Origin of the sequence: Pseudonocardia sp. HH130629-09, assembly GCF_001294645.1 — a bacterium.
Taxonomy (GTDB): Bacteria; Actinomycetota; Actinomycetes; order Mycobacteriales; family Pseudonocardiaceae; genus Pseudonocardia.
Genome location: NZ_CP011868.1, coordinates 1,368,202 through 1,483,544, shown reverse-complemented (window position 1 = coordinate 1,483,544; position 115,343 = coordinate 1,368,202). Strand labels below are relative to the sequence as shown.

103 protein-coding genes, 3 rRNA genes and 6 pseudogenes (2 of these 112 only partly in view) are annotated in these 115,343 nt (G+C 71.2%); 58 read left to right on the top strand and 54 right to left on the bottom strand.

Translation table 11 applies throughout. The features are described 5' to 3' along the window. Both istB (XF36_RS06665) and XF36_RS31370 read left to right on the top strand, forming a co-directional pair. Positions 1-445, top strand: partial view of an IS21-like element helper ATPase IstB gene (istB, locus tag XF36_RS06665; RefSeq protein ID WP_060713594.1) — the 3' portion only. The gene continues 407 nt to the left of window position 1, outside the view; only the last 445 of its 852 coding nucleotides appear in the window; the start codon falls outside the window, past its left edge; it ends in the stop codon at positions 443-445. Between the two features lie 49 nt (positions 446-494). Beyond that, a pseudogene (locus XF36_RS31370) lies at positions 495-686 on the top strand (IS256 family transposase); the annotation flags it as partial. On the opposite strand, the gene XF36_RS32240 reads toward XF36_RS31370, so the two are convergent. From XF36_RS32240 to XF36_RS06635, 7 genes are all read right to left on the bottom strand, one after another. Further along, positions 646-822 (bottom strand): single-stranded DNA-binding protein, encoded by a 177-nt coding sequence (locus XF36_RS32240; protein ID WP_168169471.1) that lies wholly within the window; start codon positions 820-822, stop codon positions 646-648. The pseudogene XF36_RS31370 and the gene XF36_RS32240 overlap by 41 nt on opposite strands. A gap of 1,188 nt (positions 823-2,010) precedes the next feature. Next, positions 2,011-2,127, bottom strand: a 5S ribosomal RNA gene (gene rrf / locus XF36_RS06655). A 107-nt stretch (positions 2,128-2,234) separates the two neighbouring features. Further along, positions 2,235-5,323: ribosomal RNA gene (locus XF36_RS06650) — 23S ribosomal RNA — on the bottom strand. A gap of 339 nt (positions 5,324-5,662) precedes the next feature. After that, a 16S ribosomal RNA gene (locus XF36_RS06645) occupies positions 5,663-7,182 on the bottom strand. The 16S, 23S and 5S rRNA genes sit together here, the layout of an rRNA operon. 461 nt (positions 7,183-7,643) lie before the next feature. Further along, positions 7,644-8,444 carry a fatty acid desaturase family protein gene (locus XF36_RS29450; RefSeq protein ID WP_238589159.1) on the bottom strand — a complete coding sequence of 267 codons (801 nt, stop codon included), beginning with the start codon at positions 8,442-8,444 and terminating at the stop codon, positions 7,644-7,646. A gap of 150 nt (positions 8,445-8,594) precedes the next feature. Next, positions 8,595-8,957 (bottom strand): hypothetical protein, encoded by a 363-nt coding sequence (locus XF36_RS29445; RefSeq protein ID WP_064485385.1) that lies wholly within the window; start codon positions 8,955-8,957, stop codon positions 8,595-8,597. An 80-nt stretch (positions 8,958-9,037) separates the two neighbouring features. Then, the gene (locus tag XF36_RS06635) at positions 9,038-10,162 is read right to left on the bottom strand and encodes a ferredoxin reductase (protein ID WP_060711309.1); all 1,125 of its coding nucleotides are present in this window, start codon (positions 10,160-10,162) and stop codon (positions 9,038-9,040) included. A 173-nt stretch (positions 10,163-10,335) separates the two neighbouring features. Here XF36_RS06635 and XF36_RS06630 point away from each other — a divergent pair, with 173 nt between their 5' ends. The 6 genes from XF36_RS06630 (at position 10,336) to XF36_RS06605 (ending at position 17,451) form a co-directional block, all read left to right on the top strand. Then, positions 10,336-11,121 (top strand): MerR family transcriptional regulator, encoded by a 786-nt coding sequence (locus XF36_RS06630; protein ID WP_060711308.1) that lies wholly within the window; start codon positions 10,336-10,338, stop codon positions 11,119-11,121. Between the two features lie 21 nt (positions 11,122-11,142). Beyond that, positions 11,143-12,906 (top strand): FAD-dependent oxidoreductase, encoded by a 1,764-nt coding sequence (locus XF36_RS06625; protein WP_060711307.1) that lies wholly within the window; start codon positions 11,143-11,145, stop codon positions 12,904-12,906. Continuing rightward, a complete protein-coding gene (locus XF36_RS06620) occupies positions 12,903-14,789 on the top strand; it encodes a maleylacetate reductase and hydroxyquinol 1,2-dioxygenase domain-containing protein (protein ID WP_060711306.1) in 1,887 nt (628 codons plus the stop codon). Before XF36_RS06625 ends, XF36_RS06620 begins: the two co-directional genes overlap by 4 nt. Positions 14,790-14,875: 86 nt before the next feature. Beyond that, positions 14,876-15,109 (top strand): hypothetical protein, encoded by a 234-nt coding sequence (locus XF36_RS06615; protein WP_238589158.1) that lies wholly within the window; start codon positions 14,876-14,878, stop codon positions 15,107-15,109. Positions 15,110-15,142: 33 nt separating this feature from the next. Continuing rightward, on the top strand, positions 15,143-16,960 hold the full coding sequence (gene glmS / locus XF36_RS06610; protein WP_060711305.1) for a glutamine--fructose-6-phosphate transaminase (isomerizing): 1,818 nt from the start codon (positions 15,143-15,145) through the stop codon (positions 16,958-16,960). A gap of 41 nt (positions 16,961-17,001) precedes the next feature. Next, positions 17,002-17,451, top strand: a complete 450-nt coding sequence (locus tag XF36_RS06605; protein ID WP_060711304.1) for an MOSC domain-containing protein — start codon at positions 17,002-17,004, stop codon at positions 17,449-17,451. On the opposite strand, the gene XF36_RS06600 is transcribed toward XF36_RS06605, so the two are convergent. Together XF36_RS06600 and XF36_RS06595 are read right to left on the bottom strand one after the other, a co-directional pair. Continuing rightward, the gene (locus tag XF36_RS06600; RefSeq protein WP_060711303.1) at positions 17,407-18,831 is read right to left on the bottom strand and encodes a DHA2 family efflux MFS transporter permease subunit; all 1,425 of its coding nucleotides are present in this window, start codon (positions 18,829-18,831) and stop codon (positions 17,407-17,409) included. The genes XF36_RS06605 and XF36_RS06600 overlap by 45 nt on opposite strands. After that, complete coding sequence (locus tag XF36_RS06595) at positions 18,828-19,472, bottom strand: TetR/AcrR family transcriptional regulator (RefSeq protein WP_238589157.1); 645 nt, start codon at positions 19,470-19,472, stop codon at positions 18,828-18,830. The genes XF36_RS06600 and XF36_RS06595 overlap by 4 nt, the downstream gene beginning before the upstream one ends. 127 nt (positions 19,473-19,599) lie before the next feature. Here XF36_RS06595 and XF36_RS06590 point away from each other — a divergent pair, with 127 nt between their 5' ends. After that, a complete protein-coding gene (locus XF36_RS06590; protein WP_060711302.1) occupies positions 19,600-21,417 on the top strand; it encodes a flavin-containing monooxygenase in 1,818 nt (605 codons plus the stop codon). 1,544 nt (positions 21,418-22,961) lie between these two features. Here XF36_RS06590 and XF36_RS06585 read toward each other — a convergent pair. Further along, positions 22,962-23,591 carry a TetR/AcrR family transcriptional regulator gene (locus XF36_RS06585; protein WP_060711301.1) on the bottom strand — a complete coding sequence of 210 codons (630 nt, stop codon included), beginning with the start codon at positions 23,589-23,591 and terminating at the stop codon, positions 22,962-22,964. Between the two features lie 67 nt (positions 23,592-23,658). Then, a complete protein-coding gene (locus XF36_RS06580; protein ID WP_060711300.1) occupies positions 23,659-23,934 on the bottom strand; it encodes a hypothetical protein in 276 nt (91 codons plus the stop codon). Between the two features lie 186 nt (positions 23,935-24,120). Here XF36_RS06580 and XF36_RS06575 point away from each other — a divergent pair, with 186 nt between their 5' ends. Beyond that, positions 24,121-26,283, top strand: a complete 2,163-nt coding sequence (locus XF36_RS06575) for a WD40 repeat domain-containing protein (RefSeq protein WP_060711299.1) — start codon at positions 24,121-24,123, stop codon at positions 26,281-26,283. Here the strand turns inward: XF36_RS06575 and XF36_RS06570 are convergent. Together XF36_RS06570 and XF36_RS32235 are read right to left on the bottom strand one after the other, a co-directional pair. Beyond that, the gene (locus tag XF36_RS06570; protein WP_060711298.1) at positions 26,268-27,893 is read right to left on the bottom strand and encodes a long-chain fatty acid--CoA ligase; all 1,626 of its coding nucleotides are present in this window, start codon (positions 27,891-27,893) and stop codon (positions 26,268-26,270) included. The genes XF36_RS06575 and XF36_RS06570 overlap by 16 nt on opposite strands. Before the next feature lie 207 nt (positions 27,894-28,100). Further along, positions 28,101-28,268 (bottom strand): hypothetical protein, encoded by a 168-nt coding sequence (locus tag XF36_RS32235; protein ID WP_168169470.1) that lies wholly within the window; start codon positions 28,266-28,268, stop codon positions 28,101-28,103. Between the two features lie 88 nt (positions 28,269-28,356). On the opposite strand from XF36_RS32235, the gene XF36_RS32230 reads away from it, so the two are divergent. From XF36_RS32230 to XF36_RS06535, 7 genes are all read left to right on the top strand, one after another. Next, positions 28,357-28,500, top strand: coding sequence for a hypothetical protein (locus XF36_RS32230; RefSeq protein ID WP_168169469.1), 144 nt, complete (start codon positions 28,357-28,359; stop codon positions 28,498-28,500). Beyond that, positions 28,494-28,949, top strand: a complete 456-nt coding sequence (locus XF36_RS31360; protein WP_060711296.1) for an ANTAR domain-containing protein — start codon at positions 28,494-28,496, stop codon at positions 28,947-28,949. The genes XF36_RS32230 and XF36_RS31360 overlap by 7 nt, the downstream gene beginning before the upstream one ends. An 88-nt stretch (positions 28,950-29,037) precedes the next feature. Next, positions 29,038-30,297, top strand: coding sequence for a S8 family serine peptidase (locus XF36_RS06555; protein WP_060714472.1), 1,260 nt, complete (start codon positions 29,038-29,040; stop codon positions 30,295-30,297). Next, a complete protein-coding gene (locus tag XF36_RS06550) occupies positions 30,294-30,524 on the top strand; it encodes a hypothetical protein (RefSeq protein ID WP_020622444.1) in 231 nt (76 codons plus the stop codon). The genes XF36_RS06555 and XF36_RS06550 overlap by 4 nt, the downstream gene beginning before the upstream one ends. Positions 30,525-30,751: 227 nt before the next feature. Continuing rightward, positions 30,752-30,961, top strand: a complete 210-nt coding sequence (locus XF36_RS06545) for a hypothetical protein (RefSeq protein WP_060711295.1) — start codon at positions 30,752-30,754, stop codon at positions 30,959-30,961. A gap of 35 nt (positions 30,962-30,996) precedes the next feature. Continuing rightward, the gene (locus XF36_RS06540) at positions 30,997-32,202 is read left to right on the top strand and encodes a CoA transferase (RefSeq protein WP_060711294.1); all 1,206 of its coding nucleotides are present in this window, start codon (positions 30,997-30,999) and stop codon (positions 32,200-32,202) included. 9 nt (positions 32,203-32,211) lie between these two features. Then, on the top strand, positions 32,212-32,661 hold the full coding sequence (locus XF36_RS06535; protein WP_060711293.1) for a VOC family protein: 450 nt from the start codon (positions 32,212-32,214) through the stop codon (positions 32,659-32,661). A gap of 163 nt (positions 32,662-32,824) precedes the next feature. On the opposite strand, the gene XF36_RS06530 is transcribed toward XF36_RS06535, so the two are convergent. After that, a complete protein-coding gene (locus XF36_RS06530; protein WP_060711292.1) occupies positions 32,825-34,999 on the bottom strand; it encodes a glycosyltransferase family 39 protein in 2,175 nt (724 codons plus the stop codon). A gap of 129 nt (positions 35,000-35,128) precedes the next feature. Between XF36_RS06530 and XF36_RS06525 the strand changes: the two genes are divergently transcribed. Next, positions 35,129-35,818: a DUF899 domain-containing protein gene (locus tag XF36_RS06525; protein ID WP_060711291.1), complete on the top strand. Its 690-nt coding sequence runs from the start codon at positions 35,129-35,131 to the stop codon at positions 35,816-35,818. Here the strand turns inward: XF36_RS06525 and XF36_RS06520 are convergent. After that, a complete protein-coding gene (locus XF36_RS06520) occupies positions 35,803-36,417 on the bottom strand; it encodes a TetR/AcrR family transcriptional regulator (protein WP_064485384.1) in 615 nt (204 codons plus the stop codon). The genes XF36_RS06525 and XF36_RS06520 overlap by 16 nt on opposite strands. Positions 36,418-36,494: 77 nt before the next feature. Here XF36_RS06520 and XF36_RS06515 point away from each other — a divergent pair, with 77 nt between their 5' ends. The 3 genes from XF36_RS06515 to XF36_RS06505 all read left to right on the top strand — a co-directional run bounded on the left by XF36_RS06515 (position 36,495) and on the right by XF36_RS06505 (position 39,636). Beyond that, a complete protein-coding gene (locus tag XF36_RS06515) occupies positions 36,495-37,622 on the top strand; it encodes an NAD(P)H-dependent flavin oxidoreductase (RefSeq protein ID WP_226351711.1) in 1,128 nt (375 codons plus the stop codon). Next, positions 37,619-39,154 (top strand): acetyl-CoA acetyltransferase, encoded by a 1,536-nt coding sequence (locus XF36_RS06510; protein WP_060711290.1) that lies wholly within the window; start codon positions 37,619-37,621, stop codon positions 39,152-39,154. The genes XF36_RS06515 and XF36_RS06510 overlap by 4 nt, the downstream gene beginning before the upstream one ends. A 95-nt stretch (positions 39,155-39,249) precedes the next feature. Further along, positions 39,250-39,636 (top strand): hypothetical protein, encoded by a 387-nt coding sequence (locus tag XF36_RS06505; protein ID WP_145981287.1) that lies wholly within the window; start codon positions 39,250-39,252, stop codon positions 39,634-39,636. On the opposite strand, the gene XF36_RS06500 is transcribed toward XF36_RS06505, so the two are convergent. Further along, positions 39,564-40,898 (bottom strand): aspartate aminotransferase family protein, encoded by a 1,335-nt coding sequence (locus tag XF36_RS06500; protein WP_238589290.1) that lies wholly within the window; start codon positions 40,896-40,898, stop codon positions 39,564-39,566. The two genes, XF36_RS06505 and XF36_RS06500, sit on opposite strands and share 73 nt — an antisense overlap. A gap of 207 nt (positions 40,899-41,105) precedes the next feature. Here XF36_RS06500 and XF36_RS06495 point away from each other — a divergent pair, with 207 nt between their 5' ends. Together XF36_RS06495 and XF36_RS06490 are read left to right on the top strand one after the other, a co-directional pair. Then, on the top strand, positions 41,106-41,840 hold the full coding sequence (locus tag XF36_RS06495; protein WP_060714469.1) for a MerR family transcriptional regulator: 735 nt from the start codon (positions 41,106-41,108) through the stop codon (positions 41,838-41,840). Between the two features lie 152 nt (positions 41,841-41,992). Continuing rightward, entirely contained in the window at positions 41,993-43,069 is a 1,077-nt protein-coding gene (locus XF36_RS06490) for a thermonuclease family protein (protein WP_168169468.1), read from the top strand. 13 nt (positions 43,070-43,082) lie between these two features. On the opposite strand, the gene XF36_RS35915 is transcribed toward XF36_RS06490, so the two are convergent. Continuing rightward, positions 43,083-44,648, bottom strand: coding sequence for an FAD-dependent oxidoreductase (locus XF36_RS35915; RefSeq protein ID WP_060711287.1), 1,566 nt, complete (start codon positions 44,646-44,648; stop codon positions 43,083-43,085). Here XF36_RS35915 and XF36_RS33790 point away from each other — a divergent pair. Beyond that, positions 44,641-44,970: pseudogene (locus tag XF36_RS33790) on the top strand (type II CAAX prenyl endopeptidase Rce1 family protein); the annotation flags it as partial. The gene XF36_RS35915 and the pseudogene XF36_RS33790 overlap by 8 nt on opposite strands. Positions 44,971-45,225: 255 nt before the next feature. Here the strand turns inward: XF36_RS33790 and XF36_RS06480 are convergent. Then, positions 45,226-47,733: an FUSC family protein gene (locus tag XF36_RS06480; protein ID WP_145981286.1), complete on the bottom strand. Its 2,508-nt coding sequence runs from the start codon at positions 47,731-47,733 to the stop codon at positions 45,226-45,228. Positions 47,734-47,844: 111 nt separating this feature from the next. On the opposite strand from XF36_RS06480, the gene XF36_RS33785 reads away from it, so the two are divergent. The 3 genes from XF36_RS33785 (at position 47,845) to XF36_RS06470 (ending at position 50,290) form a co-directional block, all read left to right on the top strand. Then, a complete protein-coding gene (locus tag XF36_RS33785) occupies positions 47,845-48,126 on the top strand; it encodes an alcohol dehydrogenase catalytic domain-containing protein (protein WP_238589156.1) in 282 nt (93 codons plus the stop codon). Between the two features lie 81 nt (positions 48,127-48,207). Beyond that, complete coding sequence (locus XF36_RS33780; RefSeq protein WP_238589155.1) at positions 48,208-48,744, top strand: zinc-binding dehydrogenase; 537 nt, start codon at positions 48,208-48,210, stop codon at positions 48,742-48,744. A 121-nt stretch (positions 48,745-48,865) separates the two neighbouring features. After that, positions 48,866-50,290, top strand: a complete 1,425-nt coding sequence (locus tag XF36_RS06470) for an IS1380 family transposase (RefSeq protein ID WP_060710764.1) — start codon at positions 48,866-48,868, stop codon at positions 50,288-50,290. Between the two features lie 148 nt (positions 50,291-50,438). On the opposite strand, the gene XF36_RS06465 is transcribed toward XF36_RS06470, so the two are convergent. The 11 genes and pseudogenes from XF36_RS06465 to XF36_RS06420 all read right to left on the bottom strand — a co-directional run bounded on the left by XF36_RS06465 (position 50,439) and on the right by XF36_RS06420 (position 58,214). Then, a complete protein-coding gene (locus XF36_RS06465) occupies positions 50,439-50,966 on the bottom strand; it encodes an L-histidine N(alpha)-methyltransferase (protein WP_060711285.1) in 528 nt (175 codons plus the stop codon). 187 nt (positions 50,967-51,153) lie between these two features. Next, a pseudogene (locus XF36_RS35105) lies at positions 51,154-51,519 on the bottom strand (iron-containing redox enzyme family protein); the annotation flags it as partial. 460 nt (positions 51,520-51,979) lie between these two features. Then, positions 51,980-52,111, bottom strand: coding sequence for a CDGSH iron-sulfur domain-containing protein (locus tag XF36_RS06455; RefSeq protein ID WP_238589154.1), 132 nt, complete (start codon positions 52,109-52,111; stop codon positions 51,980-51,982). 149 nt (positions 52,112-52,260) lie between these two features. Beyond that, positions 52,261-52,548 carry a hypothetical protein gene (locus XF36_RS33775; RefSeq protein ID WP_168169467.1) on the bottom strand — a complete coding sequence of 96 codons (288 nt, stop codon included), beginning with the start codon at positions 52,546-52,548 and terminating at the stop codon, positions 52,261-52,263. 29 nt (positions 52,549-52,577) lie between these two features. Further along, positions 52,578-52,796 carry a 50S ribosomal protein L11 methyltransferase gene (locus XF36_RS33770; protein WP_238589153.1) on the bottom strand — a complete coding sequence of 73 codons (219 nt, stop codon included), beginning with the start codon at positions 52,794-52,796 and terminating at the stop codon, positions 52,578-52,580. 10 nt (positions 52,797-52,806) lie between these two features. Next, positions 52,807-53,202, bottom strand: coding sequence for a hypothetical protein (locus XF36_RS06445; protein WP_145981285.1), 396 nt, complete (start codon positions 53,200-53,202; stop codon positions 52,807-52,809). 88 nt (positions 53,203-53,290) lie between these two features. Beyond that, positions 53,291-53,749 (bottom strand): GyrI-like domain-containing protein, encoded by a 459-nt coding sequence (locus XF36_RS06440; RefSeq protein ID WP_060714468.1) that lies wholly within the window; start codon positions 53,747-53,749, stop codon positions 53,291-53,293. 61 nt (positions 53,750-53,810) lie between these two features. Then, positions 53,811-55,703 (bottom strand): S9 family peptidase, encoded by a 1,893-nt coding sequence (locus XF36_RS06435; protein ID WP_238589152.1) that lies wholly within the window; start codon positions 55,701-55,703, stop codon positions 53,811-53,813. Next, a complete protein-coding gene (locus XF36_RS06430; RefSeq protein WP_060711283.1) occupies positions 55,700-56,299 on the bottom strand; it encodes a hypothetical protein in 600 nt (199 codons plus the stop codon). Before XF36_RS06430 ends, XF36_RS06435 begins: the two co-directional genes overlap by 4 nt. Beyond that, on the bottom strand, positions 56,296-57,618 hold the full coding sequence (locus XF36_RS06425) for an MFS transporter (protein ID WP_082375767.1): 1,323 nt from the start codon (positions 57,616-57,618) through the stop codon (positions 56,296-56,298). The genes XF36_RS06430 and XF36_RS06425 overlap by 4 nt, the downstream gene beginning before the upstream one ends. Beyond that, entirely contained in the window at positions 57,579-58,214 is a 636-nt protein-coding gene (locus tag XF36_RS06420) for a DUF3159 domain-containing protein (RefSeq protein ID WP_238589150.1), read from the bottom strand. Before XF36_RS06420 ends, XF36_RS06425 begins: the two co-directional genes overlap by 40 nt. Positions 58,215-58,353: 139 nt before the next feature. Between XF36_RS06420 and XF36_RS06415 the strand changes: the two genes are divergently transcribed. The 5 genes from XF36_RS06415 (at position 58,354) to XF36_RS06395 (ending at position 62,125) form a co-directional block, all read left to right on the top strand. Further along, complete coding sequence (locus tag XF36_RS06415; RefSeq protein WP_060711282.1) at positions 58,354-59,079, top strand: MerR family transcriptional regulator; 726 nt, start codon at positions 58,354-58,356, stop codon at positions 59,077-59,079. Positions 59,080-59,105: 26 nt separating this feature from the next. Continuing rightward, complete coding sequence (locus XF36_RS06410) at positions 59,106-59,288, top strand: DUF4177 domain-containing protein (RefSeq protein WP_020623321.1); 183 nt, start codon at positions 59,106-59,108, stop codon at positions 59,286-59,288. Positions 59,289-59,546: 258 nt separating this feature from the next. After that, positions 59,547-59,894, top strand: a complete 348-nt coding sequence (locus XF36_RS06405) for a hypothetical protein (protein WP_060711281.1) — start codon at positions 59,547-59,549, stop codon at positions 59,892-59,894. A 24-nt stretch (positions 59,895-59,918) separates the two neighbouring features. Next, positions 59,919-60,668 carry a DUF1275 family protein gene (locus XF36_RS06400; RefSeq protein ID WP_060711280.1) on the top strand — a complete coding sequence of 250 codons (750 nt, stop codon included), beginning with the start codon at positions 59,919-59,921 and terminating at the stop codon, positions 60,666-60,668. Positions 60,669-60,754: 86 nt separating this feature from the next. Further along, positions 60,755-62,125: a spinster family MFS transporter gene (locus XF36_RS06395; RefSeq protein WP_060711279.1), complete on the top strand. Its 1,371-nt coding sequence runs from the start codon at positions 60,755-60,757 to the stop codon at positions 62,123-62,125. A gap of 8 nt (positions 62,126-62,133) precedes the next feature. Here the strand turns inward: XF36_RS06395 and XF36_RS06390 are convergent, their stop codons facing one another. Beyond that, positions 62,134-62,730: a hypothetical protein gene (locus XF36_RS06390; protein ID WP_064485382.1), complete on the bottom strand. Its 597-nt coding sequence runs from the start codon at positions 62,728-62,730 to the stop codon at positions 62,134-62,136. Positions 62,731-62,861: 131 nt separating this feature from the next. Continuing rightward, complete coding sequence (locus tag XF36_RS06385) at positions 62,862-63,293, bottom strand: MarR family transcriptional regulator (RefSeq protein WP_060711277.1); 432 nt, start codon at positions 63,291-63,293, stop codon at positions 62,862-62,864. A gap of 151 nt (positions 63,294-63,444) precedes the next feature. On the opposite strand from XF36_RS06385, the gene XF36_RS06380 reads away from it, so the two are divergent. The 3 genes from XF36_RS06380 (at position 63,445) to XF36_RS06370 (ending at position 64,918) form a co-directional block, all read left to right on the top strand. Continuing rightward, positions 63,445-63,801, top strand: a complete 357-nt coding sequence (locus XF36_RS06380) for a phenolic acid decarboxylase (protein WP_238589149.1) — start codon at positions 63,445-63,447, stop codon at positions 63,799-63,801. Positions 63,802-63,811: 10 nt separating this feature from the next. Next, on the top strand, positions 63,812-64,279 hold the full coding sequence (locus tag XF36_RS06375) for a hypothetical protein (RefSeq protein WP_060711276.1): 468 nt from the start codon (positions 63,812-63,814) through the stop codon (positions 64,277-64,279). Positions 64,280-64,426: 147 nt separating this feature from the next. After that, positions 64,427-64,918 (top strand): inorganic diphosphatase, encoded by a 492-nt coding sequence (locus XF36_RS06370; protein ID WP_060711275.1) that lies wholly within the window; start codon positions 64,427-64,429, stop codon positions 64,916-64,918. Between the two features lie 28 nt (positions 64,919-64,946). On the opposite strand, the gene XF36_RS06365 is transcribed toward XF36_RS06370, so the two are convergent. Both XF36_RS06365 and XF36_RS06360 read right to left on the bottom strand, forming a co-directional pair. After that, complete coding sequence (locus XF36_RS06365) at positions 64,947-66,020, bottom strand: MmpS family transport accessory protein (protein ID WP_168169466.1); 1,074 nt, start codon at positions 66,018-66,020, stop codon at positions 64,947-64,949. Positions 66,021-66,405: 385 nt separating this feature from the next. Beyond that, complete coding sequence (locus tag XF36_RS06360; RefSeq protein WP_060711273.1) at positions 66,406-66,783, bottom strand: helix-turn-helix transcriptional regulator; 378 nt, start codon at positions 66,781-66,783, stop codon at positions 66,406-66,408. 17 nt (positions 66,784-66,800) lie between these two features. On the opposite strand from XF36_RS06360, the gene XF36_RS06355 reads away from it, so the two are divergent. After that, positions 66,801-67,214 (top strand): hypothetical protein, encoded by a 414-nt coding sequence (locus XF36_RS06355; protein ID WP_060711272.1) that lies wholly within the window; start codon positions 66,801-66,803, stop codon positions 67,212-67,214. A gap of 13 nt (positions 67,215-67,227) precedes the next feature. On the opposite strand, the gene XF36_RS06350 is transcribed toward XF36_RS06355, so the two are convergent. Beyond that, entirely contained in the window at positions 67,228-68,196 is a 969-nt protein-coding gene (locus XF36_RS06350; protein WP_060714464.1) for an IS481 family transposase, read from the bottom strand. Positions 68,197-68,379: 183 nt separating this feature from the next. Here XF36_RS06350 and XF36_RS06345 point away from each other — a divergent pair, with 183 nt between their 5' ends. Beyond that, a complete protein-coding gene (locus XF36_RS06345) occupies positions 68,380-69,603 on the top strand; it encodes an IS701 family transposase (RefSeq protein ID WP_082375744.1) in 1,224 nt (407 codons plus the stop codon). A 320-nt stretch (positions 69,604-69,923) separates the two neighbouring features. Here XF36_RS06345 and XF36_RS06340 read toward each other — a convergent pair whose 3' ends face one another. Then, on the bottom strand, positions 69,924-70,304 hold the full coding sequence (locus tag XF36_RS06340) for a DUF6506 family protein (protein WP_064485381.1): 381 nt from the start codon (positions 70,302-70,304) through the stop codon (positions 69,924-69,926). A 642-nt stretch (positions 70,305-70,946) separates the two neighbouring features. Here XF36_RS06340 and XF36_RS06335 point away from each other — a divergent pair. Next, entirely contained in the window at positions 70,947-72,251 is a 1,305-nt protein-coding gene (locus tag XF36_RS06335) for a lipopolysaccharide biosynthesis protein (RefSeq protein ID WP_145981283.1), read from the top strand. Between the two features lie 445 nt (positions 72,252-72,696). Continuing rightward, a pseudogene (locus XF36_RS06330) lies at positions 72,697-73,963 on the top strand (IS256 family transposase). 34 nt (positions 73,964-73,997) lie between these two features. On the opposite strand, the gene XF36_RS06325 reads toward XF36_RS06330, so the two are convergent. After that, positions 73,998-74,726 (bottom strand): MerR family transcriptional regulator, encoded by a 729-nt coding sequence (locus XF36_RS06325; protein WP_060711270.1) that lies wholly within the window; start codon positions 74,724-74,726, stop codon positions 73,998-74,000. Between the two features lie 136 nt (positions 74,727-74,862). On the opposite strand from XF36_RS06325, the gene XF36_RS06320 reads away from it, so the two are divergent. From XF36_RS06320 to XF36_RS06300, 5 genes are all read left to right on the top strand, one after another. Then, complete coding sequence (locus XF36_RS06320) at positions 74,863-76,425, top strand: alpha/beta hydrolase (protein WP_060711269.1); 1,563 nt, start codon at positions 74,863-74,865, stop codon at positions 76,423-76,425. Between the two features lie 235 nt (positions 76,426-76,660). Beyond that, complete coding sequence (locus XF36_RS06315) at positions 76,661-77,269, top strand: DUF3887 domain-containing protein (RefSeq protein ID WP_238589148.1); 609 nt, start codon at positions 76,661-76,663, stop codon at positions 77,267-77,269. A gap of 279 nt (positions 77,270-77,548) precedes the next feature. Next, complete coding sequence (locus XF36_RS33765; protein ID WP_238589147.1) at positions 77,549-78,541, top strand: CPBP family intramembrane glutamic endopeptidase; 993 nt, start codon at positions 77,549-77,551, stop codon at positions 78,539-78,541. After that, a complete protein-coding gene (locus XF36_RS06305) occupies positions 78,432-79,592 on the top strand; it encodes a cytochrome P450 (RefSeq protein ID WP_238589289.1) in 1,161 nt (386 codons plus the stop codon). Before XF36_RS33765 ends, XF36_RS06305 begins: the two co-directional genes overlap by 110 nt. A gap of 541 nt (positions 79,593-80,133) precedes the next feature. Continuing rightward, positions 80,134-81,069 (top strand): DedA family protein, encoded by a 936-nt coding sequence (locus XF36_RS06300; RefSeq protein ID WP_082375214.1) that lies wholly within the window; start codon positions 80,134-80,136, stop codon positions 81,067-81,069. A 722-nt stretch (positions 81,070-81,791) separates the two neighbouring features. Here the strand turns inward: XF36_RS06300 and XF36_RS06295 are convergent. The 3 genes and pseudogenes from XF36_RS06295 to XF36_RS32215 form a co-directional block, all read right to left on the bottom strand. Beyond that, positions 81,792-83,165 carry a glycosyltransferase family 39 protein gene (locus XF36_RS06295; RefSeq protein ID WP_145981282.1) on the bottom strand — a complete coding sequence of 458 codons (1,374 nt, stop codon included), beginning with the start codon at positions 83,163-83,165 and terminating at the stop codon, positions 81,792-81,794. A 538-nt stretch (positions 83,166-83,703) separates the two neighbouring features. After that, on the bottom strand, positions 83,704-84,090 hold the full coding sequence (locus XF36_RS06290) for an alpha/beta hydrolase (RefSeq protein WP_060711265.1): 387 nt from the start codon (positions 84,088-84,090) through the stop codon (positions 83,704-83,706). A gap of 170 nt (positions 84,091-84,260) precedes the next feature. Beyond that, positions 84,261-85,162 (bottom strand): annotated as a pseudogene (locus tag XF36_RS32215) (IS5 family transposase). Positions 85,163-85,300: 138 nt separating this feature from the next. On the opposite strand from XF36_RS32215, the gene XF36_RS06280 reads away from it, so the two are divergent. The 3 genes from XF36_RS06280 (at position 85,301) to XF36_RS06270 (ending at position 86,866) form a co-directional block, all read left to right on the top strand. Then, positions 85,301-85,501 (top strand): hypothetical protein, encoded by a 201-nt coding sequence (locus XF36_RS06280; protein WP_060711259.1) that lies wholly within the window; start codon positions 85,301-85,303, stop codon positions 85,499-85,501. Positions 85,502-86,393: 892 nt separating this feature from the next. After that, on the top strand, positions 86,394-86,573 hold the full coding sequence (locus XF36_RS06275) for a hypothetical protein (RefSeq protein ID WP_145981279.1): 180 nt from the start codon (positions 86,394-86,396) through the stop codon (positions 86,571-86,573). Next, positions 86,570-86,866, top strand: coding sequence for a ribbon-helix-helix protein, CopG family (locus tag XF36_RS06270; RefSeq protein WP_060711262.1), 297 nt, complete (start codon positions 86,570-86,572; stop codon positions 86,864-86,866). Before XF36_RS06275 ends, XF36_RS06270 begins: the two co-directional genes overlap by 4 nt. Here the strand turns inward: XF36_RS06270 and XF36_RS06265 are convergent, their stop codons facing one another. Beyond that, the gene (locus tag XF36_RS06265; protein ID WP_060711261.1) at positions 86,867-87,253 is read right to left on the bottom strand and encodes a hypothetical protein; all 387 of its coding nucleotides are present in this window, start codon (positions 87,251-87,253) and stop codon (positions 86,867-86,869) included. A gap of 303 nt (positions 87,254-87,556) precedes the next feature. Between XF36_RS06265 and XF36_RS06260 the strand changes: the two genes are divergently transcribed. After that, positions 87,557-90,193: a DEAD/DEAH box helicase gene (locus tag XF36_RS06260; RefSeq protein ID WP_060711260.1), complete on the top strand. Its 2,637-nt coding sequence runs from the start codon at positions 87,557-87,559 to the stop codon at positions 90,191-90,193. Positions 90,194-90,247: 54 nt separating this feature from the next. Here XF36_RS06260 and XF36_RS06255 read toward each other — a convergent pair. Further along, positions 90,248-90,877 (bottom strand): annotated as a pseudogene (locus XF36_RS06255) (IS256 family transposase); the annotation flags it as partial. Positions 90,878-91,276: 399 nt separating this feature from the next. Continuing rightward, a complete protein-coding gene (locus XF36_RS06250) occupies positions 91,277-91,477 on the bottom strand; it encodes a hypothetical protein (protein ID WP_060711259.1) in 201 nt (66 codons plus the stop codon). Positions 91,478-91,763: 286 nt separating this feature from the next. On the opposite strand from XF36_RS06250, the gene XF36_RS32210 reads away from it, so the two are divergent. The 3 genes from XF36_RS32210 to XF36_RS31350 all read left to right on the top strand — a co-directional run bounded on the left by XF36_RS32210 (position 91,764) and on the right by XF36_RS31350 (position 95,025). After that, positions 91,764-91,940: a hypothetical protein gene (locus tag XF36_RS32210; RefSeq protein ID WP_168169465.1), complete on the top strand. Its 177-nt coding sequence runs from the start codon at positions 91,764-91,766 to the stop codon at positions 91,938-91,940. Continuing rightward, a complete protein-coding gene (locus XF36_RS06245; RefSeq protein ID WP_060711258.1) occupies positions 91,937-94,390 on the top strand; it encodes an AAA family ATPase in 2,454 nt (817 codons plus the stop codon). Before XF36_RS32210 ends, XF36_RS06245 begins: the two co-directional genes overlap by 4 nt. A 473-nt stretch (positions 94,391-94,863) precedes the next feature. Beyond that, positions 94,864-95,025 (top strand): helix-turn-helix domain-containing protein, encoded by a 162-nt coding sequence (locus tag XF36_RS31350; protein WP_145981278.1) that lies wholly within the window; start codon positions 94,864-94,866, stop codon positions 95,023-95,025. Between the two features lie 1,202 nt (positions 95,026-96,227). Here the strand turns inward: XF36_RS31350 and XF36_RS06235 are convergent. Then, a complete protein-coding gene (locus XF36_RS06235) occupies positions 96,228-97,721 on the bottom strand; it encodes an MFS transporter (RefSeq protein WP_060711256.1) in 1,494 nt (497 codons plus the stop codon). Between the two features lie 61 nt (positions 97,722-97,782). On the opposite strand from XF36_RS06235, the gene XF36_RS06230 reads away from it, so the two are divergent. After that, the gene (locus XF36_RS06230) at positions 97,783-98,493 is read left to right on the top strand and encodes a TetR/AcrR family transcriptional regulator (protein ID WP_060711255.1); all 711 of its coding nucleotides are present in this window, start codon (positions 97,783-97,785) and stop codon (positions 98,491-98,493) included. Between the two features lie 157 nt (positions 98,494-98,650). Beyond that, positions 98,651-100,084 carry an IS1380 family transposase gene (locus tag XF36_RS06225; RefSeq protein ID WP_060710862.1) on the top strand — a complete coding sequence of 478 codons (1,434 nt, stop codon included), beginning with the start codon at positions 98,651-98,653 and terminating at the stop codon, positions 100,082-100,084. Between the two features lie 300 nt (positions 100,085-100,384). Here the strand turns inward: XF36_RS06225 and XF36_RS06220 are convergent, their stop codons facing one another. The 5 genes from XF36_RS06220 to XF36_RS30155 form a co-directional block, all read right to left on the bottom strand. After that, a complete protein-coding gene (locus XF36_RS06220) occupies positions 100,385-101,158 on the bottom strand; it encodes an HARBI1 family protein (RefSeq protein ID WP_060714462.1) in 774 nt (257 codons plus the stop codon). Between the two features lie 223 nt (positions 101,159-101,381). After that, the gene (locus XF36_RS06215) at positions 101,382-102,155 is read right to left on the bottom strand and encodes an HARBI1 family protein (RefSeq protein WP_060714461.1); all 774 of its coding nucleotides are present in this window, start codon (positions 102,153-102,155) and stop codon (positions 101,382-101,384) included. Between the two features lie 223 nt (positions 102,156-102,378). Continuing rightward, positions 102,379-103,152, bottom strand: coding sequence for an HARBI1 family protein (locus XF36_RS06210; protein WP_060714360.1), 774 nt, complete (start codon positions 103,150-103,152; stop codon positions 102,379-102,381). Between the two features lie 439 nt (positions 103,153-103,591). Beyond that, entirely contained in the window at positions 103,592-105,226 is a 1,635-nt protein-coding gene (gene groL / locus XF36_RS06205; protein ID WP_060711254.1) for a chaperonin GroEL, read from the bottom strand. Between the two features lie 314 nt (positions 105,227-105,540). After that, positions 105,541-105,828 carry an SDR family oxidoreductase gene (locus XF36_RS30155; RefSeq protein ID WP_082375765.1) on the bottom strand — a complete coding sequence of 96 codons (288 nt, stop codon included), beginning with the start codon at positions 105,826-105,828 and terminating at the stop codon, positions 105,541-105,543. Positions 105,829-105,868: 40 nt separating this feature from the next. On the opposite strand from XF36_RS30155, the gene XF36_RS06200 reads away from it, so the two are divergent. Next, positions 105,869-106,642 carry an HARBI1 family protein gene (locus tag XF36_RS06200; RefSeq protein WP_060714460.1) on the top strand — a complete coding sequence of 258 codons (774 nt, stop codon included), beginning with the start codon at positions 105,869-105,871 and terminating at the stop codon, positions 106,640-106,642. A gap of 11 nt (positions 106,643-106,653) precedes the next feature. Here the strand turns inward: XF36_RS06200 and XF36_RS30150 are convergent, their stop codons facing one another. Further along, a complete protein-coding gene (locus tag XF36_RS30150) occupies positions 106,654-106,773 on the bottom strand; it encodes an SDR family oxidoreductase (protein ID WP_238589288.1) in 120 nt (39 codons plus the stop codon). Positions 106,774-106,888: 115 nt separating this feature from the next. On the opposite strand from XF36_RS30150, the gene istA reads away from it, so the two are divergent. Next, a complete protein-coding gene (istA, locus tag XF36_RS06195) occupies positions 106,889-108,148 on the top strand; it encodes an IS21 family transposase (protein WP_145981219.1) in 1,260 nt (419 codons plus the stop codon). After that, positions 108,145-108,996, top strand: coding sequence for an IS21-like element helper ATPase IstB (gene istB, locus XF36_RS06190; RefSeq protein WP_060713594.1), 852 nt, complete (start codon positions 108,145-108,147; stop codon positions 108,994-108,996). The genes istA and istB (XF36_RS06190) overlap by 4 nt, the downstream gene beginning before the upstream one ends. A 48-nt stretch (positions 108,997-109,044) precedes the next feature. On the opposite strand, the gene XF36_RS30145 is transcribed toward istB (XF36_RS06190), so the two are convergent. After that, the gene (locus tag XF36_RS30145; protein ID WP_145981277.1) at positions 109,045-109,530 is read right to left on the bottom strand and encodes an SDR family NAD(P)-dependent oxidoreductase; all 486 of its coding nucleotides are present in this window, start codon (positions 109,528-109,530) and stop codon (positions 109,045-109,047) included. 71 nt (positions 109,531-109,601) lie between these two features. Here XF36_RS30145 and XF36_RS30140 point away from each other — a divergent pair, with 71 nt between their 5' ends. After that, the gene (locus tag XF36_RS30140) at positions 109,602-110,342 is read left to right on the top strand and encodes an alpha/beta fold hydrolase (RefSeq protein ID WP_082375207.1); all 741 of its coding nucleotides are present in this window, start codon (positions 109,602-109,604) and stop codon (positions 110,340-110,342) included. Here the strand turns inward: XF36_RS30140 and XF36_RS06185 are convergent. The 4 genes from XF36_RS06185 to XF36_RS06170 form a co-directional block, all read right to left on the bottom strand. Continuing rightward, entirely contained in the window at positions 110,247-110,873 is a 627-nt protein-coding gene (locus tag XF36_RS06185) for a hypothetical protein (protein WP_060711253.1), read from the bottom strand. The genes XF36_RS30140 and XF36_RS06185 overlap by 96 nt on opposite strands. Positions 110,874-110,920: 47 nt before the next feature. Beyond that, complete coding sequence (locus tag XF36_RS06180) at positions 110,921-112,132, bottom strand: IS256 family transposase (RefSeq protein WP_238589343.1); 1,212 nt, start codon at positions 112,130-112,132, stop codon at positions 110,921-110,923. A gap of 83 nt (positions 112,133-112,215) precedes the next feature. Continuing rightward, positions 112,216-113,355, bottom strand: coding sequence for a hypothetical protein (locus XF36_RS06175; protein WP_145981276.1), 1,140 nt, complete (start codon positions 113,353-113,355; stop codon positions 112,216-112,218). 80 nt (positions 113,356-113,435) lie between these two features. Then, positions 113,436-114,599 (bottom strand): 2-oxo acid dehydrogenase subunit E2, encoded by a 1,164-nt coding sequence (locus tag XF36_RS06170; protein WP_168169464.1) that lies wholly within the window; start codon positions 114,597-114,599, stop codon positions 113,436-113,438. Positions 114,600-114,732: 133 nt separating this feature from the next. Between XF36_RS06170 and XF36_RS06165 the strand changes: the two genes are divergently transcribed. Then, positions 114,733-115,343, top strand: the 5' portion of a protein-coding gene (locus XF36_RS06165) for an IS1380 family transposase (RefSeq protein ID WP_060710764.1). The gene runs 814 nt beyond the window's last position; the window shows 611 of its 1,425 coding nt (coding positions 1-611); the start codon lies at positions 114,733-114,735; the stop codon falls past the right edge of the window.

Genomic DNA, 115,343 nt, shown 5'->3' with positions numbered 1-115,343 from the left:
CGGGATCGGGAAGACCCACCTCGCGATCGGGCTCGGCGTCAAAGCCGCCCACGCCGGCTACTCGGTCCTGTTCGACACCGCCAGCAACTGGATCACCAGACTCGCCGCCGCGCACCAGAGCGGCCGGCTCGAGGCCGAGCTGAAGAAGATCCGCCGCTACAAACTGATCATCATCGACGAGGTCGGCTACATCCCGTTCGACCAGGACGCAGCGAACCTGTTCTTCCAGCTCATCGCTTCCCGCTATGAACAAGGCAGCGTCATGGTCACCAGCAATCTGCCCTTCGGCCGCTGGGGCGAGACCTTCTCCGACGACGTCGTCGCCGCAGCCATGATCGACCGCCTCGTCCACCACGCCGAAGTCCTGACCCTGTCCGGGGACTCCTACCGCACCCGCGCCCGACGCGAGCTCCTGGCCAAACACAACCGCGCCAGCAACGACTGACCATCACCACACCACGCCGGGGGTCAGTTCCAATCTGAACCGTTGACACTACCGGCGCGCGGTGCGGGCGCGTGGTCATTTCTCCACTGAGCAGGCTGCGATGAAATGCTTGTATCTTGTGACTCGCAGCCTGGACCCGACCGGGACGGGCCGCACGAGGTGGACGATGCGTTGGAAGCCCGTGATCAACGCGTTCGCCATCACGTTCGGTGACCGCTGGCCGGGAGCCGAGACCTACTGAGCAACGACGCCGAAACACCGATCACGAGACAGGCCCCCGCGACCATCAGGTCCGTGACCGGGATGTTGTTCGCGGTGTAGCGCAGGACGGGCGTGCGGGTCAGGTTGCCGACGATGGTGGCGGTGTTGTCGCTCATCGGATCCTCCGGAGCTCTCGGGTGCGTTGTCCCTATGAGCTTCACCCGCCCGCGCCCCGTCGACGGGGTCGCTTCGCTGTCTGTGGACAACTGTGTCCATTGGGGATGAGTGACCATCCCGACCGGGAGTAGCCACGACAACTGTCGGACCGGTGTGCCTGCCCTGGCATCTCACCTATCCCGACACGTCGAGCGTGGAGGCCGACGCTCTCGTGAGCAGCGATGACGACAGCCGCACGCAACCCTCACGTCGCAGGTCGCCTGTGAACCGGAGGAACTCGGGGACCGTGGCGCTCCATCGGAGCGGGCGCCCTCGCGCGTCCGCCGCTCTCACGGTCCGGTCGCTCCGGACGACAGCCGCTGTCCCCAGAACTGAGATGTCGAGGATGAGCGGAGCACCAGGTGCGATCCCCTGGTACCGCACTGACGGGGTACGTCACGGAGCTGCGCTACGACCGGGCCCGGTCGTAGCCCTGGCGATGGAGCCGGGCGACCACAAGAGATCGATCACCGGCGCACGGGCAAGGTCGGCAGCACAGCAGGAGCTACTGCGGCCCCGCTGATCTCCGGTCCACCGTGCCGCGACCGCACTTGGCCTGGAAGGCGTGCGGGGCCCCGGCCGACGGTTTCTCGTGTGTCGACGACGCTGTGGGTGCCGATCTCTGACGCCTTGGTGGCTGGTGTGCCGCCGGCGGCTGTTCTCGGCCACTGAGCCTTTTTCAACCTGACCAGCGAGCTTCTGCGTCAGGAGATCGCGAAGGTTGCAGCGCAACTGCTCTGACCACAGCTGCACAGGTCACCGGCTCGCTAGCTCGGCGTCTGCACCCACACAACCAGGCCCCTGAGCTGCCGGAACGGCAGGTTGAAAAAGGCTCACTGGGTGCCCAACCGAGAGTCCGCCGTCGTGTCCTCTCACGGCGCTTTCGTCCTCTCGCCGGTGGTGCGGGTCACGGCTCACCGGCGCTGCAGCAGATGCGAGGTCGCAGAAACCTGTGCGACATGCCCCGTGCCCCGCCCAGCTCGGCTCACAGCCGGCACAGAACAGAACAGGACAGGACGGGACGTCCCGGCCACAGGCACACAAGGCGCTGCGCCCACCGGCCCACCTACAGCGGACCGGAACAAATGCCCCGGAAACAAATGATGCCCCGGACTCGAAAGTCCGGGGCATCACCTGATCATGTTGAATGTCGGCGGCGACCTACTCTCCCACACCCTGGCGAGTGCAGTACCATCGGCGCTGGAAAGCTTAGCTACCGGGTTCGGAATGGGACCGGGCGTTCCCCTACCGCAATGACCACCGACAACACTATTCAACAAACCCCCACACAACAGCATAGGGGGACCTACGAACACACAACCCGCACAGGGGTTATGGGCTCAGGGTCACACAGTGGATGCGAACAACTCGTTGTGGCAAGCCCTCGGCCTATTAGTACCGGTCAACTCCACCCCTCACAGGGCTTCCATCTCCGGCCTATCAACCCAGTCATCTCCTGGGAGCCTTACCCACTCAAAGGTGGTGGGAGACCTCATCTTGGAACAGGCTTCCCGCTTAGATGCCTTCAGCGGTTATCCCTCCCGAACATAGCCAACCAGCCGTGCCCCTGGCGGGACAACTGGCACACCAGAGGTTCGTCCGTCCCGGTCCTCTCGTACTAGGGACAGCCTTCCTCAAGTCTCCAACGCGCGCGGCGGATAGGGACCGAACTGTCTCACGACGTTCTAAACCCAGCTCGCGTACCGCTTTAATGGGCGAACAGCCCAACCCTTGGGACCTACTCCAGCCCCAGGATGCGACGAGCCGACATCGAGGTGCCAAACCATGCCGTCGATATGGACTCTTGGGCAAGATCAGCCTGTTATCCCCGGGGTACCTTTTAGCCGTTGAGCGACACCCCTTCCACAAGGTGGTGCCGGATCACTAGTCCCGACTTTCGTCCCTGCTCGACCCGTCAGTCTCACAGTCAAGCTCCCTTGTGCACTTACACTCAACACCTGATTGCCAACCAGGCTGAGGGAACCTTTGGGCGCCTCCGTTACTCTTTGGGAGGCAACCGCCCCAGTTAAACTACCCACCAGGCACTGTCCCTGAACCAGATCATGGCCCGAGGTTAAGACACCCAATTCGACCAGAGTGGTATTTCAACAACGACTCCACCACCACTGGCGTGATAGCTTCACAGTCTCCCACCTATCCTACACAAGCCGAACCGAGCACCAATACCAAGCTATAGTAAAGGTCCCGGGGTCTTTCCGTCCTGCCGCGCGTAACGAGCATCTTTACTCGTAGTGCAATTTCGCCGAGTCTGTGGTCGAGACAGCGCCCAAGTCGTTACGCCATTCGTGCAGGTCGGAACTTACCCGACAAGGAATTTCGCTACCTTAGGATGGTTATAGTTACCACCGCCGTTTACTGGCGCTTAAATTCTCCGCTTCGCCCCCGAAAGGGACTAACAGGTCCTCTTAACGTTCCAGCACCGGGCAGGCGTCAGTCCGTATACATCGTCTTGCGACTTCGCACGGACCTGTGTTTTTAGTAAACAGTCGCTTGGGCCTGGTCTCTGCGACCGGCCATCCCTAGCCCGCACGGGGCATCAAGACAACCGGCCCTCCTTCTCCCGAAGTTACGGAGGTATTTTGCCGAATTCCTTAACCACAGTTCGCTCGATCGCCTCGGTATTTTCTACCTGACCACCTGTGTCGGTTTGGGGTACGGGCCGCAACAGCACTCGCTAGAGGCTTTTCTCGACAGCATGGGATCACCCTCTTCGCCTCAATCGGCTACGCATCACCTCTCACCCTTCACAACCCCCCGGATTTACCTAGGAGATCAGGCTACAGGCTTACACCACGACAACCACCGCGTGGCGGAGCTACCCTCCTGCGTCACCCCATCACTTGCCTACTACCAGATCGGATCCCACGCTCCCCCACAAACAACACTCCCGAAGGAACGAAGGTGGGTTCGGATGGTTAGCATCACCAGCCTCGGCATGGACGCACTATCACGAGCACGGGAATATCAACCCGTTGTCCATCGACTACGCCTGACGGCCTCGCCTTAGGTCCCGGCTCACCCTGGGCGGAACAACCTGGCCCAGGAACCCTTGGTCATCCGGCGGCAGAGATTCTCACTCTGCATTCGCTACTCATGCCTGCATTCTCACTCCCACACCCTCCACCCGTAAATCACTCCCGGGCTTCACCAGACGCAGGACGCTCCCCTACCCAACAACACCAAAGATGTCATTGCCACGGCTTCGGCGGTGCGCTTGAGCCCCGCTACATTGTCGGCGCAGGACCACTTGACCAGTGAGCTATTACGCACTCTTTCAAGGGTGGCTGCTTCTAAGCCAACCTCCTGGTTGTCCGGGCGATCCCACATCCTTTCCCACTTAGCGCACGCTTAGGGGCCTTAGCCGGTGATCTGGGCTGTTTCCCTCTCGACCACGAAGCTTATCCCCCGCAGTCTCACTGCCGCGCTCTCACTCACCCGCATTCGGAGTTTGGCTGACTTCGGTAAGCTTGTCGGCCCCCTAGGCCATCCAGTGCTCTACCTCCGGCGAGAAACACACGACGCTGCACCTAAATGCATTTCGGGGAGAACCAGCTATCACGAAGTTTGATTGGCCTTTCACCCCTACCCACAGCTCATCCCCCAGGTTTTCAACCCTGGTGGGTTCGGGCCTCCACGACGTCTTACCGACGCTTCACCCTGGCCATGGGTAGATCACTCCGCTTCGGGTCTACACCCCGCGACTCAACCGCCCTATTCGGACTCGCTTTCGCTACGGCTACCCCACACAGGTTAACCTCGCCACGAAGCATAACTCGCAGGCTCATTCTTCAAAAGGCACGCCATCACCCCGAAAGGCTCTGACGGCTTGTAAGCACACGGTTTCAGGTACTATTTCACTCCCCTCCCGGGGTACTTTTCACCTTTCCCTCACGGTACTTGTCCGCTATCGGTCACCAGGTAGTATTTAGGCTTGACGGGTGGTCCCGCCAGATTCACAGCGAATTCCACGGGCTCGCTGCTACTCGAGAACAATGCCCACAACAGAACCAAACATTTTCGCGTACGGGGCTATCACCCACTACGGCCGACCATCCCAGAATCGTTCCGCTAACACCGGTTCTCGTTGCCCCATCCTCGGCAGAAGATGAACGACACGCCTCACAACCCCGCACCCGCAACGCCTGCCGGCTTGACACGGACACGGTTTAGCCTCTTCCGCTTTCGCTCGCCACTACTCACGGAATCACTATTGTTTTCTCTTCCTGTGGGTACTGAGATGTTTCACTTCCCCACGTTCCCTCCACGCACCCTATGAATTCAGGTACGGGTAACACCCCATGACGGGCGCTGGGTTTCCCCATTCGGACACCCTCGGATCACAGCTCGGTTGACAGCTCCCCGAGGCCTATCGCGGCCTCCCACGTCCTTCATCGGCTCCTGATGCCCAGGCATCCACCATGTGCTCTTAACAACTTGACCACAACAAGATGCTCGCATCCACTATGCAACACTCAACCCACAACCACACCCAACCAAGAAACAACCACCACCCACAACAAGCAGGCGTTAGGAAGCCCTCGACCAGAGCGACCAGAAAAGACCCACCGATCCACAGGAACCAGGTGTCTCCTCAGGACCCAACAGTATGCCAAGCCACAACCGGTCCAACGAACTGCGTTCCACCCAACGCACCCAACCCACGAACGGAATTAATGATGCGAATCAATGAAGGAACCACAGAAACCCACAGAGCACACCTTGCACAACAAGAACCCTGTGAAGCCATGTGGTGCCCCATCACATGATGGGACTCCTTAGAAAGGAGGTGATCCAGCCGCACCTTCCGGTACGGCTACCTTGTTACGACTTCGTCCCAATCGCCAGTCCCACCTTCGACAGCTCCCTCCACAAGGGTTGGGCCGCCGGCTTCGGGTGTTACCAACTTTCGTGACGTGACGGGCGGTGTGTACAAGGCCCGGGAACGTATTCACCGCAGCGTTGCTGATCTGCGATTACTAGCGACTCCAACTTCACGGGGTCGAGTTGCAGACCCCGATCCGAACTGAGACTCACTTTAAGGGATTCGCTCCACCTCACGGTCTCGCAGCCCTCTGTATGAGCCATTGTAGCATGTGTGAAGCCCTGGACATAAGGGGCATGATGACTTGACGTCATCCCCACCTTCCTCCGAGTTGACCCCGGCAGTCTCCCATGAGTCCCCACCATAACGTGCTGGCAACATGGAACAAGGGTTGCGCTCGTTGCGGGACTTAACCCAACATCTCACGACACGAGCTGACGACAGCCATGCACCACCTGCACACCAACCACAAGGGAAGCCCTATCTCTAGGGATGTCTGGTGCATGTCAAACCCAGGTAAGGTTCTTCGCGTTGCATCGAATTAATCCACATGCTCCGCCGCTTGTGCGGGCCCCCGTCAATTCCTTTGAGTTTTAGCCTTGCGGCCGTACTCCCCAGGCGGGGCGCTTAATGCGTTAGCTGCGGCACAGAAACCGTGGAATGGTCCCCACACCTAGCGCCCAACGTTTACGGCGTGGACTACCAGGGTATCTAATCCTGTTCGCTCCCCACGCTTTCGCTCCTCAGCGTCAGTATCGGCCCAGAGACCCGCCTTCGCCACCGGTGTTCCTCCTGATATCTGCGCATTTCACCGCTACACCAGGAATTCCAGTCTCCCCTGCCGAACTCAAGTGATGCCCGTATCGACCGCACGCTCAGAGTTAAGCCCCAAGTTTTCACGGCCGACGCGACACACCGCCTACGAGCTCTTTACGCCCAATAATTCCGGACAACGCTCGCACCCTACGTGTTACCGCGGCTGCTGGCACGTAGTTGGCCGGTGCTTCTTCTCCAGGTACCGTCAATCACTCTTCGTCCCTGGCGAAAGAGGTTTACAACCCGAAGGCCGTCATCCCCCACGCGGCGTCGCTGCGTCAGGCTTCCGCCCATTGCGCAATATTCCCCACTGCTGCCTCCCGTAGGAGTCTGGGCCGTGTCTCAGTCCCAGTGTGGCCGGTCACCCTCTCAGGCCGGCTACCCGTCACCGCCTTGGTAGGCCATCACCCCACCAACAAGCTGATAGGCCGCGGGCCCATCCCCCACCGAAAAAACTTTCCACCACCAACCATGCGATCAATGGTCCTATCCGGTATTAGACCCAGTTTCCCAGGCTTATCCCAGAGTGGAGGGCAGGTCACCCACGTGTTACTCACCCGTTCGCCGCTCGTGTACCCCCGAAAGGGCCTTACCGCTCGACTTGCATGTGTTAAGCACGCCGCCAGCGTTCGTCCTGAGCCAGGATCAAACTCTCCAACAAAACCCCGACAAACAAACACTGGCCACAACACCCGACGAAGCCGAATGCTGCAACCAAACAAAACTTGGCACAAAACGCCAAACCGATCATATAGCTCGACACACTGTTGAGTTCTCAAAAGACACCCGCACCGCAACCACCCAACCCCCAACACAAGGAAGCGGGATCCTGAAGACGGATCGCCTCGACCCACCAAGACAACCACACCGAGAAACCCGGCGAGCCACCAGAAGGTCAGTCGTCCACGGGGCCTGTTGACCGAACCACTCAGGGCCCGTTCTGTCCGGCTCACTCGCTGACAGGAAGAAAGTTACACCCCCCGTCGGACGCCGTTCACAGGGGGGTCGGTTTTCGACATCTCCGCAGGTCAGAGGCGCTCAGACCGGGGCCCGGACGCGGACCGGGCGGTCGGGTCCGGCGGGTGCCCGTCGTCGGTGGCGCTCCCGGTCGTCCGCAGGGGGTCAGGCCGCCTGTGCGGCAGGCCGGCGGAGCAGACCGCGGCGCTCGCGGCGGTGCTCGGCCTCCCGGATCCCGCGGGCCGGCAGCGACAGCCGCCAGATCGAGCGGGTGGCCTGCCAGAACTGCCGAGGGAACGGGCCAGTCGTGTACGGCAGGTCGTACTTGTCGCAGAGGGCGCGGACCTTCACCGCGATCTCCGGGTACCGGTTCGACGGCAGGTCCGGGAACAGGTGGTGCTCGATCTGGTAGCCGAGGCTGCCGGACATCACGTGCATCAGGCGGTTGCCGGTGAAGTTGGCGGAGCCGAGCAGCTGGCGCAGGTACCACTCGCCGCGTGTCTCCCCGTCCAGCTCCTCCTCGGTGAAGACCTCGGCGCCGTCCGGGAAGTGCCCGCAGAAGATGATGGCGTAGGACCAGATGTTGCGGACGATGCCGGCGGTGGCGTTCGCGGTCAGCGTCGAGACCGCTGCAGGACCGGTGAGCAGCGGGAACAGCAGGTAGTCCTTGCGCATCTGACGGGCGTGCTTGCGCCCGACGTCGAGCAGCTTGCGCCGGAACTCCTCGGGGTCCTCGATCTGCCACCTGATCAGTCCCTCGACGTCGAGGTCGTGCAGCGACACCCCGTGCTCGAACAGCAGCATGAGCAGCACGTTCCAGAACGGCTGCCCCAGGTAGGCGGGGTGCCAGGGCTGGTCGGCGCGGACCCGGAGGATCTCGTAGCCGACGTCCTTGTCCTTGCCGATCACGTTCGTGTACGTGTGGTGCAGGTAGTTGTGCGAGTGCCGCCACTGAGCCTTTTTCAACCTGACCAGCGAGCTTCTGCGTCAGGAGATCGCGAAGGTTGCAGCGCAACTGCTCTGACCACAGCTGCACAGGTCACCGGCTCGCCAGCTCGGCGTCTGCACCCACACAACCAGGCCCCTGAGCTGCCGGAACGGCAGGTTGAAAAAGGCTCACTGCTCGGCGGGACACACGTTGTCCCACTCCCACGTCGACGAGTGGATCTCCGGGTCGTTCATCCAGTCCCACTGGCCGTGCATGACGTTGTGCCCGATCTCCATGTTCTCAAGGATCTTCGCGACCGAGAGCATGGCGGTGCCGGCGAGCCAGAGCGGCGGGATCCGGCTGCCGAACAGCGTCACCCGCGCGGCGACGTTCAGCCGCCGCTGCCAGGTGATCATCGTGCGGATGTAGTCGGCGTCGTACTGGCCGCGACGCTCCTCGACGTCGGCGCGGATCGCGTCGAGCTCACGCCCGATCGCCTCCACGTCGGCGTCGGTGAGGTGGGCGAACTCCTTGACGTCGGCGATGGCCACGACGTTCCTCCAGGGTGTGGGCGGTGCCGGACTCTCGGGGTCGGATCTCAGGTGCAGTTCTCGGGGGGTCAGATCACGGGTCAGATCTCGAGGACGCAGTCACCGGCGGCGGCGGTGATGCAGGTCTGGATCCTCTCGGCGGGGGTGTCGGGGTCGCCGCGGCGTTCGGTGCCGTCGCGCAGGTCGCGGACCGATCCGGACCGCAGGCCGACGGTGCAGGTGTGGCAGATGCCCATCCGGCAGCCGTAGGGCAGGACGAGACCGGCCTGCTCCCCGGCGTCGAGCAGGGTGGTGGCGCCGTCGATCTCGACGGTGGCGTCGCCGTCGCCGGAGGAGCGGGCGGCGGAGCCGCGGCGGACGAAGGTGACCGTGCCGCCCTCCGCCTCGCCCCCGCGCAACGACGCGGAGAAGCGCTCGACGTGCAGTGCGTCGCCCCGGCCCGCGGACTCCCACAGCTCCTCGGCCTCGTCGAGCATCGCCTCCGGCCCGCACGCCCAGGTGCTGCGCTCGCGCCAGTCCGGGCAGTACTCGGCCAGCCCGGCGGGGGTGAGCCTGCCGCGCTCCCCGGTGAGGTGCAGCTGCACCCGCAGCGACGGGTGTCGCGCGGACAGCGCGTCGAGCTCGGCGGCGAAGATGACGTCGCCGTCGCGCGGGGCCGAGTGCACGAGCACCACGTCGGTCACGGTGTCGCGACGGTCCAGGGTGCGCAGCATCGCCATGACCGGGGTAATGCCGCTGCCCGCGGTGAGGAACAGCAGCCGCTCCGGTGGCGGGTCGGGCAGCACGAACTCGCCCTGCGGCAGCGCGAGCCGCACCACCGTGCCGGGCCCGACCCCGTCGACGAGGTGGCGGGACAGGAAGCCCTCCGGCATCGCCTTCACGGTGATCGAGATGTGCCTGCGGTCGCGGCGCGGCTCGGAGGTGAGTGAGTAGGAGCGCCAGTGGAAGCGGCCGTCGACCTCGACGCCGATGCCGACGTACTGGCCGGCGCGGTGGTCGAACGACCAGCCCAGGCCGGGCCGGATGACCAGGGTGACGGCGTCGGCCGTCTCGGGCACGACCTTCACCACACGTCCGCGCAGCTCCCGCACCGACCACAGCGGGTTGAGCAGCAGCAGGTAGTCGTCGGGCAGCAGAGGCGTGGTGAAACGGGCGGCCGCCTTCCGTGCGCGGCGCAGTCCCCTCGGCAGTACGGCGTCGGTCATGACCCACCTCGTCGTCGCGGTCGGGATCATCGGACCCGATCTCGATGGCGACGGCAAGTTGAGATGGTGACACCCTCGCCACCAGTGAGGACGAGGTCGGCCCCCGACCTGCGGGCACGTTACATCGGTTTCGTCGGCAACGATGTCGAGATCGGCTGTCTAGGATCGTCGGGGTGGCGGACTTCCCGATCGAGGAGCTGGCCCGCCGGGCGGGGATGACCGTGCGGACGGTGCGCTCCTACATCACGCGCGGACTGCTGCCGCCGAGCGGACGGGCCGGGCGGGCTGCCCGCTACACCGAGGCCCACCTCGACCGGCTCGACCTGGTCAACGGGCTGCGGCGGCGTGGTTTCTCCCTCGGGGCGATCGAGGTGCTCGTCACCCAGGACCCCGGACGGACCGCCGAGGAGGCGCTGCGGCTCTACCGCGGGATGCTCGCCCCGTGGCGGCCCGAGGAACCCGTCGAGGTGGACGGGGCGGAGCTGCCCGGGCATCTCGGGCTCACCCCGGACATGGTGTCCGCCGACGAGCTGGTCCGGCACCTGTGCGCGACCGGCGTCGTCGAGACCACCGAGGACGCACGGCTGCGCATCCTGCGACCGGACCTCGCCCGGGCAGCGGCCGAGGCCGTGCGGCTGGGCATCCCGCCCGCCGCGCTGGTGGGGCTGCGCCGCAGGCTCGACGACCACACCGGCGCCGTCGCCGAGATGTTCGTCGAGCTGTTCGCCCGGCAGGTGTGGGACGGCTACGTCGAGGCCGGGCTGCCCGCCGGCGACGCACCCCGGATCCAGCAGACCGTCGAACAGCTGCAGCCGGTCGCCACGCTGGCGCTGCTGTCGTCGTTCCGCTCGCGCATGCAGGACGCGATGGACGCCTTCATCACCCGGATCTCCGACGACATCTCCGCCGACGCCGGGCGCGCCATGGGGATCCGGACGACGGACCTGGACGATCGTTGACTCTTCAACGATGATGCGGCGGTGAGCACCGTGACGACCGACGTCCTCGTGATCGGCAGCGGGCCCGCGGGCTCGTCGGCGGCCCTGTTCCTCGCCGGTCTCGGCGTGGACCACCTCGTGATCACCAAGTACCGGTGGACGGCCGACACCCCGCGCGCGCACATCACCAACCAGCGCACCGTGGAGATCCTGCGCGACCAGGGGGTGGAGGCCGACGTCGTCGCGGAGGGGACGCCCTCGCACCTCATGGGCGAGACGGTGTTCTGCACCGCGCTGGCCGGCGACGAGCTCGGCCGGGTGCGGACCTGGGGCACCCACCCGGCGCGGCGCGCCGACTACACCCTGGCCAGCCCGTCATCGCACTGCGACCTGCCGCAGAACATCCTCGAGCCGATCCTGGTGGGCCGGGCCGCCGAGCGCGGCAGCCGGATCCGCTTCGACACCGAGTACCTCCACCACGTCCAGGACGACGACGGCGTCACCGTCACCGCGCGGGACCGCATCACCGGCGCCGAGCTCACCATCCGGGCCCGCTACGTGATCGGCGCCGACGGTGGGCGCAGCGCCGTCGCCCGGGACGCGGGCCTGCACTTCGACGGCCGCGGCGAGCTCGCGGGCAGCATGAACATCGTCTTCGACGCCGACCTCACCGCGCTGGTCGAGCACCGGCCGAGCGTCCTGTACTGGGTGCTGCAGCCAGGCGCCGACGTCGGTGGCATCGGGATGGGCGTGCTGCGCATGGTGCGGCCGTGGACCCGCTGGATGGCGATCTGGGGCTACGACCTCGCCGGCCCTCCGCCGGAGCTCGACGACGCCGCGGCCACCGCGATCGTGCACGACCTGATCGGTGACGACTCCGTGCCGGTGACGATCCGCTCGACCTCGGCGTGGACGGTCAACGAGCAGTGGGCCACCCGCTACCGGTCGGGACGGGTGTTCTGCGCCGGTGACGCCGTGCACCGCCACCCGCCGTCGAACGGGCTGGGCTCCAACACCTCGATCCAGGACTCCTACAACCTGTGCTGGAGGCTCGCGATGGTGCTGCGCGGCACCGCCGGGCCCGGGTTGCTGGACTCCTACGACGCCGAGCGCGCCCCCGTCGGCGAGCAGATCGTGCGCCGCGCCAACCGCTCGGTGGAGGAGTTCGGGCCGATCTTCGCCGCGCTCGGGCTGGAGCCCGGCGCGGACCCGGCGGCGATGCGTGCTTCGATGGCCGCCCGCGCCGACGACACCCCCGCCGGGGCCGCGACCCGCGCGGCGCTGCGGGCGGCGCTGGAGCACAAGGACTACGAGTTCAACGCGCACGGCGTAGAGATGGGGCAGCGCTACGCGTCCGGCGCGGTGGTGCCCGACGGCACCCCGGAGCCCGCATACGACCGCGATCCCGAGCTGTACTACCACCCGACGACCTGGCCGGGGGCACGGCTGCCGCACTGCTGGCTGGGGCGCGACGGGCACCGCGTCTCCACCCACGACCTCGCAGGCAAGGGCCGGTTCGCGTTGCTCACCGGGATCGCGGGCGGAGCGTGGGCCGCGGCCGCGCGGACCGTCGCGGCCGAGCTGGGGATCGAGCTGGCCGCACACGTGATCGGCCCCGGCCGCGAGGTCACCGACGTCTACGACGACTGGGCCCGGCTGCGCGGGGTCGGTGAGGACGGCTGTGTGCTCGTCCGCCCGGACGCCCACGTCGCCTGGCGCGCCGAGGCGCTCCCCGACGACCCGGCCGACGCGCTGCGCCGGGTGCTGGGACGCATCCTGGACCGGACCCCGGAGGTGACCGCATGACCGGCTTCGTCCACGAGCCCTCCCCCGCGCGGGTGGTGTTCGGTCCCGGCACGCTCGACGGCCTCGCGGCGGAGGTGACGCGGCTCGGACGGTCGCGTGTGCTCCTCGTCGCCGGCCGCCACCCCGCCGGCGCGGCGGACCGGGCGCAGGCCGCGCTCGGGTCACTGGTCGCCGGGCGGTTCGACCGGGCCGCCGTACACACCCCGGTGACCGTGACCGACGAGGCGCTGGCGGCGTTCACCGCGGCCGGGGCGGACTGCGTCGTCGCGATCGGGGGCGGCTCGCAGATCGGGCTGTCGAAGGCGCTCGCCGTGCGGACCGGCGCCGACCAGGTCGTCGTCCCCACGACGTACTCCGGTTCGGAGTGCACCGCGGTGCTCGGCGAGCTGGGGGTGGACACACCGGGGGTGAAGACCACCCGGACCGACCCGGCGATCCGGCCGGAGACCGTCGTCTACGACCCGACGCTCGTCGCCGACCTGCCGTCGCAGGTGGGGGTGCCGAGCGCGGTGAACGCGCTCGCGCACGCCGTCGAGGCGCTGTGGAGCGTCGACCGCGACCCGCTGACCGACGCCGCCGCGCTGGAGTCGGTGCGGCTGCTCACCGCGGGGCTGCGCGACGGCGACACCGACGCGCTGCTGCGCGGGGCCTGGCTTGCCGGGACCTGCCTGGACCGGGCCGGGATGGCGTTGCAGCACAAGCTCGCCCACACCGTCGGCGGCACGCTGGACCTGCCGCACGCGCCGACCCACGCAGTGCTGCTGCCCCACGTGATCGCCCACAACTCGGCGGCCGCTCCGCGGATCGCCGAGGCGCTCGGGCCGGACCCGGCCGGCGCGGTGTACGACCTGCTCGTCGCCGCGGGCGGGCCGACGTCGCTGGCCGCGCTGGGTGTCGACGAGGCCGACCTGGACCGGCTCGCCGAGCAGGCCGTCGCGCGGCCGTACCCGAACCCGGTGCCGGTCACCCGTGACGGCGTCCGCGCCCTGCTCGGGCGGGCCTGGGCCGGTGAGCGGCCCGGCGACCCGGTACGCGCCACCCTGGACGCACTGACCGCGCAGGTCACTGTATCGTTCGGCGGGCCCGACGAACGGCTGCGGAACCTGCTGGCCGGGCTCGCCGCCACCCTGCACGGGTACGCGCGCGAGTACGACCTCACCCAGGACGAGTGGCAGACCGCGATCGACTTCCTGACCCGCACCGGACACGTCACCGACGAGCGGCGCCAGGAGTTCGTGCTGCTGTCGGACACTCTCGGGCTGTCCAGCGTGGTGGACGTGCTGACCAACTCCCGCACCCCGGACACGACGTCCTCGGCGGTGCTCGGGCCGTTCCACACCGACGGGCCGCCCGAGCTCGACCGGGGAACCGACGTCTCCGCGGGGAAGAAGGGCACCCCGCTGTGGGTGAACGTCGTCGTCACCGACACCGACGACGAGCCGGTGCCCGGCGCGGTCGTCGACATCTGGCAGTCCGACGAGGACGGCTTCTACGACCTGCAGCTGCCCGAGACCGAGGGCCCCGTCCTGCGCGGCCGGTTCCGCACCGACGACGCGGGCCGGCTGCAGTTCCGCTCGATCCTGCCCGCCGCCTACCCGATCCCCGCCGACGGACCGGTCGGGGAGATGCTGGACGCCACCGGACGGCACCCCTTCCGGGCCCCCCACCTGCACTTCCTCATCGAGGCACCGGGCCACCGCCGGCTGATCACGCAGCTGTTCGTCGCCGGTGGGGAGCACCTCGACTCGGACACCGTGTTCGGGGTGAAGGACGACCTGGTCGTGGAGTTCGCCCCACGCACCGGCCCGATGCCCGACGGAGTCGAGCCCGACGGGGAGTGGCGACTGCTGGAGTTCACCTTCCGGATCGCCCGCGATCGCTGATCCCTGCCCGATTCCGGGCAGAGTTCTGGCCCTTTGTCCCCCACCCGGTCAGGATCGACGGCGTGGATCCGGATCTCGTGCGACACGTGGCCGCCACCACCGGGCTCACCGAGCCGGTGGCGGCCCGCGTGGTCGCCGACGTCGTCGCCTACTTCGGCGAGACCACCGAGGAGTTCGTCCGCCGCCGGCACCGCGAGCTCCAGGCCCGCGACCGGCGCAACGACGAGATCTGGCCGCGGATCGCGGCCGAGCTCGCCGGGCGGGTGGTCGCCCCCGGGGACGTCTCCCAGCGGCGGCTGCGCCGGATCGTCTACGGCTGACACGAAGACGGACACGACGACAGAGGGACGTGCATGTGCGGGATCGTGGGTTACGTGGGGCCGCGGGAGGCCGCGGGCGTGCTGCTCGACGGGTTGTCCCGGCTGGAGTACCGGGGCTACGACTCGGCGGGCCTGGCGGTGGCGCACCGCCGGAAGGTGACGGTGCGGCGCACCGCCGGACGGGTGGAGGACCTGCGAGCGCTGCTGGGTGAGGCCCCTCCCCCGGGCCGGTCGGGCGTCGCGCACACCCGGTGGGCGACCCACGGCGAGCCGAGCGAGGCCAACGCGCACCCGCACACCGACGCGTCCGGGCGGGTCGCGATCGTGCACAACGGCATCGTCGAGAACGCCGACGCGCTGCGTGCGGGGCTCACCGCCCGCGGGGTCGTACTGCGCAGCGACACCGACTCCGAGGCGCTCGCGCACCTGGTCGGCGAGGCACTCCAGGGTGGTGCCGCCACCCTCGCCGACGCGGTGCGCACGGCGCTCGCCGGCGTCGAGGGCACCTACGGGCTCGCCGTGCTCGACGCCCGCACCCCCGAGATCGTCGTGGCGCGCAACGGCAGCCCGATCGTGCTCGGCATCGGCGACGGGGAGATGGTCGTCGCGTCCGACCTCGCCGCGGTCGTGCGGCACACCCAGAAGGTCGTGTTCCTCGACGACGGCGAGATCGTCACCGTGCGCGCCGACGGCATCGAGGGCTCCACCCGGATCAGCCCGACCACCGTCGACACCGGGTCGGAGGACTACGCGCTCGGCGGGCATCCGGACTTCCTGGCGAAGGAGATCGCCGAGCAGCCCGACGCCGTCCGCCGGGCGCTGGCCGGGCGGCTCGACACCCGGTTCGCCACCGCCCGGCTCGGCGGGCTCGGGATGGACCCCCGCGAGCTGCGCGGGGTGCGGCGGGTGCTGTTCCTGGGCTGCGGGTCGGCCTATTACGCGGGGGAGATCGGCGCCGGGCTGGTCGAGCAGCTGGCCCGCATCCCGGCGGCGGCCGAACCGGCCGGCGAGTTCCGTCACCGCAACCCGGTCGTCGACCCGGACTGCCTCTACGTCGCGGTGAGCCAGTCCGGCGAGACCGCCGACACCCTCGCCGCGGTGCAGGAGCTGCGCCGCAAGGGCGGACGGGTGATCGGCGCGGTGAACGTGATCGGCTCGGCGATCTCCCGCGAGTGCGGGGCCGGGGTGTTCCTGCACTCCGGGCCGGAGGTGTCGGTCGCCTCGACCAAGGCCGTCACGACCATGAGCGTGACGTTCGCGATGCTCGCGGTGCTGCTGGGCCGGGTGCGGGACCTGTCGGTGGCCGACGGGCGGCGGCTGCTCGACGGGCTTGCCGCGCTGCCCCGCCACGTCGAGGCCGTCCTCGCCGAGGACGCCGCCCACGGCACGGTCGCCGCGGTCGCACGTCGGTGGGCGCACGCGTCGTCGATGTTCTTCGTCGGACGCACCCGGGCCAGCCCGGTCGCGCGGGAGGGTGCGCAGAAGCTCAAGGAGATCTCCTACTGCCACGCCGAGGCCTACCCCGCCTCCGAGCTCAAGCACGGCCCGCTGGCACTGGTCACCCCGGACATGCCCAGCGTCGTGGTGGTGCCCGACGACGAGCTGCTCGCGAAGAACGTCGGCACGATCGAGCAGATCCGGGCCCGGGGCGGCCCGGTGATCGCGGTGACCGACGCCGAGCTGCCCGCCGGGCTCGCCGACGCCGTGCTGCGGGTCCCGCGCACGGAGCCGGAGCTGGCCCCGATCCTGCTCGGGATCCCGCTGCAGCTGCTGGCCCGGCACACCGCCGTCGCGCTCGGACGCGACGTGGACCGGCCGCGGAACCTCGCGAAGTCGGTGACGGTGGAGTGAATGTCCTCGGGTTGCACGTCGCCGCGGAGCGGGGTGGGCCGATGCACGACGTCGAGCGCGTCGAGGTGCTCGCGGGCAGCGGCGTCGTCGGCGACCGGTACTTCGGCACCCGGCACCGGCACGTGTCGGTGCAGAGCCGCGACGAGCTCGACGCCGCGGCCGCCGAGCTCGGTGCGCCGGTCCCCTCGGGCCGCACCCGGCGCACCGTCACCCTCGACCACGGCATCGTCCCGACGACACCCGGGACCAAGCTCCGGCTCGGCGGGGTCGAGCTGGAGGTGGTGCGCCGGGCCGCGCCCTGCCGGGTGATGGAGACCGCCGTCGGACCGGGGGCGCGCCGCGCCCTGCACGACCGCGGCGGCGCGGTGTGCCGGGTGCTGAGCTCCGGCACGATCGCCGTCGGGGACGCGGCGGCCGTGGTCGACGCCGCGGTGGCGGCCCCGCCCTCAGCCGACCGGGGTCTCCGCCGCGGCGCGGCGCCGGACCAGTAGCGACAGCAGGACGGCCAGCACCCCGACCCCACCGGCGACGGCGAACGCGGCGTGCAGCCCGCTCGCGTCCGGGGAGGCCCCGGCGGCGGCCGAGCCCAGCGCGGCGACGGTGACGAACAACGCCGTCCCCAGCGCGCCCGCGACCTGCTGCAGCGTGGAGAGGATCGCGCTGCCGTGGGAGTACAGCTCGTCGGGCAGCGAGCCCAGCGCCTCGGTCATCAGCGGCGTCATCATCAGCGCGAGCCCACCCATCAGGACCAGGTGGAAGGCCACGACCACGCCGAGCGGGGTGCCCGGGCCGAGGGTGGAGAACAGCAGCAGGCCGGCCGCCATCAGCACCGCGCCCGGGATCACCAACGGCCGGGCCCCGACGCGGTCGAACAGCGCGCCGACCGGACGGCCGAGCAGCCCGAGCAGCAGCCCGCCGGGCAGCACCACGAGCCCGGAGACCAGCGTGCTCGTGCCGAGCACGGTCTGCAGGTAGAGCGGCAGCAACACCGCCGCGACGCCGATCAGCGACAGCAGCACCAGCGCGGTGAGCACCAGCGCCACGACGAACTGGCGCCGCCGGAACGGGCGCAGGTCCAGCAGGGCACGGCCGTCGCGCATCAGCCGCAGCTGGCGCAGCACGAACACGGCCAACGCGACCAGCCCGACGACGACCGGCACCCACGGCGGGAGCCCCCCGCCGCCGTGGCCGCCCAGCGAGGACAGCCCGTAGACCAGCCCGCCGAACCCGACGGCGGACAGCAGCACCGAGACCACGTCGAGCGGGACCGGGCGGCCGCCGCCGTCGATGCGCAGCCACCGGGCGCCGGCCGCCATCGCGAGCACGGCCAGCGGTAGGACCAGCCAGAACATCCAGCGCCAGCCGAGACCGGACAGGATCGCGCCGCCGATCGTCGGACCGATCGCGGGCGCGACGGCGATGACGATCGTGATCGTGCCCATCGTCGCGCCGCGCCGCTCGGCGGGCACCAGGCGCAGGATCGTGGTCATCAGCAGCGGGATCATCATCGCCGTACCGCCCGCCTGCACGATGCGGCCGACGAGCAGCATCGCGAAGCCGGGCGCGAACCCGGCGACGGCGGTGCCCACGGTGAACAGCCCGAGCGAGGCGAGGAAGACCTGCCGCGGGGTGAAACGGTCGAGCAGGTAGCCGGTGGTGGGGATGACCACGGCCATCGTCAGCAGGAACCCGCTGCTCAGCCACTGGGTGGTGGTGGCGGGGACACCGAGGTCGACGCTCAGGTCGCGCAGCGCGACGCTCAGCACGGTCTCGTTGAGGATCATCACGAACGCAGCGCCGACGAGGACGGCGATCAGCGCTCCGGTCCGGCTCGCCGGTACCTGCTCGGTACGGGACGGGGTGGTGGTCACGCGGGGTCTCCTGCCCGGGGAGGGGTCGTGGTGGCCGCGCGCAGGGCGCGGCCGAGTCGGTCGACGGGATCGGCGCACCGCACCCCCGCGGCGAGCTCGGCGGCGAGGTCCTCGCCGCTGATCCGCAGGGCGGCGGCGACGGCGGCGGCGTGCACCCGGACGTCGAGGTCGCCGGGTTCGCGGCCGGCGCGGGCCGCGATCACCTCGGCGAGCACCGGCTCGGCCCGCTCGTGCACCGCCAACCACACCGCCCGCAGACCGGGCTCGGTCCGCGACAGCGCGATGACGGCCATCGCGGCGTCGGCGTCGGCGGCGTCGCGCGGGTCCTCCGGCGGGCGGTACTCGGCGATCAGGTGCTCGTCGAGGCTCACCCCCGCCGGCCAGCGTCGCAGCGTCGCGACGACGGCGTCGATGCTGCGGGCGAGGACGGGCTCGACGCAGCTCTCCTTGGCTCGGAACCAGCGCCACAGGGTGCGGCCGGACAGTCCGACCTCCTCGGCGATCCGCTCGCCGCTGGTGGCGTGCACGCCGTGCTCGCGGAACAGCGCCACGGCCGCGCGGGAGATCTCGAGGCGCTGCAGCTCGCGCCGGCGGTCGCTCATCGGCGCCCGCCCGCGTCGGGTGTCGTCGAGTGTCTTCATGTCACTGCCCGACAGTAATGAGACGGGTCGGGGCCGACCACGAGACGCTCGTCTCACAGTGCCTTTTTGGCAGATCGTGCCACCCTGGTGCGGCAGCTGATCATGCGATGCCGAGGGAGCCACCAGCGTGACGACGACCGGGACCACCGGGACCACCGACCCCACCGCGGCCGACCTGGACCGGCTGCGGGAGCGCTACCGCGCCGAGCGCGACCGCAGGCTGCGACCCGACGGCGTCGCCCAGTACCGGTCCTCGACCGGGGAGTTCGGCTTCTACGCCGAGGACCCGTGGTGCGAGCCCACCGACCGCGACCCGGTCCGTGACGAGGTGGACGTGCTGGTCGTCGGCGGCGGCTTCGGCGGGCTGGTCGCCGCGGCCCGGCTGCGGCAGGCCGGCCACGAGCGGATCCGGATCGTCGACGTCGCCGGGGATCTCGGCGGGACCTGGTACTGGAACCGCTACCCCGGGATCGCCTGCGACATCGAGAGCTCGATCTACCTGCCGCTGCTGGAGGAGCTGGGCGGGATGCCCAGCCGTCGCTACCCGCCGGGCGGGGAGATCCGGGCGCACGCCCGCGCGATCGGCGAGCACTTCGACCTCTACCGCGACGCCCTGTTCGACACCGAGGTCACCACCCTGGTCTGGGACGACGACGCGTCGGCCTGGCAGGTCGGCACCGACCGCGGCGACACGGTCACCGCCCGGTTCGTGGTGATCTCCTCCGGGCCGTTCAACCGGCCCAAGCTGCCGGGGATCCCCGGGATCGCCGACTTCGCCGGGCACACCTTCCACACCAGCCGGTGGGACTACGACTGGACCGGCGGCGACGAGCGGGGCGGCCCGCTCGACCGGATCGGCGACCGCACGGTCGCCGTGGTCGGCACCGGGGCGACGGCGATCCAGTGCGTCCCGCACCTGGCCGGGGCCGCGCGGCACCTCTACGTCGTGCAGCGGACGCCGTCGTCGGTCGACACCCGCGACGACGCCCCCTACGACGAGGCCTGGTGGCGGTCGCTGGCCCCGGGCTGGCAGCGCCGCCGTCGCGAGGACTTCCTGGCCCTGATGGACATGCGTCCGGCGCCGCACGGCTCGTTCGGCCCCGACGGCGTCGCGGACAAGTGGACCGACACCGCCCCGGTCAGGGGCGCGCGGCGGCTCGCCCGGACCCGAGGCGTCGAGGAGCCGGCCGAGGCGCTGGAGATCGCCGACGCCGAGAAGATGGACGAGATCCGGGCCCGGGTCGACGCGATCGTCGCCGACCCGGCGACGGCCGCGGCGCTCAAGCCCTGGTACCGCCAGATGTGCAAGCGCCCCACCTTCAGCGACACCTACCTGCAGACCTTCAACCGGGACGACGTGACGCTGCTCGACACCGGCGGGCAGGGCGTCGAGCGGATCACCCGCGACGGCCTGGTGGTCGACGGCGTCGAGTACCCGGTGGACGCGATCGTGTTCGCCACCGGGTTCGAGCTCGGCGCCGACCCCGCCACCCGGGCCGGGGCCGGCATCCGCGGCCGCGACGGCGTCACCCTAGCCGAGCACTGGGCGGACGGGCTGTCCACGCTGCACGGCTGGGTCAGCCGTGGCTTCCCCAACCTGTTCCACGTCGGGGCCGGGCAGAACTCGGCGTCGCCGAACTTCGCGCACGTGCTGGAGGAGCAGGCCGGGCACATCGCGGCGGTGTGTGCCGAGGCCGCCCGGCGCGGGGTGCGGATCGTCGAACCGACCGCGGAGGCGGAGGCCGCGTGGGTCGCGACGATCCGCGAGCGGGCCCGCGACCAGCAGGGATTCCTCGCCGAGTGCACGCCCGGCTACTACAACTCCGAGGGCCGCCCGCGACGGCGCACCGAGCAGTTCGGCGGCGGTCCGGTCGAGTTCCACCAGATCCTGCGCGACTGGCGCGCCGGCGGGATGGACGACGTGCTCTCCGGCGGCGCCCCGTGACCGTGCGCCCGGTCGCCGGGCCGGACCGGGGGCCCGTGCGGACCGCGCCCGGGCTGCGTGCCGAGCCGCTGTGCCCGCCGAACCCGCTGTGGGCGTCCAACGGGATCGTGGCCGGTCCGGACGGACGGCTCTGGATCGCGCAGTTCCTCGGTGGCACCGTGTCCGCGTTCGACCCGGCGACCGGCGGGCTCGAGACGGTGCTCGGGCCGGACGGGCCGCTCACCGCGCCCGACGACCTCGTGTTCGGCGCCGACGGCGAGCTGTTCGTCGTCGACCTGCCCGCGGGGCTGGTGTGGCGCCGGGCACCCGGCGGGGCCATGACCGTCGTCGCCGACGGGATCACCGCCCCGGACGGGATCGCCTGGCACCGCGGACGGCTGTTCGTCAACGAGCTGTGCCCGGACGGCCGGCTGCTGGAGATCGACCTGACCGGCGGGCCGCCGCGGGTGCTCGCGACCGGGCTCGCGCTCGGCAACGCGATGGAGGTCGGCCCGGACGGGCTCCTGTACTACCCGCATCTGCTCTCCGGCGAGGTCTGGCGGGTCGACCCGGACGGCGGCACCCCCGAGCGGCTGCTCGCCGGGCTGGACCGGCCGGTGGCCGTGCGCTTCGACCCGGGGGGCGGGCTTCGCGTCCTGTCCAACGGCGGCGGCGCCCTGTGGACCGCGGAGGGCGGGCGGGTCACCGCCACCCTGGACACCGGCGTCGGCGGCGCGGACAACGTCGTGTTCACCGCCGACGGGTCGGCCTGGGTGACCGGGGCCTTCCACGGCGGGCTCGTCCGGGTCGGCGTCGACGGCACGGCGACCACGGTGCTGCCGCCCGGCCTCTGCGGCCCCTGGGGCGTGGCCGCCGACGGGACGGACGCGCTCGTCGCCGACCACTTCTCCCTGGCCCGGGTGGGTGGCGGTGCCGTCACCGCACTCGGCGACGTCGTCACCGAGGTCCGCGGCGGGATCCGCGGACTCACCCGGCACCACGGCGACACGGTGGTGACCACCGGGACCGGGGTGTGGCGCGGTCGTCCCGGTGCCTGGACCCGGGCGGCCGACGGGCTGGCCGGGGCGACCGGCGTCGCCTCCTGCCCGGACGCGCTGCTGGTCGCCGAGACCGGCGCCGGGCGGGTCCTGCACCTCGGCGACGACGGCAGCGTGACCGTGCTCGCCACGGGACTCGACGGGCCGGTGGACGTGGCCGTCGACCCGACCGGCGCCGTGTACGCCACGCTGACCGGCGGCGGGCAGGTCGTACGGCTCGACCGCGACCGCGCCGGCGACCGCGGCACCGTCCTCGCCGCGGGGCTGCACCGGCCGGAGGGACTCGCCGTCGCCGGGGGCGCGCTGTGGTGCGCCGAGGCCGCCGCGGGACGCCTGCTGCGGATCGACCCGGTGGGCCGCACGGTCACCGTCGGGGCTGGCCTTCGACGTCCGGCCGCCGCACGTCCCCGCCGACTGCCGCAGCGGCGCGGCCACCCGGCCCGCCCCGTTCGCCGGGGTCGCCGCGGCCGGGGAGAGGTCGGTGCTCGTCGCGGTGAACGGCGCGGGTCACGTGCTGCGGGTCGGCCCCTGACCGGCCGCTCGCTCGCCGTCGACGCCGTGGATCGCGGCGTCGACGGCCGCCGACAGCCGCGCGCGCAGCTGGGCGGCCGGTGGGCGGCGCCCGTCGGCGGTGGCGGCGGCGATGTCCTCGGTCGCGACCCGCAGCGCCCCGTTGAGCGCCGCGGCGTGCACCCGCACGGCGACGTCGCCCGCGTCGCGGCCGAACCGGCCGGCGAGGATCCCGGCCAGGACCGGCTCCGCACGCTCCTGCACGACCAGCCAGATCGCGCGCAGCGCGGGCTCGGAACGGCTCATCCGGATCACCTCGAAGACGAGGTCACCGTCGTCGGGGCCCGCATCGGGGTGCTCGGCGTAGTCCCGTGCGAGGTGCTCGGCGAGCGGGGTGTCGTCGGGCCAGCGGGCCAGGCTCGCGGTGAACGCGTCGGTGGCCAGGCTCAGCACCGGCTCGACGCAGCTCTCCTTGGTGCGGAACCAGCGCCAGAACGTGCGTGCCGAGAGCCCCACCGCCTCGGCGATCTGCTCCCCGCCGGTCGCGGCGACGCCGTGCTCGCCGAACAGCCGGATCGCGGCCCGGGAGATCTCCAGGCGCTGCAGGGTGCGGCGGCGGTCGCTCATCGGCCGCCGTCCGCGCCGGACCGCCGTCCCCTCCGTCACACCGCACCCCCGAGTGCTCGCCGGGCGGTCAGCCTAGTCGGCGCGCGTTGGCGCGGACCCGGGTGCGGATCGGCTCCAGCGCACGCCCGAGGGTCGCCGGCCCCGGCGGCGAGGTGGCCAGGACGACGGCGGCCCGGGAGAACCCGTCGACCTTCTCCGCCCACATCCGGTGGAACTCCCGGACCTCGCGTGCCGGGGGCGGGAAGCCCGAGGTGAGCATCCGGGCGGTGCGGCGTGCGACGACCAGCGGCGCGAGCACCGCGATCTCGGTGAGCGAACGGACGGCACGAGTGGTGGCGGGCACGAGACGGACGGTAGCCCCCACCTCCGACACCGGCCCCCGCCTCCGACACCGAGAGTCCGCGCGCCGGTCACCGAGGGCTCGCCGCCGGTCACCGCCGGTTCGGTGGCGACACCCCCTCCCGCGTTAACGATGGAGCGCGGGGCCACGACAGGTAACCGAACGTGACCCCGGGGAGGGCTCACACGCATGGCCGTCGAGACGTTCTGGGACGGGCTGGATCGGCGCATCGCCGCCGGCGAACCGCCGTACGGGGAGCACCCGGGCGTCGCGCCGGACGGGGTGACACCCGAGGCGCTGCGCCGCGTCCTGGACCTCGAGGCGCACCACCTGCGCCGCTCCGGTACCGCACCGGTCGCCCAGCACCTGCTCGCCGGGGCCGTCCTGGCCGGGGAGGCCGCACTGGCCGGGGCGGCCCGGGCCCGGCTCGCCGCCCAGGGGGTCCCCGCGCTGACCACCCGCTGGCGCACCCGGCCGCCGTCGGCGGCGCTGAGCCGGGTCCTGGAGGGCCACGGCGACGCGGTCGTCGCGCTGCTCGCCGGGCCGGACGGCCTGCTGCTGTCGCTCGACGCCTCCGGCGAGAGCGGCGCCTGGGACACCGCGACCGGACACGCGGTCCCGGACCCGCTCGCCGGGCCCGACGGTCCGCGGCCGCAGACCTCCGCGGCCCGCGCCCGGACGGTCGCCCTGTCCCCCGACGGCGGTCTGCTCGCCCTCGCCGGGGACGCCCCCGGTGTGCGGGTGCTGGCCACCGACGGCCCGGCCCGCGGCGCCGAGGTCACGGCCCTTGCCGGGTCGCCCGGCCCGGTGACCGCGCTCGCGGTGACCGGGGCCTCCCCGACCCGGGTGCTCGCGGGCGGCGCCGACGGTGCGGTGCGGGTGTGGGACGTGACCAGCGGCGCGGCCGTCTCGGTCGCCCACGGCCACGACGGCCCGGTCACCGCGCTGACCGCGACCGGCCAGGGCACCGTCGTGTCCGGCGGGGTGGACGGCACTCTCCGGTCCTGGGACCCGGCCAGCGGGGCCCCGCTGGGGCTGTTGGAGGGCGGGCCCGCCGTGGCCGCCGTGGTCGTGCCGACGGCGGGACAGCTGCTCGCGGCCACCGCCGACGGCGCCCTGCACGTGTTCGCGCTGGTCGACGGGGTGCCGCAGGACGCGGTGCGGCTCGACGTCCCCGGCGACGAGGTCGCGGTCACCGCGGCCGCGCGCGCCGGCGAGGGCCGGGTCGTCGTCGGACGGGTGGACGGGACCGTGCAGCTCGTCCCGACCGCCGGCTCCGGCCCGGTCACCGAGCTCGCCGGACACGGTGCCGCGGTCCGTGCGGTCGTCGCCGACCCGGCGGGCACCGTCGTCGCGTCCGGGGACGACCACGGCCGCGTCCTGGTCTGGGACCCCGCACGGGCCCGCCCAGGCACCGGCGGACCCGCCGGGGTCTCCCCCGCGGTCGGTGCGGTCGCCGCGACCGGGAGCCTGGTCGTCTCGGCCGGCCGCCGCTCCGACGGGGTGCTCGCCCACGACCCGACCACCGGCACGCGTCGCTGGAGCGTCCCGGCCGGCGCGGGTCCGCTGTGGTTCGACCCCTCCGGCACCCGGCTGTTCGCCGTCACCGGGGCCTCGACCGTCGAGGAGCGCTACGCGACGACCGGGGTGCGGGCCGGTGCGGTGTCGCTGCCCGGCCGTGTGCTGGCCGGGCGGGGCGCGCTGGTGGTGACCGGTGAGCCGGACGGCACGGTCGCCGTGCGCGACGCGCGCACCGGGCGTGCCTTCCGCACCACCCGGCTGCCGTCGGCACCGCGGGTGGCCGCGCCGACCCCCGGCGGGGCGACCGTGCTGCTCGCCGCGGACGGTCTGCTGGTCTGCTGGCGGCCGGCCTCCGCGAAGGTGTCCGTCGTGGCGCTGCCGGCCGGGCTGGTCACGGCCGTGGCCGTCGACGACGACGGCTGCCACGGCGTGGTCTGCGACGCCGACGGCCGGGTGCACGTCTGGCGGGCCGGGTCGGCCACGGTGACCACGGTGCGTGCCGACGCGGCGCACCTGACCGCGGCCGCCGGTGCGGGCCGGTGCCGCGCGGTGACCGCGGGCTCGGACGGCTCCGCGGTGCTGTGGGACCTGACCTCGGCGACCGCGCTCGGCCGGGTTCCGCTCGACGCACCGCTGACCGCGGTCGCGGTCGGGGGCGGCACGGTGGTCGTCGGCGACGGGTGCGGCGAGGTGCACTGCCTCGACCTGCTCTCCGGGGCCACCGCGGCCGTCCCGGACGGAGTCATCCCCGAGCAGGGCGGCTCGGCCGTGGTCCCGGCGCCGCGCACCGGGACCACGGACCGCGAGACGGCCGGTCAGGTCAGCGAGTAGCCCTCGAACTTCTCACGGAGTGTCTTCTTCGAGAACTTCCCGACGCTCGTCTTGGGCACCTCGTCGATGAACTCGACGGCGTCGGGGAGCCACCACTTGGCCACCCGGTCGGTGAGGAACGCGATGAGCTCGTCGGCGGTGAGGGTCTCGCCGTCCTTCACCACGACGCACGCCATCGGGCGCTCCACCCAGCGCTCGTGCGGGATCGCGATGACCGCGGCCTCGGCGACCTTCGGGTGCGACATGATCTCGTTCTCCAGCTCCACCGAGCTGATCCACTCGCCACCGGACTTGACCAGGTCCTTGGTGCGGTCGACGAGCTTGACGTAGCCCAGGCCGTCGACGACGGCGACGTCACCGGTGCGCAGCCAGCCGTCGGAGGTGAACTGCGTGCCGCCGCCCTCGCCGCGGTAGTACTCCGAGGCGATCCACGGGCCCGCCACCTGCACCTCGCCGGTGCTGGTGCCGTCCCAGGGCTGCTCGGCGCCGGTCTCGGGGTCGGCGATCCGCAGGTCGACGAGCGGGACCGGGGGCCCCTGGAGGGCGCGCACGGTGGCCTTCTCGTCGTCGGAGAGGTCGTCGTGCTGGGAGCGCAGCACACCCAGGGTCGCCACCGGCGAGGTCTCGGTCATCCCCCAGCCCTGCAGGACCGGCAATCCGATTGCGGCACGGAAGCCCTCGGACAGGGACTTCGGCACCGCCGAGCCGCCGCAGAGCAGGACCCGCAGCGACGAGCAGTCGTAGTCGCCGAGCTTGGGCAGCAGGCCCATCCAGATCGTCGGGACACCCGCAGCGACGCTGACCCGGTGGTCCTGGATCAGTGACAGCAGCGCGTCCGGGGTCATCCCGGGGCCGGGCAGCACGAGCGAGGTCCCGGCCAGCAGGCAGCCGTAGGGCAGGCCCCATGCGTTGGCGTGGAACATCGGGACGACCGGCAGGACCACGTCGCGCTCGCGGAGCCCGACGCCGTCGGCGAACAGCGTCGCGAGCGAGTGCAGCAGCGTCGAGCGGTGCGAGTAGACGACGCCCTTGGGGTTGCCGGTGGTGCCCGAGGTGTAGCACATCGCGGCGGCGGTGTTCTCGTCGTCGACGACGAACCGGCCCGCGAAGGGCTCGGCCGCGGCCAGGAGCTCCTCGTAGAGCCGGATCCGCGGGTCGTCGGGGATCTCGGTCGGTGCACCGTCGTCGATGACGACGACGTGGCGCACCGTGGTCATCCGGTCCACGTGCGGCCAGAACAGGCCGAGCAGGGAGCGCTCGACGAACACGACCTCGTCCTCGGCGTGGTCGGCCACGTAGACGAGCTGGTCGGGGAACAGCCGCAGGTTGAGCGTGTGCAGGACCCGGCCGGTGCACGGCACCGCCACGTACAGCTCCAGGTGCCGGTCGGTGTTCCAGCAGAACGTCCCGACCCGGCCGTCGGCAGAGACGCCGAGGGTGTCGAGCACGGTGGCCAGCCGGCGGGTTCGTACGGCCCACTCGGCGACCGTGGTGGTGCGGACCGTCCCCGCCGGGGTGGCGGTCACGATCTCCTTGTGCCCGAAGTACTGCTCGGCACGGTGGAACACGTGCGCCAGCGTCAGCGGACGGTCCTGCATCAGACCGAGCATCGTTGCTCCTAGAAAGCGGTCGGGTGGGGTCGGCGCGAGCCTACCGTAATCTCGTATATGGAATGGACTATCCGGTCACAGCATCCGGACGCAGTGAACGCGGCGTCCGGCGTAATCGGACACTCGCTGTCAGCACACGTGACGCACTGTCCTCACGTTCTCGCCGACGTCCACGAACCGTCAGGTTCCGGGCGCACGCACGCAGGGTCAAGCAACCGGCCCGGCATCCCGGGTCTCCCCCGGGAACCGTTCCCGCGCAGACACCATCTGCCGGTCGCGCCGGGCATGGCCTCCGGTGCCGCTCGCTGCGGCATCCGCCGAACCGTCGCGTTCCGGCGCGGCGGAGGTCGAGATGTTCTCCGGGTCCTCGGACACGCTGATCCTGCGCGCCTGCTGCGACGATCCCGCGTTCCGTGCCACGCGCGCTCCCCCTACGCGATCCTCGACCGCGAGCTCACGATCGTTGGGGGCGAACAGCGCCTTCTGCGCCGCGACCCTGCGCGCGCCCGACGAGCTGGCCGGCCGGCCGCTCGCGGTGGCGCTGCCGGACGACCCGCGACGGCCCGGCGCCGACGGCGTCGCGATGCTGACGGCGTCGCGATGCTGACGGCGTCGTTGTCGCGGGTGCTGCGCCTCGGGCAGCGCGACCACCTGCCGGTCCGGCGCCACGACGTGCCCGCGGCGACCGGCACGCACGGTTTCGTCGAACGGCTGTGGGTCACGGTGGACTCCCCGCTGGCGGCCCCGGACGGACGAGTGGTCGGGGTGCTGCACCACGTCGAGGACGTGACCGGCCTGCTCGGCCCCGGCCCCGACGGCCGCGACCTCGCCGCCGCGGCGCTCGCCCGCGCGCTGGACACCGACAACACGCACCTGCGGGCCCGTTTCGCCCGGCACGTCAGCATCGAGCAGGCCAAGGGGGCGCTCATGGCCCGGCGCAGCTGCTCCGCCGACGACGCGTTCACGCTGCTGCGCCGGCTCTCGCACGAGACGACCCGGAAGCTGCACGTGGTCGCCGAGGCGCTGCTGGCGGACACCGTCGAGCCGAGATCCTGACCAGACGCGCCGGGGCCGCCGCAGACCGTGCCGGAGCGCGGTCGCTGCGGCACGATGGGTGGCCGAGACGTCGATCGACGGAGGCGACATGGTGGACCCGCACGCGGCCGTTCCGGGCCGAGCCGCAGGCACGCTGACCGGCCGGTACCTGCTGGTGCTCAGCGACGACCTGCTGACCGACCACGACACGACCCGCTCGGCGGTGGCGGAGCTGACCGGGCTGTCCGAGGTGACCAGCAGCCGCGACGACGCCCCGGTGGCCCACCCGACCCTGTTCGCCCGGCTCGGCGTCGCCGTCGCCGAGCTGGACCCGGCGCGGCTGCGCACGGTGCGGGCCGACAGCCGGGTGCTCTCGGTGGAGCCCGAACGCGTGCTGCGCGCGCTGTCCGGGCCCAGCGCCGACTACCTGCGCGGGTTCGCCGACGCGGCGGGCTTCCTGGCCGAGCGCGCCGCCGCGACGGAGGCCGCGGACGCGCCCGGCGCGACCCGGTTCGCCGACAACGACCAGGTCACGTGGGGTCTGCAGGCCACCGGCGCGGACGTCGCCGTCGAGGACGGCGCCGGGATCACCGTCGCCGTCCTCGACACCGGCCTCGACCTCGGCCACCCCGACTTCGCCGGCCGGCAGATCGAGTCGCGCTCGTTCGTCGACGGCCAGGAGGTCGCCGACGTGCAGGGACACGGCACGCACTGCACCGGCACCTCCTGCGGGCCGCTCGCGCCGGGCTCGGGACGCCGCTACGGCATCGCCCACGAGGCGAGGATCCTGGTCGGGAAGGTGCTCGGCGACGACGGCTCCGGCACCGACGCCGGCATCCTCGAGGGCATCGAGTGGGCGATCTCCTCCGGCGCGCACATCGTGTCGATGTCGCTGGGCGCGGACCTGAACGAGGTCTCCCCCGCCTACGAGAACGCCGGACGTCGCGCCCTCGACGCGGGCACCCTGATCGTCGCCGCGGCCGGCAACAACGCCGAGCGCTCGACCGGCAACGTCGGTTTCGTCGGTGTCCCGGCGAACAGCCCGTCGATCATGGCGGTCGGCGCGGTGGACGCCGCGCTGGCCATCGCCGACTTCTCCGCGGCCAGCTCCGCGATCGAGGGCGGGCAGGTCGACATCGCCGGGCCCGGCGTGGACGTCTACTCGTCGTGGCCGATGCCCCAGCGCACCAACACGATCTCGGGCACCTCGATGGCCACCCCGCACGTCTCCGGGATCGCGGCGCTGTGGTCGCAGCGCACCGGCGCCCGCGGGCGGGACCTGTGGACCCAGCTCACCCAGGCCGCCCAGCGGCTGCCGCTGCCCTCGGGCGACGTCGGCGCGGGCCTCGTCCGGGCCCCGGGCCGATGACCACGACCGGGAGGCTGCTGGTGTCGGTGGCCGACGGGCACGTCGCCGACGACGTCGCGCGGGCCTGTGCGGCCGTCGGGCTGCAGGTGGAGAAGGTGCTCACGGGGGTCGGCGTGGTCGTCGGCACCTGCGCCGACCCGGACGCCCTGCGCGCGGTCACCGGGGTCGCCGCGGTGGAGCCGGACCGTGAGGTCCACCTCGACCGCGATCAGCAGGGGCCGGCGTAATCGGTCGACGCGCGAGGAGGATGTCCGATATGGTGGTGCACGTCGACCGCGCCCGGTAACACTCCGGCTGCGGCGGCCGACGAACCGCCCGGACCGTCCCCGGGAGGCGCCGACCCGGCGCCCCGGCCACGGCCGGTGCCACGACCCCGTACCGGCACCGCGCGATCCCGCGCGGTGCGGCACTCCGCCGCGTACCGGACACCACCTCGACCGAAACGACCACTCCTGTGCAGGCCTCCGTCCACCCACCCGTCACCGACCCCACCGTCCGGGGCGCCGTCGACCGGCTCACCGCCGAGTTCGCCGGCCGATTCCCCCAGGACCTCGTCGACCACGTCGTACGCGGCTCCCACCGCGACCTCGACGTCGTCTCCGCCGCAGCGCTCCCCGAGATGGTCGAGCGCCTGGCCCGTCAGCGGTTGATCGAACACCTCTGATCCGTCCGGCCGCACCGCCGGGCAGGATGGTCGCCATGTCGCGCCCGCTCTCCGGTCTGCACGTCGTCGAGTGCGCGAGTTTCGTCGCCGGTCCCACCGGCGGCATGACGCTCGCGCAGCTCGGGGCCTCGGTCATCCGCATCGATCCGCTCGGGGGCGGCCCCGACCACGGTCGCTGGCCCGCCGCCGGGCACGGCACCGGCGACTCCTACTACTGGGCATCGCTGAACAAGGGCAAGCGGTCGATCAGCATCGACCTGCGCTCCGACGAGGGCCGCGAGCTCGTCCTGGGCCTGGCGACGGCGCCGGGCCCGGACCGCGGTGTCCTCGTCGACAACGTCGTGGGCCGCCGCTGGATGGCCAACGACGCGCTCGTCGCACGTCGCCCGGACCTGGTGCACGTGCGCGTGCAGGGCTACCCGGACGGCCGCCCCGCCGTCGACTACACCGTCAACGCCGAGGTCGGGATCCCGCAGATCACCGGCAGCGAGGAGGGCGCGGCCCCGGTCAACCACGTGCTGCCCGCGTGGGACCTGGTCACCGGCATGTCGGTCGCGACGGCCGTGCTCGCCGGGGTGTACCAGCGCTCCCGCACCGGCGCCGGGGTGTACTCCGAGATCGCACTGTCCGACGTGGCGCTGGCCGGCGTCGCGAACCTGGGGTGGCTCTCCGAGGCCGACGAGCGCGGGCACGAGCGGCCGCGGCACGGTAACCACGTCTACGGCAGCTTCGGCGTCGACTTCGCCTGCTCCGACGGGAACCGGGTGATGGTCGTCGCGCTGACCCCGGCGCAGTGGAACGCGCTGGTGTCGGTCACCGGGACCGGCGACGTGTTCGCCGCACTGGAGCCCGCCCTCGACGCCGACCTGAGCTCGGAGACCGAGCGCTACCGGCTGCGCGAGACGATCGCGGCGGTGCTGCGGCCGTGGTTCGCCGCGCGCGACTCGGCGACCGTCGAGTCCGAGCTGAACACCGCGCGGGTGCTGTGGGGCCGCTACCAGGGGATGACCCACGTCGTGGCCGAGCACCGCGCCGGAGGGCACCCGCTTCTCGCCGACCTGGCACTGCCCGGTGGCGCCACCGGCATCACCGCGCGCTCGCCGATCCGGTGGGACACCGACCACGGCGACCCCGGCGCCGCCCCCGAGCTGGGCCGGGAGACCGACGAGGTACTCGCCGACGTCCTCGGCCTCGACGAGCGCACCATCGGTGGGCTGCACGAACGCGGCGTCGTCGGGTAGAGAATCCCCGTGACCGACGCACAGCTGACCGAGGCGCGGTGGACCCACGTCGCGCTGCCCACCGGCGACCTCGACGCCGCCATCGACTTCTACACGACGATGACACCCCTCACCGTCGTCGAACGCTTCTCCGACGACGCCGGGCGGAGCGCCTGGCTGTCCAACGCCGGTCAGGTGGAGACGCCGATGGTGCTGGTCCTGGTGTCGTTCGACGCCGAGCAGGGTGGCGAGCTGGGGCTGCTGCGCCCCTTCGCCCATCTGGGGATCGAGGTGCCGACCCGCGACGACGTCGACGCCGCCGCCGACCGCGCCCGGGACGCGGGGTGCCTGCACTGGGAGCCGCGGCAGATGCCGGGGCCGGTGGGGTACATCTGCGCGCTGACCGATCCGGACGGCAACGTCGTGGAGTTCTCCTACGGGCAGAAGGTCTTCACCTCGGTCCGGGAGAAGTGGGGCTGAGGCACTCCCCTGACATCGATGCCGACGACCCGGCGCGGCGACCGCGTCGGCACCGGACCGGGCTCGCGCGGGTGCGGTGCCGTGCCGTGGCGCGCGGGAGCACCGACACGCCTCGCGCACCCCACCGGGTCCGACGGGGTGCGCGAGGCGGCGCAGACGTGAGTCAGGAGGTCGGGTCGGACAGGTCGTAGACGGTCTGGCCACCGACGGTCGTCGCCGTGTAGTGCTCGGCGACCCAGCTCGCGATCTGGCTGCTCGTGGAGTCGCTCTGTCCGCCAGGGCCGCCGCCCTGGCCGCCCGACACGTAGTAGGCGATCTGCCCCTGTGCGACGGAGGACTGGAACTCCGCAAGGGTCACGGCGGAGTCGCTGCCGCTCCACCCGCCGGTCGACATGACCGCGGTCCCGCTGGCCAGCTCCAGTGAGGCGGCGGTCTGGGAGCTGGCGACCGCGGCCGCCCAGGTCGTCCCCGACGAGGACCGGGTCGCGGCGAGCAACGCGGTCAGCTCCTCCGAGGTCGCGCCGTCGCCCCCCGGGCCGCCGCTCCCGGTCGGCGACGCGGACGCCTCGGCGCCGTCGGCCTCACCCGTGCCGTCGGCCTCACCCGTGCCGTCGGCCGGGCCCGACGCGCCGGCGGTGCCGCCGGTGCCGGAGCCGGTGGCATCCGGGGCCGCGGAGGCATCCGGAGCGCCTGCGCCCGGGCCTCCGGCCCCACCCGGGCCCGCACCGGGGCCGCCGGAGGAGCCGGAGGTCGTCCCGAACGAGCTCGACACCGTCCCGACCGAGGGGATGCTTCCGGTATGCCCGGTCGCCGCCGTCGCCACCGCGTACACCCCCGTGCCCATCATCCCCGCCACCAGCACCGCGACCACCGCGGCCCGCACCATCGCGCGTCGCCCACCGGACGCGAGCGTCAGCAGCGTCGCGACGACGGTGGCGGCACCGACCGGCCAGCACAGCCAGGAGAACGACTCCGCACTGGCCACCAGCAGCGCGACCGCCCAGCCACCGGTGGCGAGCACCGTCGCCGCGGCGACGATCCGCGCCCACCGGGCACCCCGCTCCCGCCACAGCGCCGTCCCGCCGACGGCCACCACTCCGGCGAGCCCCGGGGCCAGCGCCACCGTGTAGTACGGGTGCATCGTGCCGCTCATCATCGAGAACACCGCCGCCGTGACCAGCGTCCAGCCACCCCACAGCAGCAGCGCCGCGCGGGTCCGGTCGGTCCGCGGCGCCCGCCGGGTGATCCACAGCCCGGCGACGAGCAGGATCAGCGCGGCCGGCAGCAGCCAGGAGATCTCGTAGGCGAGCTCACCGGTGAACAGCCGCAGCGGACCGGCCGAGCCACCGAAGCCGGTGTTGCCACCACCGCCTCCCCCGCCGCCACCGTTGCCGGTGCCGCCGAGCAGCCGGCCGAGGCCGTTGTAGCCCAGCGCAAGCTCGAGCAGCGAGTTCGTCGTCGACCCGCCGATGTAGGGCCGGTCGGCCGCGGGCCACAGCTCCACCAGCGCGATGAACCACCCCGCGGACACGACCATCCCCGCCACCGCGGCACCCAGCTGCAGGATCCGGGTCCGCAGCCGCGGCGAGCCCGCGACCAGGTACACGAGCCCGAGCGCCGGGACGACCAGCAGCGCCTGCCCCATCTTCGTGAGGAAGGCGAACCCGACCGCCGACCCGGCCGCGACCAGCCACCAGGTGGACGCCCGCACCGAGGCGGCGTCGACGGCGCGCGAGGTGGCCCAGGCCGCGACGACCAGCAGCAGGGTCAGCAGCGCGTCCGGGTTGTCGAACCGGAACATCAGCACCGCCGCCGGGGTCAGGGCGAGCGCCGCACCGGCGAGCAGGCCCGCGCCGGGCCCCGCCCACCGCCGCACGGTGGCGTGCAGCAGCGCGACCGCGCCGACCCCCATCAGTGCCTGTGGCACCAGCAGGCTCCACGACGAGAACCCGAAGACCCGCGCCGAGGCCACCATCACCCACAACGCCGCGGGCGGCTTGTCGACGGTGATCGCGTTCCCGGAGTCCAGCGACCCGAACAGCCACGCCGTCCACGACTGTGTCCCGGCCTGGACCGCGGCGGCGTAGAAGTCGTTCGCCCACCCCGACGACGACAGGTCCCACAGGTACAGCAGCGCCGTACCGGCGAGCAGCACGAGCAGCCCCGGCCGTGCCCAGCGCGGATCACCGGCCGGGCCGCGCAGCAGACGGGCCACCCGTCCCGGTGGGTCGGCGGGCGGGACGGGCGGCGCGGCGGGCTGCGGTGCGGCGGGCTGCGGCGGGACGGACGGCGTGCCGGCGCGGTGCCGTCCCGGCCGGACCGGGGTCGCGGTGCTCACGGACGATCTCCTCAGGGCTCGTGGCGGTGACGACCCCACCGTCGACGCCGGCACTGTCGCGATGCTGTCCGATCCCTGTGCGCGGTCTGTGAGCGATGAGTTCCGGACGCGACGGCGGTCACCCCTCACATGACCGACACGACCACCGCCCTGCCCCCCGTCGTCGACGCCGCCACCTGGGGGCGCGAGCTCGCCGCGCTCCGCGCCCGGGAGAAGGCCGCCACCCGCGAGCTCGACGCCATCGCCGCCGCCCGTCGCCGGCTGCCGATGGTCGAGATGCCCGACTACGTCCTGCGTGGCGAGGACGGCCCCGTCCGCCTCGCCGAGATCTTCGACGGCCACCCGCAGCTGATCGTCTACAGCCACATGTGGCACGACGGCGCCGAGTGGCAGTGCGGCGGGTGCACCGGGTTCACCTCGCAGTTCACCCGGCTCGCGGGCCTGGAGAAGTTCGACGCCCGCTTCGTGGTCGTCGCCCAGGGACCGATCGACGAGGCGCTGGCCTACCGGCGTCGCGTCGGCAACACCATGACCTGGTACTCGACGGCCGACAGCAGCTTCGGCACCGACGTCGGCGCCCCTCCCGGGGGAGGCTTCGCGGTCAACGTGTTCCTGCGCGACGGCGACCGAGTCTTCCGCACCTGGCACACCGACGGCCGCGGCACCGAGCAGCTGTCCTACCTGTTCCCGCTGGTCGACCTGCTGCCCTACGGCCGCCAGGAGGTCTGGCAGGACTCCCCCGCGGGCTGGCCGCAGGGCCCCACCTACAGCCGGTGGGCCGGGCCGCAGGAGATCGCCGCCGCCTACGGCGAGGGCTGAGCCCGCGCCCGTACCCCGGCCAGGACGGTGTCCACGACCGCGGCCGCGTGGCCGCGGGCGTCGTCGCGGGCGGCGAGGTGCGCGGGGGTGGTCGCGACGTGGTTGCGCACCGCCCCCGCGACCAGGTCCGCGACCAGCGCCACCGAGGTGCCGGCCGGGAGCTCGCTGCGGTCGATGCCGCGGCGCACCATCGTCCGGGCGCCGCGGACGTGCTCGGGGTAGGCGTCGTCGGCGAGCGCGGCCGCGATCTCCGGGACCCGGTGGGAGTCGACGAGCAGCCGCTCGACCAGGCGACCGTCGTCGCTGGTGGCGAACGCCGTCCACTGCTCGGCGAAGGTCACCAGGTCCTCGCGCAGGGAGCCGGTGTCGATGTCGGCGACGAACCGGGCCCGGTCGCGCACCGCCGCCACCAGCAGGGCGGCCCGGGTCGGCCAGCGCAGGTACAGCGACCCCTTCCCGATCGACGACCGGCGGGCCACCTCCTCCAGCGACAGCCCGGACCAGCCGCGTTCGCCGTAGACCTCGCGGGCGGCGGCGAGCGCGCGACGGTCGACGTCCGGGTCGCGCGGACGTCCGCTGCGGCGCGGCGACGGGGGCACGGCGGCGATCCTGCCAGACGTCGTTGTGAGCACCGACCCACTTCTGGACGAGGGTCGTCCGTAATAGGCTCGGCGGTGTGATCAGGACAGCGCTGACCGATCTGCTGGGCGTCGAACACCCGATCGTCGGGTTCAACCGGTCCCCGGCGGTGGTGACCGAGGTGAGCCGGGCCGGCGGGTTCGGGGTGCTCGCGGCCGTGTCGTACACCGCCGACGAACTCGACGCGCAGCTGCACTGGATCGAGGAGCAGCTCGACGGGCGGCCCTACGGCGTCGACCTGCTCGTCCCGGAGAAGACCGCCGACCCCGGCGCCGACCGGGAGGACCTGGTCGCCGCACTGCGCGCACAGCTCCCGGCCGAACATCTCGCGTTCGTCGACGACCTGCTGGACCGCTACGGCATCCCGCGGCTGCCGGCCGACCCCGGGCGGGACGCGATCGCGGCAGGGATGAGCCGGCGCGGTGCCGAGGCCCAGCTCGACGCCGTGTTCGCGCACCGGCCCGCGCTCGTCGCGAACGCGCTCGGCACCGCGCCACCGCACCTCGTGGAGCGCGCGCACGACGCCGGGATGGCCGTCGCCGCCCTGGTCGGGACCCGGCGGCACGCCGAACGGCAGCTGGCGGCCGGGGTCGACGTGCTCGTCGCGCAGGGCACCGAGGCCGGTGGGCACACCGGCACGATCGCGACGACCGTGCTCACCCCGGAGATCGTCGGCATCGCCGGGGACCGTCCGGTGCTGGCCGCCGGCGGCATCGCCTCGGGTGACCAGATGGCCGCCGCGCTCGCGCTCGGCGCGGCCGGGGTCTGGTGCGGCTCGGTGTGGCTGTCCAGTGTGGAGGACGTGGCGCCGGAGTCGGTGAAGCGCAAGTTCCTCGCCGCAGGCAGCGGCGACACCGTCCGTTCCCCCGCCCGTACCGGCAAGCCCGCCCGGCAGCTGCGCAGCGCCTACCACGACGCCTGGGAGGCACCCGGCGCGCCGGCGCCGCTGCCGATGCCGCTGCAGCCGCTGCTGACCCTGCAGGCCTGGTCGAGCATCGACGCAGCCGCCGACGCCGGGAACGCGGGAGCGCAGGAGCTGCAGTCGTTCTTCGTCGGGCAGGTCGTCGGTGCGTTCACCGAGCTGCGCGGCGCGGGCGAGATCACCCGGGAGATGGCGCGCGGGTGCGAGCAGCGCATCGCCGCGCTCGCGGGGCTGGTCCGATGAGCCTCGACCCGCGCACACCCGTCGTCGTCGGGGTCGGGGAGGCCTCCGAGCGGATCGGCGAGCCCGGCTACGCCGCCCTGTCGCCGGTCGGGCTCGGGGCCGCCGCGGCCGCCGCGGCGCTCGCCGACACCGGCGCGGCCCCGTCGGCGGTCGCGGCGGCGCTGACCGTCGTCGCCGGGGTGCGGCAGTTCGAGATGTCGCTCCCGGGCGCCGTCGCGCCGCTGGGCCGGGCGGACAACTACCCGCGCGCGGTCGCCCGCCGGGTCGGAGCCGACCCGGAGCGGGCGGTGCTCGACGTCGTCGGCGGGCAGTCCCCTCAACGGCTGGTCACCGAGTTCGCCGGCGCGATCGCTCGCGGCGAGGCCGGCGCGGCGCTGCTGGTCGGGGCGGAGGCGATGTCGACGGTGCGGCGCATGATGTCGCGCCCCACCGACGAGCGGCCCGACCACGGCGAGCAAGTCGGCGGCACGCTGGAGGACCGCGGGTACGGCTCCGAGCTGCGCAGCCCGGTCGCCGGGGAGCACGGCGTGCGCACCCCGGCCGGGTACTACGCGCTGTGCGAGAACGCCCGCCGGGCCCGGCTCGGGCTCGGCCGGGACGCCTACGCCCGCGGGATGGGCGCGCAGTTCGCGCCGTTCACCCGGGTCGCCGCCGGGCACCCGCACGCCGCCGCACCGCGCGTCCGCACCGCCGAGGAGCTCGTCACCGTCGACGACCGGAACCGGATGATCACCGACCCGTACCCGCGGTTCCTGGTCTCGCGCGACCAGGTCAACCAGGGTGCCGCGGTCGTTCTCACCTCGGTCGGCACCGCCCGGGACCTGGGGATCGCCCCGGAGCGGTGGGTGTTCCTGCACGGCCACGCCGACCTCACCGAGAAGGCCGTGCTCGACCGCCCCGACCTGGGCGCCTACCCGGCCGCCGAGGCCGCCGTCCGGCACGCCCTGGAGCTGGCCGGGACCGGTGTGGACGACCTGTCCGCGATCGACCTGTACTCCTGCTTCCCGATCGCGGTGTCCAGCGTCGCCGACCCGCTCGGTCTGGCCGCCGACGACCCGCGCGGGCTCACCGTCACCGGTGGGCTGCCGTTCTTCGGCGGGCCGGGGAACGACTACGCGATGCACGCGATCGCCGAGGTCGTGCGACGCCTGCGGGCCGACCCGGGCACCTACGGTCTGGTGGGCGCGAACGGCGGGTTCCTGTCGAAGTACTCCGCCGGGGTCTACTCCACCCGCCCCACCCCCTGGCGCGACGACGACAGCGCCGCGATCCAGGCCCGGCTCGACGCCGTCGCCACCGTCCCGACTACGACCGCGGCCGACGGGGCGGCGACCGTCGAGACCTGGACGGTGCGCCACCGCCGCGACGGCAGCCGGGACGCGGTCGTCGTCGGCCGGCTCGACGACGGTGGCGCGCGGTTCGTCGGGTGCGGCCGCGACGACGAGCTGCTGGAACTGCTCGCCGGCGACCCGGCCGGGGCGGCGGTACGGGTCCGGCCCGACGGGAAGCTGATGATCGTCACGCCGCGCTGACGGGTAACCGGGCCCCATGACCGAGAAGTCGCTGAGCGCCAGCCGTCACGTCGCCGCGCCGCCGCGCCGCCGCGCCGCCGCCTACGGTGTTCGACATGCTCGCCACTCCCGCCCGACACCCGGAGATCGATGCCTCGGGCACGGTGCTCCGGTCGCGCACCGGGGGCAGGCTGACCGGCGCCGGGGACGTGTTCGTGATGGAGATGCACGGCCGCGACATGGGCGACTACCTGGTCGACAAACACGTCGTCGCCTTCGTCGAGGACCGCGAGATCGAGTGGGCGCCCGCCACCCACGGCGGCGACCGGGGCGGGCAGCGCTGGGCCCACCACCTCGCACCCGAGGGCGACGGCACCCGGGTCACCCACGTCCACGACTGGTCCGAGGTCACCCTCGAGCGGCTGCTGCCCTACCTGCCCGTCGTCGACGTCGACGGGCTCGCCGCGACACTGGACCGGCTCGCGGCCGCCGTCGAGGGCTGAGCCACCTCCCCCAGGGCCGTGCCGAGGATGTCCACGCCGCGGCGGATCTCGGCCTCGGTCGCGGTCAGCGGCGGCGCGATCCGGAACGTCCCGCCCATGCCGGGCAGCTGCACGATGTTCATGTGCAGCCCCAGCTCGGCGCACCGCGCGGTGACGGCCGCCCCGAGCGCGTCGGTGTCGGAGCCCGCCAGCTCCAGCCCGACCAGCAGGCCGCGGCCGCGGACATCGCCGATCATCCCGGTCGTGCGGGCCAGGTCGCGCAGACCGTCCTGCAGCAGCGTGCCCAGCTCACGGGCACGCAGGTCGAGCCGGTCGCGGGTGAGCACGTCGAGCACGGTGAGCCCGACAGCCGCCGGGAGCGGGTCGTTGACGTGGGTGGTGAAGAACAGGAAGCCGCGCTCGTGCGCGACCTGCTCGATCGCGGCCGTGGTGAGGACGGCGGCGAGCGGCAGGCCCGCCCCGAGCGTCTTGGACAGCGTGAGGATGTCCGGGACCACGCCGTCGCGCTGGTGGGCGTACCAGTCCCCGGTGCGGCACAGACCGGTCTGGGCCTCGTCGAGGATCAGCAGCATCCCGCGCTCGTGGCACTTGTCGCGCAGCGCCCCCAGGTAGCCGGGTGGCAGGTCGACGACCCCGCCGGAGGACAGCACCGGCTCGACGATGCAGGCGGCGAGGCTGCCGACGGACTGGGCGTCGATCAGGGCGAACCCGAGGTCGAGCTGGCGGCGCCAGTCGAGCTCCCCGGCGTCGTCGACGAGGTCGGGGCGATAGCGGTCGGGCACCGGCAGCGCGAAGTTGCCGGGGGCGGCGGGGCCGTAGCCCGCGCGGCCTGCGACATAGGTCGCGTTCGCCGCGGCCTGGGTCATGCCGTGCCAGGAGCGGGCGAAGGACACGATCTCGTGCCGGCCGGTGACGAGCTTGGCCATCCGGATCGCGGCCTCGTTGGACTCCGCGCCGGTGGTCAGCAGCATCGCCCGGTCCAGGCCACCGCCGACCGAGGCGCACAGCCGCTCGCACAGCTCCAGCACCGGCCTAATCAACATCCCGCTGTAGAGGTGGTCGAGCCGCCCGACCTGGTCGCGGACGGTCGCGACGATCTCCGGGTGCGCGTGCCCGAGGATCGCGCTCATCTGCCCGGAGGTGAAGTCGAGCAGCTCCCGGCCGTCCTCGAAGGTGACGGTGCTGCCGTGGGCGCGGTCGATCACCCCGGGGGTGAAGCCGCCGTGGCCGGAGTAGCGGATGAGGTGTTCGGTCACAGCCAGGTCCTCTCGCGTGCCCGCACGGTCCGGGCGACGGTGTCGTCGGCCGGGGCGGCACGCCGGGCAGCGGTGCCGTCCCGACGTCCCCCGGGCGCAGTCTGGCATCCCGGGGACCGTCCGGGCAGCCCCGACGACGTGCCCGCACGGGACGCCGCGGCGGCGGATACGGCAGGCTGGGGACAGGAGCAGGAACCGGACGAGGGGGACGTCGTGACCTGGAGCACCCGTGAGATCGCCGAGCTGGCGGGGACCAGCCTGCGGGCGGTGCGGCACTACCACGAGATCGGACTGCTGGCCGAGCCCGAACGGCGCACGAACGGCTACAAGCAGTACGGGGTCGCGCACCTGGTGCGGCTGCTGCGGATCAAGCGGCTCGTCGACCTCGGGTTCTCGCTGGCCCAGATCTCCGAGATGAACGACGCCGACGCCCACCCGGAGGAGGCCGCCCGCGCGCTCGACGCCGAGCTGGCCGCCACCATCGAGCGGCTGCAACAGGCCCGCGCCGAGCTGGCGCTGATCCTGGACGGTGCCGCGCCGACCGACCTGCCCACCGAGTTCGCCGCTGCCGCCGACCAGCCGATGTCCGACGCCGACCGGTCGCTCACCCAGGTCCTGCCGCGGGTGCTGGGGTCGGAGCGGCTGCAGGCCGTCGCGGACATGCTGGCCCGGACCGGCCCCGACCCGACGCAGGACCGGTTCGACTCGCTCCCGGCCGACGCCGACGAGGCCACCCGTCAGGAGCTCGCCGACCTGATGGTGCCGTACATGCGCACGCTCTACGAGACCCATCCCGGCCTGGTCGCACCGAACACCGACGCCCCGATCGGTGAGCAGCGGGCCGAGCAGACCCTGGACCGGGCGCTGCAGGAGCTCTACAACGCCGCCCAGCTCGACGTGCTCATCCGTGCCGGGAAGGCGCTCGCCGCGGAGCGCAGGGCGGGCTGAGCTCCTCCGGCCGCCTCACCGACCGCCGGTCATCACTTGTGGGGATCGGCCCCGGTGTCCGATAACGCCCCGCCATCCCTTCCACGATGCGCCGTGTGCAGCAACGGATCGGGTACGGACGCCCTCGCGCGTCCGGGGAGCAGGGGGTCGGCGTGGTCGGGAAGATGATTGTCGCCGTGGTCGCGGTCGCCGCGGCCGTCGGCGGGATCGGGCTCGTGGTGAGCGGCTCGTCGGACGAGGCGGTCGTGACCCGCATCGTCGACGGAGACACGTTCGAGGCGACCCTGGACGGCCGCAGCACCACGGTCCGGCTGCTCAACATCGACACCCCCGAGACCATCGACCCCGACTCCGCCGTCCAGTGCCTCGGCCCGGAGGCGGCCGCCCGGCTCGCCGCGCTCATCCCGGTCGGCAGCACCGTCGGCCTGTCCTACGACGACGAGCGCGTCGACGGGCGGGGCCGCACCCTGGCCGGGGTGCACGACACCGCGGGGCGGCTGGTCAACGCCGAGCTCGCCCGGGAGGGACTCGGCACCGCGATCGTGGTCGGTGGCAACGACCGCCACCTCGACGAGGTCACCGAGGCCCAGGAGGAGGCCCGCGCCGCGGGTCGCGGGCTGTACTCGACGACGGTGTCCTGCACCGTCCCCGCACAGGTGGAGCGGGCCCGCGGCACCGTCGCGGGGCTGGCGCAGCGGGCGTCGTCGCCGGACCCGGCGCAGCTCGACGCCGCGGGCCGGGAGACCGACGACGCGCTGACCGTGCTGGCGGGGCTGGACGCCGACGTCCGGGCACACCGGGCGGGTGTGGCCTGGGCGGTGCTGTCCGAACTCGACCGGGCCCGCCTGACCGGGATCCTCGACACCGCCCGGAGCGACGCCCGAACGCTGCAGGCCCGCTTCGCCCAGCAGGCCTCGGACGCGCGGGAGGCACAGCGCCTGGCCGCCGAGCAGGCCGAGCGCGACCGCGTCGCCCGGGAGGAGGCGGCCCGCGCCGAGGCCGCCGAGCAGACGGCCCGCGCCGCCGCCGCGGCCGCCCCGGCGCCGGTCGCCCCGGCTGCCGCTCCGGCGGGCGGGGGCTGCGACCCGAACTACACCCCCTGCGTGCCGGTCTCGGCGACCGACCTCGACTGCGGTGACCTGTCCGGCGGACCGTTCCGGGTCGTGGGGACCGACCGGCACCGCCTGGACGCGGACTCCGACGGCATCGGCTGCGAGTCGCAGGGCTGATCGGCTCAGCGGATCAGCCCGCCGCGTCGCCCAGCCGGCGGACCCCGACCGCACGCCGGCGCATGGCCGCCTCGGCGAGCTCGTCGTCGACGCCGACCCAGATGTGGCCCTCCTCCTCCCGCACCGGGAAGACGGTGATGGGCCGGGTGGCCGGCGGGCACAGCGGCTCGCCGGAGGTGTAGTCGAAGACACTGCCGTGGCACGAGCAGAGCAGGCCCTCGTCGGTGACCTTCCCGCTGGACAGCAGGCAGTCGAGGTGGCTGCAGTAGTTCGAGGTGGCGTGCACCTCGCCCTCGGAGCGGGAGACGGCGACCTCGACCTCCCCGGCGAAGAAGCGGCGGACGACCCCCTCGGGGACCTGGCCGGAGCGGGCGATCTTGTGGAAGTCCACGGCGTGTCTCCTCAGGCGGTGATGGTGTCGAGCAGGTCGAACAGGTCGTGGTCGTCGTCGGCGAGCTGCACGCGGGGCACCGGGGCGCCGAGTGCGAGCAGGGCCCGGACGGCCGGGACGTCCCCGCCGCGCTCGACGCAGAACGCGGCGTGCACGCGGTCGTCGGTCAGGTAGAAGGCGGTGAAGTCGCGGGCGGCGACGCTGCCCCCGGACCACGACGTCCGCGCCGGCCGGGGCGTGTCCGACGAACTGCAGGTTCAGGCCGAACTGGTCCGACCAGAACCACGGCGCCTCCGGCGGCGGCACCGTCTTCCCGAGCAGCGCCCGGGCGACGGTCCCGCCCTGGGTCGTCGCGTTGTCCACGTGCTCCATCCGGACGAACCCCTCACCGGCGGGCCGGCAGGCGAGGTCCCCGGCCGCGAACACGCCGGGGGCCGAGGTCCGGCAGAGCTCGTCGACGACCACTCCCCCGCGGACCGGGTCGACGGCGATCCCCGCCGCGCGGGCGAGCTCGTCGCGGGGCACCGACCCCACCGCGACGACGACGAGGTCGGCCTCCACCGGTCCGGACGAGGTGTCGACCACGACGCCCGCGCCCGTCGGGGCGACGGCCGAGATCTCCCGACCGCACCGCAGGTCGACGCCGTGCGCGCGGTACAGACCCGCGCAGAACGCGGCCATGTCCGGGCCGAGCGCGCCGAGCATCGGCAGCGGCCCGGCCTCCAGCACCACGACCTCGATCCCGAGCTCGCGGGCCGACGACGCGACCTCGGCGCCGATCAGCCCGCCGCCGACGACGACGAGCCGCCGCAGCCCGGGCAGGGCGTCACGAAGCCGGACGGCGTCGCCGACGGTCCGCAGGTGCACGACTCGGTCGCCGGACACCCCGGGCAACGTGCGGGCACGCACCCCGGTCGCGAGCAGCACCGCGTCGGCGTTCACGTGCGACCCGTCCCCCAGCTCCACCCGGCCCGGTGCGACGGCGGTGACGGCGGCCCCGGTCCGCAGCTCGACGTCGTGGGCCGCGGCCCAGGTCTCGTCGAGCAGCACGAGGTCGGCGGAGCCGGCGTCCACGCGGAGGAACTCCTTCGACAGCGGCGGCCGCTGGTAGGGCAGGTGCGGTTCGTCGGACAGCACCGTCAGCGGACCGTCGAAACCGCGACGGCGCAGCATCCGGACGGTGGCCACGGCGGCCTGCCCCGGACACCCGGGGGACGTTCCCTACCACCGGGCCCTGGTCGGCGACCGTCGACAGGTCGGGCGGGGGATCGCGGCCATCACTCTCGTGGTCGTCGGGCTGTTCGGGGCCGGATCCGTCATCACGTGGCTGGCGGCGGGTGAGGAGTTCGGGTTCCGGGGGCTCGTCCTGCGTGTCGCGAGCAGCTGGAGCCGGGACCCGCGCACCTCGCTGGTCCTCGGCGTGGTGGTGTCGGCGGTGCTGTTCGCCGCGATCCACGTCCAGGGCAACCCGTGGCTCAACATCCACTACCTCACCCTCGGCGTCGGGGCAGCGCTGATTACCTGCCGCACGGGCGGACTCGAAACGGCCGTGGTCCTGCACACCCTGAACATCACCGTCGGCTCCGCCTTCGCGCTGGTGCTCCACACCGACCTGCTCGGCGGTACGGGTGCCCCTGTGCCGCTGCTCCTCGCCGTGCCCACGGTCGCCACGACGGCCGCGGTCCTGCTGTCCCGCCGACACCGCCCCACGGCCGAGGGGGTCCGGACGACCACGCCTGACCGGACGCGACCTCAGCGGGCCGGGTCAGGCGTGCCGGACGCACGCCCGCCCGACGCTGCGTGCCGGTCCGCGCACCGGTGTGGTATCGGCCGGCGCCGCGGCCGCACGGGTGGCCCCGCGCCGCGCCGCGCCGGGCACGGCGCCGGGTGCGGCGCCGTCGTCCAGCACCACGTCGGCCAGCACCGCACCCGGTCCGAGCGCCACGTGCCCGCCGTACGGCGCGGTCCCGGCCACCATCGGGGCGGCGACCAGCAGGTGGGTCCCGGCGGCGACGTGCACGGCGAAGGACCCGTCGTCGGCGGTGGTGACCCGGTCGAGCTGGCGGCCCGCGGCGTCGACCACGGTGACCGCCGCCACGACCGGCGCACCGCCGGGCCCGCGGACCCGACCGACCGCGGGCGCGTCCGCGGGGTCGTCGGGCCGGGCACCTTCGAGCAGGGCGGGCAGCTCGGCGGCGAGCAGCCCGGCCTCGCGGGCGAGCACGGCGGTCCGGCCGCTGCCCGCGGCGGCGCCGACCAGCAGGTCCACCACGGCGTCGCAGCTGCCCGGGGGCACCGGTCGCCCCGCGACGGCGGCCGCGGTCAGCTGCGCGAGCCGCGCGCAGGCCCCGGTCACCGCCGGTGTCCCGGTGCCGGGCCGGGCGGAGCGGGCGAGCCGCCGGGCGTGCGCGGCGACGGCGGTGCAGGCCGCCAGCCACCGCGCGACGTCACGGTCGGTGGCACCCAGCCAGGTCCGGGTGAGCGGGCGGCCGAGCAGCAGCGTCTGGTGCACCGCCGCGTCGAGGGCGCGGGCCGCGGCCCAGAGGTCGTCGCCGGCACCCGGGTGACGCAGGGTGCGGTCGACCGACTCCAGCAGCCCGGTCAACGCGTCGAGCAGCCCACGGTGCGCCTCGTCGGCCGCGGAGCGGGTGCGCGTGGGCAGCACCAGCACCGACACCGCGCAGCCCACGACCCCGCCGACGACGGTCTCCTCCAGCCGCAGCACCATCAGGTCGACCGAGAACGTGCCCAGCAACGCGTACAGCTCACCCAGCATCAGCGTGATGAAGAAGATCATCAGTACGTAGGAGAGCCGGAACAGGTAGAGCGCGCCGAAGATGCTGACCAGGATCACCGGCAGCACGACGGCGACGTCCGGCCCGAGCACCGGCACCAGTGCGATCGCCCCGACCAGCCCGATCATGGTGCCGAGGATGCGGTGCACGGCCTTGCGGACCGTCTCCGCGACGGTCGCGGTGCCGGTGAACGCGATGAACGCGGCCAGCACCGCCCAGTAGTAGCGCTGGTGCGACAGCGCGTCCCCGACGCCGATCGCGACGGCGGTGGCGACCGCGACCTGCACGGCCTGCCGGGTGGTCAGCGACAGCCGCGACGCGGGCCGGGTCCCGTCGGGTGGGCGGTGCAGCCGGGTGACCGTCCCCGCGGACCCGGGCAGGCCACCGCCGAACAGCTGCACGGCCGGGCTGAACGCACCCGCCTCCTCCACCGTCGGGGCACCCGCGCCGGTGGGGGTGGCGGCGAGGGCCCCGGCCCACTCCGCGCGGGCGCCGGCGAGCACCGCGACGTCGAGCAGGAGCCGGCGCGGGCCGGGGGCCGCCGTCCGGTCCGCCGCCCCCGGCGCCTGCTGCGCGACCGCGTCCCAGCGCCCCCGCTGCAGCATCGCGAGCAGCGCGCGCGGCGAGCCGGCGGTGCCGGTGTCCCGCTCGGTCCCGGGGCCGAGCACGTCCGGGCCGGTCCGGGCCGAGGCGGCGACGGCCAGCTCCGCGTCCAGGACGGCGCGGCGGACGTCACGGGCGGCGTCGTCGTCGGCGACGGCGCCGGGCGCCCCGAGCTGGCCGTCGATGACCAGGGCCGCCTCGGTGACCCGCTCCAGCAGGCTCGCCAGCCGGGCCTCGGCCCGCTGCCGCTCCGCGGTACCGGGCGTCAGGTCGGCGACGAGCAGCACGGTCCCCGCGATCCCGGCCAGGCGCGCCTCGAACGAGCGCAGCATCCGGCGCAGCACCCGGTCGTTGCGGATCGGGAGCAGGACCAGGGTCAGCAGCATCACCCAGACGACCGCCACCGCGACCATCGCGGCCACCCCGGCCAGCATCTCGGGGCGCAGGTTCAGGAACAGGGCGAAGAAGTAGCCCATGAACCCGCCCATCCCGCAGACGAACCAGCGCAGCCCGAAACGGCGGACCCACACCGCGACGAACACCACGACGACGAACGCCGCCAGCGACGCGAGCCGGTTGCGGTCGACGAGCAGCGCCACCCCCATCCCGCCGAGCATCGACACCGCGAGGCAGCACAGCGTCACCGCCTGCCCGCCGCGGGTCGCGTCGGCGATCCCGAACGAGGCCAGCATCGCCACCACCGCCCCGATCATCATCGGCAGCAGCGGCGGAGTGCCGGTCGCGGCCGCGACCAGGTACTCGACGCCCAGCGCGGTTCCGATGGCCAGCACCGCCCGCAGCGCGGACACCAGGCGCACCAGTCCCGGGTCGGAGGCGACGAACCGGTCACGGGCCCGCAGGAGGCGTTCGGGCACGGTCGTCACACTCCGTTGCATATGCTAACGATATACCGGATCGTGATCTTCGCGCATCCCGCCCGGTGGTCGTAGCGTGAGCGGCCGGTGTGCGACCAGGGAGGTGCGCGGATGCGCGGGTACGGGTTCGTGCGGGCGGGTGGCCCGGAACAGCAGGCGTTCGTCGAGGTCCCCGAACCCCGGCCGGGGCCGGGTGAGCTGCTGGTGGCCGTCCGCGCGGCCGGGGTCAACCCGGGCGACTGGCGGATGCGCGACGGTGACTACGGCGTCGCCGGTCCCGCGGTCCTCGGCCGCGAGGTCGCCGGGACCGTCCTCGAGGTCGGCGCCGACGTCACCGGTTTCGCCCCCGGCGACGAGGTGTTCGGCGGCTGCCCGGACATGCAGGGCGGCTAGGCGCCACGGGCCAGGGTCACCGCGGGGTTCGCCGCGCACCGCCCGCCGGAGGTCACCCCGGAACGGGCGGCCGCGCTGCCGGTGGCCGCGGGCACCGCCTGGGACACCCTGACCAACCTCGCGCTCCCCGACGGAGCGACGTTGCTGGTCAACGGCGCGGGGGGCGGCGTCGGGCTGCCGCTGGTGCAGCTGGCCCGCCGGCGCGGACTACGGGTGGTCGGGACGGCGAGCCCCGGCAAGCACGAGCTGCTCGCCGGGTTCGGTGCGGTCCCGGTGGCCTACGGCGACGGCGTCGCCGACCGGATCCGCGCGGCCGCACCGGACGGGGTCGACGGCGCGCTGGACCTCGTCGGCGGCGACGCGCTCCGCGCCGTCGCCGGGCTCGTCCCGCCCGGGTCCCTCTACTCGATCGCGGACAAGCCGCTGGTCGCGCAGCTGGGCGGGCGCGACGTCACCCGGGACCGCAGCACCGCGGTGCTCGACGCGCTCGTCCGCCTCGTCGCCGACGGCGGGCTGGACCCGATGGTGCGCACGACCCGTCCGCTCGACGAGGCCGGTGCGGCGCTCGCCCTCGTCGAGCACGGTCACGTGACCGGAAAGGTCGTTCTGGTGCTCTAGCCCGGACTCTTCACGGGCTGTGCCGGTGATCTCCGACCCCAACTGAAGAAAGTGCCTCGTGACCAGGTAAGACAGCGGGTGTCGAAGCCCTGTCCGCCATGGTCGAGGAGGCACTTTCCGAGTGCAGACTACAAGCACGCGCCCACCGGTCATCGTGACCGCCGACGGCGCTGGGGTGGTGTCGCACGTCGGGTCGCGTCTGCTGGCCGATGTCGCCGACCGGACCACGTTGACCAGTGAACTCTCGACCGCGCTCGCACCGCTGCGACGAGCTCGGGCGCGTCATGATCCGGGGCGGGTGCTGGTCGATCTGGCCGTCGCGGTCGCCGACGGGGCCACGAGGATCTGCGAGATCGCGGTCCTGGCCGATCAGGGCGCGGTGTTCGGGTCGGTGGCATCGGACTCGACCTGCTGGCGACTGCTCGACAAGCTCGACGAGCGCCGGTTGTCCTCGATCGCGGCGGGGCGGGCGCGGGCCCGGGAGGTGGTCTGGGCCCAGCACGCCGACGTCGATGGTCGCGCGTTTCCCGCGGCTCGGGTCGCCGGCCGCGACCTGCGCCGGCACGGCCGGGACGTGCTGGTGATCGATCTCGACGCCACGATCGTCATCGCCCACAGCGAGAAGGAACAGGCCACGCCCACGTTCAAGAAGACGTTCGGGTATCACCCGATGCTGGCGTTCTGCGACAACACCGGCGAGTTCCTCGCCGCCCGCTTGCGCCGCGGGAACGCCGGTGCGAACACCGCCGCGGATCACATCAACGTGCTCGACGACGCGCTCGCCCAGATCCCTGACGCGTTCCGTCACGGGCACCCGATCCTGGTCCGCACCGACACCGCGGGCGCCACGAAAGCCTTCCTCGCCCACATCCGAGCGCAACAAGACACAGCGGTGAGCTGTGAGTTCTCCGTCGGCTGGGCCGTCACCGACCGCGAACGCACCGTGATCAGCCTGGTCCCGAAGACGGTGTGGGCCGAGGCGGTCGACGCTGACGGCGGGCACCGTGACGGCGCCGGGCTGGCCGAGATCACCGGCTTGCTCCCCGCCTCCGCGTTGGTCGACTACCCGGCCGGGACCCGCGTTGTCGTCCGTCGCGAACGGCCGCATCCCGGCGCGCAGCTCGATGCGTTCGAGGAGCGTGACGGCTGGCGCTACACCGCGTTCGCCACCGACACCCGCGTCGGGCAGCTCGCCTTCCTCGACGCCCGCCACCGCGCCCACGCCCGGGTCGAGGACCGGATCCGCTGCGGCAAGGACACCGGCCTCAACCACTTCCCGTCCCGGTCCTTCGCCGTCAACGCGGCGTGGTTGACCGTGGTCATGCTCGCGGTCGACCTGATCACCTGGACCCAGCGCCTGCTTCTCGACGGCGACCTGGCGAAGGTCGAGCCGAAGGCGTTGCGCTACCGGTTGTTGCACACCGCCGCGCGGATCACCCGCGGGCAACGCCGAGTCTGGGTCCGTATCCAACGGTCCTGGCCCTGGGCGGTCGATCTCGCCCGCGCGTTCGCGCGGCTGTGCGCGTTGCCTGTTCCTGCTGGTTGATCTCCGAAGCCCGACACGACGAGCGGCGGGAGCTCCCGGCAGAACGCGCAGGCCGGCCCCTTCGCCATGCCCACCCATCGAACGAACCGGACCGGATCCGCCGCCAGCCGATCACGCGGTCAATCCGCAGCTCCGTGAATCACCAGGGCTAGTCCCGGCGGAACAGGAACAGCCCGTACCGGTGCTCGTCGTCGACCCACTCCGCCTCGGCCCGCAGCCCGTGCCGGGCCACGTCGGTGTGCAGCAGGTCCAGGCCCGCCTCGTAGCGCCTCCACAGCCCGGTGACCGTCAGCCCGGGCAGGTCCGCCATGCGTTCGGCGCTGAGCACGAGCATCTCGTGGCTCACGTCGATCGGCAGGTAGGTGGTCGGCCGGGCCGCCGAGCAGTGTTCGAGCAGGAGCCGGGTCTTCTTCGCGCTGCCCGAGCCGAGCTCGGCCACGCGGGGACGGTCCAGCCGGGCGGCGATGTCGGTGCCGTACCGCTCCAGCAGCGCCCGCTCGCACCGGGTCAGGTAGTAGGTCGGCAGCTCGGTGATCTGTTCGAACAGCTCCGAGCCGAGCGCGTCGTAGCCGAACCACGGCGGGATCCGCGGCAACGGCTCGGCGAGCCGGGCATGCAGGTCGTCCGCGTCGTCCCAGAACGACCCCTGCTCCAGCTCGATCGGGTCGGCGGTCACCGGCCCGGCTCCCCGGGCAGCGGGGTCCGCAGGCTCGACTCCCCCGCCGACCAGCGGGCCAGCACCCGGTCGCCGAGCCGCTCGCCGAGATGGGCGGCGGCGCGGATGCCGAACACGACGTCGGCGGCGAGTGCGGCTCGGCGTGCAGCAGCGGTGCCAGGACGTCGCGCCGCACGACCTGCTCGTGGACGGCGTCGGCCTCCACGTGCTCGTCGTAGAACCGGGTCGCGACCGGGCCGCAGGACAGCCGGCGCATCGCCCGGACCAGCCGCTCCGACCCGGGCGAGGACGTCAGCTCGACCAGCGCGAACTGTCCGACCAGGGCACCGCGCAGGCTGCGCCGCAGCCCGCACAGCGACATGAAGTTGACCTCGGCGAGGGTCTCGGCACCGACGGCGTCGACGTAGGCGCCGTAGGCGTCGGACAGACCGAGGTCGCGCATCATCGCGGCGAACAGCACCGCGTGCATGTTCGCGGCGTCGCCCGCGCCGTACTCGTCGTGCTCGACGGTGACCAGTCCCGCCTTGGCCGCGGGGGGCAGCCGCGGGATCACCCAGGCCTGCGGGTCGGCCTCCTTGAGGTGGTAGATCGAGCGGTGCACCACGTACTCGCGCAGCTCCCGCCGTTCGCCGCGGCGCAGCAGGTGGTGGGTCACGCCGGTCTCCGCGCCCGGTCCGACCGGCTCGACCAGCAGGGCGTCGACGGTGCCGGCGACGTCGTCGGAGGCCGGCACCGCGGACCGCAGTGCGGCCGGGTCCAGCGCGACGCGCAGCCCGGAGCAGGTCCACGTCCCACTCGTACTCGTCGCCGACCCCGGCGAAGCCGCCGTAGTGCAGCTCGTAGCAGCAGTGCAGGGCCAGGTGCAGGTCCTCGCCCCACGGGTCGGCGTCGTCGGCGGCGGGCAGCGGGGCGGGGTCGCTGCGCAGCCGGTCGAGGACGGCGCCGGACAGCGGCCCGCGCCGTCGGCAGCGGGGCGAGCCCGGTGGCCGGCTACGGGGCTTCGGTCACGTCGGTCACTCCTGTCGGACGCGGGTGCGGTGGATGGTGTCGCAGAACGGCGGGCGCCGGGTGCGCCGGCAGGTCCACAGCGCGGTGACCGGGCGTCGCGACGTGAACCGGGTGCCGTCGGCGAGCTCGACCTCCACCGACCGGTCACCAGGACCGGGCCGTCGTCGGTCATCCGCACGCGGGTGGGTTCAGCGCTCACGGACGGCCTCGATGACCACGAGCTCCTCGTCCGCGGCGCCGGGCTCGACCAGGCCACGCGTCTCGTGCAGCACGGCGCGGGCCCGCATCACCGGGCCGAGCGGGATCCGGGTCCGGTCGACGACCCGGGCGGTGAGCCCGGACGCGGCGAGCGGTCCAGCGAGGCCCGCACCCCGGAGACCGCACTGTGCACCATCAGCAGGGCACCGCCCGGTTCGAGGTGGTCGGCGACGTCGTCACAGATCCGGTCGACCACCGCACGTCCGTCGCGGCCGCCGTCCCAGCTGCGTGTGCGACGGTACCGGGCGAGCCGGTCGGAGTGCGAGGGCACGTACGGCGGGTTGGCGGTGACCAGCGCGAACCGGCGGCCCCGCACCGGGGCGAACAGATCGCCCCGGTGTACGGTCAGCGTGGCTCGGTGGAGCCGGGCGACGGCGGCACGCCGGGCAGGTCGACCGCGGTGACCGCGCCGGCCCCGCAGCGGGCCGCGGCGAGCGCCACCGTCCCCGTGCCCGTCCCGAGATCGAGCACCGCACCGCGGGCCCGCCCGGAGACGGCGACCGCACGGGCCAGCATCTGCGAGTCCGACTGCGGCCGGTAGACCCCGGGCGGGGTCAGCAGCATCGGCGCCACGTCAGTGCGCGACCGTCTCGCGGGCCACCTCGGCGTGCCGGGTGCGGGCCGCGGTGAGCACACCCGCCCGGTTCTTGCGCCGCTCCTCGTAGCGCAGCACGGCCTGCCCGTCCTCGGGCGCGTCGAGCTCGCGGACCGCGCGGGCCGCGTCGGGGACCGACAGATCGTCGTGGCCCCCGACCGGCAGCTCCCCCACGGTCAGCGCGCCGCGGACCCCGCGGGTGCCGTGCAGGGTGCGGGCGAGGCGGCCCTCGGCGCGGCGGGCGTTGTCGGTGAGCTCGCGGCGGGTCTCGTCGGTGCGGGCCTGCACCGTGCGCAGGCGCGCGATCCGGTTCTCGGTGCGGGTCAGCTGCTCCAGCACGCGGAGCTGGGCGACGACGGCGGCGGTATCGGTCACGGACACGTCCTCGTGCGGGCGACGACAGGGTCGGGGCACGCCTACCCGCGATCCGCGGTCCCACTCCCGCCCGCCGGCGCCGCTCCCGTCAGGTCACCGGCATGTTCAGCTCGGTGCGCAGGTCGGCGGGGTCCATGTCCGGCGCCGGCTCGGTCAGATAGACCTCCCAGAACACGTCACCGCCGCGCAGGCCCCGGCCGGCGACCCACTCCCCCAGCCGCTGCCAGGCGTCGCCGAGCCCGTCGAACGAGCCGGCGTGCACGACGCGGGCCACCCGGCAGGCGGGCAGCGCGCCGGCGACGACGTCGCCGTCCGGGACGACCGCCCGGTCGGTGGGGAACCCCGTCTCGAGATCCGCGGTCGCCGTCAGCGGCCCCCGGAACAGTGCGAACGCCGGCCCGGTGACCGTCACGCCCTGCCCGGCCAGGGTCGCGGGGAGGACGGAGTACGCGCGGTCGAAGAACGCGGGCAGGTCGGTCGCCGGGACCGCCCCGCGTACGACGGCGGTGGGGTGGGCGCTGACCTCGACGAGCTCGGGGGTGGTCATGGACGGGTCCTTCCGGCCGGGTGGGTGGTCCACCGGGGTGGACCCCACCGGCCGGGCGGACTCATCGGTCCGCGCGTGGCGCGAGGTGTGTGGCGAGGAACCGGTCGGCGGCCTCGAACATGGTCGCCAGGTTCTCCGGGTTGACGATGGCGTGCCCCTCGTCGTCGAAGACCAGGTAGTCGACGTCCACCCCGCGTCCGCGCAGCGCCGCCACGAGGTTGTCGGACTCGGCGCGCACCACACGGACGTCGTTCGCCCCCTGCACCACCATCAGCGGGGTGCGGATGTCCTCGACCCGGCTGATCGGCGAGCGCGCCAGCATGTCGGCCTCCTGGGCCGGGTCGGCCGGGTCGCCGACGTAGCGGAACCAGTTGTTGACCAGCCCGGGCCGGGTGAAATCCGGCACGGTGCGCAGGAAGTCCGCCAGGTTGGAGATGCCGACGTACTCGACGGCGGCGGCGAACCGGTCCGGAGTGAACGCGACCCCGACCAGGGTCGCGTAGCCGCCGTAGGAGCCGCCGAACATCGCGACCCGCTCCGGGTCGGCGTGGCCGCGGGCGACGGCCCAGTCGACGGCGTCGATGAGGTCGTCGTGCATGGCGCCGGCGAACTCCCCGACCGCGGCCTCCATGTGGGCCCGGCCGAAACCGTAGGACCCCCGGAACTGCGGCTGCAGCACCGCGTAGCCGCGGTTCGCCCACAGCTGCACGCTCGCGTCGAAGCCCCACCAGTCCCGCGCCCACGGTCCGCCGTGCGGCATCAGCACCAGCGGCAGCCGCTCGGGCGCCACACCGACCGGCAGCGTCAGGTAGGCGAGCATCTCCCGGCCGTCGCGGGCGGTGATCGTGACCGGCTCCACCGGCGCGAGCTGCCCCGGGTCGAGGTCGGCGCGCTGGCGGAACAGCAGCCGCGACTCCCCCGTGGCGCGGTCGTGGAACCAGGTCTGCGGGTCGCGGTCGTGGACGAACGTCGCCACCCACCGACGGCCCTCGACGTCACCGGAGACCGCGCTCAGGTCGCCGTCGCACAGGTCGCGCAACGCGGCGAGCACCTCGGCGAAGTCCGGGTCGACGGCCCGGATCTCCTGCCGCGCACCGAGGTAGCGGACCCCGAGCAGCTCGCCGGTGCCGCGGTGGCGGATCAGCGCCGACGGCAGGCTGGGGAAGATCTGGGCCCGGATGTCGATGTCGTGCTCGGGGTGGCGGTCGACCTCGGTGACCTCGCCGGTGGTGGTGTCGAGCCGGCCGAGGTGCAGCCGGTCGCCGTCGCCGTAGGTGCCGATCCAGATGCCGGTGCCGTCCGGGGTCGGCTCGTAGGGGTACACGCCGATCGGGTAAGCGTCACCGTCGAAGGTCGCGACCAGCTCCTCGCCGCGCCACACCTGCGCGACACCGTCCGCGGTGAGGGTCTCGCGCAGCAGCTCGTCGCCGACGAGGGTCCAGCCGTCGCCACCGCCGGGGCTCTGCGCGAGCACCGTCATCTCCCCGGTCGCGACGTCCAGCTCGCACAGGTCGAACTCGACGGGGTTGCGGGCGTTGCTCTGCAGCAGCAGCTTCCCGGGGCGTTCCGGGCGCTGCTCGACGCCGAACGTCGTCGCCCCCTCGAACGGGGTGAGGTCGACCGCGGGTGCCTCCGGCGCGGTCAGGTCGACGCGGAACACGTGCCAGTTCTCGTCGCCGCCGGTGTCCTGCAGGTAGAGCAGGTAGCGCGGGTCGTCGGTCCAGTGGTAGCGGAGCACGGTGCGGGTCTCGTCGGCGGTGACGCAACGCTCGCCACCGCCGTCCACGTCGGACACCCACACGTTCAGGCGCCCCTTCCACGGGGCCAGGAAGGCGATGCGGGTGCCGTCCGGGGAGAGCGTGGCCGCGGTGCGGTCGGGCATCCGCAGCAGGTCGCGGGCGGGGATCCGGTCGGGCAGGGCCATGGTGTCCTCCGAGGTCGGGGTGGTGGTCACAGTGCGGTCCAGATCGTCTCGGCGTCGACGACGCGGTGGCGGCGCCAGGTGAGCGCGCGCTCGGCCGCGGCGACGACACCGGCGACCAGCAGGCCCGTGTTGAGCCAGCCGGGAAGGGTGATCGGCGAGGTGAAGGTCCCGAACCGTGCGGCGACGGCGTCGATGCCGGTGAGCAGCTCCAGTGCCACCGGGACGGCCAGGACGAGGTTGACCAGCAGCACGGCGACGGCGACCGCCGCGATCGTGCGGCTCACCGCGGGTGAGCGGCGGGCGAGGCGCGCGCGGCGGTACTCCAGGGTCCCGGGCACCGGGGGCAGCCTGCGCTCCCCGCCGTCGTCGGTGACCAGGTGCATCCGGGTGACGCCGTAGAGGCCGGCGTCGACCTCGATCCGGCCGCCCGGCACCGGCAGCGACGCCGGCATCTCCGCCCGCGCGACCTGCTCGCCGTCGCGGTAGAGGCGGGCATCCCAGTCGCGGGACATGTCGACCTCGACGGTCCAGACGGCGTCGCGGCCGTCGGCGCCGGGCCGGGTGGTCGCGTACAGCGCGCGGTGCAGGATCTCGTGGCGGCGCAGCGGCCGCAGCCGCCGGCTCACCGTGCACCCGCCGGCACCGGCGGGGCGGCGGCGTCGGCCGCACCCGGCTCGCCGAGGTCACGGAACGCGGGCGCCGCCAGCGCGACGAGCGCGGTGCCGACCGCGACCGCGGCGAGTGCGATCCCGGCCGCGCCGAGGCCGGAGGTCGAGGCCAGCGCCGCGACCGGCGCCGCGGTCAGTGCCGGCGCGGCGAGCAGCAGGGTGTTCTGCGCGCCCAGGACCCGGCCACGCAGGGCGTCCGGGGTGGCCTCGATCGTCAGTACCCCGAGCACCGCGCCGACCGGGGCGTTGGTGAACCCGACGAGCGCGGCGGCACCGAGCACGAGCCACGGTGAGGCGAGGCTCCCGACCAGCGCGAACCCGACGCCGAAGCCGAGCATCCCGAACACGAACCAGGTCCGGCGCCGCACCCGGTTCACCAGCGCCGCGTACAGCACGGAGCCGGCCAGCCCGCCCGCGGCGAGTGCGCTGAGCGTCAGCCCGGCGAGCGCGGGCAGCTCCAGAGCCGTGAAATACGCCGGCATCAGCGTCGTCTGCAAGGCCGCGATGACTGCGACCAGCACCGCCGACACCAGCGTCGCCCCGAGGACCAGCCGTTGCCCGGCCAGGAACACCCACGACTCCGCGAGATCCCGCACGGCCCTGCGCACCGCACCCCCCGGAGCGGTGCGCAGCACCCCCTCGACCCGACCGGCCCGCGGGTCGAGCAGTGCCGCGGTCAGCGCCGCGAGCAGGCTCGTCGCCGCGGTCACCACGAGCACCGTCGACGCCGGGCCGGCGAACGCGACCAGCAGGCCGCCGACCGCCGGACCGGCCAGCAGCAGGACGTTGGCCAGGTTCTCCCGCAGCGCGACGAGCCGGTCGAGACGGCCCGGTCGCGGGTCGAGCCGGACCAGTGCCGGGAGCAGGACCTCCTGCGCGGTCATCGCGGGCACCCGCACGACCGCGACCAGCACACCGAGCACCAGGAAGGCGGTCATGCCCAGCCCCCACAGCGCGTCGACGACCGGCAGTGCCGCGACCACCGCGGCCCCGAGCACCCCGGCGACGACGGTGACCAGCCTGCGGTCGACCCGGTCGACCCGGTCGACCACCAGGCCCGACACCAGCCCGGTCAGCGCGGACGCCGTCGTCGTCACCGTCGCCAGCACGCCCGCGGCCAGCACGTCCCCGGTGCGCTGCAGGACCAGCAGCGGCAGGACCGCCGCCATGATCCCGCCACCGAGCAGGGTCAGCCCGTAGGCGGTGAGCCACAGTGCCGGGCTGCGTCGCAGCGCCCTCACCGGACGAGGGCCTTCGTGCTGCGGCGGAACGCCCAGACGACCACCAGCGCGGCCAGCACGGTCAGCGGGGTGCCCATGGCGACCCGGGCGACGCCCAACCCGCCGGTGGACTCGGCGACGTAGAGCCACTGCTGGATCCCGAACCGCGCGCCGAACACCAGCGCGGCGGCTGCCGTGGCGAGGTCGTGGGCGCGCAGGACCGCGGGCGTCGAGCGCCAGGGGTGCGTACCGCCGTGCATCGCGTTCCAGATCACGCCGGTGAGCGGCCTGCGGGCCAGCAGCGAGCCGGCGGTGACGACGAACCCGGCCAGCGCGGCCCAGATGCCGATCGCGAAGAAGTCGCGCGCCGACCCGGTCCAGGCGACGACCCCGGCCGCCAACGCGACGCCCAGCAGGCTGCCGACCGCCGAGCTGAACCTCTCCCCCTGCAGCAGCCGGTATCCGAACAGGGCCAGACCGGTCGCGACGGCGATGCCGATGGTCAGCGGCAGGGACAGGAAGGCGTTCGCCGTCACGAACACGATCACCGGGATCGTCGAGTAGACGAACCCCGCGGTCCCGCCCATCTGGTCGAGCAGGCTCGGGGTGGCGCGGTCGCGGGTCTCGTCCTGCTGCGGCTCGGTCATGGTCATGCCGTCCTCCCTCGTCGTGGTGTGCTGTGACGAGGGAAGTCCGTGCCGCAGCGGCACACTCAAGCCGAAGACGCTGTCGTGTGGTCCAGGTCACTGCCGGCTTGACCATGCCGCGACGGCACGGTGTGGGCTCCTCACCATGACGTGGAGCACCCGGGAGGTCGCCGAGCTGGCCGGCACGAGCCTGCGGGCGGTGCGGCACTACCACCAGGTGGGGCTGCTGGCCGAGCCCGAACGACGATCCAACGGGTACAAGCAGTACGGGGTCGATCACCTCGTGCGGCTGCTGCGCATCAAGCGGCTGGCCGATCTCGGGTTCTCGCTGCCGCAGATCGCGGACACCCTCGACGAGGGCGACCACCCCGAGCAGGCGCTGCGCACGCTCGACGCCGAGCTCGCCGCCACGATCGAACGGCTGCAGCGGGCCCGCCTCGAGCTCGCCACCATCATCGACCGCCGGGCTCCGGCGGACCTGCTGGTGGCCATGGCGCCGGCGCAGGCGGCCGCGCTGACCGAGTCCGACCGGTCGGTGGTGCTGCTCATGAGCCGGTTCATGGGGCCGCGCAAGCTGACCGCCTACGGCGAGCTGCTGCGTGACCTGCCGGCCGACCCGACCGACGGCGAGTTCGACCACCTGCCCGCCGACGCCGACGAGGAAGCCCGCGCCGACCTCGCCGAACGGATGGCGCCGTACATGCGGCGAATCCAGGAGGCCCATCCGGACCTGGCCGGCCCGGACGACGACGCCCCGCGCGGCGCGCGGGTCCTCGCGGAGACGACGAGCGCAGCGATGCGGGAGCTCTACAACCCGGCCCAGGTGGACGTCCTCGTCCGCCTCTCGGCACTGCTGCGGGCCACCGACTGACCACCCGTTCACGGAGAGGACGACCGATGTTCGAACACAAGGTGCTGAAGTACAAGCTCGGCTGGAAGGGCTTCGACTATCCCGGCATGGAGCAGGAGCTCAACGAGCTCGGCTCCCAGGGATGGGAGACGGTCGGGACGATTGTGCCCGCGGTCGGGGCGGGGCAGACCATCGAGATCGGGGTGATCCTCAAGCGGGCACGGGGGTGACCCGGACGGGCCACGCCGCGTCGATCGGCGCGCAGCGGGTACCCGCAGGCGTGCCCGACTCCGCGCGTCGCCCCGACGCCACCCGTTCGACCTCGACCCGCGCTTCGGCGCGGCGCTGCTGCCGTTCGGGGTGGGCGATCCGTCCGACGCCACGTCGACCTCGACGACGACGGCCTGCGGGGCCGCTTCGGGTTCTTCTCGCTCGCCACACCGGTCCGGAACCTGGCGGGTGCCCAGCTCACCGGCCCGTTCCGCGCGGTGAAGGCACTCGGCGCGCGGCTGTCGCTCGCCGACCGGGGCGTGACGTTCGGCAGCGCCACCGAGCGGGGTGTGTGCATCCGGTTCCACCGCCCCGTCCCGGCGCTCGACCCGTTCGGCACCCTGCGACACCCCGGGATCACCGTGACCATCGCCGACCCGGAACGGCTGGTGGCGGCGGTGGAGCGCTACGCGGAGCGGACCCGGCTGACCACGGCACGGCGCACGGAACCGACCTGTCGGGCGGCCGCGTCCCCGACGGGGTGCGGGTGCGGACCCGGCGTGCGTCCTGGCCGCCGCGCCCCGTCCGGTGAGCTGATCATTGCCCACCACTTAGCGTCGCGTTAGGCCGAGCTGCCGAATGCTGCCGCCGTGCTCTCAACAGATCATGACTCCCGGACGGCACGGATCTTCGCAGCGGTACCGCTGCTGCTGGCCGCGGCGGCGGGCGCCCTGGACGGTGCCTCGTTCACGGCGTTCCACGACGTGGTCGTCAGCGCCATGACCGGCAGCTTCGTGGCGCTCGGCCGGGGGCTGGGGTCGGCCCCGGCGCTCGCTCCCGCGGCCTGGGCGCTGGGCGGCTACGTGATGGGCCTGGTCGCCGGCACCGTGACGGCCGGTCTGGCCGAGCGGAGGCTGCCGGCCCGGGGCGCCGTCGGGGTCACGCTCGGCCTGGAGCTCGCGGTCCTGTCCGCGTTCGGCCTCGCGTGGCTGCTCGGCGGGCCCGGGCACACCTTCCCCGTCGAGCCGATGATCGGGACGGCGACCCTGGCCATGGGCCTGCAGGGGGCGGCGCTGCGCCGGGTCGGCCCGGCCGGCACCCCCACCAACTACTTCACCGGGGTCGTCACGAACTGGGTGTCGGGCATGGTCGACCCGGCCGGGCGCAGCTGGAACCCCGGAGCCGGCGCCCGCATCGCGGTCTTCGTCGTCGCCGTCGCGGCGACGGGCTCGCTGCACCAGGTCCTCCCGGTCGGGGTCGTCGCGGTGCCGATGACCCTGGTCGCGGCCGCGACGGCACTCGCCGCGGCCGCGGCGCGCTCCCGGCGACCGGTCGGGCTGCGCCCGGACGACCGCCCCGCGGACCGTGCCCGGTCGATGGTGGCCACGGGCAGGGCGTGAACGTGGACGGTGACGGAATCGTCCCCGTCGGGCAGTCTGTCCCTGGTGGCCGCAACGGCGCGGCCGCGCCGAGGACCGGGGGCCACATGACGACCGAACGCGCACGATTCCTGCCCACCGAGCAGGGCGCACAGGCCCCCAACGCCGGCCGGGTGCTGGCGCTGCTGTTCGCCGCCAACACGTTCAACTTCTACGACCGGGCCGTCCCGGCGATCGTCGCCGAGCCGATCAAGCTGGAGTTCGGGCTCTCCGACCTGCAGATCGGCGTCCTGGCGGCGGCGTTCACCGTCGTCTACGCGGTCTGCGGGCTCCCCCTCGGGCGGCTCGCCGACCACCGCTCGCGGGCCCGGATCATGGGCTGGGGCATCGTGGCGTGGAGCCTGCTGACCGCCGCGAGCGGCGCGGCCTGGAACTACGCCTCCCTGCTGCTGATGCGCGTCGGCGTCGGTGTCGGCGAGGCCAGCTACGCGCCCGCCGCGAACTCGACGATCGCCGACCTCTACCCGGCGGGGAAGCGGGCGCGGGCGTTCGGGCTGTTCCAGCTCGGGCTGCCGGTCGGACTCGTCCTCGCCTACTTCTCGGTCGGCGCGATCGCCGAGGCGTTCGGGACGTGGCGGGCGCCGTTCGTGCTGGCCGCGATCCCGGGGCTGCTGATCGCGGCCGGGTTCTTCCTGGTGCGCGAGCCCCGCCGCGGCGCGTCCGAACCGGCGTCGAGGACCGCGGCCGCGGCGGCGTCGGCCTCCACGCCGCCGCCGACGCCGGGCGACCGGCCGTTCCGCCGGGTCCTGGCCGTCCCGACCATGTGGTTCCTGATCATCGCCGGGATCGGCGCGAACCTCGCCTCGTACTCGGTCAACACCTTCACCGTGCCGCTGTTCCAGCGCTACTTCGGGGCGTCCCTGACCGGGGCGGCGGTGCTCACCGGCGTCGTCGTCGGCGTGACGGGGCTGGTCGGGCTGCTCGTCGGCGGCTGGGTCTCCGACCGGGCCGCCCGCCGTTCGACGGGTGCTCGGGTGCTGGTCGGTGCGGTGGCGACGCTGGTGTCGGTCCCGCTGACCTGGTTCGCGCTGTCCGTGGGGCCGGAGGCAACGGGCACGTTCGTCGTGCTGTTCGGCGCCGGGTGGCTGCTGCAGTACCTCTACTACACCTCGGCCTACCCGGCCGTCGCCGACGTCGTCGGGCCACGGCTGCGGTCGACGGCGACGGCGGTGTTCTTCGCGGCCTTCTACCTGCTCGGCGGCGCCGTCGGGCCGGTGATCGCCGGCGCGCTGTCGGACGCGTTCGCCGCGGACGCGCTCGCCGCGGGCGCGAGCCCGGCCGAGGCCGCGGCGAACGGGCTGCGACAGGCCCTCGCGGTGATCGTGCCGCTGTCGATGGCGATCGCGTCGGTGGGGCTGTTCCTCGCGGCGCGCTCGGTGCGCCGGGACAACGAGCGGATGACCGCGGCCGCCGGCTGACCGGGAGCTCAGCCCGGCAGCCGGGTCCAGTCGCGGTCGTCGACGTCGGTGCCGAACGCGTCGAGGGTCACCGTGGTCGAGTCCTGCCGCTGCTCGGGGAGCCGGATCCGGCGCACGTGGGCGCCGTCGAGCCACACCTCGCCCGGCTCGCCGTCGGCGGTGGTGACGGTCAGCCGTCGCCACCGCTCGCCGCGGTCGGGGACGACGCCGTGGTCGACGGCACCGGTCACCTCGGCGAGCCGGTCGAACGCCGCGAGCGGGGTGACGATCCGGCCGGGGTCGGTGAGGCCCAGCGTGTCGAGCCTGCGACCCGGCCGCCCGCTCCAGACCTGGTCCTCGATCTGCAGGAACGCGATGTGGTCGTGGCCCGCCATGGCGCGGCGCCGGGCGAGGTCGAGGATGCCGCGGGTCACGACCTGCCGGGGCACCCGGCGCAGGACGGCCCGGGCCAGGGCCGGCAGCGGGCGCAGTCGTCGCGGGAGCGCCTCCCCCATGGCGCGGGTCCCCGACAGGTCCATCAGCAGGGTGGCGCGGGCGGTACCGGCCTCGACCGTGCGGCCGATGGCGTCGCTCAGGCGGACCATGGCCGGGCACTCGGTCGTCATCGTGGGGCCTTTCGCAGGTGGCTCGGGGACGTCTCCGAGCCTGCCCGTCGGCGCACTCCGGCGAATCGGTCCACAGGACGATTCGCGCCTCCACCGCAGGGAGGAGGCGGGGTCCGGACGGCAGCGCCGCGTCAGCCCGCGTCGAGGGCCGCGGTGAGCCGAGCCAGCACCGGGGCGGCGACGGCGAGCGCCGCGCGGTCGGCCGGGGCGAGCCGGCCCAGCGCCACACCGAGCAGGGTCTCGGCCGCCGCGTCGTAGCGCCCCAGTGCCTCGGTCGCCCGCGGCGCGACGGCGACGAGCACGGTGCGCCGGTCGGCACCGTCGCGTCGCTGCACGAACTGGTCGGCGGTGAGCGTCCGCAACAGGTTGCTGACGGTGGAGCGGGCCAGGCGCAGCCTCGCGGCCAGCTCGCTCGGGGCCAGTGGCCCGGCCGCGGCCAGCGTGCGGAGCAGCTCGGTCTGCGCTTCGGAGAGATCCGGCAGGTCGGCGTCGGTCCTGGCGCGGCGCAGCAGGGTCCGCCGCAGCGGACCGAGCTCATGGACGAGCAGCGCAGCGGTCGTCACAGGCACAGTGTCGCACGTCGCATTGCCACAGAACAGTTTTGGAGCAGAACTATCCACATGGACGAGAACGATCTGACCGCCGTCGTCGGCCACCGGTACATCTACAACCATCGACTACCGGATCCACAGCGGCCACGTCGGCGGGCGCTGGGTGAAGGACCAGGAGGTGGACCTGGTCCGGCTCGACGAGGGCGTCTACAAGGTGTCCTGGAACGAGCGGACCGGCACCTCGGTCGTCGTCTGCGTGATGCCGGTCCGCCGGCGTCTGCACGGCACCATCTTCTTCCCGCGCTGGGTCGCCGACGACGGCAGGGAGACCGTCTGCTTCCAGAACGCGCACCTCGACCGCATGCGCGAGCTGCGCGACGCCGGGCCGACCTACCCCATCGAGACGATCCCGGAGTTCGCCGAGATCACGCTGTTCGAACACGTCGGCGTCGACGACGAGTCGGTCATCGCCGTCGGCCCGGAAGAGCTGCCCGCCGGCTTCGCCGACCGGAGGAACTAGCCTGCGCTCCGTGCAGTTCGCCGAGGCCGAGGCCACCTACCGCGCCCTCGTCGAGGACCTGCTGGCCGGCCGGGCCACCGTCGCCGACGCCGTCACCCGGTTCGCCGGGCCGCTGCGGGCGGCCTGGGTCGACGACCGCGCCGACGACGAGGTCGAGGGCCTGGCCTGGGCCGCGGGCGGTGCGGTGGCCACCGCAGCGACCGACCCGGCGCACCACGAGCTGCTCGCCGAGCTGCTCGCCGCGGTCCGGGCGCTCGGACCGCTCGTCCGCGCACCCGGTGGCCAGGCCTGCACGGTGTGGGGGCTGACGGTGTTCACCGACCTGCCCTGCGTCGGCGCGCAGCTGCGTGAGGCCCTCGACGTCCACCCGACCGCGGCACCGGCGCTGTTCGAGTTCGCCGATCGGCTCGACCGAGCCGGGACCCTGGACTTCTCCGGCTGGGCCGGCTGGGCCGACGGGGTCACCGAAGGCCGATGACCCTGAGCGCGGCCGGGCCGGGCGGGCACCGCCCGGCGCCGACGGGCACCGCCGAGCGCGCCACGCGGTCCCCGTCCCTCCGCAGGGTGCACCCCGACGGGCGAGCGTGTATGCCCTTGACCTGACGCCAACGCATCGGAGGAGCCCGTGGAGTTCGACATGCTGGTCGAGGTGCCGAAGGGCAGTCGCAACAAGTACGAGGTGGACCACGAGTCCGGGCGCATCCGGCTCGACCGCACCCTGTTCACCGCCACCCAGTACCCGGGCGACTACGGCTTCGTCGAGGACACGCTCGGAGAGGACGGTGACCCCCTCGACGCACTCCTCGTCACCACCGGCGAGCCGTTGTTCCCCGGCGTCCTCGTGCTCGTGCGCACCATCGGCATGTTCCGGATGACCGACGAGGCGGGTGGCGACGACAAACTCCTCTGCGTCCCGGCCCACGACCCGCGGCTGGAGAACCTGCGCGACATCCACCACCTGCCCGAGTTCCACCGCCGGGAGATCCAGCACTTCTTCGAGATCTACAAGGACCTGGAGCCGGGCAAGAGCGTGGAGGGCGCCGACTGGGCGAACCGGGCGGCGGCCGAGGCCGAGCTGGAGGAATCACGGAAGCGGTTCCGGGAGGCCGGACACTGACCGCGGCACCACCCGCCGGGGTCGCCGGTCAGCGCCGGGCGACGCAGGACACCGCGGAGTAACCGCTCCCGGCCGTCTCCTCGGAGATGACGGCACCGTCGACGAGGATCCGGCACGAGATCTCGCCGTCCCCGCCGGAGGCGATCACCGAGTACTCGGCGGGCTCGTCCGAGGCCGTGACGGCCCGCCGCCAGGGCAGCGGGACCTCGGAGGCCTGGCCGACCGACGACCCACCGCCGAAGGTGATCATCCGTGACGTGCCGGAGCCGTTCACCTCGAAGGTGACCTCACCCGGCGCGCCACCGGCGGCGTCGGGAGCCGGCGCGCCGTGGGATGCGGTGTCCGCCGCCGGGGTGTCGGCGGCCGGGACGACGCCGGGCTGGCCGCCACCGGTCGACGTCCCGAACGCGACCGAACCCTCCCGCCACGCGGCCGGGGTCTGGTCCCCGGTGCCGCCGAACACGGCGAACCCGATCGGCACGACCGCGGCGGCTGCCGCGGCGACGCCGACGACCCACGGCCATCGGCGTCGACGGGGCTCCGCCCGCACCGCACGTCGGCGTCCGCGCCGCGGCGGGTCCTCCGGGCGGTCGTCGGGCTCCACCCCGATGTCGTCGGTGTCGGAGCCGGGGCCGGCGCCACGGTCGAGGTCGGTGTCGAGGTCGCGCGGGTCGTACCCGAGGTCGTGCGGGTCGGCCGGCCGGGCCTCGACAGGCGGCAGTCCGCGCGCGTCCCACGCCGTCTCCGGGGCCCGGTCGACGGGCCGGGGGCGGGCGGCACGGAGGTCGGGTCCCGGTCCGGTATCCGGACCACCGTCCCACACGTCCAGGTCGTCGCGGGGGCCGGCGGTCGCGAACCCGCCGAGGCCGTACCGACTCCCGTCGCGGTCCTCGGCCCGCCGTCGGCCGCCGTGGCGGGGACGGCCGCTGTGGTCGTGCCCGGGCGGGGACACGACCGCCGGCGGCCGGCGCACCGGGTGTGGCCGGGGCCGCACCGTCGCGCTCGGACGCGCTCCTTCGGCGTACTGGTCCTCGGCGTACTGGTCCTCGGGGTAGGGCTCCTCGGTCGGCGATCCCCCGGGAGTCCGGTCGGACGAGGGCACGCCCGGTCCGGCGCTCTCCGGTGCACGGCGACGCCCGCGCCGGGTACCGTGGTCGATCCGACCCGCTCCTCGCCGGGCGAGATCGTCACGCTCCGTCATCGGCCGGGGGCGGTCCCGCGGCCCGGCCGATCGGCGCCCGGGCTCCCGTGCGGTCGGGAAGACGATGCCGGCGACGAGGTCCTCGGGCGAGAGATCCCGGGCCGGGCGCTCGGGATCGCCGTCCGACCGGTCCATCACCTCGACCGACCGGCGTCGTCCGCGGCGGGCCACCGGGGACGACTCGTCCCCGAGCACCCAGCGACCCGGGTCCGGGTCCCATCTCGGTCCTGACACGACGCCCCCCTTACGGTAGCCGTGTCGATTCAACGAATCGGAGGCGCACCGGTTACGGACCGCGGTCGCCATCACCCCGTTCGGCCCCACCACCGCGGGGGTCCTCCCGTTCGGCGAGCCGGACGAGCGTGGCCCAGAACTCGTCGCCCCTCGGGCTGGAGGTGGGGACGAGCAACACCCGGCGGACGGCGTCGGCGTCCGCGGGCCGGGCCGCCCGCAGCGAGCGCAGGCCCGGTTCGGTGACGACGACCCGACGCCGCCGGTCGGTGTCGGTGTCGCGGTCGACCAGCCCCCGTTCGACCATCCGTCCCAGGTGGCGCGACAGCCGCGCCCGCTGCCATCCGAGCATGTCCCCGAGCTCCTGCTGGGCCATCCGTCCGCCCCCGTGCTCGACGACCCGCGACAGCACCGAGAAGTCCGCGACCGACAACCAAGGCCGACATCCTGGTGGCCGCCGTCACCCGGCTGCACGAGTGGCTCGCGCTGGAAACGACGCGCGCACTACGCACCCCCGGCCCGGACGAAGCGGTCCTCGGCCTGCTCGTCGCGGGCTACGTGCGCGTCGCGCTCGAGGCAACCGACCTGCTCGCCGTCCGGCTGACCGAACGGCTCTACCTCCCCGACGCCGCCCGCGAGCGCATCGACCGCATCCAGGCCGACGAGGTGGCGGAGTGGCAGCGATGGCTCTCGGCGGCCCGCCCCGACCTGCCCGACGCCGACGCCGGTCAGGACCGCGAGGACGATCGTCGACGACTGCGCACGGATCCCCCACCTCCGGCGCTACCCCGTGGCGCCGGGCGAGCTGACGGGCGCCGCCCTCGCCGCGCTCGGTCTTCCCCCTCCCACCGAGCACCGGGCTAGGTGTACCCGGCCATCAGGTTGGTGACAGGCGGCTGAGCGGGGGTCGTCCTCCGAGCGCACTGTGACCCCGTCGAGTGTTGTAGTGCTCGATCCACGGGGCAAGCGCGGCAGCGCGTTGGGCGTTGCTGGTGAAGACCTGCCGGTATGCCCATTCGGTGGCCAGGGTGCGGTTAAGGCGTTCGACCTTGCCGTTCTGCCAGGGGCAGTGCGGCTTGATGAACACCTGCTTGGCCTCGAGCTCGGCGACGACGCCACGCAACGAATGCTGGTACGCCCAGGCATTGTCGGTCATGATCCGCTCGATCCTGGTGATTCCGTGGGCGGCGAAGTAGCCGGCGGCCCGGCGTAGGAACCCGGCGCAGGTGCGGCCCTTCTCGTCGGGTAGGACCTCGGAGTAGGCCAACCTGGAGTGGTCGTCGACCAGCGAGTGGATGTAGTCGAACCCGAGTCGGGTGGCGCGGTCGCGGGTGTGTTCGCGGGCGGCCCGGCCGTGCGCGCGCCACCCGCCGCCGTCAGGGATGCGGCCCAGTTTCTTGACGTCCATGTGCACCAGCTCGCCGGGACGGTCACGCTCGTAGCGGACCGCGGTGGTCTTACTGGCTCGGATCACGGTCCCGGTGACCGGGTCGAGTTGACGCAGGTAGGGCACCCGATGGCGGCGCAGGATCCTCGATACCGTCCGAGCCGGGACCGCCAGTTGGGGGCCGATCCGGTCCTGACCCTGACGCTGCTGCGCACGCAGAGCCAGCACCCGATCCGCGACCGTGGCAGGGGTCCGAGTCGTGCACCGATGCGGTCGCGACGAGCGCTCAACCAGTCCAGCCAGACCATGGGCGCGGAAGCGGGCGACCCAGCGATGTGCGCACTGACGCGAGATACCCAGCTCGGCCGCGACGTGTGCACACGGCCTGCCCTGATCGACGACCCGCTCAACAAGCACACGACGACCGTGCACGGTCAAGCGGGCATTACGGTGGGACACGAGAGCCTCCGCGGTGGTGTGGGTCCTAGACAAGCCACACCCCACCCGGAGGCTCTCCCTTGTTCAAACACCCTGACTACGTGTCGAACCGAAACCTCCGTCACCAACGTCCTGGCCGAGTACACCTAGTACTCCAGCCGCACTTCGTGATGTGGGTCTGCGCTAGGCTTTGATCTTGTGCAGGTGGAGGAGGACCTAGAGGCGTGGGCCGGCGGCCTGGACGGGTTGTTCGGGCTGGTGGCGGGGCGGTTCTTCCGGACGGAGCCGCGGCGTCGGGCGCGGGCGTATGTGCGTGGATTGTTGGCGCCGTTGGCCGGGAAGAACGGGTGGACGCTGGCCGAGGTCGCCGGTGACACGACGCCGGACGGGATGCAGCGGCTGCTCAACTCGGCGGCTTGGGACGCCGACGGGGTCCGCGACGACCTGCGGGACTACGTCACAGAACACCTCGGCGAGCCCGGCGGGGTGCTGATCGTCGACGAGACCGGGTTCCTGAAGAAGGGGGCCAAGTCGGCCGGGGTGCAGCGCCAGTACTCCGGCACTGCGGGCCGGGTGGAGAACTGCCAGCTCGGGGTGTTCTGCGCCTATGCCAGCGGCAGGGGCCGCACGTTGATCGATCGTGAGCTTTACCTGCCCAGGTCGTGGACCGGTGATCGGGAACGTTGCCGGGCTGCGGCGGTGCCCGACGAGGTCGAGTTCGCCACCAAGACCGTGCTGGCCAAGCAGATGCTCGGCCGGGCCCTCGACGCTGGTGTCCCGGCGTCGTGGGTGGCTGCGGACGAGGCCTACGGTCAGGACTACAAGTTCCGCTCCTGGTGCGAGAAGCGCCGGATCGGCTACGTCGTCGCCGTGCCCCGCAGTCAGTCGATCCCGCTCTCGCTCGAGGCTGACATCGCCGGGCTGGCCGGGTCACGACGCGCCGACGACCTGGTCGCTCGCGCGCCGGAGCAGGCGTGGAAGCGCCGCTCGGCGGGGGACGGGGCGAAGGGTGAGCGGCTCTACGACTGGGCCGTGGCCAGCCTGTCTCCGCCACCGGAGGCGCCCGCCGGGTGGGGGCGCTGGCTGCTGGTGCGCCGTCAGATCCTCACCGACACCCAGATCGCCGCCGGTGACGAGCCGGAGTTGGCCTACTACCTGTGCGCAGGCCCGCCCGGCACCAGTGACGACGACCTCATCCGGGTCGCCGGCGCCCGGTGGGCGATCGAGGAGTGCTTCCAGACCGCGAAGAACGAGGTCGGGCTCGACCAGTACCAGGTGCGGCGTTACGACGCCTGGTACCGCCACATCACCCTGGCCATGCTCGCCCACGCCTACCTCTCGGTCACCGCGGCGATCGCCCCAAAAGACCTGGCAGCGGGCTCATCCCGCTCACCCTCGCCGAGATCCGACGTCTCCTGGCATCTCTGATCCACATCCCCGCCCGCACCGTGGGCTGGGCCTGGTCGACCTGGCGTCGCCGTCACCAACACCGAGCCCGCGAAAGCCACTACCGACGACGAAGACAGCCCAGCTAACGAAGTGCGGCTGGAGTACTAGGGCGTGTCTCCTCACCCGCCCGGCCGCTGATCACCGTCGGGTGGTCGAGGTCCCCTGGCACACCGAACCCGCCGGAGCCGCGACGGGGCCCGCGGCGACCGTGCCTCTCCCCCACGGCCGGCTGCGCCGTGCGCATCTCGCCGACGGGCCGGCTGCGCGCGAGGTGAACGCACGCCGTGGGCCAGGCGGCGCTATCGGCGACCGGGTGCCGGTGTGGACGCCGCGTCGGGTGTGGACGCCGCGGCCGACAGCGCCGCGGTGGCCGCCGTCGCATAGGCCGCGGCAGCCGGGATCTGGTCCACCCCGAACACGACGTGCCCGACGGCCGCGTGCTCGCCGACGGCGGCGGCGACCGCGGCCACGTCACCGCTGCCGAAGCCGCCGCACAGCTCGATCAGCGTGACGTGTTCGTCGCGAACGAGGCCGGCGGCGACGGCGGGGGCGTCCGCCGTCGAGGCGACGGCGACGATCAGCGAGCGCTGCCCCCCGGAGTCGAGGACGAGGCGGTCACGCGCGGGATCGGCGCCGGGGTGCTCGAACAGGTAGGCCCAACAGACCGTCGAGGTGCTCATGCGGTGAGCTTCGGGGCTGAACCCGACTTCAGGTCAAGACCTGGTCGGAATCCCCACCGACGCGGTGTCCGCGCTCGCCGGAAAACCGCTCCCGGGCGGCCGTGGCAGTCCGGTAGTTGTGCGGCATGAGTCTCGTCGAACAGTGGCCCACACCGGAGCTGATCCAGGCGGCAGTGGACCGGTTCACCACCCGGATGCCCGGCTGGACCCCGACGGCCGCCTACGGAGTCGCGTTCGTCCCGACGGACGACGGCACCGGGTGGTCGTTTCCGGTGGTCAACGTCGGCTGGCTGCACCGCCTCCCCGCGCTGGTCCTCGGGATCGTCACCGGCCGACGGACAGGCACGGGAACCTACGACCTGACGCCCGCCGATCTGCAGAGCGCGGTGGATCTCCTGGCCCCGGCCGAGGCCGCGCTCATGTACCGACACCCGAACCTCGCCGCGTGGCGAGCGATGCTCGGGGGGCATCGCGGCAGGTCAGGACGGGCGGATAGTGGTGGTGTTCGTCGATTCGCTCGACGACGAGCCGAGCAGCCCGTTCGACGCCGTGTTCCGCGCGCAGATCGCCCGGGGCGAGTGCTCGGAGCTGCACGTGTGACCGGTCGGCCACTCGCCCCGGGGCTCCCGTAGCGTCGCCGCAGTGCCTCGTTCCGAGCCGTCGGGTCGTCCGCCGGAGGCTGGGTCGAGCGACTCGCTGGCCCTGACGTTGACCTCGGTGTTCAACTCCGTCGCCGGTCTGCTGGGGTTCCTGATCGCGGCATGGGTGATGCCGCAGGAGGAGGTCGGGCGGGCGACGGAGTTCGTCTCGGCCATGCAGCTGATCGGCGGCGCGGCCCAGCTCAACCTCGGCATCGGCATCATGAGGTGGCTGCCAGGGGCGGGTCGGAAGTCCGTGCGGCTGGTGTTCGGCAGCCTGTTGCTGATCATGCCGTTGTCCGGTCTGGCCGGTCTGGTCTACGGGCTGCTCGTCCCGCGAGTGGCGTTGGTCGCCGCCGGCGAGGGTCCCTTCGGGTTCGGTCTGTTGCTGCTGGTGCTCGGCTGCGCCGGGTGGGGTGTGTTCGTGGTGCACGACTTCGTCATGGTCGCCGTCGGCCGGCCCTGGCTGGCGGTGTGGCGCAGCGGGACCTTCGCCGTCGCCCGGATCGGCCTGCTCGCCGCGCTCGGCGCGGGCCTGGCGTCGCAGGGCATGGTGCTGTCGTGGGTGATCCCGGTCGTGGTGTGGATCGGGGCCGGCACGATCGTGCTGTGGTTCCTGGTCCGCCGGTTCGCCGCCACGGGCGGACCCGGCACTCTCCCCAGCCGGGCCACCATGGCGGGGTTCCTCGCTCCGACCGCCGTCGCCCAGCTCGGGGCGGTGCTGCTCTACAACCAGATCCCGCTGCTGGCGAACTTCCGGATGGGCAACACCATCGGCGCGGTCTTCTTCATCGCCTGGCAGGCCACCGTCGTCGTCGACACCGCCGCGGTGTTCTTCACGAACTCCCTCGCCGTGCAGACCGCGCGCGAACCCCACCGCGCCGTCGAGCTCGCCCGCCACACGCGGCGCCGCATGCTGGTGCTGTTCATCCCGCTCCTCGTCCTGGGTGCGGCCCTGGGCTGGCCGGTGCTGCGGGTCCTGGGGCCCGGCTACACCGTCGGCGCTCCGATCATCGCCGCGCTCATGGTCGGTGTGCTGTTCCGGCTCGTCGTGGTGTTCGAGCTGGCCCGCCGCCAGGCCGGCGGCGACGGCGTCGGCTACGCCCGCCTGTCACTGCTCAACTGCGGTCTGGTCGTCGCGATCGCCGCGCTCACCCCGTTGCCCGACCCGGCGACGACATATCCCGCGTTGGTCATGCTGCCGTTCGTCCTCGGCTACGTCGCCGTCCAGGCCGTCTTCGCCGCCGTCCTGACCGTCACCGAACGTAGACGTCCCTTGCACGGTTCGTCGCCGCGATCACCTCAATAGTCGCCTGCGGGCCTGCGACCACCACCGGTGTCGTCCTGCGACGTCAGAGGGTCTGCCCGCGCCGCCTCGGGCGACCGGTCTTCGCCATGTCGTGACGCGAGGATGCGAGCCCGGAGACGCGCGCAGGCTCACGGCCCCGCGGGTCCCGGCACAGTCCGTCCAGCGGGAGGGTGACGACGCCGTCGGCCTCGTAGCGCCATCCGGGACGCACGGCGGCGACGATGCCAGTCGGCGGCGACGAGGCATCCGGACCGGTCAGTCCCTAGGCTTCCTATCCCTCGCATAACGATCGGAGCGTGGGTGAAGCGCACAGCTGGTGATCGACGAGTGGCGTCCACCAAGGTGGTGTGCGACCGGTCCTGGTGAGGGCACTGGCGTAGAGGTGTAGGGCGGCCACCGCGTGATCTTCTGGAGACCTTCCACAGTGCTTCAGGAGTTCCACGCGATGACCGCACCCTCCAGTATCGACCCCACCGAGTTCCTGCACGAGCAGCTGGCCCAGGCGAGCCCGGATCTGCTGCGCCAGATGTTGACCACGTTCATCAACACGCTGATGTCCGCCGATGCCGACTCGGTGTGCGGCGCCGCAAGGGGCGAGCGTTCCGACGCTCGCACGAACATCCGCAACGGCTACCGGCACCGCGACTTCGACACCCGCGCCGGCACGATCGACGTCGCGATCCCCAAGCTGCGCAACGGCTCCTACTTCCCGCACTGGTTGTTGGAGCGTCGCCGCCGGGCGGAGCGGGCCCTGACCACGGTGGTCGCGACCTGCTACCTGCTCGGGGTCTCGACGCGGCGGATGGAGAAACTCGTCGACTCCCTCGGCATCACCAGATTGTCCACGTCGCAGGTCTCAGAGATGACCCGAGACCTCGACGGCCAAGTCGAGCAGTTCCGGACGCGTCCGCTCGACCAAGGCCCCTACACCTTCGTCGCCGCCGACGCGCTCGTGCTCAAAGTCCGCGAGGGCGGCCGGGTCATGAATGTCCACGCCCTGCTCGCCACCGGAGTGAACGCCGACGGGCACCGGGAGATCCTCGGCCCGCACGTCACCTCCGCCGAAGACGGCGCAGGCCGGCTGGGGTTCTTCCGCGACCTCACCGCCCGTGGCCTGTCCGGGGTCCGGCTGGTGACCTCCGACGCCCACGCCGGCTTGGTGTCGGCGATCGGGGCGACCCTGCCCGGCACGGCCTGGCACAGGTGCAGGACGCACTACGCGGCGAACCTGATGGCCGCGACACCGAAAGCCAGCTGGCCGTGAGTGCGGGCGCTGGTGCACTCGGTCCACGACCAGCCCGACGCCGCGAGCGTTCACGCCCGGTTCGACCGGGTCCTCGACGGCGTGGCCGACAAGCTGCCGAAGGTGTCCGAGCACCTCGACGCCGCCCGGGTCGACGTCCTGGCCTTCACCTCGTTCCCGAAGGAGGTCTGGCGCCAGATCTGGTCGAACAACCCGAGCGAGCGACTCAACCGCGAGATCCGCCGCCGCACCGACGTCGTCGGGATCTTCCCGGACCGCGACTCCCTGACCCGCCTGGTCGGCGCCGTTCTGGCCGAACAGCACGACGAATGGGCCGAGGGGACGGCGCTACCTCGGCCTCGACGTCCTGGCCCGCGCCCGCGTCACCGCCGTCCCCGACACCACATCCAGCAGCGAGGAGGTGACCTCGACCAACACCACGCCAGCGGACTTGACCACGTCCGATTGAGACGGCCGACGAGGTGCTCCGGTGGCCGAGTCAGTCAGCCGCGGCCCGCCGTCACCCATCGGATACGGCACATGACATCGACCTGGGCGGGGTTGTAGAGCTCGGTCTTCGCCGCCTCGATCGACCGGCGCGCGAATGTCGCCCCGTACGGCGAACCGGCGTGCATCGCCGCCAGCTCCGGCCGGGCGGCGTGCAGGCTTCGCACGTAGGGCACCATCACGTCGGTGACCTCACGCCGGGCCTGTTCGTCCGCGTCGGAGGGCAAGTCGTCGAACGACCCAATGGCCGGAGCCGATGGCGGGTCCCGCACGAAGTCGGCGTAGGCCCGGCGGGGGCCCGGTCCCAGCACCCGGGACATGACCACCACGAACGAGCGGTCGGCGCTGCTCATCCCTTGTGTGACCGGCGGGGAGGCGAACTCGGGCGTCAGCTCGGGCGGCGTGCCGTCACGCATCATCTCCCGCAGATCCTCGCGGGCCCGGCGGAGCCGAGCGATGGTGTCGGCCAGCTCGGCGTCGAGCGCGCGGACGGCCGCGACCGACCCGTCGCCGGGGCCGTCGAGGTCGGCGATCCGAGCCAACGAGAAGCCGAGCCCGGCCAGGCGTCGGATCTGCAGCAAGCGCGTCAGATGCCCTCCGTCGTAGCGCTTGTGGCCGTTGGGCATGCGGGTCGGCGGGTCCAACAGACCGATTGCGTTGTAGTGCCGCACCGCGCGCGGACTGACCCCGCACATAGCAGCGACCTCGCGGATGCTCCACACCACGTGCGTCCTCCCCCTCTCTCCAGCGACTGCACACCGTGCCGTTGCGGCACCCTCAAGGCCGGAACCGGGCCCGCGTGGTGCGGATCACTCCGCTCCGGCTGGACCATGCCGTTACATCCAGTTGTCTGATCCCAGCATGCTCTCCTCCCGTCCGGCACCGTCCTGGGTGGCGGCCGCGGCCCTGCCGCTGCTCCTCGTTGTGGGCGCGTGCGCACCGGCCGCGCCGGCTTCCCCGGCCGCGGCACCGCCGCCTCCCGACCTCGCCCGGTTCTACGACCAGGAGCTCAGGTTCGGTTCCTGTGACGGCTATGCGACCACTGCGGCCGACGAGGCGGTCTTCGCCTCTCGCCCCGATGTGGAGTGCACACGCCTGGAGGTACCGCTGGACTACGCCGACCCCGGGGGCCCGACCGGCCGGGTCGCCATGCTGCGTGTCCCCGCACGGGGTGAGTCGCAGGGCTCGTTGCTCGTGAACTCGGGCGGCCCGGGCGGCGCCGGCATGGGGTTCGCCGTGAGCACGGCCGCCGCACTCGCGACGAGTGCGGTGACCGAGAGCTTCGACATCGTTGGATTCGATCCGCGGGGGGTTGGCGCCACCGCCCCCGCAGTCGAGTGCTTCACGCCGGGGCAGTACCGCGAGGGCGACACCACGACCGAGTTCATCTTCTCCGCGGGCACCTGGACCCCGGACGACGCGCGCCGGCTCACCGAGCAGTGCGCCGAACGGTCCGGCGGGGAGGGAGTGCTGGCGAGCGTCGGCACCCGGGACACGGTCCGGGACATGGACGTGCTGCGAGCCGCGCTCGGCCGGGAACGGCTCGACTTCCTCGGCCAGAGCTACGGCACCAGGATGGGTGCGCTGTATGCCGAGACGTTCCCGCAGAACGTGCGCACCATGGTGCTCGACGGCGCCGTCGATCCCCGCGCCGGCAACGAGCGTCGTCTGGCCCAGTACACCGGATTCCAGCAGTCCTTCGACCGCATGGCCGCGGACTGCGCCACGAGCCCCGACTGCCCGCTCGGCACGGATCCCGCGCGGGCGACCGAACGGTTCCAGCAGATCGTCCGCCCCCTGCTCGACCACCCGGTGCCCTACGGGGACGGCCGACAGTTCACCTACACCGACACGGTGAACGCCACGATCGCCGCGCTCTACTCGCCCGCATCGTGGCCGGCGATCCCGCGCGGGCTCACCGAGCTACAGGACGGCGATCCCAGCCGGCTCGTACGGCTGATCGAGCTCTTCGCCGGACGCGAACCGGACGGCCGAGGCGCGAACCTGACCAGCGCAAATCTGGCGATCACCTGTATGGACGAGCAGCGCATGACCCCGGAGCAGACCGCGGACCTCCGGGCCCGCATCTACGCGATGGCCCCGTTCGCCGATCCGGGCCGAGGCACGGACGGCGCGCTGGACGCCTGCACGGCCTGGCCCACTGCGCCGAAGGCGACCTACCCGCTGCCGGAACGCATCGAGGGACTGGCACCGACGCTGACCATCTCACTGACCCGAGACCCCACCACCCCCTACGACGGGGCCGTCCGGATGTCCGAGATGCTCGACGGCAGCCTGCTCACCGTCGACGGTGACGGGCACACCATCGCCGCCTCCGGCACGAACCCATGCGTGAACCAGGTCGTCGCCGACTACCTGCAGACCGGCAGGCCCCCGGCCGACGATGTCCGCTGCGCGACCTGAGCCCGGCACTTCAGACCCCGGCCCCCCCCCGGGTTCCGCCGCACCGACGCTGCAGGCCCGAGCGACACGAGCTCCCGGGATAAGCCCGCCGAGCTGGAGGGGCGAGGCGTGCTTGGAGCACGCGTCGCCGGGTGACGATCGGCCACACCGCACCGTCGCGGCCGGGCACGTAGTGGCGACGCGTACCGCCGCAGCCGCTCGACACTCAACCTTGTGTCAAGATAGACTTGACAGCGTGAAGGAGAACCTGACGACAGTCGCGGGCGAGCTTCGATCTCGCATCGACGCCCTGCTGGCGGCCCGCGTCCTGACCGCGGACGGCGACCGGGCCGCCTCCATCGCCCGTGCCCTCGAGGTCCGGTCCGCCGCCGAGGACATCGTGCGGGTCGTCGTCCACGAGGCCCGAGAGACGGGCGCGACGTGGCAGAGCATCGGCGACGCACTCGGCGTGACCCGGCAGGCGGCCTTCCAGCGCTACGGCAGACCGCTCGACCCCAGGACAGGAGAACCCATGAACACCGATCCACTCCCCGAGGCCGCCGACCTGGCCGTCACGACGGTCGAGGACCTCGCCACCGGACGCTTCTCACAGGTCGTCGGCCGTTTTGACACGACGATGCGCGAGGGTCTGTCCGAGGAGTCACTCGCCGCGGCGTGGTCGCAGATCCTCGGACTGTCGGGCACGTACGAGACGCACGGCGTGCCCGAGATCGCCCGCGCGGGCGACGTGACCGTCACCGACACCCAACTCTGCATGGAGGCGGGCGACTACACCGCCCGGATCAGCTACCGCGACGACCGCAGCATCGCCGGGCTGTTCATCCTCCCGAAGGACACCCCATGACCACGATCCCGGCCGGCGGACACACCGAGCGGCTCGACCTACGGTCGATCATCGTCTTCGTCGTCCTGGCCTTCGGGGCGGCCTGGCTCGTTGCGCTACCGCTCTGGCTCGGCGACGGTCTGAGCGATCCCGCGTTCACCCCGACGGCCGTGCTCGTGATGGCGACCCCGTCGATCGCAGCCGTGCTCGTGGTGTTCTTCGTGGAACGGCCTGCGGACCGGGTGCGGGCGGCTCGGGCTGGCGCCGTTACGTCCGTGGGGGAGGCTGTTCCGCTGGACCGTGGTCGGCATCGCCGTGTCCATGTCGATGGTCCTGGTCGCGCTCCCGGTGGGTGCGCTGCTCGGGGTGTACCCGGCCGACTTCACCGGCGTGTCCGGGTTCCGCCAGGTCCTGCAGGACCAGACCGGGACCGCCCCCGGATCGGTCGGCGTGATCGTCGCCGTGCAGCTGGCGTTGATCCCGGTGGCGGCGTTCGTCGGGGTGCTTCCCGCGCTGGGCGAGGAGATCGGCTGGCGGGGCTGGCTGCTGCCGAAGTTGATGCCGCTGGGGCCGGTTCCGGCGATCCTGGTCTCGGGTGTGATCCGGGGGATCTGGCACGCCCCGGTCCTGTTGCTCGGCTACAACTACCCGGACGCTCCGGGCTGGCTCGCCGTCGCGTCGATGTCGGTGATGTGCGTCCTGGTCGGTGCGGTCCTGGGCTGGCTACGGCTTCGGTCCGGGTCGGTGTGGCCCGCAGCGCTCGGGCATTCGGCGTTCAACGCCACCGCCGGGTCGTACCTGATGTTCGCCCAGGCCGGCGCGACCGTCGACACCACGCAGGCGACGGTCCTCGGCTGGAGTGGATGGATCGTGCCTCTCGGACTGGTCATCGTGCTCGTCGCCACCGGGCAGTTCACCCTCACCCGCACGACCGCCGAGCGAGCCCCCCGATCACGTGTCGGGCCGCCACCCCCGGCGGTCCGTCCACCATCATCCACCAGCTCGTTGACGGACACAGTCACCTTCTTGTCATGCCCGTCGGACCCGGCCAGGCCGGCAACGCACCGATGTTCGTACACCTGCTGTCATACCTGCGTGTCGCCCGGATCAGTCGGGGCCCGGCACGCAACCCGACCCGAGCGCGTCCGACAGGAGCCGAGCGACCGTGAGCACCGCCTCCGCCATCCCTTCCAGCCAGGTCGACCTGTTCTCCGAGCGGGCACGGGTCGATCCGTACCCGATCTACGACGAGTTGCGCGAACTCGGTCCGGTCGTCCGGCTCACGCGTCATGATCTCTACGCCCTGCCCCGTTACGAGGAGGTCCGGGCGGCTCTCACGGACTGGCGGACGTTCTCCTCGGCTCGCGGCGTGTTCGTCGATCCGGGTATCAACGCGCAGCTCGAGGGCATCACGCTGTGCAGCGATCCCCCGGATCACACCACGATGCGTGCGGTCCTCGGTCGCCCGTTGCGCGCGGACCGGATGCGTGAGATCACGCCGCGGATCGAGGCTGAGGCCCGGCATATCGTCGAGGAGCTCGTCGGGCGGGGCCGGTTCGACGCCGCCACCGAGCTCGCCGAACACCTGCCCATGGCAGTGGTGTCCGAGCTGGTCGGATTGCCCGACCGGGGCCGGGACAAGATGCTGGAGTGGGCGGCGGCGATCTGGAATGTCCAGGGCCCGGCGAACGAGCGCTTCGTCGCATCGACGCCGTCGGTCGAGGAGTTCATGGCCTTCGCCACCGAGGAAGCGGTGCCCGGTCGCCTGGACCCGCAGGGGTGGGCCGCGCACCTGTACGAGGCCGCCGACCGCGGCGAGATGCCGCACGACAAGTGTCCGGTGATGATGCTCGACTACGTCACCCCGAGCCTGGACACAACCATCCTGGCCATCACGAACCTGGTCCGGCTCTTCGCCGACAACCCGGACCAGTGGGACCTGCTGCGCGTGGACCGGTCGTGGATCCCCCACGCGATCAACGAGTCGCTGCGCCTGGAGACACCGGTCCCCCAGTTCTCCCGTGTCCTGACCGAGGAACACGAGATCGGCGGGGTCGTCCTCCCCGCGGGGGCGCGGGTCGCCCTGCTCTACGGCTCGGCGAACCGCGACCACCGGCAGTACCCCGACCCCACGCGCTTCGACATCACCCGATGCCCCTCGGACCACCTCGCGTTCGGCCGCGGTGAGCACGTCTGCGTGGGCATGCACCTCGCCCGGCTGGAGATGGGCGCACTGCTGGAGCAGCTGGCCGACCGGGTTCACCGGTTCGAGGTCGTGTCCTCCCGTCCGATGATCAACAACGGGCTGCGTGGCCTGGCACGTCTCGAGGTGACCGTCACGTGACGTCCCCCGAGAACCCGCCGGTCGTCGCCGTCTGGCGTCGACGTCTGTCGCCGACGTCGGAGCTCGGCACCTGGCCGTTCACAGCGGGGGCGCGTCTCCTCAGCTCTCCGATCGACGATCCAGTCGCTCAGGAGAACGCGGTCCCCCTCGGACGGAACGACTGTCCACCGCGGTCACACCGCGCATCGACCCGCCGATTCGTTCACTCGGAAGATGGGCCCACCATGCAGAATCAGTTTCACGATGCGCGCGGCGAGCAGATCACAAGAAGAGTGACGAGCAGCACGGCCCACAGAGAATCCGTAGATGCGGAACCACGCCGGCCATCGGGCACTTGTACTGCGAGTCGAGTGGCGGTCTGGCGCCTGATCAGCAGCGTAGGAATGCGAGCCAAGGCTGACCAGGACGAACGGGCCCGTTCGTGGCGTTCTGGCCATCTCACTCGCTGTCTCGACCAGTCTCGATCCGGACTTGACTGTGCCGCAACGGCACGGTGTCTTCTCGTCCCATGAACGAGTCGGCGAGGAGCGGAGCAGGCGACATGACGGGCGCGACCAGCCACAGGCACCAGGGCGGGGCCCCCGGCCCGGGCCATGACGCGAAGCCGGACGACCCGACACTCGTCATGCCCGCGGTGGGCACGGTGGGTGCGCCCGACCTCTCCGAGGCGGCCACCCCGCCGCACGGCGTCCCGGCTGCGCCATCGGCCCCGGCGAAGAAGCGCCGGTTCCGCTGGAAGAAGGAGCACTACACACCCGAGGAGCTCGAGGAGTCGCGCGAAGCCCTGCGCAAGGTCGCCCCGTGGGACGGGCCGATGCGGGGCGGCGACTGGTTCCTGATCATCGCGACCGTCGTGATCGTGCTGCTGAACCTGGCGTCGATGCCGTTCCGACCGCTGCTCATCGCGTCGTACCCGGTCGCCCTGGCCGCGGTCACCGGCAGCCTGTCCGCGATCGGCGCCGGGGCCGCGTTCGCCCGGATCGGCGAGGCCGACCTCTGGCTGGTGGTCACGGCCGGGATCTTCGGAATGATCAAGTTCGACTGGCTGTTCTGGCTGGCCGGACGCCGCTGGGGCGCGAAGATCATCGAGCTATGGGCGCCGGGATCGGCGGCCAAGCGGTTCGTGGCACGGGTACGTTCCGCCCCCCGCTGGGTCCTGCCGATCGCTGTCGTCGCGGCGGCACTGCCGGGCGTCCCAGCCCCCGCGGTCTTCGCACTGGCCGGCATGGGCCGGATGCGGTTGCTGCCGTTCATGGTGCTCAACGCCCTCGGTGCAGGGCTCATCGCCGGACTGGTGGCCTGGCTCGGCTACAGCGTCGGGCAGCACGCCGTCGACGTCGTCCTCGCGGTCGACAAGTACGCACTGTGGATCACCCTCGGCCTCGTCGCGGTGGTCTCGGTGCAGGCCGGCATGAAGGCCCAGAAGGAGCAGCAGGCCAAGAAGGAGCAGCAGGCCGCCGCGCAGGACCAGGCCTGACCTGAGGTCCCTCCCATGAAGTCGGAGTGCTGGCTAGGGTGCGTCTCTCACAGCGCGGAGCCACGAAACGCCGAGGCGAGTTCGTCGTAGCGGGAGCCGGCCCGCGCCACTGTTCGACGAGGCAGAGGCCGCGCTCCCACGACGTTGCTGGTGCGTCGGGCTGGGTCCGGAGCCGTCCCGGACCCAGCCGGTCGATGCGCGGTGTGATCAGCGGGCTCGCCGAGCAGGTTCGCGTACTTCGATCCTCCATCGCGTCGAGGGGCGCGGCGTGCTGGTGCACCCCGATGATCGTGAGTCCACGCCGACCGCCCTGTCTGCGGCCCCGGCGGTGCCGCTTCCACACCGTCGGGCACGGCCCGAGGTCGCCGGGACACCACCCCAGCGCACTCCACACCGGCATCGGTAGCTGACCCCCAAGGCATGACGCGACCCGACGACCTGTTCGGCAGACACGCCCAGCGCCGGACCCACCCTGCCCGCAGCGTGCGGCCGCACTGCGCGCTGCTCGCCGACGGCGTCACGGCCGCCTCAAGTCGCCGGGTGGGGGATTCGACGAGGCGGCCATCAGCCTGGGTGCGAATAGTTTCATCGACGCGCTGTACATCGAGATCTGCGAAGGCCAGGTGGCCGACCACCCGATCTGCGTCGTCCTCGACATCAACGCGACGGCGAGCGAGACGGGCTCGGGCTCCAGGTCGACACCGGCCGGTGGGGACCGGGTGTCACCGGCCGATGACTGAGAGGTCTCTGAGCTCGGACCACATCTGTTGCCAGGTGACCGTCCGGTCCTCGAGCAGCCAGATGGTCGCGTTCTCCTCCACCAGGCCCCCGTAGGTTCCCAACGGGGTCGACGCCGTCACTGTCTGCAGTGGGCGGGCGGAGGTGAAGTAGGGGCGGAAGCGGTCGGGACTGCCGACGAGCAGCATCGCGTCGGACGTCTCCGGCGGGGGCGGGAACCAGCCGTATGCCCTGTTGGTTCCGTGGACCGCCGGCAGGTCGAGGTCGGGTGGGGCGGCGTCGAGGAGCGCAGCGTGGACGTAGGGAACCGCCACGAGTGCGGTGCGCGCGCGGTTCTCGTCGGGTAACGCGGACCAGGTGGCTGCGGTGGTGGTGGCCAGCGGGGCGGCGAAGGCCGGGGAGGCGAGCAGCACCGACGACGCGGCGCCGGCCGTGGCCAGCACTGCGCCGGCGGTGACCACCGGCCAGGCGCGGCGTGGCCCGTGGCGCTCCCGGCGTCGCTGGAGCGCGACGGCACCGACGGCGCCGAGGACCGGGTAGATCGGTGTCAGGTAGTAGTGCCGGCCCGCGGAGACCAGGACCGCGATGAACAACAGCAGGTAGGCCACTGCCAGGAAGCGCAGCGGCCGCCACTGCGGGTCGCGCAGCAGCGCGAGCAGCCCGTACACCGCCAGCCCGAGGGTGAGCGGTCCGGTCACGGCCAGCCCGTGTGCGGCGACGACGATCGGGTGCCCGTAGATGGCGGTGTTCTCCTGGGCGACCGCGGTCGCCATGCCCAGCTGCGGCCAGCCGCGCGCGGCCTGCCAGACCAGCGTGGGTGCGGCGACCAGCAGCGCGATCCCGGCGCCGGCCCACGTGGCCCGGCACCTCAGCAGGTCCCGGGGTCCGACGGCCAGCACGGCGACGACCAGGGCCGCGCCGAGTGCGAAGACCTGGAACCGGGTCTGCGCGGCGACACCAGCGACCAGCCCGGCGGCGAGCAGGAGCCGGTCGTCCCCAGTGCGTTGGCGGCGCAGGAGCAGCCACAGCAACGCGGTCCACAGTGCGGGTTCGAGTGTGTAGGGGGTCAGCCAGTGCCCGAACTGGGCGGCGGCGATCGAGGTGGCCTGACCCAGCGCGGCGAGGGACTGCGCGCGGGCGTCGCCGCCGAGCTCGCGCGCGACCAGCGCCGTGAGCACGACGGCGGCGGCGGTGGCGAGTACGGCGGGCACGGCCAGGACCAGTTGTGATCCCGGGTCGAGGGTGTCGGCGAGGCGGGCGAGCAACGGTGTCAGCGGTGGCTGGTCCACCGCACCGATGTCGAGGTGGTGGCGGCCGATGGCCAGCATCAGGTCCTCGTCGAGCCAGCTACGCGGCACGGCGGCCAGTGTCAGGTGGACTATCGCGACGATCCCGGCCGTGACGGCCACCGGGATCGCCGCGAAGCGATGCACGGGACCGGTCACGAGGTCGCGGCGCAGCGGACGCCCTCGGCCGGTACCCGGTCTTCGAGGAGGTAGGCGGCGAGGGGGTGCCCGTCGCCGTCGACAGCGAGCAGCGCTACCTCTGGCCGTTCGACGAGCCCGACAGCATCAGGACGACGAACGGCTGCGCGGTCCGGGCGGTCGGGCATCGGTGTCACCTCGTTCTTCGGTCGGAGACCGGTCGGAGTCGATCACAACCCATGCCGTTGCCGCATGGTCCACCCCGCGTGTGCATGGCATGGCTCACACCGGGGCGGGTCGATCAGGGCCTGCGTGGCCGGCCCCTGCCGTCCGGCGAGATCGGTACCGTCTCGACCGGCAGCAGCACCGTTCGGCGCGACGAACGAGCCCGCCGACGTCGTCGTGCACGTGGGGCTCGGGCGGCCCACCTTCTGCGTCGACAGGCTGGGCGGCGGTCCGAGCACTTCGACGCTCAGGGCACCGGGTCGAACGGCCCGCGGTCCGGTTCGCAGACGGCCCCTTCGGCGGGCAGCGTGCCGTCGGTGAAGTACGCGGTCAACGCCCCGTCGATGCAGGCACTCTCACCACGGGCGCCGTGTCCGAACGAGTCGAGTGTGAGCAGCCGGGCGTCGGCCAGCAGTCGAGACGTAGTTCGTGCGTCCTCGTAGGGCGTCGCCGGATCACCCTTCCGGTTGCCGATCACCAGCACCGGCGCGGCCGTCTCCCGGTTCCACGGCCCGGTGTAGCGGTCCGGGTCGGGCCCGCCAGGCCACGTCGCGCACCCCAAGGACAGATAGGTCCAATGCGAGCCGAAACCACGCCCGACCCCGTCGGCCCGGCGCGCGAAGTCCGACCACACGCGGGGGTCCGTGGGATTGGTGCCGTCGTTGCACATCACGCTGAGCCGCTGCACCTCCCGGTTGCCCGGCGGAGCCGGCGGAACGGGCGTGGTCGGCGTCTGGTCGGCGGATGACCGGCGTCGTTCCTGGACTACCTCAAGGTGTGCCACTCACGGCCCGTGGCCGGTGACTACAACCAGGGTGTTTCCTGAAGCGCGCACCAGGTGACGATGGCCTTCAGTACAGTTGCGCCGCGTAAGGTCAGGGCGAGCTTGTCGTAGCGGGTCGTGAGGCCGCGCCACTGCTTGACCTTGCAGAACTCGCGTTCGACGACGTTGCAGTCGCGGTAGTCGACCCGGTCGAACGCCGGTGGTCGGCCGCCGCGTGAGCCGTGTCGTTCCGGTGACCCTGCTGGTCAGCCGGCTCCGGGATGACCGCGACGATCCGTCGTCCGCGCAGGTGGGCGCGGATGGCGCGCTAGGAGTAGGCCTTATCTGCGCGGACCCGCTCGGGCCGGGTCCGCGGCCGGCCCGGACCGACCCGTCCGACGCGTAGATGTGACATCAGGTGCGCGAACATCGGGGCGTCGCCGGCCTGGCCGGGGCCGACGAGCACGACCAGCGGGCGGCCGTGGCCGTCAACGAACTGGTGGATCTTCGTGCCGAGACCGCCGCGGGAGCGGCCCAACGCGTGATCGGGCGGCTCGATCAGCAGATGCTTGTGGTTCGATCCTGCCCCCCCCTGCGTCTTTCTTCAGGGTCGCGGCGTGTTGGTGAGCGCGGATGATCTTCGAGTCGACCGACACGGCCCAGTCCACGAGACGGGCGGAGTCGGCATCGGCGAGCAGAGCTGCGAGAACGTGGTCCCAGGTGCCATCACCGCAGAAGCGGCGGCGGCTTTTCCCAGGGTCTGCCACGGCCCGAACTCGACCGGGACATCACGCCAGGCCAGCCCGCAGCGGAACCGGTAGATGATCCCCTCGATCACTCTGCGGTGGTCGGCGAACGGGCGCCCCGGCATCCCGTCCGACGAGGGCGACAACGACTCGAGCCGGTCCCACTGGGCTTCGGTCAGGACGGCACGGCGCGACACTGCCGATCATCGCGCAGGCCCGACCAGCCGGGTTATGAGACATGCCCTAGGACATCCCCCGGGCCGGGCCGCCGGATCGGCGGCGCGGCTCCCGGGGCACCCCACGCCACTCCGGGAAACCGGGGGAAGCTCACGGCGATGGTGCAGCTCGGCGGTGCCCCGCGGGTGACGGGTGGGTTGGTCGAGGCGCGGGCCGCGTCGGAGGTGCCGCGAGTGCTGCGGCTCCGCGTCGGGCCGGTCGCGTTCGACCTGTGTGATGCTGCCGCCTTCACCGCCACGCTCGCCGCGTGGCGGCAGGCTGTGATCCTGCTCGCGATCGACGGTCCGGACCTCGTCTGACGATGCCCGCCTTGTGGATGGGCTGGCCCGGCCGCTGGTGCGGCCGGGCCTCGCTGCGTCATGGTGGCCGGTATGGGAACGGTGGCGTGGCGGGTCGGGGTGCTGCGGCCGGACGCGGACAACGTCGACTGGACTGGCCGGGAGCCGAGCTGGGGTGGTCGACCACGCGCAGGCGCGCCCCGAATGAGTTGCATGAGGGGGGCATTGAGTTCCGGGTGGAGGTAGACGGGCTCCCGGCGGTCGTGTTCCCGGGCCTGCACGATGACGGCAGTGTGGACATGTCCGGGCTCGATGATGTCGTTCCGTCGAGCGGTACGAGCCCCTGTAGAAGCTGATGCACAGCTCCGCCGGGGTCGGGGGTCCGACGATCAAGCGTGCTCAAGGCCGCACGGCCGAGCCCAGAGATCGCCGCCGCCGGCGACTGCTTGATGCGAGGCCGCTCGGTGCGTGGCGTTGTAGCTGAGGAGCGTGGTGTCGCGGCCGTGGAGTCATTCGTGTTGCGAACTGGTGGTGAACCAGGTGACGAGGGGCGGGTATGTCTGCCAGCGGCACAACCAGAGGCGCAGGTAGAGGCGTCGTGCGGTGTCGCCCGCGCGCTTTACACCCGAGCGGTCGCAGGTTCGAACCCTGCCTCGGCCACCCATTTTTAACCTGCAAAGATGTCGGCGCCGACATCCATAATCAGATCTGTATGGTCCTCGGCTTGGTGTCACGCGGCCTCGTGTTGTGGGTTCTGTGCCTCTCGTTGACATGACGAGCGTTCCGTTGACAGGGGCATCGGACGTCGCCGGATGTCACTTGCAACAGCCTTATTATGTCTGACACAATGGTGGGTGTGCGGGTGAGGTTCACGAGACCAGCTCGCCGGCACCGGATCGGCAAGGCGCACGCGATGTATGTGATCGAGACGGTCGACCCGGTCGCTGTGTCGGCTACGGAGACGGCGGATGCTCGGCTCGTGTGGATCGGGCCCGACGATCGCGGGATCGAGTTGGAGGTCGTCGCGCTCGATCTGCCGGATGAGTGGCTGGTCATCCATGTCCTGCCGACGGCGTTGAGGAGGAAGCGATGAAGGATCACCATGAGGTGGCCCCGGACGTCGATCTCGACGCTGAGGATGTGCGCGACCGGCAAGGCCGGCGCGTCACCAACAAGTATGCCGAGCGCGCCGCGGAGGAGGCGCTCCAGCTGGTGCGTCCGGGGCGGCCGGCGCTCGGTGAGGTCGGCAAGCATTCGCCACGGGTGTCGTTCCGGGTGCCCGAGCAAGTGCGGACGCAGGCTGAACAGCGCGCCGCGGCGGAGGGTCGGTCGGTGTCGGAGATCGCCCGTGACGCGTTGGAGCGGTACCTGCGCAACGTGGGCTGATCACCGCGTCGCGTCGCGTACGCGTGCCGAGCGGATGAGCGCGTGCGCATCGGCCACCCGCCCGGCGTCGAGCAGGACGAACCCCTGCTGCGCTCGCGCGTACCCGAGACCCGCGGCTCCGCCGCCCTCGAGCGCAGCTGCGGTGGCCGTCTCGTGGAGGCGCCACGCGTCGTCGAGGCGCCCCATGTCCAGGGCCTGCCGACCCGGGAGAGCCGCGGCCTGGCCGAGCTCGTCGGCCGCTGTCTCCCGGTCGGCGCTCGGTAAGGCGTACCGCACGAGCCGCTGCATCGTCTCGACATGCGCGACCGCTTGCGCGTAGATCGGTCGGCCCGCGAGCCGGCGGTCGAGTAGCCGTAGGCCCTGGGTCTGTTCGCGCAGCAGCGCCACGAGCCCGAGTCGAGCTGATCGGTCTGTACCTGTTTCCGTCCGAACCTGCCTCCCATCGCAGTCCACCGACATACTGGCTGTCCGCTGTGTCCGCTTACGTCGTACAACTGCCCGCTCGCCGAAATGTCGAGAGGTGGCTGCTGCAGGCCGCCGCACGCACCCAGTGGGGTGACGTAGCGTTCTCGATCGTAGCTATCCGTGAATCGGTTGAGCTGACTTGGCGACGGCCTCTGACCGTCACCTCGTCGCCGCCGGATGTGACGTGGACCGACGAACCTGCACTGAAGGAGGAGGCGCGTCCTGGTGGCGGAGATCGAGCGTCGCGTTGTCAGCGGCGGGGAGCTGTGGTGGCTTCGCGAAGGCCCAGGGGCGCACGGTCAAGAACCGAAGGACGTCCACGTGGTCGCGGACGCTCTGGCGGGAAGCTTCAGGTTCGTGGAGGAGTCGAGTGCGGCGCGCGGCCTGCGGACGCCTCAGCTCGGTGCCCTGCATGCGGTTCTCGCCCACCGGTCCACCGAGGAGGCCGAGCCGATCACCATTGTGATGCCGACCGGCACCGGCAAGACGGAGACGATGCTCGCGGCGTACTGCTACGAGCCGTCGCGGACGATGGTCGTCGTTCCGTCGGACGCGCTGCGTACTCAGATCGCCGAGAAGTTCGTGACCCTCGGAGTGCTCCCCGAGGTGGGAGCCGTCGTAGGCGACTTCCTATGCCCGGTCGTACTGGTGCTCAGCAGCGGCTTGACAACGGTGGAGGAGGTCGATGAGCTGCTCGACGGCACCAACGTCGTCGTGGCGACGGCTCAGGCGCTCGACAAATGCTCTGAGCCTGCTCGCATGCGGCTCACGGGTGGTTGCACACGCTTGTTCGTCGACGAGGCGCACCACGTCGGCGCGCGGACATGGCGGGAGATCGTCGATCTTTTCTCCGATCGCGAGGTAGTCCAGTTCACCGCTACGCCCTACCGTGAGGACGGCCGGCACCTGGGTGGTCGCGTCGCCTATGCATATCCGTTGCGACTCGCCCAGAAGCACGGGTACTTCGCGCGGATCAACTATCGGTCCATCATCGACCTTTCCGACCCCGATCGCGCGGTCGCGACCGCCGCGGTCGGACAGCTGCGGGTGGACCTGGACGCGGGCTATGACCACTTGCTGATGGCACGTGTGAGTTCGGTGGAACGCGCTAAGCAGGTCGTCGCGCTGTACGAGGAACTCGCACCAGATCTGCACCCGCTGCGCATCGACACCGGACTCGCGGACTCGACCCGCCGTAAGCGCCGGGACAGGCTCGGACAGGACTGCCGAATCGTGGTGTGCGTCAACATGCTCGGTGAGGGTTTCGACCTGCCGAAGCTCAAGATCGCAGCCATCCACGATCCGCAGAAGAGTCTCGCCGTCACACTCCAGTTCATCGGGCGCTTCACCCGTACCGGTGGCGGAGCCCTGGGTGAGGCTTCCGCGTTCGTGCCACTGCAGGTGACCGGCGTCGACGAACGACTCCGCAAGCTTTACGGCGAGGACGCGGACTGGAACGAGATCATTCAGGACCTGACCGAGCGCGGCGTCGGACGGGAGAGGGCCCGATCAGACTTCGAGCGGGGCTTCGGTTCTCTGCCCCGCGAGGTGGCGATGCGAAGCATCCACCCCAAGATGAGCACGGTCGTCTACCAGACGCCGACCACGCCGCCGTGGCGGCCGGAGGGCGTATACGACCTGTTCGAGGACCGACTGCTGACCACGCAGTTGGGTATCAACAACAGCGGCCAGGTCGTATGGTGGGTCTCGCGGCAGGCCACGCCGGTCCGGTGGGGAGACTTCGCGAGTTTCAACGAACTCGTCCACCACCTCTACGTGGTCTATCTCGACGACTCTGCCGGATTCCTCTATATCAACAGCACCGACAACGACTCGCTTCACGAGGACATCGCGAGAACTGTCTGCGGCGACGGTGTCACCCTGGTGAAAGGGGAGAGCGTCTACCGGATCCTTGCGCAGGTGCAGCGTCGGATCCCGACCAACGTCGGTCTCCTCGACTCGGTCAGCCGGAACAGACGGTTCTCCATGCACGTCGGGCAGGACGTCCTCCACGCCTGGCGCGGCGAGGGCGGAACGAAGATGAAGACCAACATCTTCGCGCACGGATTCACCGACGGGCGGGCCGTAAGCTTCGGAGCGTCCCGGAAGGGACGGGTGTGGAGCCACGAACAAGCGCACGACATCCACGATTGGGTCCAGTGGGCGCGGCTCGTGGGCCCGGTAATTTCCGACACGTCGATCTCGCTGGACACCGTGATGTCGGGCTTTCTGCTCCCGCAGCCAGCCACCGAGCGCCCGCCGCACGTGCCGCTATCGATCGAGTGGCCGCACCATCTTGTCGCGACTATGAGCGAGACGCGCAAGGTCTTGCACAGTGGGGCGGAGTTCTCGCTGCTCGACACCGAGCTCGCGCTGACCGCGCACGCGGCGGACGGTCCATTGCAGTTCGAGCTGCGAACCCCGGAGTGGTCGCTCGGGTTCGCGTTCGAGTTCAACGAGAACGAGCCGCCGAGGATCAGTCCGGTCGGCGAGGATGGAGTCATCACGACACCGTCCGGGCGCGGCAGCCTCGCGGCGTTCCTCACCGCTCACGGGCTGCTGGTCACGTTCGAGGACGAGCTCGTCCTGGTCGAGCAAGGCTATCTCCTGCAGCCGGACCGCGAGCGTCGGCTGTTCCCCACCGACTCGATTGAGGTGTTCGACTGGTCCGGAGTCGAGATCAAACGTGAGTCGCAAGGCCCGGAGCGAGATCCGGCCACCGTCCAGCACCGCGCCATCCAGGTCCTGTCCGCCGAGTCCGACTGGGAACTCGTCATCGACGACGACGGCACCGGTGAGCTGGCCGATGTCGTCTTCCTGCGCCGGGTCGACGACGAGCTGGAAGTGCTGCTCGCGCACTGAGCCTTTCCCAGTAGGTGGGGTCTGTAACAGGAACGGTGGTTCCGGCGTTGTTGGTCAGTAGTGCTCGGCGGACGGCCAGCGGTCACTGAAAGTGATCGCGAAGGCGTTGATCACCGGCTTCCAGCGGATCGTCCACCGTGCGCGGCCTCGCCCGGTCGGGTCGAGGCTGCGGGTCACAAGATACAGGCATTTCAACGCGGCCGCCTCGCTGGGGAAATGCCCTCGCGCTCGTACCGCTCGGCGGTAGCGGGCGTTGAGTGATTCGATCGCGTTCGTCGAGCACAACACGGCACGGATCTCAGTGTGGTAGTAGAGGAACGGAACGAATTCGGTCCAGGCGTTGCGCCACAACCGGATCATCGCCGGATAGGTTCGACCCCATTTCTCGTCGAGGTCATCGAGAGCAGCGAGAGCGGCGTCGGCGGTGGGTGCGGTGTAGATCGCGCGAATGCCGCGTTTGATCGCATCGGTGTCGCGCCGCGAGGTCAACCGGAACGAGTTCCTGATCAGGTGCACGATGCATGTCTGCACGATGGTCTGCGGCCACACGTTCTCCACCACCTCGGGCAGGCCTTTCAACCCGTCGCAGACCAGGAAGAACACATCGCGGACACCGCGGTTACGCAGGTCGGTCAGCACCCCGAGCCAGAACTCCGCAGCCTCCCCGCTACTGCCGGCCCACAGGGCTCGGCCGTGCGGCCTTGAGCACGCTTGATCGTCGGACCCCCGACCCCGGCGGAGCTGTGCATCAGCTTCTACAGGGGCTCGTACCGCTCGACGGAACGACATCATCGAGCCCGGACATGTCCACACTGCCGTCATCGTGCAGGCCCGGGAACACGACCGCCGGGAGCCCGTCTACCTCCACCCGGAACTCAATGCCCCCCTCATGCAACTCATTCGGGGCGCGCCTGCGCGTGGTCGACCACCCCAGCTCGGCTCCCGGCCAGTCCAGTCGACGTTGTCCGCGTCCGGCCGCAGCACCCCGACCCGCCACGCCACCGTTCCCATACCGGCCACCATGACGCAGCGAGGCCCGGCCGCACCAGCGGCCGGGCCAGCCCATCCACAAGGCGGGCATCGTCAGACGAGGTCCGGACCGTCGATCGCGAGCAGGATCACAGCCTGCCGCCACGCGGCGAGCGTGGCGGTGAAGGCGGCAGCATCACACAGGTCGAACGCGACCGGCCCGACGCGGAGCCGCAGCACTCGCGGCACCTCCGACGCGGCCCGCGCCTCGACCAACCCACCCGTCACCCGCGGGGCACCGCCGAGCTGCACCATCGCCGTGAGCTTCCCCCGGTTTCCCGGAGTGGCGTGGGGTGCCCCGGGTTCAGCGGAGTCGGATGACTGAAATCTAGGCACGACGATCTTGATCCGCGTCTCGCACTCTAGCGGTGACAGCTGGTGTCGTCGATGGGCAGCATCGCTGGCTGGCAATGCTTCCCCCGAGCTGCAAGAGGACATGCGTTCCCCCGCTTCCGGCCGCGTCGCGACGGTAGAATTCCCTTGCCATCAGCAGTAGGCGGCCGGAGCTGTCCCGCCGCCGTCGCAAGCAAAGGGGCTCGGAGTGGCGGGTATCGAATCTCAGGTCTTAGAAACCTTCCTCGCGGAACTGACCGCACTCGATGACGTGCCATCTCAGATCACGGAGAGCCTTGCGGAGCTGCTCGCAGCGGACAAGCTTCCGAAGCCGGACCAGCTCGTCGTGCTCTACACCGACGCGAGCGGTGAGTCAGCACTGTGATCCAGGTTCAGAAACTCTGCATCGAAGAGTTCCGCGGTATCCGCGACCTCGAACTCGACATGGATAGCAGCTCCTTCATCGTGGTCGGCCCGAACGGATCAGGCAAGAGCGGCGTGATCGATGCCATCGACTTCGCATTGACGGGAAACGTTGCTCGCCTCAGCGGAGCCGGCACAGGTGGAATCTCAGTCGCGAAGCACGCACCACACGTGCACCAGCGCGACAACCCAGCCGCAGCGAGAGTCACCCTGACCTTCACGCACCCTGCCAGCGGACAGACCGGCACTCTCACGCGCAGCGTGAAGACCGCAGGTCAGTTCACCCTCGTGCCCGAAACCCCTGAGCTTCTCGCAGCCGTCCAGTGGGCCGCAGGTCATCCTGAACTGATCCTGTCTCGACGCGAAGTCATCAAGTACGTCAACACCGAGCCCGGGAAACGCGCCCAAGAGGTGCAGGCGCTCCTCAAGCTCGATCGCATCGACGAGACGCGTCGCCTACTCAACACGGCTCGCAACAAGACGAGCGCTGCCGCCAGAAGCGCGGACGACGCCGTGAAGTCTGCAGAAGATGCCGTCAGACGCGGTCTCGACATCAGTGATCTGCTGCCAAGCGAGGTCGCGGTAGCGGTCAACAAGAACCGTGAAGTGCTCGGCCTCGAAACGTTGCCAGCAACCACCCTTGAGACCGACCTCAGCGCCGGAGCCAAGACTGAAGACAGTCAAAGCACCTTCAACCGGGCGTCGGCCATCCGGGACATTGAAGCCGTCATCGACTACTTGGCTGGGCACGAAGACCTGGACAACGCAGCGAGCGACCTGGGCGCGGCGCTAACCGAGCTCGATGCCGACCCCGCAGTCCTCGATTCGCTCAAGCACCGCCAGTTGGTCGAGACTGGCCTTCCATTGGTGATCAGTACCGCCTGTCCGCTGTGCGACCTGGAGTGGCCCGACGTTGCATCACTGCGGCAACATCTGAACGACAAGCTCGCTCGGTCCGAGACAGCCGCGAAGCTCCAGCAGCGCATACAGGCCGCGGCGGGCAAGGTGATCGGGCAGCTTCGCAGCGTGCGGTCCCTGATCCAGGCAGCACAGCCGCACGCCGTCACAATGGGGCACTCTGCTGCGTTGCAGACGTCCCTCTTGGAATGGTCGAACGACCTTGCCGCATTCGAAGCGAAGCTGACGACAGTCGAGTCCGTCCGCGACGAGTCCGAGCGCGTCACCACCGGACCCTTGTCCATTCCGTCGCCGATCCCCGACGGACTCAAGGCGCTACGAGCGACGATCGAAGCAATGCCGGACCAGACCGCGACCCAGGCCGCACGGACATTCCTCACTGTTGCCCAAGATCGTTGGACACAACTACGCCAATCGCGGGCAAAAGCGACCAAGACGACCGCAGCGCACAAAGCAGCCAACGCGGTGTACGAGACGTACAACTCCGTGGCAGACGCGGCACTGACGACGCTGTACAAGACCGTCGAAGCGGACTTCAGCAACTTCTATCGGCAGATCAACTCCGACGACGAGTCATCCTTCAAGGCAGGACTGTCTCCGACCGCCGGGAAGCTCGACCTCGAAGTCGACTTCTACGGGCTCGGAATGTTCCCACCGATGGCCTACCACAGCGAAGGCCACCAGGACGGAATGGGGGTTTGCCTCTACCTGGCCCTGATCAGGCAGCTCCTCAAGTCCGACTTCCGGCTCGCCGTCCTCGACGACGTAGTGACCTCCGTAGACGCCAACCATCGACGACAGTTCTGCAAACTACTCAAAGAGATCTTCCCCGACGTCCAGTTCATCATGACGACTCACGATGAGGTCTGGGCGCGACAGATGCAGTCTTCAGGCCTCATCGCTCGACGTTCGCTCGCTCGGTTCCACGGCTGGACCGTCGATGGGGGACCGTTCTACGGTCAAGGCGTCGACTTCTGGACCCAGATCGAAACCGACCTGGCCAACGACGATGTTCCCGGCGCGGCTCATAAGCTGCGACGCAATCTGGAGTCGTCGCTGGCCGATGTCGCTGCGAGTATCCAAGGCCAGGTCGTATTCCGTGCCGACAACAACTACGACCTCTCATCCTTCTTCTCAGCGGTCAAAGGCCGGCATGGAGATCTGCTCAAGAAGGCGACCGCCTCGGCGAACTCGTGGAACAACGACACCGCAAAGCAAAGGGTCGAAGTGCTGAGGGGCGAGCGAGCGAAAGCGATCCTTGCGCAGGACGGAGAGAACTGGGCGATCAACGCCCTAGTGCATAACAATGACTGGGCGACCATGACGAAAGAAGACTTCGTACCGGTCGTAGAAGCCTGCAAGCAATTCCTCGAACTGTTTACCTGCAGCAACGATGCCTGCGACGGGTGGGTCTACGTTCTTGGCATCCCCGGGAAGGAGGAAGAGCTCCGGTGTTCCTGCGGAAATCTTAACCTGAACCTGCGGAAGAAGTAGGTTGACAGCGTCGCCGTGGCTCATCGGGCTCGCTCCACCTCGCAGCCGGACTCGGCGACGGGCTGATCACCACGGTGAATCTGCCGGTCGCCGCCGCAGAGCGACGCGGAGGTGCCGTCAGGCGCGGTCGTGTCACAGCAAGTCCTTGGTGTGCGACCACACCGTCATTCGATGCACATCGAACCGGCGGCATAGGGAGACCACGCTCTCGCCGTACGCGCGGGCAAGTCGGATAGCGTCCACTTGGCTCTCCGTGAGCGGTGTTCTACCGAACGCGCAGCGCGCGCCGCGACACACCAGCGGCAAAGGAGCCCGGCGGGCTCTACATCATGAACGTCCACCAGTCCAAGGGCAGCCTGTCCAGTGACGTTCTTCAGCAGGCCGCGGTATCGGGGCCGAGGGAGACAATGTCGTCGACAGTCCTCACGGCTCCGGCGAGATGTTCCTGGACGTAGTCGAATAGGTGCAGGTCAGTGACCAGCTTCGAGAACTTCGGCGCTGCGCCATCAGCATACGAGCTGATCAACCGAGGCGAGATCGCACACGTCATGATCGGCTCTCGGCGGTATGTGAGCCGCGAGCAACTCAACGACTTCATCAGCGCCAACACGCACACGGGCTATCACGCACACTGATCCGACCCGCATCATCGACGCTCGATCCAAGAGCGACAGGCGCCGGAGATCGTGAGAGTGGCCCAGCACCTATGGCGGCTACGACGACATCCCCGAGGGCATCGCGGTCACCATTCGCGACGCGAGCGGGGCGATCGCCGGACTCGGTCGCCTCGATGCCGGACAGCGCAGTTCCTACAGCTGCATCTTCCCCTTCACCGTCGACGACATACCGGTCTCGGACTTCTACACGGTGGAGATCAGCCACCACGGACAGGTCACCTTCACCGCCGACGACGTCCGCAACGGCGGCGTCGAGCTCAGCCTGGGCTGACGACCTCGCCAGCAGCGATGATCGATCCGTTCCCGGAGATCTCTCGGGCTCCCCCGGACCATACGTACTCAGGTCCGCGAATCCAGCCCGTCGAGGTGCTCGGCGCGCATGCCCGTCACAGCAGGAGGTCCGGGTTGACTCCAACGCCCCGTAGGCAGCCGGTGGCGCGATCGACCGCGGCTTGCCGCGCGGACAGGCTCGGGCGGAGCGCGTTGGTTACGATCTTCACTCATTCCAAGCTTGGGATCCCGATGGCTAACCACCTGTGCATACTAGATTGAAGGCGTGTAAGTACTCAGCGCCATGTTCCTGCCCAAGAAGTTCCGCACCAAACTCTTCTCGTACTACGACATCGGCACCGTAGGTTCGCGCGAGCCGCTCCACGGTGTGCGCTCCAGTACAACTTCCTGCGCGCACGGTTGTCTCAAACCTCCGAACGGAAGGTCGTTGCGCCTCTAAGACCTCACGGAGCACACGGACAGTGAAACCCGTCGCACCATAGGCGGGATCCGCCGCCCACTGCCAGGCAAAGTAGATCGATTCGTTCGTCGGGCGCCGATAACCCAGGACGAAGGCAGCGAGTCTCGCACCATCGACGGCCGCTACCGACGTCGACCCGAAGTCTCGACATAGCAGGATATAGCCGTATAGGGAGTTTATATCGAGATTTCCGGCGCTACGCGCTAGGCGCATGACCTGTGGCGCATCTTGCGTTATGAGCGGTCGGACGAAGACGTTGTCTGTAGTGCGGATCGTTCTGCCCATCTCAATACCCCTCTGATAGCAACCGGCACTTGCCGTAAGAAGAGATCATTAGTATCAGGACGTCGATTTTCAGTCAGGAGGGCCGCCCGCTCGACGATGCCACAATCATCCACCTCTATTGCGATTACACAGGTGCTGTCTTCGCTCGGCTCGTTCGACGCGAGCGGAGAACCAGCGCGGCGATCAGTGCGCCGCTAGCCGCGCACCCCGCGGCAACAATCATGGTCGTCGACTGCGCAGCAACGAAGGCCTCTGTGCCAGCCCGAGCAAGGTTTGCGTCGCCTCGGAGCAGAGTGAGGGCCAGCGCTCCGTCCTCAACTCCGACAAGATCCACCATCCTGCTGCGATAAACCGAGGTCAAGATCGCCCCCATCACGGCCACACCGATTGCAATGCCGAGCTGCTGGTGGGTGTCATGCAGGCCAGATCCCATACCGGCGCGATGTCGAGGGACCGCGCCGAGAACCACACTGGTCACGGCGGGGCCAGAAAACCCAGCACCGAGCCCGAGCAGCGCCAGACCGGCCGCGACGTGCGGGTACGAGCTAGACGGACCTAGCATGGCGAGCAGTAGGAATCCTGCGGTCACCACGACGAAGCCACTCACAATACAGATACGTGGCCCGACCCTGGTCGCGCTTCGTCCTCCGATGATTGAGGCGATGACGATACTGAGAGCCAGTGGAACTAGCGATACCCCAGCTTCCAACGCGCTCTGGCCACGCACGAGCTGCAGATACTGGGTCAGAACAAAGAGTGCGCTGCCGGTCCCGAGAGTCAGAACGGCCGCCGCGACGCTGCCACCTGCGAAGCGCGGATCACGGTACAGGGCGAACTCGACCATCGGCGCCGATGAACGCAGCTGCCTTCGAGTGAACCATCCCAACCCAAGAACCGCTAGAATCCCGGCGCTCCACGCGATGATCAGCGAGCCATTCTCGCCCAGGACCAGTACGGTCAGGACAACCGAGCTTATTCCAGCAGTGACCAGAACCGCGGACACCGAGTCCAGGCGTCCAGCGTCGGGGTCGCGAGATTCGGGGGCGAGAGCTGCGACTACGGCTACCGCTCCGAGGGCAAGGGGCACATTGATCCAAAACACTCCGCCCCAGGACCAGAGTTCGACCAACAGCCCGCCTAGCACTGGGCCCGCAGCCATCGCCACCGCAGCCACCGCGGCCCACGCAGCGAACGCACGCGGGCGCTCGTGCTCGGGGAACACCTGCACCAGGATTGCGAGTGTCGCTGGCATGACTAGCGCCGCGCCGATTCCCATCACTGCCCGCGCGCCAACCAGTATCCACACTGCTCCGGCCAGCCCAGCGGCCGCCGAGGCCATGGCGAACACGACCAAGCCGACCAGCAACACCCGTCGGCGGCCGTACCGGTCAGCTGCAACACCGGCGGTCACCAGAAGCCCCGCGAAGACGACGACATAGGCGTCGACCACCGCCTGCAGCGTCGCAGTGCCCGCGCCGAACGCCTCCGCGATCGCCGGCAACGCCACTGACAGCACGGTGTTGTCGACGACGACAATCAGTAACGATGCGCAGATCGCTACGAGGATCCACCACCGACGCGGGTGCCCATCGCCCCCAAGTTGCGTGCGTTCGCTCACTAAACTCTCCCTCCTGGTCCTACAGTAAAGGGCTATCACGGTACGGTCCTACACTGCTGGGGTGAGTCCGAAGAAGGCGGACACCGAGCCCTCCGTCCCCGGAGCGATCTGGTTTCGCGTACGCCCACCAGCTCGCTCCACTGGAAGCCTCAGCCGCAACGAGATCGCCCGCGCAACCGTCACCCTGCTCGACGACGGTGGCCACGCTGCGCTGAGCCTGCGGGCGCTGGCCAACCGGCTCGGTGTGCACGCAACCTCGCTCTACTGGCACGTTTCCACCCGAGATGACTTGCTTGACCTCGCTATCGACACCGTATTCAGCGAACTCGACCTACCGGAGCGCCCGAGTGGTCGGTGGACCGACGACATCGCCCGGTTCATGCGCGAGCTACGTGCCGCACTGCTTCGCCACCCTTGGGCCGGAGCACTGGCAGCTTCCCGCCCGCTACTAGGCCCGCAAGCGCTCCAGCGCTCCGAGTTCGTCTACTGCAGTTTGCACCAGGCTGGGTTCCGTGGACCCGCCCTCGTCGCGGCCGCTGCAAGCGTCAGCAACCTAGTTATCGGCAGCACAGCGACCGAGAGTGCCTGGCACTACCAGGACGAGACGACCGCCCGACGGGCCATGCACCAACATCTGCACGACCACAACGATCGGTACCCCACTCTCGCTAGCCTTCCGGGCACCGAGACCGACAGTTGGACCGATCAATTCGAGCGGGCGATGGACGCACTACTCCGAGGCTTGAATGCCCAGATCAGCGATCTTCTCTGACCCGAATCCGCGAGTAGCGCTGGTGTCCGGACTGGGGAGATGGCGATAGGTGCCCGCTGACCTGCGATGATCGTGTTTGCGACGACACGACATTGCGGGTTGAGAGGACACCTATCAGGTGCGAACAGTACGCAAGCGACGCCCGCGGTGTGCGCGGGTGCGTCTCGGCGCGCCGGACGCGGCGCTGACCAGGTTCTCCGGGCTGGCCGCGGTGACCGAACTGATCGACCGGCTCGGGATCATCGACAAGCTCGACGCCGCGGTCGGGCCCATCAAGGACCGCGACCGCGGGTGCAGCGCCGGGCAGATGCTGGTCGGCATGTCGGCGGCGCAGCTGTGCGGGGAGGACTTCCTGGTCGGGCTGGACCGGCACCGCGCCGACACCGCCGGGCAGGCACTCACGCCGGTGCCGGGGTTGGCGTCCACGACCGCCGCCGGGCTCGCGCGCAAGTTCATCGAGGGGCAGTGGGCGGCGGTGGAGACCGGGCTCGGTGACGTGCACACCACCGCGCTGGACCTGCTCGCCCAGGTCGACCCGGACCGGGCCGAGCAGCTGACGGCGGACGTGACGATCGATCTGGACACCACCGATGTCGAGGTTTACGGCCGGCTCAAGCAGGGCGTGGCGTTCAACCACCAAGGCCAGCGGGTCGCCCGCCCGCACGTCGCGACCTGGGCCGACACCGCGGTGGTGCTGGCCGCTGACCTCGGTTCGGGCCGGGATGACCCCCGCGCCACCAGCGCCGAGCTGTTCTACCGGGCGCTGGCCGCGCTCCCCGCGCAGGCGCGGGCGGGGCGAGTCCGCGTGCGTGCGGACGCGGGCTACTTCGCCGGGCAGCTCGCCCGCGCAGCCCTGTTCGTCGGCGTGGAGTTCGCCATCGGCGCCCGACGCATCGCGCCGCTGTGGCGCATCCTCGACGGCGTCGCGGCCGACGGGTGGACCGACGCGATCGACATGACCGGCGCGCAGGTCGCGGTGGCCGACTATTGCCCGAACTGGTGGCCCGCAGCGACCCAGCTGCTGATCCGTCGGGTCCGGCTCGACCTGGACCACGGCCAGGTCTCCGGTGACCCGCGAGCGCGGCGCCGACGCACCCTGCACCCCGCCCAGCGGGCGCTCCCGCTCGACGACCTCGCTACGGTGGCCAAGGTCGACGGGGTGTTCGCCTACTCGTTCATCGTGACCAACCTCGACGTCTCCACACCTGCCGCAGCCGCGCAGGCCGAGTACTGGTACCGCCACCGCACGAAGGTGGAGAACCTGTTCCGCGACACCAAGCACGGCGCCGCGCTGCGCCACCTCCCCTCCGGACACCTCGCGGTGAACCGAGCCTGGATGTGGGGCGCACTCCTGGCCGCCACCACCAGCGGGTGGCTGCACCACCTCACCGCCCGCACCCGCGACGGGCGCCTGGTCGGGCACGGCGTCCGCGGCGGCCAGGCCATGATCGCCACCCTGCGCCGGCGGCTGATCACCATCCCCGCCCGCCTCGTGCGCCACGCCCGCGGCCTCACCCTGCGCCTACCACCCGGCGAGCACCTACTCGCCGAGGTCCTCGCCCGCGTCCGCGCCCTGCCCGCTCCGTCCTGACCCGGCCGCACCGGCCCCGACCAGCACAGGAACCCGCCACCCGAGGCGACACTCGGGCCGCCCGCTTGCCCACCACCCAACTCCCGACCCAAGCAACATCAACTTTGGCCGACCAAGATCAGCTCATGACCTACTCGCGGATTCGGGTCTGAGCAGGAATGCATGAGTATTGCCAGGCTGGAGCGCCGGTTCCCCAGCATAGTCGCCGCCACGGTCCACGACCTGATCGTCTCGGCACGTTAATCGCGATAGGTTAAGGTCGAGGTATCCATTGAGCCTTTCCCAGTAGGTGCTGGTTGATCATGTGGTTCGGTCGTGCTCGACGTGGAGCAGGACGAGCGCGGCGGCGGTGATCGCGCCGATCCGCCAGGGGCAGAAGCTGACCCGGCGTAGCGCCTTGAAGGTGGTCTTGAGCAGGGAGTTCCCGCGTTCGGCCACAGCCCTGACGGCGGAGTGCAGCGTGTTGACGGTGCGCTTGTCCACCGACAGCCCACCGCCGGTGGGGGTCTTGAACGGGCAGGTCAGGCGGGTGTTCTCACCCTCGTAGCCGAGGTCGGCGAGCACGACGTGGGTGTCGTCGGTCCAGCCCTCGATCGCGTCGAGCAGGCCGGGGTGACCGCGGGCGCAGGTGGTGTCGTGCTCGCGGCCCGGGCGCACCGGGGAGGTCCACAACGGCCACCCGTCAGGCGCGGTGAGGACCTGAACGTTCCCGCCGTGGACGTGGTGCTTACCCGACCACCACAGATCCACTCCCGGGGTCGGTCCGGGAGTGCGGGAGCGGTCAGTGTGGATCACGGTGCCGTCGAGGTGAACGTGGGTGTGCCCGGCGGTGCGGGCCGCGAGCAGCGCGCCGGGCAGTCCAGGCGCGGCGGCGGCCAGAACGTCGATACCTTCGTGCAGGTAGCGGTAGGTACTCGACAGGCTCAGCCGGTTGTCGGCGGCGAGCTGGGCGACCCGGGTCGCGTCGAGGAACCAGCGCAGCACCAGCACCGCGTGGCGGTCACAGTCCAGCGCCCGACGCCCGCTGCGAGTCCCGCGCCGGAGGCGTTCCTCGGCCAACAGCCGCGACAACATGGACGCGGTGGGCTCCCCGATCGGGAGCACGGCGGTGTAGGTGACAGGATCGGGCACGCGGGACCTCGGTGGTGAGTCGATCTTTGAGCGGACCGATCTCTTCTACCGGGGTCCCGCACCCTCGTTGAGCACCTCCACGCCCCCGGCGTGTCGCCGCCAGCCGCTCCCCACTACTGGGAAAGGCTCATTGGCTATTGAGCCTTTCCCAGTAGGTGCTGGTTGATCATGTGGTTCGGTCGTGCTCGACGTGGAGGAGAACGAGCGCGGCGGCGGTGATCGCGCCGATCCGCCAGGGGCAGAAGCTGACCCGACGCAGCGCCTTGAAGGTGGTCTTGAGCAGGGAGTTCCCGCGTTCGGCCACAGCCCTGACGGCGGAGTGCAGCGTGTTGACGGTGCGCTTGTCCACCGACAGCCCACCGCCGGTGGGGGTCTTGAACGGGCAGGTCAGGCGGGTGTTCTCACCCTCGTAGCCGAGGTCGGCGAGCACGACGTGGGTGTCGTCGGTCCAGCCCTCGATCGCGTCGAGCAGGCCGGGGTGACCGCGGGCGCAGGTGGTGTCGTGCTCGCGGCCCGGGCGCACCGGGGAGGTCCACAACGGCCACCCGTCAGGCGCGGTGAGGACCTGAACGTTCCCGCCGTGGACGTGGTGCTTACCCGACCACCACAGATCCACTCCCGGGGTCGGTCCGGGAGTGCGGGAGCGGTCAGTGTGGATCACGGTGCCGTCGAGGTGAACGTGGGTGTGCCCGGCGGTGCGGGCCGCGAGCAGCGCGCCGGGCAGTCCAGGCGCGGCGGCGGCCAGAACGTCGATACCTTCGTGCAGGTAGCGGTAGGTACTCGACAGGCTCAGCCGGTTGTCGGCGGCGAGCTGGGCGACCCGGGTCGCGTCGAGGAACCAGCGCAGCACCAGCACCGCGTGGCGGTCACAGTCCAGCGCCCGACGCCCGCGCCGGGTCCCGCGCCGGAGGCGTTCCTCGGCCAACAGCCGCGACAACATGGACGCGGTGGGCTCCCCGATCGGGAGCACGGCGGTGTAGGTGACAGGATCGGGCACGCGGGACCTCGGTGGTGAGTCGATCTTTGAGCGGACCGACCTCTTCTACCGGGGTCCCGCACCCTCGTTGAGCACCTCCACGCCCCCGGCGTGTCGCCGCCAGCCGCTCCCCACTACTGGGAAAGGCTCATTGGCTATTGAGCCTTTCCCAGTAGGTGCTGGTTGATCATGTGGTTCGGTCGTGCTCGACGTGGAGGAGAACGAGCGCGGCGGCGGTGATCGCGCCGATCCGCCAGGGGCAGAAGCTGACCCGACGCAGCGCCTTGAAGGTGGTCTTGAGCAGGGAGTTCCCGCGTTCGGCCACAGCCCTGACGGCGGAGTGCAGCGTGTTGACGGTGCGCTTGTCCACCGACAGCCCACCGCCGGTGGGGGTCTTGAACGGGCAGGTCAGGCGGGTGTTCTCACCCTCGTAGCCGAGGTCGGCGAGCACGACGTGGGTGTCGTCGGTCCAGCCCTCGATCGCGTCGAGCAGGCCGGGGTGACCGCGGGCGCAGGTGGTGTCGTGCTCGCGGCCCGGGCGCACCGGGGAGGTCCACAACGGCCACCCGTCAGGCGCGGTGAGGACCTGAACGTTCCCGCCGTGGACGTGGTGCTTACCCGACCACCACAGATCCACTCCCGGGGTCGGTCCGGGAGTGCGGGAGCGGTCAGTGTGGATCACGGTGCCGTCGAGGTGAACGTGGGTGTGCCCGGCGGTGCGGGCCGCGAGCAGCGCGCCGGGCAGTCCAGGCGCGGCGGCGGCCAGAACGTCGATACCTTCGTGCAGGTAGCGGTAGGTACTCGACAGGCTCAGCTGGTTGTCGGCGGCGAGCTGGGCGACCCGGGTCGCGTCGAGGAACCAGCGCAGCACCAGCACCGCGTGGCGGTCACAGTCCAGCGCCCGACGCCCGCGCCGGGTCCCGCGCCGGAGGCGTTCCTCGGCCAACAGCCGCGACAACATGGACGCGGTGGGCTCCCCGATCGGGAGCACGGCGGTGTAGGTGACAGGATCGGGCACGCGGGACCTCGGTGGTGAGTCGATCTTTGAGCGGACCGACCTCTTCTACCGGGGTCCCGCACCCTCGTTGAGCACCTCCACGCCCCCGGCGTGTCGCCGCCAGCCGCTCCCCACTACTGGGAAAGGCTCACTGAGCCGTCCCGTCGACCGCGACGCCGACTACCTTAGGGGCAACGGGTCACCTCGATAAATGGTACAACACGCTCAGTCGAGCGCGCGAGCGCGAATACGGGAATCTGGCGGCGCTCCGCAAGATCGACAGGATGGGATGACCGTCCTGGAAATAGCACAAACCGGCGAGGGCCAGTAGCCGATCTACTTGCGGTGCTGGTGTCCTGGTGCGTTAGCTCCACCAGGACACCAGCCAAGCCAGACAGTCAGGCTAGAATCCCATGCCCCCCATTCCGGCGCTCGGGTCAGCTGGCGGGGTCGCGCTTTCCTCCGGCTTGTCGGCGATCACTGCCTCTGTAGTAAGGAACAGGGCCGCGATCGAGGCAGCATTGTCCAGCGCCGAGCGGGTTACCTTCGCCGGGTCGATGATGCCCGCGGCTAGCAGATCCTTGTACTCGCCAGTGGCGGCATCGAGACCCTCGCCGACCGGCAGGTTGCGCACGGTGTTGACGACCACCCCGCCTTCGAGGCCGGCGTTGATCGCGATCTGCTTGAGCGGCGCTTCGAGCGCAACCCGCACGATCGCAGCACCGGTCTCTTCATCGGGGTCGTCCAGGCCGAGCCCTTCGATCGCGTCCCAGACTCCCGCCTGGACCAGCGCGACGCCGCCGCCGGCGACGATGCCCTCCTCGACGGCCGCCTTCGCGTTGCGGACGGCGTCCTCGATGCGGTGCTTGCGCTCCTTGAGCTCGACCTCGGTCGCCGCGCCGGCCTTGATGACGGCGACGCCGCCGGCCAGCTTGGCGAGACGCTCCTGGAGCTTCTCGCGGTCGTAGTCGGAGTCGGTGCGCTCGATCTCGGCGCGGATCTGGTTGACCCGGCCGGCGATCTGCTCGTTGTCACCGGCACCGTCGACGATGGTGGTCTCGTCCTTGGTGACGACGACCTTGCGGGCGGTGCCCAGCAGGGAGACGTCGGCGTTGTCGAGCTTGAGGCCGACCTTCTCCGAGATGACCTCGCCGCCGGTCAAGATCGCCATGTCGGCGAGCATGGCCTCACGACGGTCACCGAAGCCCGGGGCCTTGACGGCGACGGACTTGAAGGTGCCACGGATCTTGTTGACGACCAGGGTGGCCAGGGCCTCGCCCTCGACGTCCTCCGAGATGATCGCCAGCGGCTTGCCCGACTGCATGATCTTCTCGAGCAGCGGCAGCAGGTCCTTGACCGTGGAGATCTTGGACGAGACGAGGAGGATGTACGGGTCCTCGAGCTCGACCTCCATCCGCTCGGCGTCGGTCACGAAGTAGGGCGAGATGTAGCCCTTGTCGAAGCGCATGCCCTCGGTGAGCTCGAGCTCGAGCCCGAAGGTCTGCGACTCCTCGACCGTGATGACGCCTTCCTTGCCGACCTTGTCCATCGCCTCGGCGATCAGCTCACCGATCTCGCGCTCCCCCGCCGAGATCGACGCCGACGCCGCGATCTGCCCCCGAGTCTCCACCGGCTGCGCCGTCTCAAGCAACTGACGCCCCACCGCGACGGTAGCTTTCTCGATCCCCTTCTTAAGCGCCATCGGATTAGCTCCGGCGACTACATTGCGCAGCCCTTCCCTGACTAACGCCTGAGCCAGCACCGTGGCTGTCGTAGTGCCGTCACCGGCGACGTCGTCAGTCTTCTTGGCGACCTCCTTCACCAGCTCGGCGCCGATCCGCTCCCACGGATCGTCGAGCTCGATCTCCCGGGCGATCGACACGCCGTCGTTGGTGATGGTCGGCGCGCCCCACTTCTTGTCCAACACAACGTTGCGGCCCTTGGGCCCCAGCGTCACCTTCACCGCGTCGGCGAGGGTGTTCATCCCTCGCTCGAGGCCGCGGCGGGCCTCCTCGTCGAACGCGATCAGCTTCGCCATAACTGCAGATCCACTCCTCCAACGAACGCTGGACCGGACCGGGCGCCCGCGACGGACGACCAACCACAGGACGGCTGCTCTCACCCCATCCGGTCTGGCACTCACCGGCGGCGAGTGCCAGAACCCTACTCTGCAGGACTAACTCACCTGAGCGCAAGCCGGTAGGCCTACAGCGCAGGACTACAGACTCGAGCGCAGCCCCACCGGGCCTTGTCCCTCCGTAGAGCCGCGATGCTTCAGCGGCGTCCGCACGAACCAGCCTCCTGCGGACTCATACAGTCCAGGGTTAAGCTCGGCTCCTGGTGTCCATATCCTTAGGCCAGACCTCCGGCGGCGCGGAGGTTCTGGCCGGTCAGCCACCGCCCTTCTGGACCCACGAGGAACAGGACGACCCCGGCTATGTCCTGGGGGCTGCCGAGCCGGCCCAGCGGCGTCAGCTCCGCGACGGCAGTCAGTGAGCCTTTCCCAGTAGTGGGGAGCGGCTGGCGGCGACACGCCGGGGGCGTGGAGGTGCTCAACGAGGGTGCGGGACCCCAGTAGAAGAGATCGGTCCGCTCAAAGATCGACTCACCACCGAGGTCCCGCGTGCCCGATCCTGTCACCTACACCGCCGTGCTCCCGATCGGGGAGCCCACCGCGTCCATGTTGTCGCGGCTGTTGGCCGAGGAACGCCTCCGGCGCGGGACTCGCAGCGGGCGTCGGGCGCTGGACTGTGACCGCCACGCGGTGCTGGTGCTGCGCTGGTTCCTCGACGCGACCCGGGTCGCCCAGCTCGCCGCCGACAACCAGCTGAGCCTGTCGAGTACCTACCGCTACCTGCACGAAGGCATCGACGTTCTGGCCGCCGCCGCGCCTGGACTGCCCGGCGCGCTGCTCGCGGCCCGCACCGCCGGGCACACCCACGTTCACCTCGACGGCACCGTGATCCACACTGACCGCTCCCGCACTCCCGGACCGACCCCGGGAGTGGATCTGTGGTGGTCGGGTAAGCACCACGTCCACGGCGGGAACGTTCAGGTCCTCACCGCGCCTGACGGGTGGCCGTTGTGGACCTCCCCGGTGCGCCCGGGCCGCGAGCACGACACCACCTGCGCCCGCGGTCACCCCGGCCTGCTCGACGCGATCGAGGGCTGGACCGACGACACCCACGTCGTGCTCGCCGACCTCGGCTACGAGGGTGAGAACACCCGCCTGACCTGCCCGTTCAAGACCCCCACCGGCGGTGGGCTGTCGGTGGACAAGCGCACCGTCAACACGCTGCACTCCGCCGTCAGGGCTGTGGCCGAACGCGGGAACTCCCTGCTCAAGACCACCTTCAAGGCGCTACGCCGGGTCAGCTTCTGCCCCTGGCGGATCGGCGCGATCACCGCCGCCGCGCTCGTTCTCCTCCACGTCGAGCACGACCGAACCACATGATCAACCAGCACCTACTGGGAAAGGCTCAGTGATTCGCTGGAGTGCACGCTACGTAGGGCGGCAGTATCGGTGGCTCCGGGGGACACGGAGTTGACGGTGATTCCACGGCCACCCAGCTCCCGGGCCGCCACAATTGTGAACTGCTCCACTGCCGCTTTGCTGGCCGCGTAGGCGTGTCGACGACGGGCTCAGACTGACCCCCTAGCGTCGGCTTGGGATTGACCCCCTCTGCACGACGCTGAGGGGGTGTTGTCGGTGGAGGACTGGGCCGAGATCCGTCGTCTGCATCGGGCCGAGGGTGTCCCGATCAAGGAGATCGCCCGCCGGCTGGGGGTGGCCCGCAACACGGTGCGCTCCGCGTTGCGGGCGCCGGGCCCGCCGAAGCGGGAACGGGGCCCGCGGGGATCGCTGGCGGATGCGGTCGAGCCGCAGGTGCGGGCATTGCTGGCGCAGTTCCCACGCATGCCGGCCACGGTGATCGCAGAGCGGATCGGGTGGGAGCACTCGCTGACCGTGCTCAAGGACCGGATCCGCCAGATCCGCCCCGAGTATGTCGGGATCGACCCGGTCGACCGGGTCGCCTACGCACCGGGCGAGATCACCCAGTGCGACCTGTGGTTCCCCGAGACCACGATCCCCGTCGGCCCAGGCCAGGAACGGGTCCTACCGGTGCTGGTGATGACGCTGGGCTACTCGCGGTTCTTGTCCGCGACGATGATCCCCTCGCGCCAGGCCGGGGACATCCTGTCCGGGATGTGGCAGCTGATCAGCGACGTCGGGCGGGTGACCCGCACGCTGGTCTGGGACCGGGAGTCTGCGATCGGCGGGACCGGGCGGGTCTCGGCACCGGCCGCTGCGTTCGCCGGCACTCTGGCCACCCGGATCCGGCTTGCCCCACCGCGGGATCCGGAGTTCAAGGGGCTGGTCGAACGCAACAACGGCTACTTCGAGACCTCGTTCCTGCCCGGACGTCGCTTCGCCTCCCCAGCCGACTTCAACCACCAGATCGACGACTGGCTGGCCCGGGCCAACACCCGCACCGTCCGAGCGATCGGCGGCCGCCCGGTGGACGTGCTCGCCCACGACTACGCGGCGATGACTCCGCTGCCGCCGCTGGACCCGCCGATCGGGCTGGCCCAGCGGATCCGGCTGGCACGGGACTACTACGTCCGCGTCGATGCCAACGACTACTCCGTGGATCCGCAGATGATCGGCCGGTTCGTCGATGTCGCCGCCTCACCGCGCGAGGTCGTCGTCTACTGCGCCGGCCAGGTCGTCGCCCGTCACGACCGCAGCTGGGCCCGCCACGCGGTGATCACCGACCCGGCGCACCAGCACACCGCCGCGGCGATGCGCCGCGCCCTGGCCCACGACCGCAACACCCGACAGGCCGCAGCACGCCGTCACCTCGACGGCCACCCGGTGACCCTGCGCGCACTGCCCGACTACGACGCCCTGTTCGGTGTCGACTTCGTCTCCACTGCCGAGGAAGCGAGCAGCTCATGACAACCACACCACCGAAGATCACCACCGACCCCGCTGGGAGCTCGGGGCCGGCCGGTCCGGTGCTGGCCGCGGTCCCCGACGGACTGCCGGCGATGATCGCCTACCTGACCCGGGTCCTGAAGACCCCGACCATCGCGGCCAGCTGGGAACAGCTTGCCGCCCAGGCCCGTGAGGAGAACTGGTCGCACGAGGAGTATCTGGGCGCGCTGCTGCAGCGCCAGGTCGCCGACCGCGAGTCCAAGGGCACGGTCATGCGGATCCGCACCGCGCACTTCCCCCAGGTCAAGACCTTGGAGGACTTCAACCTCGACCATCTGCCCTCGCTGCGCCGCGACATCCTGGCCCACCTGGCCACGAGCACGTTCGTCGCCAAGTGCGAGAACGTGATCCTGCTCGGCCCGCCCGGGATCGGGAAGACCCACCTCGCGATCGGGCTCGGCGTCAAAGCCGCCCACGCCGGCTACTCGGTCCTGTTCGACACCGCCAGCAACTGGATCACCAGACTCGCCGCCGCGCACCAGAGCGGCCGGCTCGAGGCCGAGCTGAAGAAGATCCGCCGCTACAAACTGATCATCATCGACGAGGTCGGCTACATCCCGTTCGACCAGGACGCAGCGAACCTGTTCTTCCAGCTCATCGCTTCCCGCTATGAACAAGGCAGCGTCATGGTCACCAGCAATCTGCCCTTCGGCCGCTGGGGCGAGACCTTCTCCGACGACGTCGTCGCCGCAGCCATGATCGACCGCCTCGTCCACCACGCCGAAGTCCTGACCCTGTCCGGGGACTCCTACCGCACCCGCGCCCGACGCGAGCTCCTGGCCAAACACAACCGCGCCAGCAACGACTGACCATCACCACACCACGCCGGGGGTCAGTTCCAATCCGTCGCTACGGGGTCACTCCCAACCCGCCGTTGACAAGGCGGCCACCCCAGGTGAAGGTAAGACCGTGTTCACCGACGAGATGTTGACGATGCATCCACCGTCGCGCATGCGAAGGGCCGCCTCACGCATAGCCACGAAGACACCACGCGCATTGACTGCCATCACTCGGTCGTACTCCTCGTCGGTCGTCTGGGCGATCGAGGTCGGAGGCGGCACAACTGCAGCATTGTTGATCAAGACGTTCAGTCCACCAAGACGGTCCGCCGCGACGTGGACCAGTTCCCGTACGGCATCAGGATCGGCCATGTCTGCGCGTAACGCCGACACGGTCGCGCCAGTTGTCTCAGCGCTGCGAACTACGTCGGCCGCAGACTTCTCGTCGGCGACGTAGCCGAATACTACCGACGCACCCCGTGCTGCGAGGCCTCCGACGATCGCGCGACCGATCCCTCGAGATCCCCCTGTCACCAGCGCATTGGTTTCATTCAGATCCTCCATCACTCTAGGGTTCCAGTTGTGGGTCCAGGGTGGGAGAGTCCCTCTGAGCCGGCCGGCTGACCGGAGGTTCGATGATCGTCGACTTTGGTGGAGACGGGCATCCGCTCGTCCTGCTGCACGGCATCGGCGGTTCGGCTGCCGAATGGCGCACTGTCGCTGCTTGTCTCACGCCCTCGTTCCGAACGCTCGCCCTCGATCTTCCAGGCCACGGCTCGTCACCGCACGAGTTCTGGTCTTTCGATCGGGCTCTGCGCGACATTGCTGCCCTCGAGCTAGGTGATCCAGTCGTGGTAGGACACTCGCTCGGAGGCATGGTCGCCCTGCGCTGGGGTCGGGCCAACCCAGGCGCGCCGGGCGTGATCAGCCTTGATGGACACCGCTTCCCGATCACCGATACGAAGAACTACCCGGGGCTCTCCCCAGCCCGCGTCGTCGTTGACCGAGATCGCTTGCACGATCTCTATCGCGAGCTGTCACACACCGTCCCCCGTCGGAAGAACGTTTGGGGGGAGATCTTCTCCTCGCTGCGGCATGCCGACATCGTCGAGTCGCTCCCCGACATCCAATGTCCAACCCTGCTGGTCCTTGCCACCGGCCGACTGCCGGGTACCGAGGCCTTCACCGACCTGCTCGACGCCTACGGGCGGGGGGTCGACCGGGACGTCACACGCGCCACGACCATCGCACCACACCTCACAGTCCGCAGAGTCGACACCTCACACGCACTGGTCGCGGAGCGCCCCGAGGAGATCGCGGGAATAATCCACAGTTTCGCAACGGTCGCCGTCTCCAACTTCATCGCGGACGCCTGAGGACCGCCTCGCCTGCGGAACCGACACTTCGCCCGGTTGTGTTGCAGCGGCTACCCCGCTACCCGCCTCGGCAATGAGGCCCTTGAAGAGCACGATCGCGGCCTCGTGACGCCCGGCGACTCCTTCGTCGCGCTGCTCACCGGCCAGTAACGTCCTCCGGTCGTGCAGGAGATGCGCGAGGAGATACCGGTCGTCGTCCGCGTGGGCCAGCCGAACGGCCTCTTCCAACAGCTTGGCACCGGACTCGATCCGTGCACTTGCGGCGTGCGACCACGCCAGCCCCCAGAGGGCGTGTGCCTCCAACCTGGGGTCCCGATGTCTTCTGGCGGTACCCAGTACTTCCCCGAACACGTTCTCCGCCGCCGCCTGTTCGCTCCGGGCCAGATCCACTGCGCCGAGTAGCAGACGGGCCTGGGCGATCTGCTTGCGGCTACCGGCCTTGACAACAAGCCCGTACGAAGCGTCGGCGAGGTCACCCGCCTCGCCGACCTCCCCCCGTTCGAGCAGAACCGAGCCCAGGCGATGCAGCACCTGGGCCAGGGGGGCCTGTCTCGTGATCGGTGTTTCGGCGTCGTTGCTCAGTAGGTCTCGGCTCCCGGCCAGCGGTCACCGAACGTGATGGCGAACGCGTTGATCACGGGCTTCCAACGCATCGTCCACCTCGTGCGGCCCGTCCCGGTCGGGTCCAGGCTGCGAGTCACAAGATACAAGCATTTCATCGCAGCCTGCTCAGTGGGGAAATGACCACGCGCCCGCACCGCGCGCCGGTAGCGGGCGTTAAGCGATTCGATCGCATTCGTAGAGCAGATCACCCTTCGAATCTCGACGTCGTAGTCCAAGAACGGCACGAACTCTTCCCACGCGTTGCGCCATAGCCGGATCATCGCCGCGTACTTACGGCCCCATTTCTCGTCGAGCTCATCCATAGCGATAAGTGCTGCATTCGGGTTGGGCGCGGCATAGATTGGTTTGATGTCGCGCTTCACCGCGTCCCAGTCCTGTCGACCCACCAGCCGGAAAGTGTTTCGGATCAGGTGCACGACGCAGGTTTGGACAATGGTTTGCGGCCACACGTTGGCCACGACCTCCGGGAGTCCTTTGAGGCCGTCGCAGACCAGGAACAGCACGTCACGCACGCCGCGGTTCTTCAGGTCGACCAGCACGCTCATCCAGAACTTCGCGCCCTCACTGCCGACGCCCATCCACAGCCCCAGCACGTCCTTGCAGCCGTCCACGGTGACGCCGATGGCTGCGTAGACCGGCCGGTTGGCGACCTGCCCGTCCCGGACCTTGACGTGGACAGCGTCGATGAACACCGCGGCGTACACCGAATCCAACGGCCGACCAACCCAGTCATTCATCTCGGCGACGACCTTGTCGGTGATCCGCGAGACCGTCTCCTTCGATACTGACGCCCCATAGATGTCAGCGAAATGTGCGGAAACCTCCCCGGTCGTCATCCCTTTCGCATACAGCGACAGTACGACCTCGTCGACATCTGTGAGGCGCCGCTGACGCTTCTTCACGATCTGCGGCTCGAAAGTGCTGGCCCTGTCTCTCGGAACGTCGATCTCCACGTCACCCGCGGCATCCGAGAGAACCGTCTTCGAGCGGGACCCGTTCCGCACGTTGGTGGATTCCCGGCCGGGGTCGGCCCGGTTCTTGTCGTGCCCGAGGTGCTCGGTCATCTCCTCGTTCAGCGCCGTTTCCAGAACATTCTTGGTAAAGAGCTTCAACAGGCCGTCCGGGCCGGTCAACGCCAGCCCGCGCGCCTTCGCCTCGGCCACCATCGCCGCCGCAGCGGCCCGCTCCGCCGACGCCTGCCGAGCAGGCTTCGGGTCACCCTCGCTTGGATCCACAAGGTCCGATGTCATCACTGTCCGTGCCCATCTCGCCGGACCTCAGCCCGGCGTGTCGGGCCGAAAACACCGATCTTGAAACAGTCCCCACCTAGCCCTGCTAGGAAGTCCTCGATCCCCGGCCGGCCCAGCACGTCGTCGCCCGGGTCGGCTCTCGCCTCCCGATGGAGCGCCGTGGTCACGGGCACGACCGTGTCGAGGGCACCGGACGCCTGCAGCGCCACTCCCGCCGGACCCGGGTCACCGTCCCACGTCACGATCCGCACCCCGGCCCCTGCGGCGCACTCGACGCCCCCCGGCGTGGTGACGAGAACGACCGTGGAGACCGTGACGCCGAGCTGCTCGGAAAACCCGGACAATGATGAAGCCGTCGCCCCGGCCAGCTCGTGTATCGGTCCGGCACCGCTCCAGACGGGTTCGCGGGACGGCGTCGAACCGTTCCGCAATGCGGCAACAGGGCGGTGCACCGGAACGGCTCGCAGCAGGGCGGCCAGCTCATCGAGTTCGGGCGCCTCAGCGAGGCGGTCGAGGTCGAGGTCGAGGTCGAGGTCGAGGTCGAGGAGAACACCGTGGCACCCCTGCCCGAGGCGGGCCGCAACGACCCGGCCGAGGTCCTCGCCGAGCCGGAGAAACACGTCCTCGGTGAACGGGATGCGGGCGAAGCGATACAGCGCGTCGTCGTGCGACCGCCGGGTCCCCACCGTCCGGACCGCGTCCTCCAAGTCGACTGTGCAAGCGTGCGGGTCCGCGTTCATCCGGCGACGCACCCGCTCCCGGGCGGCGACCGCACGCGACATGACACCGTCGGGGTCGCCGACCCCACCGGGCCGCCGCAGCGGCAACGGGGGCAGCACCCAGACCAGCAGGGACCCCCAGCGACCGGCAGCGGCCAGCGCCGCGTCGGCGATCCGGTCGGGTTCCTCATCCGGGTCGCCGTCCCCGGCGGCGGCCCGGTCCTCCGGACGGACGGCGACCACCAGCACGTCCGGGCGGAACCGGGCGGCCTCCGAGTCCTCACGCAGGCACTGCTGGACGACCTGGTTGAACGGCCCGACCTCGATCAGCGGGGCCAGACCGGCACCGACGAGCGACCATCCGAGGTACGGGACCACCGGGGCAGCGGTGAAACCGGCCAGCACACAGATCCTCAGCACCGGCCCTTCCTGATCGCCAAGATCACGCCAGGCGCGCCGGATACCCACGGAGTCATCCGGGTGGATCCTGTCCTCGACACTCACACGCGCACCCCCGTCACCAGTGCCTCGGGGTTCTCCAGGGTGTCCTTGAGCGCGGTGAGGAACCGAGTCCCCTCGGCGCCGTTGAGTACGCGGTGGTCGTAGGCTAGGCCGAGGTGGACTACCTTCCGCGATGCCGAGACCCCCTCGGTCAGGACGACCTCGTCCAGGACACCGGCCAGCGTGACCGCGCACGTGTGGCCGGGAAGGACGATCGGCTGCGCATGAACGACGTCGCGGTCGTGGTGTAAAGAGAGAAGAATCGTGCTCGCTCCGAGGTCCCGGCCCTGGAACGTCCCGCTGACCGAACGCAGCCTCAGCTCCATGAGCCGGTCGGCGATCTCGGCACAGGACGAGGTGTCCGCGTCCGGGACCGAGGCGATGTGCAGGCCGTGGCCGGTGTCGATCGTGACCCCAACAGTCGCGGCAGGGTGCAGGACGACGTTCTCGTCGTCGATCGGCGTCGCGTAGCAGAAGGGGAAACGCTCATGGAGCGAGCCCAGCGCCATGACTAGTAGCTCCGGTATCCCCACCAGCACGTCGTTCGTGCGGCGGGTCTCGGCCGCCACCCGCAATGCCTCGTCGACGGCGACCTTGACCAGGACGAACCCGGTCGGGATGGTCCGATGCGACTTGCGCACCGTCGCACTCACGGCTCGCTGGGACCGAGACAGAGACCGCACCGCGTCGTCTCCGGACTCTGTGCTGACGTCTGGCCCCGTGTCGACCTGTGGTCCAGTTGTGACCCGGCCACTCGAACCGGCGGTTATCAGGCGTTCCACGTCCGATCTGCGGACCAGACCGGCGCCCAGCCCACGCAGATCGTCGTCGGTGAGCCCGTGCTCGGCGGCCAGTTCCCGCGCACCGCGAGTAACAGCGAGACCGGCGTCGTCCGACACCGGAACCGCGGTGGGGGCGCGAGCTGGCCCTTTGCCGCTCTCGTCGAACTCCTCGGTGCTGGCGTACAGCACGCCGACTCGATCACCGACGGTGAGAGCACCGGACAAGACCGCAAGGGTGCGGACGATCCCGTCGGCGGGGCTAACCAACTCAACTGTGGCCTTTGACGTGTCGACGAGCGCGATCTCCTCACCTTCAGTGACCTTCTGCCCGTCGGATACCAGCCACTCGACGAGCACATAGGAGTCGTCGTTGCTGGTCAACCTCGGCATTAGCCCGGACTCTTCACGGGCTGTGCCGGTGATCTCCGACCCCAACTGAAGAAAGTGCCTCGTGACCAGGTAAGACAGCGGGTGTCGAAGCCCTGTCCGCCATGGTCGAGGAGGCACTTTCCGAGTGCAGACTACAAGCACGCGCCCACCGGTCATCGTGACCGCCGACGGCGCTGGGGTGGTGTCGCACGTCGGGTCGCGTCTGCTGGCCGATGTCGCCGACCGGACCACGTTGACCAGTGAACTCTCGACCGCGCTCGCACCGCTGCGACGAGCTCGGGCGCGTCATGATCCGGGGCGGGTGCTGGTCGATCTGGCCGTCGCGGTCGCCGACGGGGCCACGAGGATCTGCGAGATCGCGGTCCTGGCCGATCAGGGCGCGGTGTTCGGGTCGGTGGCATCGGACTCGACCTGCTGGCGACTGCTCGACAAGCTCGACGAGCGCCGGTTGTCCTCGATCGCGGCGGGGCGGGCGCGGGCCCGGGAGGTGGTCTGGGCCCAGCACGCCGACGTCGATGGTCGCGCGTTTCCCGCGGCTCGGGTCGCCGGCCGCGACCTGCGCCGGCACGGCCGGGACGTGCTGGTGATCGATCTCGACGCCACGATCGTCATCGCCCACAGCGAGAAGGAACAGGCCACGCCCACGTTCAAGAAGACGTTCGGGTATCACCCGATGCTGGCGTTCTGCGACAACACCGGCGAGTTCCTCGCCGCCCGCTTGCGCCGCGGGAACGC

Coding starts and splice junctions, on each gene's coding strand:
- XF36_RS31360 (WP_060711296.1), top strand. CDS start 28,494: ATGCTGACGGCGTCGTTGTCGCGGGTGCTGCGCCTCGGGCAGCGCGAC.
- XF36_RS06635 (WP_060711309.1), bottom strand. CDS start 10,162: ATGACCGACGCCGTACTGCCGAGGGGACTGCGCCGCGCACGGAAGGCG.
- XF36_RS06340 (WP_064485381.1), bottom strand. CDS start 70,304: ATGAGCACCTCGACGGTCTGTTGGGCCTACCTGTTCGAGCACCCCGGC.
- XF36_RS06180 (WP_238589343.1), bottom strand. CDS start 112,132: ATGGTGGCCGAGGCGAAGGCGCGCGGGCTGGCGTTGACCGGCCCGGAC.
- XF36_RS06415 (WP_060711282.1), top strand. CDS start 58,354: ATGACGTGGAGCACCCGGGAGGTCGCCGAGCTGGCCGGCACGAGCCTG.
- XF36_RS06275 (WP_145981279.1), top strand. CDS start 86,394: ATGTATGTGATCGAGACGGTCGACCCGGTCGCTGTGTCGGCTACGGAG.
- XF36_RS06420 (WP_238589150.1), bottom strand. CDS start 58,214: ATGACCATGACCGAGCCGCAGCAGGACGAGACCCGCGACCGCGCCACC.
- XF36_RS06540 (WP_060711294.1), top strand. CDS start 30,997: ATGTCGCGCCCGCTCTCCGGTCTGCACGTCGTCGAGTGCGCGAGTTTC.
- XF36_RS06215 (WP_060714461.1), bottom strand. CDS start 102,155: ATGTTGTCGCGGCTGTTGGCCGAGGAACGCCTCCGGCGCGGGACCCGG.
- XF36_RS06200 (WP_060714460.1), top strand. CDS start 105,869: ATGTTGTCGCGGCTGTTGGCCGAGGAACGCCTCCGGCGCGGGACTCGC.
- XF36_RS06575 (WP_060711299.1), top strand. CDS start 24,121: ATGGCCGTCGAGACGTTCTGGGACGGGCTGGATCGGCGCATCGCCGCC.
- XF36_RS06250 (WP_060711259.1), bottom strand. CDS start 91,477: ATGGTGCAGCTCGGCGGTGCCCCGCGGGTGACGGGTGGGTTGGTCGAG.
- XF36_RS06555 (WP_060714472.1), top strand. CDS start 29,038: ATGGTGGACCCGCACGCGGCCGTTCCGGGCCGAGCCGCAGGCACGCTG.
- XF36_RS06570 (WP_060711298.1), bottom strand. CDS start 27,893: ATGCTCGGTCTGATGCAGGACCGTCCGCTGACGCTGGCGCACGTGTTC.
- XF36_RS06395 (WP_060711279.1), top strand. CDS start 60,755: ATGACGACCGAACGCGCACGATTCCTGCCCACCGAGCAGGGCGCACAG.
- XF36_RS06510 (WP_060711290.1), top strand. CDS start 37,619: ATGAGCCTCGACCCGCGCACACCCGTCGTCGTCGGGGTCGGGGAGGCC.
- XF36_RS06270 (WP_060711262.1), top strand. CDS start 86,570: ATGAAGGATCACCATGAGGTGGCCCCGGACGTCGATCTCGACGCTGAG.
- XF36_RS06220 (WP_060714462.1), bottom strand. CDS start 101,158: ATGTTGTCGCGGCTGTTGGCCGAGGAACGCCTCCGGCGCGGGACTCGC.
- XF36_RS06585 (WP_060711301.1), bottom strand. CDS start 23,591: ATGAGCGACCGCCGCCGCACCCTGCAGCGCCTGGAGATCTCCCGGGCC.
- XF36_RS06620 (WP_060711306.1), top strand. CDS start 12,903: ATGACCGGCTTCGTCCACGAGCCCTCCCCCGCGCGGGTGGTGTTCGGT.
- istB (WP_060713594.1), top strand. CDS start 108,145: ATGACAACCACACCACCGAAGATCACCACCGACCCCGCTGGGAGCTCG.
- glmS (WP_060711305.1), top strand. CDS start 15,143: ATGTGCGGGATCGTGGGTTACGTGGGGCCGCGGGAGGCCGCGGGCGTG.
- XF36_RS30145 (WP_145981277.1), bottom strand. CDS start 109,530: ATGGAGGATCTGAATGAAACCAATGCGCTGGTGACAGGGGGATCTCGA.
- groL (WP_060711254.1), bottom strand. CDS start 105,226: ATGGCGAAGCTGATCGCGTTCGACGAGGAGGCCCGCCGCGGCCTCGAG.
- XF36_RS33770 (WP_238589153.1), bottom strand. CDS start 52,796: ATGCTGCTGACCCCGCCCGGGGTCTACCGGCCGCAGTCGGACTCGCAG.
- XF36_RS06605 (WP_060711304.1), top strand. CDS start 17,002: ATGCACGACGTCGAGCGCGTCGAGGTGCTCGCGGGCAGCGGCGTCGTC.
- XF36_RS06300 (WP_082375214.1), top strand. CDS start 80,134: ATGACGGGCGCGACCAGCCACAGGCACCAGGGCGGGGCCCCCGGCCCG.
- XF36_RS06210 (WP_060714360.1), bottom strand. CDS start 103,152: ATGTTGTCGCGGCTGTTGGCCGAGGAACGCCTCCGGCGCGGGACCCGG.
- XF36_RS06505 (WP_145981287.1), top strand. CDS start 39,250: ATGCTCGCCACTCCCGCCCGACACCCGGAGATCGATGCCTCGGGCACG.
- XF36_RS06410 (WP_020623321.1), top strand. CDS start 59,106: ATGTTCGAACACAAGGTGCTGAAGTACAAGCTCGGCTGGAAGGGCTTC.
- XF36_RS06525 (WP_060711291.1), top strand. CDS start 35,129: ATGACCGACACGACCACCGCCCTGCCCCCCGTCGTCGACGCCGCCACC.
- XF36_RS06595 (WP_238589157.1), bottom strand. CDS start 19,472: ATGAAGACACTCGACGACACCCGACGCGGGCGGGCGCCGATGAGCGAC.
- XF36_RS33785 (WP_238589156.1), top strand. CDS start 47,845: ATGCGCGGGTACGGGTTCGTGCGGGCGGGTGGCCCGGAACAGCAGGCG.
- XF36_RS06440 (WP_060714468.1), bottom strand. CDS start 53,749: ATGACCACCCCCGAGCTCGTCGAGGTCAGCGCCCACCCCACCGCCGTC.
- XF36_RS06390 (WP_064485382.1), bottom strand. CDS start 62,730: ATGACGACCGAGTGCCCGGCCATGGTCCGCCTGAGCGACGCCATCGGC.
- XF36_RS06320 (WP_060711269.1), top strand. CDS start 74,863: ATGCTCTCCTCCCGTCCGGCACCGTCCTGGGTGGCGGCCGCGGCCCTG.
- XF36_RS32240 (WP_168169471.1), bottom strand. CDS start 822: ATGAGCGACAACACCGCCACCATCGTCGGCAACCTGACCCGCACGCCC.
- XF36_RS06280 (WP_060711259.1), top strand. CDS start 85,301: ATGGTGCAGCTCGGCGGTGCCCCGCGGGTGACGGGTGGGTTGGTCGAG.
- XF36_RS30140 (WP_082375207.1), top strand. CDS start 109,602: ATGATCGTCGACTTTGGTGGAGACGGGCATCCGCTCGTCCTGCTGCAC.
- XF36_RS06550 (WP_020622444.1), top strand. CDS start 30,294: ATGACCACGACCGGGAGGCTGCTGGTGTCGGTGGCCGACGGGCACGTC.